This window comes from Streptomyces sp. H27-H1 (assembly GCF_026627445.1).
In the GTDB taxonomy this organism is placed as follows: domain Bacteria; phylum Actinomycetota; class Actinomycetes; order Streptomycetales; family Streptomycetaceae; genus Streptomyces.
The window spans coordinates 1-102,789 of record NZ_JAPNLJ010000022.1; the positions used below are offsets into that span (position 1 = coordinate 1).

The 102,789-nt window shown below is 70.8% G+C and carries 87 protein-coding genes and 4 pseudogenes; 53 read left to right on the forward strand and 38 right to left on the reverse strand.

Annotated features, from left to right (window positions below; translation table 11 throughout):
- The 9 genes and pseudogenes from OTB20_RS23345 to OTB20_RS23390 all read left to right on the forward strand — a co-directional run.
- Positions 1 to 963: acetate--CoA ligase family protein (locus OTB20_RS23345; RefSeq protein ID WP_267820309.1), on the forward strand; the 963-nt coding region annotated here is incomplete at its 5' end.
- 47 nt (positions 964 to 1,010) lie between these two features.
- Positions 1,011 to 1,607: a DUF5998 family protein gene (locus tag OTB20_RS23350; RefSeq protein WP_267758490.1), complete on the forward strand. Its 597-nt coding sequence runs from the start codon at positions 1,011 to 1,013 to the stop codon at positions 1,605 to 1,607.
- The gene (locus tag OTB20_RS23355) at positions 1,607 to 2,812 is read left to right on the forward strand and encodes an alkaline phosphatase family protein (protein WP_267820311.1); all 1,206 of its coding nucleotides are present in this window, start codon (positions 1,607 to 1,609) and stop codon (positions 2,810 to 2,812) included. Before OTB20_RS23350 ends, OTB20_RS23355 begins: the two co-directional genes overlap by 1 nt.
- 58 nt (positions 2,813 to 2,870) lie before the next feature.
- Positions 2,871 to 3,521 carry a thymidine kinase gene (locus OTB20_RS23360; RefSeq protein ID WP_267820312.1) on the forward strand — a complete coding sequence of 217 codons (651 nt, stop codon included), beginning with the start codon at positions 2,871 to 2,873 and terminating at the stop codon, positions 3,519 to 3,521.
- A gap of 135 nt (positions 3,522 to 3,656) precedes the next feature.
- A complete protein-coding gene (locus tag OTB20_RS23365; RefSeq protein ID WP_324290408.1) occupies positions 3,657 to 4,028 on the forward strand; it encodes a hypothetical protein in 372 nt (123 codons plus the stop codon).
- Entirely contained in the window at positions 4,028 to 4,591 is a 564-nt protein-coding gene (locus OTB20_RS23370; protein ID WP_267820314.1) for a hypothetical protein, read from the forward strand. The genes OTB20_RS23365 and OTB20_RS23370 overlap by 1 nt, the downstream gene beginning before the upstream one ends.
- Positions 4,591 to 9,244: pseudogene (locus OTB20_RS42850) on the forward strand (putative T7SS-secreted protein). Before OTB20_RS23370 ends, OTB20_RS42850 begins: the two are co-directional and overlap by 1 nt.
- The gene (locus OTB20_RS23385) at positions 9,228 to 9,515 is read left to right on the forward strand and encodes a hypothetical protein (protein WP_267820317.1); all 288 of its coding nucleotides are present in this window, start codon (positions 9,228 to 9,230) and stop codon (positions 9,513 to 9,515) included. Before OTB20_RS42850 ends, OTB20_RS23385 begins: the two are co-directional and overlap by 17 nt.
- A 190-nt stretch (positions 9,516 to 9,705) precedes the next feature.
- Complete coding sequence (locus OTB20_RS23390) at positions 9,706 to 10,350, forward strand: thymidine kinase (RefSeq protein WP_267820318.1); 645 nt, start codon at positions 9,706 to 9,708, stop codon at positions 10,348 to 10,350.
- A gap of 27 nt (positions 10,351 to 10,377) precedes the next feature.
- On the opposite strand, the gene OTB20_RS23395 is transcribed toward OTB20_RS23390, so the two are convergent.
- The gene (locus OTB20_RS23395; protein WP_267820320.1) at positions 10,378 to 11,508 is read right to left on the reverse strand and encodes a hypothetical protein; all 1,131 of its coding nucleotides are present in this window, start codon (positions 11,506 to 11,508) and stop codon (positions 10,378 to 10,380) included.
- A gap of 92 nt (positions 11,509 to 11,600) precedes the next feature.
- Here OTB20_RS23395 and OTB20_RS23400 point away from each other — a divergent pair, with 92 nt between their 5' ends.
- The 6 genes and pseudogenes from OTB20_RS23400 to OTB20_RS23425 all read left to right on the forward strand — a co-directional run.
- Complete coding sequence (locus tag OTB20_RS23400; RefSeq protein WP_267820321.1) at positions 11,601 to 12,836, forward strand: plasmid pRiA4b ORF-3 family protein; 1,236 nt, start codon at positions 11,601 to 11,603, stop codon at positions 12,834 to 12,836.
- A gap of 147 nt (positions 12,837 to 12,983) precedes the next feature.
- Positions 12,984 to 13,583 carry a thymidine kinase gene (locus OTB20_RS23405; protein WP_267820323.1) on the forward strand — a complete coding sequence of 200 codons (600 nt, stop codon included), beginning with the start codon at positions 12,984 to 12,986 and terminating at the stop codon, positions 13,581 to 13,583.
- A 131-nt stretch (positions 13,584 to 13,714) separates the two neighbouring features.
- Positions 13,715 to 13,882 (forward strand): hypothetical protein, encoded by a 168-nt coding sequence (locus tag OTB20_RS23410; protein ID WP_324290409.1) that lies wholly within the window; start codon positions 13,715 to 13,717, stop codon positions 13,880 to 13,882.
- Positions 13,882 to 14,694 carry a hypothetical protein gene (locus OTB20_RS23415; RefSeq protein WP_267820324.1) on the forward strand — a complete coding sequence of 271 codons (813 nt, stop codon included), beginning with the start codon at positions 13,882 to 13,884 and terminating at the stop codon, positions 14,692 to 14,694. The genes OTB20_RS23410 and OTB20_RS23415 overlap by 1 nt, the downstream gene beginning before the upstream one ends.
- Positions 14,695 to 14,791: 97 nt before the next feature.
- Positions 14,792 to 14,977 carry a hypothetical protein gene (locus OTB20_RS23420; protein ID WP_267820326.1) on the forward strand — a complete coding sequence of 62 codons (186 nt, stop codon included), beginning with the start codon at positions 14,792 to 14,794 and terminating at the stop codon, positions 14,975 to 14,977.
- Between the two features lie 7 nt (positions 14,978 to 14,984).
- A pseudogene (locus OTB20_RS23425) lies at positions 14,985 to 15,435 on the forward strand (thymidine kinase); the annotation flags it as partial.
- Positions 15,436 to 15,767: 332 nt separating this feature from the next.
- On the opposite strand, the gene OTB20_RS23430 reads toward OTB20_RS23425, so the two are convergent.
- From OTB20_RS23430 to OTB20_RS23450, 5 genes are all read right to left on the reverse strand, one after another.
- Positions 15,768 to 17,402 carry a M4 family metallopeptidase gene (locus OTB20_RS23430; protein WP_267820328.1) on the reverse strand — a complete coding sequence of 545 codons (1,635 nt, stop codon included), beginning with the start codon at positions 17,400 to 17,402 and terminating at the stop codon, positions 15,768 to 15,770.
- Between the two features lie 747 nt (positions 17,403 to 18,149).
- Positions 18,150 to 20,525, reverse strand: a complete 2,376-nt coding sequence (locus OTB20_RS23435) for a bifunctional polysaccharide deacetylase/glycosyltransferase family 2 protein (protein ID WP_267820330.1) — start codon at positions 20,523 to 20,525, stop codon at positions 18,150 to 18,152.
- Between the two features lie 34 nt (positions 20,526 to 20,559).
- A complete protein-coding gene (locus tag OTB20_RS23440; RefSeq protein WP_267820332.1) occupies positions 20,560 to 21,129 on the reverse strand; it encodes a hypothetical protein in 570 nt (189 codons plus the stop codon).
- Between the two features lie 65 nt (positions 21,130 to 21,194).
- On the reverse strand, positions 21,195 to 22,028 hold the full coding sequence (locus tag OTB20_RS23445) for a hypothetical protein (RefSeq protein ID WP_267820334.1): 834 nt from the start codon (positions 22,026 to 22,028) through the stop codon (positions 21,195 to 21,197).
- Complete coding sequence (locus tag OTB20_RS23450) at positions 22,025 to 22,768, reverse strand: RNA polymerase sigma factor (RefSeq protein ID WP_420716471.1); 744 nt, start codon at positions 22,766 to 22,768, stop codon at positions 22,025 to 22,027. Before OTB20_RS23450 ends, OTB20_RS23445 begins: the two co-directional genes overlap by 4 nt.
- Before the next feature lie 169 nt (positions 22,769 to 22,937).
- Between OTB20_RS23450 and OTB20_RS23455 the strand changes: the two genes are divergently transcribed.
- On the forward strand, positions 22,938 to 23,984 hold the full coding sequence (locus tag OTB20_RS23455) for a M4 family metallopeptidase (protein WP_267820336.1): 1,047 nt from the start codon (positions 22,938 to 22,940) through the stop codon (positions 23,982 to 23,984).
- Between the two features lie 355 nt (positions 23,985 to 24,339).
- On the opposite strand, the gene OTB20_RS23460 is transcribed toward OTB20_RS23455, so the two are convergent.
- Positions 24,340 to 24,972: a hypothetical protein gene (locus OTB20_RS23460; RefSeq protein WP_267820338.1), complete on the reverse strand. Its 633-nt coding sequence runs from the start codon at positions 24,970 to 24,972 to the stop codon at positions 24,340 to 24,342.
- Between the two features lie 463 nt (positions 24,973 to 25,435).
- Between OTB20_RS23460 and OTB20_RS23470 the strand changes: the two genes are divergently transcribed.
- On the forward strand, positions 25,436 to 25,591 hold the full coding sequence (locus OTB20_RS23470; RefSeq protein WP_267820340.1) for a hypothetical protein: 156 nt from the start codon (positions 25,436 to 25,438) through the stop codon (positions 25,589 to 25,591).
- Between the two features lie 396 nt (positions 25,592 to 25,987).
- Positions 25,988 to 26,566, forward strand: a complete 579-nt coding sequence (locus OTB20_RS23475) for a hypothetical protein (RefSeq protein ID WP_267820342.1) — start codon at positions 25,988 to 25,990, stop codon at positions 26,564 to 26,566.
- Positions 26,567 to 26,585: 19 nt separating this feature from the next.
- Here the strand turns inward: OTB20_RS23475 and OTB20_RS23480 are convergent, their stop codons facing one another.
- Positions 26,586 to 27,347, reverse strand: coding sequence for an AfsR/SARP family transcriptional regulator (locus tag OTB20_RS23480; RefSeq protein WP_267820343.1), 762 nt, complete (start codon positions 27,345 to 27,347; stop codon positions 26,586 to 26,588).
- 147 nt (positions 27,348 to 27,494) lie between these two features.
- Here OTB20_RS23480 and OTB20_RS23485 point away from each other — a divergent pair, with 147 nt between their 5' ends.
- The gene (locus tag OTB20_RS23485; protein ID WP_267820344.1) at positions 27,495 to 30,464 is read left to right on the forward strand and encodes an AfsR/SARP family transcriptional regulator; all 2,970 of its coding nucleotides are present in this window, start codon (positions 27,495 to 27,497) and stop codon (positions 30,462 to 30,464) included.
- 13 nt (positions 30,465 to 30,477) lie between these two features.
- Here OTB20_RS23485 and OTB20_RS23490 read toward each other — a convergent pair whose 3' ends face one another.
- From OTB20_RS23490 to OTB20_RS23500, 3 genes are all read right to left on the reverse strand, one after another.
- On the reverse strand, positions 30,478 to 30,633 hold the full coding sequence (locus tag OTB20_RS23490) for a hypothetical protein (protein ID WP_267820346.1): 156 nt from the start codon (positions 30,631 to 30,633) through the stop codon (positions 30,478 to 30,480).
- 235 nt (positions 30,634 to 30,868) lie between these two features.
- Positions 30,869 to 33,256 carry a proprotein convertase P-domain-containing protein gene (locus OTB20_RS23495; protein WP_267820348.1) on the reverse strand — a complete coding sequence of 796 codons (2,388 nt, stop codon included), beginning with the start codon at positions 33,254 to 33,256 and terminating at the stop codon, positions 30,869 to 30,871.
- A gap of 195 nt (positions 33,257 to 33,451) precedes the next feature.
- On the reverse strand, positions 33,452 to 35,062 hold the full coding sequence (locus OTB20_RS23500; RefSeq protein WP_267820350.1) for a phospholipase A2: 1,611 nt from the start codon (positions 35,060 to 35,062) through the stop codon (positions 33,452 to 33,454).
- A 341-nt stretch (positions 35,063 to 35,403) separates the two neighbouring features.
- On the opposite strand from OTB20_RS23500, the gene OTB20_RS23505 reads away from it, so the two are divergent.
- The 4 genes and pseudogenes from OTB20_RS23505 to OTB20_RS23525 all read left to right on the forward strand — a co-directional run bounded on the left by OTB20_RS23505 (position 35,404) and on the right by OTB20_RS23525 (position 41,304).
- A complete protein-coding gene (locus OTB20_RS23505; RefSeq protein ID WP_267820352.1) occupies positions 35,404 to 35,814 on the forward strand; it encodes an SseB family protein in 411 nt (136 codons plus the stop codon).
- Positions 35,814 to 36,377 (forward strand): hypothetical protein, encoded by a 564-nt coding sequence (locus tag OTB20_RS23510; RefSeq protein WP_267820354.1) that lies wholly within the window; start codon positions 35,814 to 35,816, stop codon positions 36,375 to 36,377. The genes OTB20_RS23505 and OTB20_RS23510 overlap by 1 nt, the downstream gene beginning before the upstream one ends.
- Positions 36,377 to 41,038: pseudogene (locus OTB20_RS42855) on the forward strand (putative T7SS-secreted protein). Before OTB20_RS23510 ends, OTB20_RS42855 begins: the two are co-directional and overlap by 1 nt.
- Positions 41,035 to 41,304, forward strand: coding sequence for a hypothetical protein (locus tag OTB20_RS23525; protein ID WP_267820361.1), 270 nt, complete (start codon positions 41,035 to 41,037; stop codon positions 41,302 to 41,304). The pseudogene OTB20_RS42855 and the gene OTB20_RS23525 overlap by 4 nt, the downstream one beginning before the upstream one ends.
- Positions 41,305 to 41,620: 316 nt before the next feature.
- Here the strand turns inward: OTB20_RS23525 and OTB20_RS23530 are convergent, their stop codons facing one another.
- Complete coding sequence (locus OTB20_RS23530) at positions 41,621 to 42,067, reverse strand: DUF7144 family membrane protein (protein WP_420716472.1); 447 nt, start codon at positions 42,065 to 42,067, stop codon at positions 41,621 to 41,623.
- A 527-nt stretch (positions 42,068 to 42,594) separates the two neighbouring features.
- On the opposite strand from OTB20_RS23530, the gene OTB20_RS23535 reads away from it, so the two are divergent.
- The 6 genes from OTB20_RS23535 to OTB20_RS23560 all read left to right on the forward strand — a co-directional run bounded on the left by OTB20_RS23535 (position 42,595) and on the right by OTB20_RS23560 (position 49,873).
- On the forward strand, positions 42,595 to 43,659 hold the full coding sequence (locus OTB20_RS23535) for a PucR family transcriptional regulator (RefSeq protein WP_267820363.1): 1,065 nt from the start codon (positions 42,595 to 42,597) through the stop codon (positions 43,657 to 43,659).
- A 134-nt stretch (positions 43,660 to 43,793) separates the two neighbouring features.
- Positions 43,794 to 44,303 carry a hypothetical protein gene (locus tag OTB20_RS23540; protein WP_267820365.1) on the forward strand — a complete coding sequence of 170 codons (510 nt, stop codon included), beginning with the start codon at positions 43,794 to 43,796 and terminating at the stop codon, positions 44,301 to 44,303.
- 65 nt (positions 44,304 to 44,368) lie between these two features.
- The gene (locus OTB20_RS23545; RefSeq protein WP_267820366.1) at positions 44,369 to 45,895 is read left to right on the forward strand and encodes a flotillin family protein; all 1,527 of its coding nucleotides are present in this window, start codon (positions 44,369 to 44,371) and stop codon (positions 45,893 to 45,895) included.
- Positions 45,896 to 46,121: 226 nt separating this feature from the next.
- Positions 46,122 to 48,122, forward strand: coding sequence for a flavin monoamine oxidase family protein (locus tag OTB20_RS23550; RefSeq protein WP_267820367.1), 2,001 nt, complete (start codon positions 46,122 to 46,124; stop codon positions 48,120 to 48,122).
- A gap of 336 nt (positions 48,123 to 48,458) precedes the next feature.
- Positions 48,459 to 49,466, forward strand: coding sequence for a helix-turn-helix domain-containing protein (locus OTB20_RS23555; protein WP_267820369.1), 1,008 nt, complete (start codon positions 48,459 to 48,461; stop codon positions 49,464 to 49,466).
- Positions 49,467 to 49,480: 14 nt separating this feature from the next.
- On the forward strand, positions 49,481 to 49,873 hold the full coding sequence (locus OTB20_RS23560) for a hypothetical protein (RefSeq protein ID WP_267820370.1): 393 nt from the start codon (positions 49,481 to 49,483) through the stop codon (positions 49,871 to 49,873).
- A 157-nt stretch (positions 49,874 to 50,030) separates the two neighbouring features.
- On the opposite strand, the gene OTB20_RS23565 is transcribed toward OTB20_RS23560, so the two are convergent.
- The gene (locus OTB20_RS23565) at positions 50,031 to 51,983 is read right to left on the reverse strand and encodes a CASTOR/POLLUX-related putative ion channel (protein WP_267820372.1); all 1,953 of its coding nucleotides are present in this window, start codon (positions 51,981 to 51,983) and stop codon (positions 50,031 to 50,033) included.
- Positions 51,984 to 52,207: 224 nt separating this feature from the next.
- On the reverse strand, positions 52,208 to 53,638 hold the full coding sequence (locus tag OTB20_RS23570; RefSeq protein WP_267820374.1) for an MFS transporter: 1,431 nt from the start codon (positions 53,636 to 53,638) through the stop codon (positions 52,208 to 52,210).
- 131 nt (positions 53,639 to 53,769) lie between these two features.
- On the opposite strand from OTB20_RS23570, the gene OTB20_RS23575 reads away from it, so the two are divergent.
- The gene (locus tag OTB20_RS23575; protein WP_267757921.1) at positions 53,770 to 54,129 is read left to right on the forward strand and encodes an ArsR/SmtB family transcription factor; all 360 of its coding nucleotides are present in this window, start codon (positions 53,770 to 53,772) and stop codon (positions 54,127 to 54,129) included.
- Between the two features lie 26 nt (positions 54,130 to 54,155).
- Here OTB20_RS23575 and OTB20_RS23580 read toward each other — a convergent pair whose 3' ends face one another.
- Both OTB20_RS23580 and uppS read right to left on the reverse strand, forming a co-directional pair.
- A complete protein-coding gene (locus OTB20_RS23580) occupies positions 54,156 to 55,643 on the reverse strand; it encodes an oxygenase MpaB family protein (protein WP_267820470.1) in 1,488 nt (495 codons plus the stop codon).
- A gap of 5 nt (positions 55,644 to 55,648) precedes the next feature.
- Complete coding sequence (gene uppS, locus OTB20_RS23585) at positions 55,649 to 56,338, reverse strand: polyprenyl diphosphate synthase (RefSeq protein WP_420716475.1); 690 nt, start codon at positions 56,336 to 56,338, stop codon at positions 55,649 to 55,651.
- 365 nt (positions 56,339 to 56,703) lie between these two features.
- Here uppS and OTB20_RS23590 point away from each other — a divergent pair, with 365 nt between their 5' ends.
- Positions 56,704 to 59,232 (forward strand): MDR family MFS transporter, encoded by a 2,529-nt coding sequence (locus OTB20_RS23590; RefSeq protein WP_267820378.1) that lies wholly within the window; start codon positions 56,704 to 56,706, stop codon positions 59,230 to 59,232.
- Positions 59,233 to 59,324: 92 nt separating this feature from the next.
- Here OTB20_RS23590 and OTB20_RS23595 read toward each other — a convergent pair.
- Positions 59,325 to 59,939, reverse strand: a pseudogene (locus tag OTB20_RS23595) (PhzF family phenazine biosynthesis protein); the annotation flags it as partial.
- A 136-nt stretch (positions 59,940 to 60,075) separates the two neighbouring features.
- Complete coding sequence (locus OTB20_RS23600; RefSeq protein WP_267820380.1) at positions 60,076 to 60,861, reverse strand: VOC family protein; 786 nt, start codon at positions 60,859 to 60,861, stop codon at positions 60,076 to 60,078.
- 175 nt (positions 60,862 to 61,036) lie between these two features.
- Here OTB20_RS23600 and OTB20_RS23605 point away from each other — a divergent pair, with 175 nt between their 5' ends.
- Positions 61,037 to 61,906 carry a sulfurtransferase gene (locus OTB20_RS23605; RefSeq protein WP_420716473.1) on the forward strand — a complete coding sequence of 290 codons (870 nt, stop codon included), beginning with the start codon at positions 61,037 to 61,039 and terminating at the stop codon, positions 61,904 to 61,906.
- Between the two features lie 58 nt (positions 61,907 to 61,964).
- Here the strand turns inward: OTB20_RS23605 and sepH are convergent, their stop codons facing one another.
- Complete coding sequence (gene sepH, locus OTB20_RS23610; protein WP_267820384.1) at positions 61,965 to 62,975, reverse strand: septation protein SepH; 1,011 nt, start codon at positions 62,973 to 62,975, stop codon at positions 61,965 to 61,967.
- Between the two features lie 533 nt (positions 62,976 to 63,508).
- Here sepH and OTB20_RS23615 point away from each other — a divergent pair.
- A complete protein-coding gene (locus tag OTB20_RS23615; RefSeq protein ID WP_267820386.1) occupies positions 63,509 to 64,360 on the forward strand; it encodes a hypothetical protein in 852 nt (283 codons plus the stop codon).
- Positions 64,361 to 64,379: 19 nt separating this feature from the next.
- On the opposite strand, the gene OTB20_RS23620 is transcribed toward OTB20_RS23615, so the two are convergent.
- Together OTB20_RS23620 and OTB20_RS23625 are read right to left on the reverse strand one after the other, a co-directional pair.
- Complete coding sequence (locus OTB20_RS23620) at positions 64,380 to 65,714, reverse strand: D-arabinono-1,4-lactone oxidase (protein WP_267820388.1); 1,335 nt, start codon at positions 65,712 to 65,714, stop codon at positions 64,380 to 64,382.
- Positions 65,659 to 66,921: an MFS transporter gene (locus tag OTB20_RS23625; protein ID WP_267820389.1), complete on the reverse strand. Its 1,263-nt coding sequence runs from the start codon at positions 66,919 to 66,921 to the stop codon at positions 65,659 to 65,661. The genes OTB20_RS23620 and OTB20_RS23625 overlap by 56 nt, the downstream gene beginning before the upstream one ends.
- A gap of 170 nt (positions 66,922 to 67,091) precedes the next feature.
- On the opposite strand from OTB20_RS23625, the gene OTB20_RS23630 reads away from it, so the two are divergent.
- A complete protein-coding gene (locus OTB20_RS23630; RefSeq protein ID WP_267820391.1) occupies positions 67,092 to 68,267 on the forward strand; it encodes a ferrochelatase in 1,176 nt (391 codons plus the stop codon).
- Between the two features lie 71 nt (positions 68,268 to 68,338).
- A complete protein-coding gene (locus OTB20_RS23635) occupies positions 68,339 to 69,142 on the forward strand; it encodes an inositol monophosphatase family protein (protein WP_420716474.1) in 804 nt (267 codons plus the stop codon).
- Positions 69,143 to 69,239: 97 nt separating this feature from the next.
- Here the strand turns inward: OTB20_RS23635 and OTB20_RS23640 are convergent, their stop codons facing one another.
- Positions 69,240 to 69,413, reverse strand: coding sequence for a hypothetical protein (locus tag OTB20_RS23640; RefSeq protein WP_204357838.1), 174 nt, complete (start codon positions 69,411 to 69,413; stop codon positions 69,240 to 69,242).
- 246 nt (positions 69,414 to 69,659) lie between these two features.
- On the opposite strand from OTB20_RS23640, the gene OTB20_RS23645 reads away from it, so the two are divergent.
- The 4 genes from OTB20_RS23645 to OTB20_RS23660 all read left to right on the forward strand — a co-directional run bounded on the left by OTB20_RS23645 (position 69,660) and on the right by OTB20_RS23660 (position 73,189).
- A complete protein-coding gene (locus OTB20_RS23645) occupies positions 69,660 to 70,313 on the forward strand; it encodes a response regulator transcription factor (protein WP_112451148.1) in 654 nt (217 codons plus the stop codon).
- 5 nt (positions 70,314 to 70,318) lie between these two features.
- A complete protein-coding gene (locus tag OTB20_RS23650; protein ID WP_267820394.1) occupies positions 70,319 to 71,563 on the forward strand; it encodes a sensor histidine kinase in 1,245 nt (414 codons plus the stop codon).
- Between the two features lie 384 nt (positions 71,564 to 71,947).
- Positions 71,948 to 72,244 carry a DUF4193 domain-containing protein gene (locus OTB20_RS23655; RefSeq protein ID WP_112451146.1) on the forward strand — a complete coding sequence of 99 codons (297 nt, stop codon included), beginning with the start codon at positions 71,948 to 71,950 and terminating at the stop codon, positions 72,242 to 72,244.
- Positions 72,245 to 72,256: 12 nt separating this feature from the next.
- A complete protein-coding gene (locus OTB20_RS23660; RefSeq protein WP_267820396.1) occupies positions 72,257 to 73,189 on the forward strand; it encodes a hypothetical protein in 933 nt (310 codons plus the stop codon).
- A gap of 12 nt (positions 73,190 to 73,201) precedes the next feature.
- On the opposite strand, the gene OTB20_RS23665 is transcribed toward OTB20_RS23660, so the two are convergent.
- Positions 73,202 to 73,663 (reverse strand): DUF3093 domain-containing protein, encoded by a 462-nt coding sequence (locus OTB20_RS23665; protein WP_267820398.1) that lies wholly within the window; start codon positions 73,661 to 73,663, stop codon positions 73,202 to 73,204.
- A gap of 58 nt (positions 73,664 to 73,721) precedes the next feature.
- On the opposite strand from OTB20_RS23665, the gene OTB20_RS23670 reads away from it, so the two are divergent.
- The 7 genes from OTB20_RS23670 to OTB20_RS23700 all read left to right on the forward strand — a co-directional run bounded on the left by OTB20_RS23670 (position 73,722) and on the right by OTB20_RS23700 (position 80,347).
- A complete protein-coding gene (locus tag OTB20_RS23670) occupies positions 73,722 to 74,306 on the forward strand; it encodes a PaaI family thioesterase (RefSeq protein ID WP_267760730.1) in 585 nt (194 codons plus the stop codon).
- On the forward strand, positions 74,306 to 74,839 hold the full coding sequence (gene dut, locus OTB20_RS23675) for a dUTP diphosphatase (protein ID WP_267760728.1): 534 nt from the start codon (positions 74,306 to 74,308) through the stop codon (positions 74,837 to 74,839). Before OTB20_RS23670 ends, dut begins: the two co-directional genes overlap by 1 nt.
- A gap of 1 nt (position 74,840) precedes the next feature.
- Positions 74,841 to 75,623 carry a DUF3710 domain-containing protein gene (locus tag OTB20_RS23680; protein WP_267820400.1) on the forward strand — a complete coding sequence of 261 codons (783 nt, stop codon included), beginning with the start codon at positions 74,841 to 74,843 and terminating at the stop codon, positions 75,621 to 75,623.
- A gap of 175 nt (positions 75,624 to 75,798) precedes the next feature.
- Complete coding sequence (locus OTB20_RS23685; RefSeq protein WP_267820402.1) at positions 75,799 to 78,471, forward strand: sensor histidine kinase; 2,673 nt, start codon at positions 75,799 to 75,801, stop codon at positions 78,469 to 78,471.
- A complete protein-coding gene (locus OTB20_RS23690) occupies positions 78,468 to 79,154 on the forward strand; it encodes a response regulator (protein ID WP_267760721.1) in 687 nt (228 codons plus the stop codon). Before OTB20_RS23685 ends, OTB20_RS23690 begins: the two co-directional genes overlap by 4 nt.
- A 24-nt stretch (positions 79,155 to 79,178) precedes the next feature.
- Positions 79,179 to 79,607 carry an OB-fold nucleic acid binding domain-containing protein gene (locus OTB20_RS23695; RefSeq protein WP_267820404.1) on the forward strand — a complete coding sequence of 143 codons (429 nt, stop codon included), beginning with the start codon at positions 79,179 to 79,181 and terminating at the stop codon, positions 79,605 to 79,607.
- A 2-nt stretch (positions 79,608 to 79,609) separates the two neighbouring features.
- Positions 79,610 to 80,347: a DUF3159 domain-containing protein gene (locus tag OTB20_RS23700; RefSeq protein WP_267820406.1), complete on the forward strand. Its 738-nt coding sequence runs from the start codon at positions 79,610 to 79,612 to the stop codon at positions 80,345 to 80,347.
- Positions 80,348 to 80,541: 194 nt separating this feature from the next.
- On the opposite strand, the gene OTB20_RS23705 is transcribed toward OTB20_RS23700, so the two are convergent.
- Together OTB20_RS23705 and OTB20_RS23710 are read right to left on the reverse strand one after the other, a co-directional pair.
- On the reverse strand, positions 80,542 to 81,204 hold the full coding sequence (locus OTB20_RS23705) for a potassium channel family protein (RefSeq protein ID WP_267820407.1): 663 nt from the start codon (positions 81,202 to 81,204) through the stop codon (positions 80,542 to 80,544).
- Positions 81,201 to 81,869, reverse strand: coding sequence for a potassium channel family protein (locus OTB20_RS23710; protein WP_267820409.1), 669 nt, complete (start codon positions 81,867 to 81,869; stop codon positions 81,201 to 81,203). The genes OTB20_RS23705 and OTB20_RS23710 overlap by 4 nt, the downstream gene beginning before the upstream one ends.
- Positions 81,870 to 82,098: 229 nt before the next feature.
- On the opposite strand from OTB20_RS23710, the gene OTB20_RS23715 reads away from it, so the two are divergent.
- Together OTB20_RS23715 and OTB20_RS23720 are read left to right on the forward strand one after the other, a co-directional pair.
- Positions 82,099 to 84,153, forward strand: coding sequence for an APC family permease (locus OTB20_RS23715; protein ID WP_267820410.1), 2,055 nt, complete (start codon positions 82,099 to 82,101; stop codon positions 84,151 to 84,153).
- 110 nt (positions 84,154 to 84,263) lie between these two features.
- Positions 84,264 to 85,595, forward strand: a complete 1,332-nt coding sequence (locus tag OTB20_RS23720) for a class I SAM-dependent RNA methyltransferase (RefSeq protein WP_267820412.1) — start codon at positions 84,264 to 84,266, stop codon at positions 85,593 to 85,595.
- A gap of 120 nt (positions 85,596 to 85,715) precedes the next feature.
- Here OTB20_RS23720 and OTB20_RS23725 read toward each other — a convergent pair whose 3' ends face one another.
- On the reverse strand, positions 85,716 to 86,261 hold the full coding sequence (locus OTB20_RS23725) for a hypothetical protein (protein WP_267820413.1): 546 nt from the start codon (positions 86,259 to 86,261) through the stop codon (positions 85,716 to 85,718).
- Between the two features lie 8 nt (positions 86,262 to 86,269).
- Between OTB20_RS23725 and OTB20_RS23730 the strand changes: the two genes are divergently transcribed.
- Positions 86,270 to 86,911, forward strand: coding sequence for a DNA-binding protein (locus OTB20_RS23730; protein ID WP_267820414.1), 642 nt, complete (start codon positions 86,270 to 86,272; stop codon positions 86,909 to 86,911).
- A gap of 19 nt (positions 86,912 to 86,930) precedes the next feature.
- Positions 86,931 to 87,380: a hypothetical protein gene (locus tag OTB20_RS23735; protein WP_267820416.1), complete on the forward strand. Its 450-nt coding sequence runs from the start codon at positions 86,931 to 86,933 to the stop codon at positions 87,378 to 87,380.
- 82 nt (positions 87,381 to 87,462) lie between these two features.
- Here OTB20_RS23735 and OTB20_RS23740 read toward each other — a convergent pair whose 3' ends face one another.
- From OTB20_RS23740 to OTB20_RS23785, 10 genes are all read right to left on the reverse strand, one after another.
- Positions 87,463 to 87,957, reverse strand: coding sequence for a hypothetical protein (locus OTB20_RS23740; protein ID WP_267820417.1), 495 nt, complete (start codon positions 87,955 to 87,957; stop codon positions 87,463 to 87,465).
- A 103-nt stretch (positions 87,958 to 88,060) separates the two neighbouring features.
- Positions 88,061 to 91,732 (reverse strand): hypothetical protein, encoded by a 3,672-nt coding sequence (locus OTB20_RS23745; protein ID WP_267820419.1) that lies wholly within the window; start codon positions 91,730 to 91,732, stop codon positions 88,061 to 88,063.
- A gap of 44 nt (positions 91,733 to 91,776) precedes the next feature.
- On the reverse strand, positions 91,777 to 94,068 hold the full coding sequence (locus OTB20_RS23750; protein ID WP_267820420.1) for a hypothetical protein: 2,292 nt from the start codon (positions 94,066 to 94,068) through the stop codon (positions 91,777 to 91,779).
- A 54-nt stretch (positions 94,069 to 94,122) separates the two neighbouring features.
- Complete coding sequence (locus tag OTB20_RS23755) at positions 94,123 to 95,022, reverse strand: hypothetical protein (RefSeq protein ID WP_267820422.1); 900 nt, start codon at positions 95,020 to 95,022, stop codon at positions 94,123 to 94,125.
- A 222-nt stretch (positions 95,023 to 95,244) separates the two neighbouring features.
- Complete coding sequence (locus OTB20_RS23760) at positions 95,245 to 95,436, reverse strand: hypothetical protein (protein WP_267820425.1); 192 nt, start codon at positions 95,434 to 95,436, stop codon at positions 95,245 to 95,247.
- Positions 95,437 to 95,608: 172 nt separating this feature from the next.
- Complete coding sequence (locus tag OTB20_RS23765) at positions 95,609 to 95,761, reverse strand: hypothetical protein (RefSeq protein WP_267820427.1); 153 nt, start codon at positions 95,759 to 95,761, stop codon at positions 95,609 to 95,611.
- Positions 95,758 to 96,099: a hypothetical protein gene (locus tag OTB20_RS23770; RefSeq protein ID WP_267820429.1), complete on the reverse strand. Its 342-nt coding sequence runs from the start codon at positions 96,097 to 96,099 to the stop codon at positions 95,758 to 95,760. Before OTB20_RS23770 ends, OTB20_RS23765 begins: the two co-directional genes overlap by 4 nt.
- A 573-nt stretch (positions 96,100 to 96,672) precedes the next feature.
- Entirely contained in the window at positions 96,673 to 97,842 is a 1,170-nt protein-coding gene (locus tag OTB20_RS23775) for a hypothetical protein (protein WP_267820430.1), read from the reverse strand.
- Entirely contained in the window at positions 97,839 to 98,246 is a 408-nt protein-coding gene (locus OTB20_RS23780; protein ID WP_267820431.1) for a hypothetical protein, read from the reverse strand. The genes OTB20_RS23775 and OTB20_RS23780 overlap by 4 nt, the downstream gene beginning before the upstream one ends.
- Before the next feature lie 181 nt (positions 98,247 to 98,427).
- Positions 98,428 to 99,003: a hypothetical protein gene (locus OTB20_RS23785; RefSeq protein WP_267820433.1), complete on the reverse strand. Its 576-nt coding sequence runs from the start codon at positions 99,001 to 99,003 to the stop codon at positions 98,428 to 98,430.
- 686 nt (positions 99,004 to 99,689) lie between these two features.
- Between OTB20_RS23785 and OTB20_RS23790 the strand changes: the two genes are divergently transcribed.
- The 3 genes from OTB20_RS23790 to OTB20_RS23800 all read left to right on the forward strand — a co-directional run bounded on the left by OTB20_RS23790 (position 99,690) and on the right by OTB20_RS23800 (position 101,221).
- Positions 99,690 to 100,100: a hypothetical protein gene (locus OTB20_RS23790; protein WP_267820435.1), complete on the forward strand. Its 411-nt coding sequence runs from the start codon at positions 99,690 to 99,692 to the stop codon at positions 100,098 to 100,100.
- Positions 100,101 to 100,431: 331 nt separating this feature from the next.
- Positions 100,432 to 100,554: a hypothetical protein gene (locus OTB20_RS23795; RefSeq protein ID WP_267820437.1), complete on the forward strand. Its 123-nt coding sequence runs from the start codon at positions 100,432 to 100,434 to the stop codon at positions 100,552 to 100,554.
- A gap of 382 nt (positions 100,555 to 100,936) precedes the next feature.
- Positions 100,937 to 101,221 carry a hypothetical protein gene (locus tag OTB20_RS23800; RefSeq protein ID WP_267820439.1) on the forward strand — a complete coding sequence of 95 codons (285 nt, stop codon included), beginning with the start codon at positions 100,937 to 100,939 and terminating at the stop codon, positions 101,219 to 101,221.
- A 397-nt stretch (positions 101,222 to 101,618) separates the two neighbouring features.
- Here OTB20_RS23800 and OTB20_RS23805 read toward each other — a convergent pair whose 3' ends face one another.
- Both OTB20_RS23805 and OTB20_RS23810 read right to left on the reverse strand, forming a co-directional pair.
- The gene (locus tag OTB20_RS23805) at positions 101,619 to 102,044 is read right to left on the reverse strand and encodes an IS5 family transposase (RefSeq protein ID WP_420716476.1); all 426 of its coding nucleotides are present in this window, start codon (positions 102,042 to 102,044) and stop codon (positions 101,619 to 101,621) included.
- Positions 102,045 to 102,577: 533 nt separating this feature from the next.
- Positions 102,578 to 102,789: hypothetical protein (locus tag OTB20_RS23810; RefSeq protein ID WP_267820440.1), on the reverse strand; the 212-nt coding region annotated here is incomplete at its 5' end.

A 102,789-nucleotide genomic window follows, 5' to 3' on the forward strand; every position in this document is an offset into this window, starting at 1 on the left:
CCCGCCACCGGCTCCGCCGCGGCGGAGCCGGTGGCCGGCACCGAGCCGCCCTTCGACGCCACAGGGTCCGCAGCCGCGCCCGACCCCGCAGCCGCCCGGATCCCCAGCTACCCCGCCGCCGAGCGCGCCGTCAAAGCCGTCGCCGAAGCCGTGCGGTACGGGCAGTGGCGCCGGGGCAACGCCGATGTCGGGCAGGTGCCCGAGTTCGAGGACATCGACGAGAGCGGGGCCGCCGGGCAGCTCTCCCGCCTGCTGGCCGGAGTAGGGGAGGAGCAGGTCCTCGCCCTGGCCGACCCCGATGCCCGCGAGCTGCTCGCCCGGTACGGGATCCGGGTGCTCACCACTCTCCCCGCCCCCAGCCCCGACGCCGCGGTCCGCGCCGCCCAGGTCCTCGGCTACCCCGTCGCGCTCAAGACCACCGCCCCGCACCTGCGCCACCGCGCCGACCTCGGCGGCGTCCGCCTCGACCTCACCACCGAGGCCGAGCTGCGCCGCTCGTACGAGGAACTCACCCAGGCCCTGGGCAAGCCGCAGGAGCTGCTCCCCGTGGTCCAGTCGATGGTCCCCCGGGGCGTCGACACCGTCATCCGCTCCGTCATCGACCCCGCCGCCGGCGCCGTACTGTCCTTCGGGCTCTCCGGGGTCGCCTCCGAACTGCTCGGCGACACCGCCCACCGGCTCGTCCCGGCCACCGACAAGGACGCGGCGAGCCTGCTCCGCTCGATCCGCACCGCCCCGCTGCTCTTCGGCTGGCGCGGCAGCGACCCCGTGGACACCCCCGCCCTGGAGGAACTGCTCCTGCGCCTCTCCCGCCTCGTCGACGATCACCCCGAGGTGGTCGGGGTCTCCCTGGAGCCCGTAGTCGTCGCCACCGAGGGCTTGTCCGTGCTCAGCGCGACCGTCCGCGTGGCCCACCCGCCCGCCCGCGGCGACCTCGGCCCGCGGACGCTTCCCAGCTACTGAGGTACGGGGCGGCCAGGGTGCTCCGTGCGGGCCTTAGGATGGACCTCATGGCGAAATCCGGTACGACGACCCAGGGGCTGCGCACGGCGATCGAGCGCAGCGGCTACTACCCCGCCCTCGTGGCCGAGGCCGTGGAGGCCGCGGTGGGCGGCGAGCCGATCGCGTCGTACCTGGTCCACCAGGAGACGACCTTCGACTCCAATGAGGTGCGCCGGCACGTCACCGTGCTGGTCCTCACCGGCAACCGCTTCATCGTCAGCCACACCGACGAGCAGGCCGCCGACGCCGGGTCCCCGTCGCCGTACGCGACCACCTCCACCGAGTCGGTCAAGCTGGCCAGCATCTCCTCCGTGGTGCTCAGCCGCGTCGTCGCCAACCCGGAGTCCTACACTCCCGGCACGCTGCCCCGCGAGGTCGTCCTGACCATCGGCTGGGGCGCGGTCTCGCGCATCGACCTGGAGCCCGCCGCCTGCGGAGACCAGAACTGCGACGCCGACCACGGCTACACCGGCAACTCCACCGCCGACGACCTCAGCCTGCGCGTCAGCGAGGCCGGCGACGGCCCGGAGGCGGTCCGCCAGACCCTGCGCTTCGCCCAGTCGCTCAGCGAGGCGACGGCGGCAGCCTCCGCCCCCGCCCGCTGATGGCGTACTCCGCCGCGCAGAGCTGGCAGGACGAGCCGGAACTGCTGGACCTCGCCGGCGCTCCCGTCCCGGAGTACGGCACCGGATCGCTCGCCGACCTGCTGCCCACCCTCGTGGCCGGCCAGGGGGTACCCGGCTTCGAGGCCTCGATCGCCGAGCTGACCCCGGCCGACCGCAACTGCGTGTTCCTGGTCGACGGCATGGGCTGGGAGCAGATCAAGGCCCACCCGGACGAGGCCCCGTACCTCACCTCCCTCCTCGCCACCTCGCGCGGCGGCACCGGCCGCCCGATCACCGCCGGCTTCCCGGCGACCACCGCCACCTCGCTGGCGTCCGTCGGCACCGGCCTGCCGCCCGCGCGGCACGGCCTGCCCGGCTACACCGTCCGCAATCCCGCCACCGGCGAACTGATGAACCAGCTCCGCTGGCACCCGTGGACCCCGCCCAAGCCCTGGCAGCCGTACCCGACCGTCTTCCAGCAGGCCGACGCGGCCGGCGTGGCCACGGCGCAGGTGTCCTCGCCCGCCTTCCAGACCACTCCGCTCACCAAGGTTGCGCTGAGCGGCGGCACCTTCCTCGGCCGGATGACCGGCGAGGACCGCATGGACCTCGCGGCCGAGCGGCTCGCGGCCGGCGACCGCTCGCTCGTCTACACGTACTACAGCGAGCTCGACGGGGCCGGCCACCGGCACGGCGTGGACTCCGACGCCTGGCGCGGCCAGCTCATGTACGTCGACCGACTCGTCCAGCGGCTCGCCGAGCAACTCCCGCCGCGCACCGCGCTGTACGTGACCGCCGACCACGGCATGGTGGACATCCCCTTCGACGAGGACTCCCGCGTCGACTACGACGACGACTGGGAACTCGGCGCGGGCGTCGCCCTGTTGGGCGGCGAGGGCCGGGCCCGGCACGTGTACGCCGTACCGGGAGCCGAGGCCGACGTCCTGACCGTCTGGCGCGAGGTGCTCGGCGACCGCTTCTGGGTCGCGAGCCGCGCGGAAGCCCTGGAACTGGGCTGGTTCGGTACACCGGGCGAATGCGACGAGCGGGTCCTCGGCCGGATCGGCGACGTGATCGCCGCCGCCCAGGCCGACGTGGCGATCACCGCCTCGCGCGCCGAGCCGAACGAGTCGGCCCTCGCGGGCATGCACGGCTCCATGACCCCGGCCGAGCAGCTCGTCCCGCTGCTCGAAATCCGCTCCTGACGCTCCCGAGCGCCCGCCCCCCACGCTTCCCCCTTCCTGGAAAGGCCCTGTACTCCCCATGCCCGAGCTGGTGTTCTTCTCCGGAACGATGGACTGCGGAAAAAGCACGCTGGCGCTCCAGATTGCCCACAACCGTGACGCGAGAGGGCTTCAGGGCGTGATCTTCACGCGGGACGACCGGGCGGGGGAGGGCAAGCTGTCCTCCCGCCTGGGCCTGGTGACGGAGGCGGTGGAGGCGCCGGAGGGCATGGACCTGTACGCGTACCTGGTCGCCCAGCTGTCGAAGGGTGGCAAGGCGGACTACGTGATCGTGGACGAGGCGCAGTTCCTCGCCCCCGACCAGATCGACCAGCTCGCCCGCATCGTCGACGACCTCGGCCTGGACGTGTTCGCCTTCGGCATCACCACCGACTTCCGCACCAAACTCTTCCCCGGCTCGCAGCGTCTGATCGAGCTGGCCGACCGCATCGAACAGCTCCAGGTCGAGGCCCTGTGCTGGTGCGGCGCCCGCGCCACCCACAACGCCCGCACGATAGACGGTGAGATGGTCGTCGAGGGCGCCCAGGTCGTCGTAGGCGATGTGAACCGCCCGGCGGGAGAGATCGGCTACGAAGTCCTCTGCCGCCGCCACCACCGCCGCCGCATGACCTCGGCCGCGGCCCACGCGGGCGCCCTCTCTCCGGATGTCCTCCCGGTCAACCACGTCTGACAGGGCCCTCCCAGGGGGCCTGAGGGAACCGGTGGGGTCCCCGATAGCGTGTTCCTCTAGGACGCTGGCCGGCGCTGGAGGGGATGCAGCCCATGGAACTGACCGTAGAGATCGCGGCGATACGGGACGGGGTGGGTGGGTGATCCCGGCCGTTTGCTGGGGGAGTTCCGGCGGGCCGTCCTGCTGGTTCCGGTCGCCGACGGCCCCGATGGTGGCCTGATGCCGGCGGTGTCGGGCGGCATCCGCTGGATCTATGCCTTCACCGACGAGGAGGCTTTGGCCCGGTTCGCCGAGGCGCGCGGGGAGTCCGGCCGGGAGTGGGAGTTCCTCTCGGTGCTGGGCGCGCGGCTGGTGGATGCGGTGGTTCCGATGGCGGACGGTCCCGCCGGTGTGGCCGTGAACGTCGCGGACGGGGACGGGGACGGGTCGATGTTCTTCCCGCCGGTGGCGGGGATCGTTCCCGAGGGCAGCGCCGTGGATATCGGTGACCGTGGGGAGGTGGCCTGATGGCGGGGAACGGGGATCTCGAGGTTTCGCCGGCTGCGGTCAAGAACATTCAGGATGGTCTGCGGGCGGCGATCGGGGAGTTGCGGGAGTCGGGGGACGCGGCCGGTGCGTCGATGGGCGCGGGGTTCGAGAACTTGGCGATGACGGGGATGGAGGCCGGGCACGCCGGGCTCGCCACCGACTTTGAGGATTTCTGCGAGCGCTGGGAGTGGGGTGTTCGCAGTCTGGTGCAGAACGCGAGCACGCTGGCCCAGTCGTTGGGGATCGCGGCGGGGACGGTGTGGGAGGAGGAGCAGTATCTCCACGGCACGTTCCGGGTGGTCGCGAACGCCGCGTACGGCAATCCGCACGCCAGTGAGGACGAGATCGAGAAGAAGCCGTGGGGCGAGATCTTCTCCGCGGACGTCTACAAGCCCGATTACAGCGCGGAGTCCTTCGAGAAGAGTGCCGAGGACATGAAGAAGACCTGGTCGGACACGGGGGACACGATCACCTCCACGGGCAGGATCGGTTCGTTGAAGGACCTGCTGGAGCAGGCCAAGCGGGACGGGGACGGTCACTGATGGGGTGGCGGGACTTCGTTCCGGACGGGGTCGAGGACTGGGCCGAGGACCGGGTCGAGGACGTGGGTGACGCGGTCGAGTGGACCGGCGACAAGGCGGCCGGTCTTGCCGAGGACGTCGGCCTGGATGACGCCGGTGACTGGATCCGTGACAAGAGCCGCTCGGCTGCCAACCGGCTGGGCGCGGACGTCGCGGAGTTGGAGCTGGGCCAGACCGAGGAGCCGAACAAGCTGGTCTACGGCAGTGTGTCGAAGATACGCGCGCAGGTCTCCCACCTGAACGACTTCAAGGCGTCTTTCGACAAGGTCGGCAACGGGCTGAAGGGGATGGGGGAGCCGGACGGCCTGAAGGGCAGGACGGCGGATTCGTTCAGGGAGTCGGTGGCGAAGGAGCCGCCGCGGTGGTTCAAGGCGGCGGAGGCGTTCGGGAAGGCCGCAGACGTGATGGGCCGGTTCGCCGAGACCGTCGAGTGGGCGCAGGGCCAGGCCAAGGAGGCGTTGGAGGAGTACAACCGGGCGAAGAAGGTCTCCACCGAGGCTCGCACCGCGCACAACAAGCTGGTCGACACCTACAACAACGCGCTGAAGGCGAAGCAGGACCCGCTGCCGCCCCGCCCCTCGGAGAACTTCACCGATCCGGGTACCGCGATCGCGACGGCCGCGCAGGACAAGCTGGATACGGCCCGCAAGCAGCGCAACGACGTCGCGGAGACGGTTCGTACGGCGGTGCGGGCGGCGCGGGACGCGGCTCCGCCGAAGCCCTCGTACGCGAAGCAGCTCGGCGACGGCATGGATTACCTGGATCTCGCCAAGACGCACCTGACGGGTGGTGTCATCAAGGGCACGGCCGGGATTGTGAACTTTGCGCGTGCGCTCAATCCGATGGATCCGTACAACCTGACGCATCCGGCCGAGTACGTCACCAATCTGAACTCGACGGCGGCGGGTCTGGTCACGGCGGCCAACGACCCGATGGGCGCGGGCAAGAAGATGCTCGCCGAGTTCATGAAGGACCCCTCCGAGGGACTTGGGAAGATGATCCCGGAACTTGTCGGTTCCAAGGGCTTGGGCGCGCTCAAGAAGGGCGCCACGGTCGCCAAGCACGCCGATGACGTCAAGCCCGGCCGCGGCCAACTCGACCAGGACGGCCCCGACGGCCCCTCGCGCGCCCCCAACGACAAGACGTGCATCGACGACCCGGTCGACGTCGCGACCGGGCGGATGGTTCTGCCGCAGACCGACCTCGTCCTGCCGGGCTCGCTGCCGCTGGCCCTCACCCGCACCTTTGAGTCCTCGTACCGGTCCGGCCGTTGGTTCGGGCCGTCCTGGGCCGGCACGCTCGACCAGCGGTTGGAGATCGACGCCGAAGGGGTCGTCCGGATCGGCGAGGACGGCAGCCTGCTGCGCTACCCGCACCCCGCCCCGGGCGTCCCCGTGTTCCCCACCCATGGCCGGCGCTGGCCACTGGATCGCACGCCCGAGGGTGAGTTCACGGTCACCGACCCCGACGCGGGCCGGGTTTGGCACTACACCGCAGAGGGCGCCCTGATTCTGCTCGACGACCGTAACGGTGCCTGGATCGCGTACGAGTACGACGATGACGGCAGCCCGTCAGCCGTCAGCCACAGCGGCGGCTACCGGGTGTGCATCACCACCGCCGAGGGCCGGATCACCTCGCTCTCCCTGGGTGACGGCACCAGGATCCTGGACTACGGCTTCGACGGCGGCCACCTCACCGAGGTAGTCAATTCCTCGGAGAAACCACTCCGTTTCGGCTACGACGAACAGGCCCGCATCACCTCCTGGACCGACACCAACGGCCATCACTTCGATTACGCCTACGACGACCGCGGCCGCTGCATCGCCCAGTCGGGCACCAACGGCCACCTCAACATGCACTACTCGTACGAGCCGGGCGTCACCCGCGCCACGAACGCACTGGGCCACCTCCGGCGGTACGAGACGAACGAGCGGGCGCAGGTGGTGGCCGAGACCGATGCCACCGGTGCGTTGGTCCGTACCGAACGCGACCGTTTCAACCGCCTGCTATCGCACACCGACCCGCTGGGCCACCGGACCAGCCTCTCGTACGACGAGGCAGGCCGGGTCACGTCCGTGGTGGGACCGGATGGCCGTAGGTCGACGGCGGAGCACAACGGCCTCGGCCGCCCGGTGCGGATCGTGAACTCCGATGGCACCGTGGTCCGGCAGACCTTCGACGAGCGGGGAAACCGCACCTCGGTGACGGGCTCTTCGGGCAGCACCACTCGCTTCGCCTACGACGAGCGCGGGCACATCGCCTCGGTGACCGACGCACTGGGCAACATGACGGCGGTCCGCTGCAATGCGGCAGGACTCCTCGTCGAGACGGTCGATCCTCCGGGCAACGTCACCCGTTGGGAGCACGACGCCTTCGGCCGTACCACCGCAGTGACGGATCCACTGGGCCACACCGTCCGCATGGAGTGGAGCGTGGAGGGCCGGATGCTGCGCCGTACGGCCCCGGACGGCAGCTCGGAGTCGTGGACGTACGACGGCGAGGGCAACTGCGTCCGGTTCACCGACGCCGCAGGCGGCACGACCTTCTCCGAGTACGGGGACTTCGACCTGCTCTCCGCCCGCACCGGCCCGGACGGAGTGCGGTACAGCTTCACTCACGATGCCGAGCTGCGGCTCACGGACGTCACACCCGCAGGGCCTGACCTGGTCGTATAGGTACGATCCGGCGGGCCGCCTGGTCGGAGAGAGGGATTTCGACGCCCGCCTCACCGGCTACACCTACGATCCGGCGGGTCGCCTCACGGCCCGCACGACGGCCACCGGCGAACGGATCACCTACGCGTACAACGAGCGGGGCCAGGTCCTCCGCAAGGAGGCCGCCGGAGCGGTTACGACGTACGAGTACGACGTCTCGGGCAAGCTCGCCCGGATCGTCGGCCCGGAAGCAGAGGTCAAACGGTTGCGGGACCGGGCCGGACGGCTGCGCTCCGAGACGGTCGACGGCCGCACGCTGACCTTCACCCACGATGAGGTGGGTCGTCGGACGGGTCGCACCACCCCCGTGGGGGAGCAGACCGAGTGGACGTACGACGCGGCCGGCCGCCGGACCCGCCTCACCACGGCGGGCCGAACGGTCACCTTCGAACGTGATGCCGCGGGCCGGACCCTGTCACGCTCCCTGGGCGGTGGAGCCTCGCTCTCCCACACCTTCGACGAAGTGGGCCGCCTCACGGGGCAGCAGCTGATCGGCCACGATGGCCGGGGCCTGCGACGACGCGGCTACGCCTACCGCGCAGACGGTGCTCTCACGGATGTCGATGACAGCCTGACCGGCCCCAGTGCCATCACCCTCGACGCGGCTTCCCGCGTCACGGCGGTCGACGCGGAGAACTGGACCGAGCGGTACACCTACGACGAGGCCGGCAACCAGACCTCGGCCTCATGGCCGACCTCACACCCCGGCGGCAAGGCCCAGGGGGACCGGGTGTACGAGGGCACCCGTATCCAGCGTGCCGGCTCGGTTCGCTACGAGTACGACGCGGCGGGCCGCGTCACCCTCCGGCAGAAGGTCCGCCTTTCCCGCAAGCCCGACACCTGGCGGTACACGTGGGACTGCGAGGACCGGCTCACCTCGGTGATCACGCCGGACGGCACGACCTGGCGGTACCGGTACGACCCGCTGGGGCGTCGCACTTCCAAACAGCGTCTCTCCGGATCCGGAGAGGTGGTGGAGGAGACCCTGTTCACCTGGGACGGCCCGGTGCTGTGCGAACAGACCACGGTCTCGCCCGACCTGCCGCACCCGATCACGCTGACCTGGAACCACCAGGGCGCGCACCCGCTGACGCAGACGGAGCGCATCACCACGGGCTCCTCCCAGTCCGAGATCGACACCCGGTTCTTCTCGATCGTCACGGACTTGGTGGGCACTCCGACCGAGCTGGTCGACGAGAGCGGGCAGATAGCCTGGCACACTCGGGCCACCGTGTGGGGCACGACCACCTGGAACCGGGACGCGACGGCGTACACCCCGCTCCGGTTCCCCGGGCAGTACTTCGACCCCGAGTCAGGCCTCCACTACAACGTCTTCCGGACCTACGACCCGGAGACGGCGCGCTATCTCTCGCCCGACCCGCTGGGTCTCGCCCCGGCAGCCAACCCCGTGGCCTACGTCCACAACCCGCACACCTGGGCCGACCCGCTGGGCCTGACACCGTGTCCTGAGGACGAGCATCTGTTCCGGGGCACCACGCGCGGATTCGACGGAAGCCCGGGCGTCCAGGAGCTGACCATCACGCCGACGTCGACCGACCCCGGTGTGGCGACGGTGTTCGCGACCCGGGCCCAGGAGTTCGGTGACGCCATCGTCCAAGTCGTCCCGCGCAGTTCCCTGGACGGGGTGGAGACTTATCACGGCTACATCCGGCGGGAGGCGGAGGTACCCGTCGGTCTGACCCCGGCGGAGGTCACGGCCCGTGCGTCGGCGGAGATTCCGTCCGCGGCTGCCCGTGACATCCTGAGGGACATGGGCATCCATGTCCCCAGTCGGATCAACCAGGCGGACATGGACCCCCTGCTGGAATACGACGTCCCTAAACTGACGCCGGAACAGATCTCGGAATTCGTTCGAAGGGCTCATGAGTATGGCGGCTGACACCCACCGGCTCCTCATCATCTCGGTCGAGAGCGCAGAAACCTCACGGGCCGTCTGCGTGGTGCGGAGCCTGTACGGCTCCGCACGCGTCGGGACGCTCTACCAGCTGCCTTCCCCGGCGGACGGAACCGTGGAACTGACGGAGATCGAGTGGTACGGGCATTCCCGGGAGGTGCTGGACGAAATGCACCACGGGAAGGTCTGCCTCGTAGGGTCCGGTGCGGGTGCGCTGCGGGCCGAGGACGCCCTGGCGGTGCAGGAACGGAGGTGACCGGACCTCCGATCCAGGTCAAGCTCGGGACGGCCGGCCTTGGACGACGGGCAGGCGGTATCGGAAACATCCCTCGCGCGGGAGGTCTTCAGCAACGGGCTGGGCGCGCTGACCCGCAGTCGGACGCGGGCTGAGGGTCGCGGTTCGGGGTGCATGGCCCAGACCCTGCCCTCGTACAGACGACTTCGCGGTGATCCCGCTCCTGAAAGTTGGTGGATGGCCCAGTAAAAAGACACTGGCGCTCCGGATCGCCCACAATCGTGACGCGCGGGGCCTGGCAGGCGTGATCTTCACCCGTGATGACCGGGCGGGGGAGGGCAAGCTGTCCTCGCGCCTGGGTCTGGTGACGGAGGCGGTAGAGGCGCCGGAGGGCATGGACCTGTACGCGTACCTGGTCGCCGAGCTGTCGAAGGGCGGCAAGGCGGACTACGTGATCGTGGACGAGGCCCAGTTCCTGGCGCCGGAGCAGATCGACCAGTTGGCGCGCATCGTGGACGACCTGGGCCTGGACGTCTTCGCCTTCGGCATCACCACGGACTTCCGTACGAAGCTGTTCCCCGGCTCGCAGCGTCTGATCGAGCTGGCGGACCGCTTGGAGCAGCTCCAGGTCGAGGCCCTGTGCTGGTGCGGTGCCCGCGCCACCCACAACGCCCGTACGGTGGGCGGCGCCATGATCGTCGAGGGCGCCCAAGTGGTCGTCGGTGACGTGAACCGCCCGGCGGAGGAGATCGGCTACGAGGTCCTGTGCCGCCGCCACCACCGCAAGCGGATGACGAGCGCTGCAGCCCACGCCGGCGCCCTCTCCCCGGACGTCCTCCCGGTCAACCACGCCTGAGCTTCTTCTTCCATGCCGGCGACCGAGTTACCGGAGACCGTGACTGTCGAGACGGTGGATGAGGCCGGGCCGGCTCCGGTAGGTGTCGCGCAGGAGCCCCAGACGCTGCTGGAAATCGACACCGTGTCCGGCGTGAGCGCAGGCATCGCGCAGGTCACGAAGGAGGGCGACAGTCGCGTCGTAGGCACTGGTCTTCTTGGAGGCGATGTGTGCTTCGGCCTGGTTCCAGATGGCGTCCGCCTCGGCGGCGAGTGCGGTCAGGCGCGTGGCGCGGGCTCGCAACCGGTCGCGTTCGGCGTGCCCGTGGCGCTCGGCGCGGCGGGTGTGCGCCGCATCCAGCAGCCGGGCGGCGGTCCGGCGACCGGGTGCGGTCGCCGGGGCGGACGTTTCCCGCAGACGATGCAGGAGCTCGCTGTGCAAGTGGGGCTCCGGGCCGAGGGCGAGGCGCACCAGTAGGGCATCCTTCTCCTCGTCCGGGAGGGCGGAGACGAGTCGCGCGAGCTCCTTCCGTGTCAGACGGGCCGCGGGTTCCGGCGCTGCGGTGCTGCTCTGCGCGGCGACAGCGAGCAGGTCGGTGTCGACGCGCAGGAAGTCCGCGAGCGCGCTTTGCGGAGCCGTGAGTTCACCCAGGCCGGCGGGGACGGGAGGCTCCAGGGAGGACTGGTACGCCTGTTCCTCGTCGTCCTCGGTTTCCCAGGCAGAGAGGGCGGAGAGCCACGCCAGGTAGAGGGGCCGCATATCGCCGGTGGCGAGTTCCTCGCGTACGCCGATGACCGCTGCCAGGGAATCGTCGGCTCCCTCGTCCCAGTCGGCTCCTTCGTCCTCGCTGGTCAGGTCGAGGAGAAGGTGGGTCCGGGTGACCCAGGCTTCGACGTGGTTGCCGAGACCGTACGGTTGGACGCTGCGCAGGGCCAGGCGCTGTAGGGGTAGGCGGAGCATCAGCCGGCGTGTGCCCCAGCTGGCGACGTACAGATGGGCGTCGAAGTACCGTTCCAACAGGGTTCGCGGATCCCCCCGCAGGTCGCCCCAGTGGTATTCGTTGGTGAAGCTCGTGGCGGTGATCCTGGCACGGCTGGAGATGCCCCGCAGTGCTTCCCGCTGGTCGCCGCTCAGCGGCCGGTCGAGGGCCTGGAACTCGTAGTACTGGTACTCGCTCACTGGGAGCACCCTACGGCTGACGGCGGTGCGGGAGGGTAGGTTCGGCGAGGCGGCGAGGCGGCGAGGCGGCGAGGGCACGGAACGGAGCGGTTGTGGACGAGTCTCATGGCAAGACAGTGGGACAGGTGCGGGAGTTGGTCGGGTGGATCGGCGCGGGACGGAAATTGACGCAGACCGGCCGCATCACTCTCGCGGACGCCCGGACCTTGGTGGAGCTGCTGGGCACCGGCGACCAGATGGACCCGGTGATCGGTGACCGGATGTTCAAGACGAAGTCCAGCGAGGAGCTGTACCACCTCAACCTGCTGGCGGAATGGGCCAAGGCCGCTCGACTGCTGAGGGCTGCCGGTGGCCGTCTGCTCCCGGTGAAGAAGAACGCCCGGCTGCTCGACCGGACCGACGGCCTGTGGAACGCCCTCTTCGAAGCGGTACCGCGCATCGGGAGTGCCGTACTGGTCTCGGGGTGGCTTGAGTCGGTCTTCTCGCAGGAGTACGCCGCCGGCCTGCGGACGCTGCTGCATCGGCTGTACGCGGCTCGCGGCCCGGTCGCCGGCGACGCGCTGCGCAGCGCGGTGTGGCAGGCGGTGACCGCTCCCTACATCCTCGACGATGTGCCGCCCGAGCGGCTGCGGGGCTGGCGCGGTAGCAACGACCGTGACGTGCGGCTGTTGCTCGACGCCCTCGCGGCCCTCGGGGCCGTCCGAAGCGACGATGACACCGTGGAGCTGACCGGTCAGGGCAGGCGGGCCGTGGCCGTGATGCGCGGCGAACCGCTCCCCGGAGAACCGGTGTTCCAGCTGCGCATCGATCTGGAGGACATTGTCGAACCGGCGGTCTGGCGACGTGTGCTGGTGCCGGCCGCGGCCCGGCTCGACCAAGCGCATGCTGTGATCCAGGCTGTCATGGGCTGGGAGAACAGCCATATGCACGCCTTCACCGTGGACGGCGTCCAGTACGGCCGGGCCAACACCGAGCTCGACTTCGGGGACGAGCGGGGCGTCACTCTCGGCGCCCTCCTCAAGGAGGGAGGGAGCCTTGTGTACACGTACGACTTCGGTGACTCCTGGGACCACCGCGTCACCGTGGAGCACCGGACCGCAGCCGAGGCGGACCGGACCTATCCCGTCTGCGTAGCCGGTTCCGGCGCCTGCCCTCCTGAGGACTGCGGAGGTGCCGGGGCCTATGAAGACCTCAAGCGGACTCTCGCCGATCCGACGCGGACGGAGCACGACGACCTCGTGCGGTGGCTTGGCCTTGACTCCGGGGTGGGGTTCGACCCGGCCCGGTTCACCCCCGGCGATGCCAATGACAGACTCCAGCAGATGTAACCCACCCGTCCCGGGCGCCACTCCTGGGCGGGCTCGGTGTGGGCGCGCGGCCCTCGTACTCTCGCACCCGAGAGTCGGACGGTGCCGAAGGGCTGCGGGGAGCGGTCCCGGCTCAGCTGACATGGCGGATGCCCCAGTGAGAAGACTTTGGCTCTCCAGATAGCCCACAACCGTGACGCGCGGGGTCTGCAGGGTGTCATCTTCACGCGGGACGACCGGGCGGGCGAGGGCAAGCTTTCCTCGCGCCTGGGTCTGGTGACCGAGGCGGTCGAGGCCCCGGAAGGCATGGACCTGTACGCGTATCTGGTCGCGCAGCTCTCCAAGGGCGGCAAGGCGGACTACGTGATCGTGGACGAGGCCCAGTTCCTGGCCCCGGAGCAGATCGACCAGCTCGCGCGCATCGTCGACGACCTCGGGCTGGACGTCTTCGCCCTCGGCATCACGACGGACTTCCGTACGAAGCTCTTCCCGGGCTCGCAGCGCCTGATCGAGCTTGCGGACCGCTTGGAACAGCTCCAGGCCGAGGCCCTGTGCTGGTGCGGTGCCCGCGCCACGCACAACGCCCGTACGGTGGGTGGCGAGATGGTGGTCGAGGGAGCCCAGGTGGTGGTCGGCGACGTGAACCGCCCGGCTGGGGAGATCGGCTACGAGGTCCTCTGCCGCCGCCACCACCGCAAGCGCATGACCTCGGCGGCGGCCCACGCGGGCGTCCTCTCCCCGGACGTCCTCCCCGTCAGTCACGCCTGAGGGGGAGGGCTACATCCCTGAACCACCGTCCGACTCGGCCCACCCGGGGGGGCCTGGGGGAACCGGTGGGGCGCCCGCTAGCGTGGTGTTCCAGGACGCTGGATGCAGGGCGGGAGTGGGAGTACCTCGAGATGCTGGGTGCGCGGCTCGTGGACGCGGTGGGTCCGGTCGCGGACCGCCCGGCCGGGGTGGTCGTGAACGTCGCCGACGGTGAGGGGGCGATGTTCTTCCCACCTGTCGCGGGGATCGTCCCGGACGCGAACGCCGTGGATCCGGCCGACCGGGGGGAGGTGGCCTGATGGCGGGTGACGGGGATCTTGAGTTCTCGCCGGTGCGGGCCGTCCTCGGCCGGGACGGCACCTTCGCCCCCTCCTGGCTGCGCGGCAAATCGGTTGCCCCGGTGCCTGCGGGCACTCGGCTCGACGCGGCGCTGGGCCGCCGGATCGCGGCCGGCTGCCGTGCGGTCGGGTCCCCGTACGTCCTTGCCACAGACCTCGCCGACGGCCCCGCGACGATCGCCCGTGCGCGGTCCCGGTCGGCCACGGGCACGGAGGGCATGGACATCCGCCCGCCGTTCCTGCTGTGCGCGCCCGGCCTGCAAGGGGCTGTCCTGTTCCCCGGCCCGGGCTACGCGCTGATCGCGGGAACGGCCGCGTTCATGGCGGCGGCGGTCGGGGAAGGGGTCGACGCGGCACGCGCGCGCTTCGGCCGTCATGCGCGCGCCCTGGCGGACCGCCATCCCGACCTGCCGGCCGTGGCAGCCGCGTACGGGCCCGTGCACCGGGCATGGGCCCGGCCCGACGACGTCGACCCGCAGAGCGCCGCCGCACGGCAGCTGGCGCTGCTCGACGCGTTCGCCGAAGGGACCTGCGCGGCAGGGGACTTCGCAGCCGGCTGGTGGGAAGCCCGTCGTGCGTCCCAGGCGAACGGCGAACGACTCCAAGGGGCGCTCGGCACCCTCTTCGACCAGGTGTTCATGATCCTTGAGGACTACGAGGTCGATCCCGGGTTCGCCGAGCCCGGGGACCTCGACGACGTCGGGCTCAAGTCCGCGGTGCTCGCCGCCCGGGACGCCTCCCGGAACCAGGGAACCGGCCGAAGCGGGAACTGAAACGCGGTAGCCTCCCGGGCCTGGGGAGGGGTGGGGGCGGCGTCCACCGCGGAGTGCGCCGGCCGACCTCGACGGCAGGGACGCGCTGGCAGAGGTGATGGACTCCCCCCCGGCGGTGCGGGCGGAGCTGGCGGGGGTGCTGGACGCACTGGACGCCCGGTTCGGGGCCGCCACCGACCAGGACGTGACGGGAGCGCTCGACCCGTGGTTGCGCACCGCGCGCGGCCGGGCGCCGCAGGCCCACGTCTGGTGGTGGCGCGTGCCGAAGTCCGCGCCGTGGTGAGTCCGGACACGCGTACCTGGTTGCCGAACTCTCCAAGGGTGGCAAGGCGGACCACGTCATCGTCGACGAGGCTCAGTTCCTGGCTCCCGAGCAGATCGACCAGCTGGCCCGAGTCGTGGACGACCTGGGCCTGGACGTGGTTCGCCTTCGGCTTCACCACGGACTTCCGTACGAAGCCGTTCCCCGGCTCGCAGCGCCTGATCGAGCTGGCCGCCCGCATCGAGCAGCTCCAGGTCGAGGCCCTGTGCTGGTGCGGAGCCCGCGCCACCCACAACGCCCGCACGATTGACGGCGAGATGGTTGTGAAGGGCGAGCAGGTCGCCGTCGGTGACGTGAACCGCCCGGCGCAGGAGATCGGCTACGAGGTCCTCTGCCGCCACCACCGCTGCCGCATGACCTCGGCCGCGGCCCACGCCGGCGCCCTCTCACCTGACGTCCTCCCGGTCAACCACGCCTGACGGGTCTGTGCTTGCCCGCCCATGCCCTTGTCCGGGCACCTCTGGAACGCCTCGAACCTGCGGCCACGTGGTGGAGTGCAGCCGGACCTCGCAGAGTTGGTCTCAGTCAAGCCGTGTTCACCTTTCGCAGCCTGACCCGTGACTTCAGCGCAACCAATGCCCCGTCCGGTGGCCTGAGACGCTGCCGGAGATGGTTCCAAGGCCGGCTGCTGCCAGGTCTCGGGCCGCCCGCGTCGCCGACGACGGAAATGCTGACGCGGTCCTGAGCTCGGGAAACACCGGCGGCCGGCAGGACCCCGCAGGGCCCTGCCGGCGTGGGGCGTGCCGTCGGGTCAGTTCACGTTGACGCCGGACCAGGCCGCGGCGACGGCCTGATACTCCGCGGACGTCGATCCGTACAGGTCACCCGCCGCCTTGAGGGTGGCCACGCGGGCGCCCTGGTAGTTGGTGGTGGAGGTCATGTAGACGGTGAGCGCCCGATACCAGACCTGGAGGGCCTTGTCGCGGCCGATGCCCGTAACGGTGGCGCCGGTGTAGGTCGGGCTGTTGTAGGCGACGCCGTTGATGGTCTTGGCGCCGCTGCCCTCGGACAGCAGGTAGAAGAAGTGGTTGGCGACGCCCGAGGAGTAGTGGACGTTGAGGCTGCCGACGGTGGAGGACCAGTTGTCGGCCGACTTGCCGTCCTTGGAGGGCTTGTCCATGTAGCGCAGCGGGGTGCCGTTGCCGTTGAGGTCGATCAGTTCACCAATGAGGTAGTCGCCCTTGTCCGCGGCGAGGTTGGCGTAGAACTCCACGGCGGTTCCGAAGATGTCGGAGGTGGCCTCGTTCAGGCCGCCGGACTCACCGGAGTAGTTCAGGCCGGCGGTGTTCGCCGTGACGCCATGGCTCATCTCGTGGCCGGAGACGTCCAGTTCGGTCAGCGGGTGGGTGTTGCTCGCGCCGTCGCCGTAGGTCATGCAGAAGCAGGAGTCGCTCCAGAAGGCGTTCACGTAGTTGCGGCCGTAGTGGACCCGGCTGAAAGCGCCGACGCCGTCGTTGCGGATGCCGTTGCGGCTGAAGGTGTTCTTGTAGAAGTCCCAGGTGGCCGCCGCGCCGTACTGGGCGTCGACCGCCGCGGACTGGCCGTTGGAGGCCGTGCCGTTGCCCCAGGCGTTGTCGGCGTCGGTGTAGAGGGTTCCGTTCCCGCCGGTCTTGTTGGCGAGGCCGACGGTGTACTGGCCTCCGCGCGTGGCGTCCTTCAACTCGTAGGTGGATCCCGTGAAGTTGGTGGTCAGCGGTACAGAGCCGACGAAGACGCCGTTGCCGGTGCCGGCGGCGTTGGCGGTCTGGACTCCCTCGTGGGCGGAGAGGACCTCGCCACTCGTGGCGTCGGTGACGACGCGCTGGCTGCTGGGAGTGCCGTCGGCGCGCATGCCCTCGACGAGGGTCTCGTACGCGAGGCGCGGGGTGCCGGTCGCGGCCCAGACGACGAGACGGGCGGCCCCGGTCCGGTCGACCGAGGTGAGGGCCGGCTCGTCGGCGTCCTTGGCGTTGCCGATGGTGGCCTTCACGGCGCCGGTCGCCTTGGCGGAGGCCTGGTCCGCCGAAAGCTTGGGGGCGAGCGAGGCGGGAGCGATGTCCGCCTTCGCCGCCTTGTCCACCGACTTCACGGATCCCCTGGAGTCCTGGTGGACTATCAGGTCTCCTCCGAGTACGGGGAGGCCGTTGTAGGTGCGCTCGTAGCGCACGTGACGGTTGCCGTTCGAGTCGGTCACGACGTCCTTGGCGACCAGCTTCTCCGTGCCGCCCAGTCCCAGGGCGCGGGCCGTGGCGGGGGCCTCGGTGCCGGCCTGGGCGAGCAGGGCGGCGCGCTCCTGGGCGGGGGCGGGCACGGGGGCGGCCTGTGCCATCCCTGCGCCGGCCTGGATGGCGCCGGCGAGCAGGGCCGAGGCAGAGAGAACGGCTCCGACTGCGAGCTTTCGCTTCACGTAGGTTCCTTCCGGATCCGACCGCGTGTGCGCGGTCGCGCCTCGTTCCGGGGCACCGGGTAAGTGCCTGCAGGGGGCGGAACGGGCGAGGACGTGCTGCTCCGTGGGGTCGATCGGCACCTGCCGGAGGGGTCGGCCGGCGGTGCGTACGGGGCTGACGGAAGCATGACAATCAACTGGCTCGAATGAACAGGTCTGTCATGGAATTGGCGTGGTTTCGCCACGGAGGGGCGAAGGGAGTTCTGTTGGGATGAGGCCTGGAGATGCGGGCAATCCGGGCGAGTCAATCTGCTGGATTGGTGTTACCGGGTGTACGGACAGGTGCGATTCGGTGAATTTGGTACCAACTCCCGCATGGCCGTCAATGTTGCGTGCGTGTGGCGATGGCGTGTTCCTCCGTGGGCCCGATCGGGAGGTGGCGGGAATTTGCCACTCCGGATGGTTGCCCGAATGCCTGGGGTCTGATATTCGGAAGTGAAAGCCCCTGCGGATAAGCCCGTTCATGGCGAAGCCTCCACGGCGCTGGGCGTCGTGGAGGCTTGTCGGGCGGTATGGGCACGCCCTGAACAGCGCTGGTGGGGGAGGTGTGGCAGTGTGCCCGGATGGAGCCGCTCGGCGCGCGCGTCGCAAAGACGCTTTCCCGGCCCGGATGCCGGGCTCGCCAAGGGAAAGCCCGGCCTGAATTGCCGCACCCCGGCGGAAGTTACACGGGTTCCGCCACGGCCGGCTCACCGATTTGCGTGGTGTTCAACTCCATTGGGATTCCCCGCGCATCTCCTGTGCGGGAGCTTCCTGAATCCACGCATTCGGACTGGGGTGGGATGTCCGGGTGAGATCCGAGTAATAGCCGGCGCCCGGCGCGAGCGCCGCGGCGCGCTGGGCTTCCTCGGTCCAGATCTGGGCGAGTTCCAAGCCCGCCGGTGCGGGGACGGGGAAAGAAGTGGGGACGGTGACAGAGGTGGGGGCGGGTGGCCCGGGCTCGGTTGCGCCGCCCGGGACCTGGAGGCTTCCGTAGCGCTCCATCCGCTGCCAGCGCAGACGTGATCCGGCGATGGCGGTGAAGACGGACTGGATGACGACGAGGTACATGAGCTGGCGGTAGACGAACTGCTGGAAGGGCAGGCTCCAGAGCGGTCCGGGCCGTTCCCCGTCGAGATGGAAGGCGTAGAGACCCATCAGGGCCTGGAGGAGCAGGAACGCGGTCCACAGGCCGAGGATGCGCAGCGGATCCAGGAAGATCAGGCCGTAGATCGCGAAGACGTCCACGACCGGGGCCAGCAGCGGCAACAGGACTTGGAACATGAGCAGGTAGACCAGACCGCGGCGGCCGAGCTTGCCGGCCTGGCCGCGCTGGGCGAGTGCGCCGCGGTGCTTCCACATGGCCTGGAGGGTGCCGTAGCACCAGCGGTAGCGCTGCTTCCACAGGGCGCCGAGCGAGGCGGGCGCCTCCGTCCAGGCCTTGGCCCGCTCCTCGTAGACGACGCGCCAGCCGTCGCGGCACAGGGCCATGGTCAGGTCGGTGTCCTCGGCGAGGGTGGTGTCGCTGACGCCACCGACACGCAGCAGCGCTTCGCGGCGGAAGGCGCCGACGGCGCCGGGGACGGTCGGCATGCACTCGGCGAGGTCGAACAGGCGGCGGTCGAGGTTGAATCCGACGACGTACTCGATGTGCTGCCAGCGTCCCAGCAGACCGCCCCGGTTGACGACCTTGGCGTTGCCGGACACCGCGCCGACACGGCGGTTGGCGAAGGGCTGGACGATCATGCGGACGGCATCCGGTTCGAAGACGGTGTCTCCGTCGACCATGACGAGCAGGTTGCAGGAGGCCGCTGCGATGCCGGTGTTGAGCGCGGCGGGCTTTCCGGCGTTCTGCTGCCGGATGACCCTGACACCGGGCAGGCCGAGGGCTTCGACGAGATCGGCGGTGCCGTCCGTGGAGCCGTCGTCGACGACGATGATCTCGACCGGGTGGTCGGACGCCAGGAGGGAGCGGACGGCTGCCTCGATGCCCGCGCTCTCGTTGTAGGCGGGGACGATGACGCTGACGGGTTCGGTCACCGGAGCCCCCCACGGTCTGCGGCGCATCCGTACGTGGCGCCGGGCGGCGACGAACACGGCGACGGCACGCAGCAGGCTGATCGCGCCCGCTGCCCACAGCAGCCAGGAGAGGGCCCCAAGGATCCAGTCACCGGTCCGGAGCGCGGTGATCAGAGCGAGGCCCTGCCAGTGCTCGCCGGTCTTCGCGGGCTGCGCCGCCGCGGGGAGGCCGACCGCGCCCCCGACCGTGGAGAAGGTGAACCCGGACGCCTTGAGCCGGGGCACCAGCTGCTCCAGGGCGGCGACGGTCTGCGAGCGGTCCCCGCCCGCGTCGTGCATGAGCAGGATCTGTCCGCCGGTGCCCTTGGGAGTGGCGTTGGCGATGATCCGCTCGACGCCCGGCCGGCGCCAGTCCTCGCTGTCCAGAGTGGTGAGGACGGTGAGGTAGCCCTCCTGACCGGCCTGTACGACGGCGTCCCAGTCGGCGTCGGTGAGGGCGGTATTGGAGGAGGAGTACGGGGGCCGTAGCAAGGGGGTGGTGACACCGGTGGCGCCGGCGACGGTGAGCTGTGTTTCGCGAAGCTCCAGGGAACGCCGCCAGGCGGAGGCGGTGCCCAGGTCGGTATGGGTGAAGCTGTGGAGTCCGATCTGGTGGCCGTCTTCGACGATCCGGCGGGCGAGTGCGGGGTTATCGGCAACTCGGGTGCCGACGGTGAAGAAAGTGGCGCGGACATCGTTGCGGCGCAGGACGTCGAGGATCTTCGGTGTCCAGACGGGGTCGGGGCCGTCGTCGAAGGTCAGCGCGATCGTGCGCGCGGCCGGCCTGGCGGTGCGGCCTTCCGCCCCCTCGATCACCGGCCCGCCGGAGGCTATCGCAGCCGGTACGGAACCGGCCGGTCCCTTTCCTCGGGGGGCGCCGTCGGCGGTGGAGTCGAACATGTGCCGGGTATAGCCCTGGAGCAGCAGCGCGGCCGAGAGGGTGAGTACGAGCGTGGTGAGCAGCAGCCAGTGCGTACGCAACGGAACGTTGCGCACGGTGCTGTGCCGGCCGCGGGGCGGGGCCTGGCGGCGACGATTCTTGGACAACTAGGGTGTTTCCTGCCTGCTGCGTTCCGGTGGCTTACGGGTGGGAGCTGGGCTTGCCGCCGCCCTGGCCGGGTGGGGAAGTGGGGCGACCGCGCGCGGTGTTCGTCGCCGCCGGGGAAGCGCCTTTCCCGGGGGCGACCGTGGGCGTCGGGGCGATGACGGGGACCCCGGTCGGGCCTGGCGCGGCCGTCCGGCCGGCCGCAGTGGCAGCCGTGGAGGGGGCGGTGCCGCGAGCCGCGGACCGGGTGGGGCTCACGCCCTGGCTTGCCGCGCTGCCACGGGAAGGGCTCGGTGCGGTGGTCCCGGCCGGGGAGGCTGCGGGCTTGGGGGTGTGCGGTGCCGGGGCGACGGGGAGGAGCGGTGAGCGGACCGTGGGGCCGCCCATCAGGGTGCTGATGAGCAGAACGGCGTAGGCGGCGGCGGGTATGACGAGCAGACGGCCCATCCGGCGCACCCGGCGCTGTCGGCGCCCCGATGCGTCAACGAAGACGGGGCTCGGCTCGTGAGCATGCGGCGGCGGGGCATCCACCGGGGCCAGGTGGCCGTCCGTGACCCCGGGGATCGGCACATTGCCCTCGGTCAGGGTGCCAAGTCGTCGTTGCATCGGTGGGGCCTCTAGGGGTAGCGGGGTCGGGCCGGGCGGTCGGGAACGCGGGTTGGGCTTACGGGTTACCCCTTGGGGCGACTGGTCGGGGGGCCGGGCCGGCTGTCCGGAGGGCCGGTCGGGTGGTCGCTGGGTTCGTTCGGCGTGCGGGTCTGGGCCGGGCCCGCCGTGGTGGGCCGTTTGCCCGGCTCCGGGGCGCCCGGCGTCGGGCGGCCGCTCGGCCGTCCGGCCGGGGTATGGCTTGCCGGGGCCGTCGGATCAAGGCCCGGTCCGGCTGTGGCGTCCACCACAGGGGCGCAGTAGCGAGGGACGTTCTCCGGACTTCCGGCCGCGGCGACCAGAAAGGCGAAGCGCTGTTCGGCCGGCACGCCCTTGGGATTCGCGCCGATCGCCCGGGCATAGGCACGACAGGGTTCCACCAGGTCCGTGGGCACGGGTGCGATGGGCCTCCTCGTGACGGAGGGCGCGGCCGCGCCGGACGTGGCACCACCCGACGTGGGCGCGGCCGAAGTCGCCGCCGGCCCCGGCTCGCTGCGGGCGGGATCGCCGCCCAGCGCGGCAGGCAGGTGACCGGTGCCGGCAGCGACGGCGACGCCGCCGAGCGCGGTGGCGACGACGAGGGCCGCGACCTTGGCGCTCAGGAGCTTCGCCAGCGTCGACGTTGGCATCGGCCCCCTCCGGGGGCGGTGCTGAGGAACAGGATCGGGTGCGAGGCGAACAGCCCGGAACGCGGCCAGCGCCGCCTGTTCGCCGGCCAGCTCATTTTCCGCAGCGGGAGCGGCAGCGGCGGCGAGCAGTCCCGCGAGGGCGTCGTGGTCGCCCGACGATGCGACAGGGCCCCGGCCGAGCAGCTGCTCGGCGGTGCTCTGGTCGATCCGACGGGGACGGTTGGTGCTCATCTCATGCCCTTCAGCGTTGGTGGCGTCTTCGGTGTCACTCCCCGGGCGGAACTTTCTGCCGGCGTCTGCGACGGGTGCGCTGCCGAGGCTGCTCCGGTGCCCGCTCCCGTGGCGGTGCCCGCTGTTCGCCGCGATCCTTCGAGCCGTTCGGCGAGCTTGCGCAGGCCGCGATGAGAGGCCATCCGCACCGCGCCGGCCCGCTTGCCGAGCACCCGCGCGGTGGTCTCCGCGTCCAGATCCATGACCACTCTGAGCAGCACGGCCTCGGCCTGGTCGCGAGGCAAGGTGGCTATGAGAGCCAGTGCCGCCGTCGTGTCCACCGTGGCCAGGGCCGCGGCCTCGGTGTCGTCGGCCGCCGGCCGGTCGCCGAGCAGGTCCTCCACCGGCACACCGCTGACCGGCCGACGGCGCTGGGCGCGCAACAGGTCCATCGCCCGGTTCCGGCCGATCGTCGCCGCCCAGCCGCGGAATCCGTCGTAGTCCCCTCGGAACGAACCGAGGTCCCGGGCGATCTGTAGCCACGTCTCCGAGGCCACGTCCTCGGCCTCCGCGCCGACCAGCACCCTCAGGTAGCGCAGCAGGCCGGGCTGGACGGCACGGAACAATGCTCCGAAGGCGGCCTCGTCACCGTTCCGGGCGGCTTTCACCTCCTCGGACATCTCCGCAGGGCCGCGCTGGGGGGGCACCCCGGGGTTCCCCGTCTCGTCCTCGGCCTCTCCGGACCGCTCCGCATTCTGCACCGGGTCATCATGCGGCACGGTCCGCCCGGGCCCTCCGGCAGGCGGCGAGCGAGCCCGGCGAACCGGTTGCGTACGAGCCCTGGCTAAGACGGGCCGGGGTGCGCGATGATCACGCCGCATCACGTCAGCACCCTGTCCCGTGCATCACATCCCAACCCGGAGGATGTCCATGGATCGCCGCACACCCCGCGGCCTCACCGCCGCAGCCACCGCCACCGTGGCCCTGTTCGCCCTGGCCGGACCGGCCACGGCCTCGGGTCCGGCCAGGGCCGGCGCTCTGCCCCAAGCCCGTGTCTTCATGGTCAGCCCGGTCCAGTCCTCGGGCGATCAGATGCTCACCGACTCCAAGGACGCCGCGGCCGCCGTACCGTCCTCCGCCTACGCCACGGCCGCGCTGCGCAACCTGGACGGCAGCGGCGGACTGTCGGGGAAGTGGGCCTACGTCCGATCGGACACGGGCGCCTCGGCGAACGTCGCCGACGTGGGCGCCTTCACCCGCGCCGACGACCAGTTCGAGCAGGTCATGGCCTACTTCTGGGTCAACGAGGCACAGGAGTACCTGCAGGGCCTGGGCTTCGGAAGTGAGCTGCCCGGGGCCAACGACCGGGCCCAGCCCGTTCGCATCAACCAATGGGGTGCCGACAACTCCTTCTTCACCGACAAGAAGGCGGAGATCCGGTTCGGCAAGGGCGGAGTCGACGATGCCGAGGACGCCGAGGTGATCGTCCACGAATACGGGCACGCGGTGCACAACGCCCAGGTTCCCGGCTTCGGTACCTCCCCCGAAGCCGGAGCGATAGGCGAGGCCTTCGGCGACTACCTTGCCGTCGAGGTCGGCTCCTTCGCGGACGCCGCCTACGGGTGGCCGCGGAAGACGGACCTGGCATGCGTCGGCGACTGGGACTCGGTGACGTACAGCTCCGCCCCGCACTGCCTGCGCCGGATCGACGGGAACAAGGTCTACGCGGACCGGGTCGGTGAGGTCCACGCCGACGGCGAGATCTGGTCCCGCGCCCTCTTCGACATCCGGGGCGCACTGGGCGGCAGGACCGCCGACCGCATCATCGTCAACGCGCAGTTCGGCTTCGCGCCCGACACCAGCTTCCAGGACGCGGCACTGAAGACGATCGCCACCGCTCAGCGCATGTACGGCAAGAGTGCCGCGGACGCCGTGCGCCAGGCGTTCAGTGCCCGTCAGATCCCGGGAATCCAGTAAGGCCCGCCTGTTGGCGGCCGGCACGGCAAGGGGGTGCCGGCCGTCGGCAGGAGAACCGGCCGGGCGGGCGAGGGCAAGCTGTCCTCCCCGCCTGGGCCTGGTGACGGAGGCGGTGGAGGCCCGGCCAAGTGCTTGGAAGGCACCGGATGCGCGCCGAGACGATGCGCCCCTGAGCTGCACGAACGGCTGCGGCACGCGGCTGGTTACCCAAAGGTTCCGCCATTCTCGGGAATCCCGTGCCGGCCCTGCTACCCCCCCCCGCAGGCGTTGTCGGTGACTACGGCTGGTGCCCGTCCCCTCCAGGGAGCCGAGGGCGAGGGAGGCCTGTCGGAGCCATGGCAGGCGGCGTCGACAGCTAGGGGCAGGACTCCTCGGTCTTGGCGACGGTGAAGGCCAATGGCTGACCGGTGAGGGCGGCGCCGGCCTTCGGGCCCTGCGTGCAGACCTTCCAGTTCGACTCCTGGAGGACCATGCGGCTCTGTACCGCGTCCTTCACGGTGATGCTCGCATTGCCCGGGAGCGCGGAACGGGCGGCCCTCATCGCCTGGCCGACGAAGTTCGGCATGACGTCGCCCGCGGGTTTCGGGGTGGGCGCGTCCGTGGCGGGGCAGGTTTCTTCGAGCTTGACCGCGCCGAAGTCCACAGTGGTCTTGGTGTCGAGGCCCGCGCCCGGCCCTGGGGTCTGGCTGCACACCTTCCAGTTCCGGTCGAGAGCCTGGAGCCGCTCGCGGCCGAGGGCGTCGTGCGACCTGAGGACGAAGAAGCCGGCCCGCTGCGCTTCGTCCTGGGCCGTCTGGAGGCCCTTGCCGACGAGGTCGGGCAGGGTGGCCGTCTTGGCGGAAGGGGCGGGGCTGGACGCCGCCGGGGTGGTGGTAGCCGGGGCGCCGGTCGTTGCGGGCTTCCCGCTGTCGGCGGCCTGCGGGTCGCACGCGGTGAGGGCGATGACACTCGCGGCAGCCAGGAGGGTGATGGTGCGGTGTGTGCGCATCGCGCCATGTTCGCGGGGTCTGGGTGGCTGTGTGGGCGCTGTGACTGGTCTGTGACGCATGAAGGCCCGTGCTGGGGCGGTCCTGCCTCCGTGAGGGGACGGGCTCCGGGGCGGTCAGTCAGCTCCGAGGGACGCGGCGAATACGCGCTGGAAGAGATCCGGTTGACCCTGGAGGCTCTCGACGGCACCGACCTCGAGCCCGAGGAGATCGCCCACGTCCTGCGGGGCGCCATCGGTGCCGGCGGACTCGGGGCCGGGGTCGTGGGCTAGTCACGGAATCCTCCGGCGCCGTGTGCCGGACATGGGGGATACGGTGCGCGGTGTCCCCGGCGTGCTTGCCGAGCATGGCTCTGACCAGGTACTTAGGGCAGAGCAGGGTGAGTAGGCGTACTCAGGTGGTGGGCCTCGGCAGCTTCGAGACTGGGGAGTCCTTCCGGAGTCCGCCCCGCGCCCCGCGGACTGGGTGCCGGACACGTCCGAGGCCGACAAGTTCGACATGTTGGACGGCTTCGGCTTCTCCGCTGCGGTCCTGGTCAGCGCCCTGATCAACGCCGCGGCGATCTGGGCCCTGCTCCGCTACGTGACGCGGCGGCGCGGCGCCGGTAGTGCGCAGGTCTAGCCGTACGGACATTCTGTCTCGTCGGGTCCGGTGCGGGTGCGCTGCGGGCCGAGGAAGCCCTGGTGGTACAGGAACGGAGGTGACCGGACCTCCGATCCCGGTCAAGCTCGGGAGGGCCGGCCTTGGACGACGGGCAGGCGGTATCGGAAACATCCCCCGCGCGCGAGGTCTTCAGCAACGGGCTGGGCGCGCTGACCCGCAGCCGGTGGACGCGGGCTGAGGGAGGAGCGGCCGGGGCGTCCTTTGTCACCGCCACCGCCGCTGAAACGGGCGGAGAGCGGCCGGAGAGTGGCCGGAGAAGGCGGGGAATGCGGAGAAAATACAGAATCCGTGCAGTCTTCTTTGCGACGTTGGTCCTTCGACCCCGCACCCCGGGGCCCGGTGGGAGGAGCGAACATGGGGACAGCACGGGACGCCGTACTCGAGTACGCCGCGGGCACCTTACGGCTGCTGCCCGGCCAGGCCGTGGTGACCTCCGCGGTGCTCCAGGGGCCGCCCGCCGCCCTCCTGGAGCGGATCCCGCAGCTGGTGCGCGGTTTCGCGGGCGAACGGGCCGACGGCGGGGCTCTGTTCCGCGCGGCGGCTGGACTCCCGGGGGAGACGGCCGCCCCGGGCCGGTCCTCCGGGGCGGACGACGGGCGGGGCTGCGCCCTGGTGCAGTCCCTGCCCGCGCTGAGCCGGGAGTCGGTGGGGAGCGTGATGGCCTCCCGCGCGGACCGGCTCACCGAGGCCGCCGACCGGCTGCACTGGGAGCTGGCCGAGCGAGGGGACCTGTCCGAGGGCCCCGCCGCCGGGCGCCTCGCCGCCCGGTACGCGCTCTGCTACGCAGGGGCCGCCCTCCTCTGGCTGTGGCGGGCGGGCGGGGAGAGCTGTCAGGAGTGGACGTACGAGGCCGTGGACGCCGTCCTGTCGGCACTGGAAGACCCCTCCCGCGTGCCGGACGTCCGGGCCGCGCTCGCCCTGCTCCCTGCCTGAGGATCGCCAACAGCCTCGTTCAGGCGGCGAGTGCGCCTGACAGGGCCTGCTGGAAGGTGCGGGTGAGCAGCGGGCCGGGGCCGACGCCCAGCTGGTCGGCGAGCAGTTCCCGGCCGGAGTGGAACTGGAGCAGGGCCGCCGCGGGCTGGCCCGCACGGCACTGGGCGGTCATCAGCAGGCAGCGCAGCCGCTCCCGCAGCGGGTACCGGGCAACCAGTCTGGTCAGTTCGGCGACCAGGCCGTGCGGTAGCCCGGTGGCGAGCTCCGCCTCGGCCCGGTCCTCCAGGGCCGTCAGCCGGGCCTCCTCCAGCCAGGGGCGCTCCTCCTGGGCCAGTTGCTCGGTGGTGTCGGCCAGGGCTTCGCCCTGCCAGAGGCCGAGCGCCGATCGCAGGACGGCGGCGGCCCGTGGCGCGTCCCCCTGTCGCAGCAGCGTGCCGCCGAGCGCCGCACGCTCCGCGAACAGGCGGTGGTCGCAGGCCAGTTGTCCCGGGGTGGCCGACAGGCGGTAGCCGCGTCCCACCCGTTCGAGCCGGGCGGCCCCGTCGAGGGGGGCGCGCAGCCGGGAGGCGTAGGTGTGCAGCTGGGCGACGGAGCGGGCCGGGGGGCGCTCGCCCCACAGGGCGCGGATCAGGCGGCTGTCGGGGACGACCCGTCCCTCGGCGAGCAGCAGTGCGGCGAGGACCGTGCGGGGCTTCGGGCCGCCCAGGGCGTTCTCCGCGTCCCCGGACGCGGCCCGGATGCGGACCGGTCCGAGCAGTGCTGTCTCCAGAAGGGGCGTCATGGGAAGCGACCGTATGCGGGCGGCGCATCCTCCCGGTATCGGCCGCTTATCGGTGGTCCGGACGCCGATTCGGCCGGGCTCGTTCCCTCTGTCGAATCTGTGGCCCAGCTATTATGATCATGACAACTTTCAGGGATGGGGCCCGGGTTGGCGTCGATACGGTTCGGTCTGCTCGGGACACTCCGGCTGACATGCGAGGACCGGGAGATCCGGCTCGGCGGAGCCCGTCAGCGCGCGGTGCTGGCCCTGCTCCTGTTGCGGCACGGCCGCACGGTCTCGGTGGACGAACTCGCCGAGACCGTCTGGGACGGTTCGCCGCCGCCCACCGCCCGGACCCAGATCTCCATCTGCGTCGCCCAGCTGCGCAAGCTGCTGCGGGAGGCGGGCGTCGACGGCGAGGCCATCGTCACCTCCCACCCCGGGTACCGGCTCGACACCAAGGGCCACGGACTCGACCTCGTGGACTTCCTCTCGCTGACCGGGCAGGCCTCCGCGCTGGCGGGCTCCGGCTGCCCGGCGGAGGCCGCCGACGCCTACCGGCGGGCCCTCGCCCTGTGGCGGGGCCCTGCCCTGAACGGCCTGACCGGCTACGCGCTGGAGCAGGAGGCCTGCTGGCTGGAGGAGCAGCGGCTGACCGCGCTGGACGGCCACGCCGAACTGCGGCTCACCCTGGGCCGCCACCAGGAGCTCACCGCCGAACTGGCCGCCCTGGTCAGGGAGCACCCGCTGCGGGAGCGCACCCGGCACTCGCTTATGCTCGCCCAGTACCGCTCCGGCCACCGCGCCGACGCCCTGGAGACCTTCCGCACCGGGCACCAGCTGAGCGTCGACGAGCTGGGGCTAGAACCCGGCGCCGCACTGCGGGAGCTGCACAACGCGGTCCTCTGCGAGGACCCGGCCATCGCGGCCCCGCCGACCGTCCCCGAGCCCGTCGCGGCCGTCGCATCTGCCGTGCCCGTCGCGCCCGTTGCACCCGTTACGGCCCAGGGGCCTGAGACCTCGCCCGCAGACTCCCCGGGCGAGGCCCCCGCCGACCGCCGCCCAGCCGCGCCCGCAGCCCCGCCGCTCGCCCCGTCCGACCTCCCCCCGAACATCCCCTCCTTCACCGGCCGCACCGGCGAGACCGAGGTCCTCGACGCCCTGCTGGGCGGCCGCCCCGACGGCGAGCCGCCCCGGGTCGCCCTGGTCACCGGGGTGGCCGGGATCGGCAAGACCGCACTGGCCGTGCACTGGTCGCACCGCGCGGCCGCCTCCTTCCCGGACGGCTGCCTCCATGTGGACCTGGGCTCCGCCCCGGCCGCCCCCGGCGAGGTGCTGGGCCGCCTGCTGCGCTCGCTCGGCGCGCCCGGCGACCGGCTGCCCGACGACGAGGCGTCCCGGGTCTCGCTCTACCGCAGGCTGCTGCGCGGCCGCCGGCTCCTCGTCGTCCTGGACGACGCCTCCTCGTTCGCGCAGGTCGCCCCGCTGCTGCCGGCCAACGGCGGCTGCTGTGTGGTCGTCACCAGCCGGGAGAACATGGAGGAGCTGGTGCTGCGGCACGGCGCCGTCCGGGTGCCGCTCGGGGTGCTGGACCGGGCCGACTCCACCGCCCTGCTCGACCGGATCGTCACCGGCGGCCGCACCGCCGCCTTCCCCGCGCAGACGGCCCGGCTGGCCGAACTCTGCGACGGGCTGCCGCTCGCCCTCTGCATCGCCGCCGCCCGGCTGGCCACCCGGCCCCACTGGAACGTGCGCCGCCTCGCCGACCGGCTCGCCGACGAGCACCGACGCCTGGACGAGCTCAGCCTCGGCGGGAGCCGGGTCCGGGCCAGCTTCGAACTGAGCCACGGCTGCCTGGCGCCACACCTCGCCTCCGTGTACCGGCGGCTCTCCCTGCTGGACGTCCCCGACGTGCCGGCCTGGGCCGTCGCCGCCCTCCTGGACTGCCCGGTGGAGACCGCCGAGCAGTACCTGGACGAACTCACCGACGCCCACCTCCTGGAAGTCTCCGGTCCGGACGCCACCGGCCAGTACCGCTACCGTTTCCAGAGTCTGCTCCGCCTCTACGCGCGCGAACGCGCCCAAGAGGACCCCGACCGCCCGGCTGCCGAGGCGGCCCGGGACCGGGCGCTGCACAGCTGGCTGACCGTCGCCGAGGCCGCCCACCGCCGCGAGTACGGCGGCGACCACTCCGTGGTGCACGGCCCGGCCCCCCGCCCGCACGTCGACCGGGACCTCCTGGACGACCTGCTGGCCCGCCCGCTGGACTGGTTCGACTCCGAACGCCACTGCCTGGTGGCGGCCGTCACCCAGTCCGCCCGGCTGGGACTCGCCGCGCTCGCCTGGGACCTGGCCGCCTCCACCGTCGGCTTCTGCGAGATCCGCAGCAACACCGACGACTGGCGCCGCCTCTGCGAGGAGGGCCTGGCGGCCTCCCGGGCCGCCGGGGACCGGCAGGGCGAGGGCGTGATGCTCGGCGAGCTGGGCGCCGCCCTGCTCTACCGGGGCGAGTCGGAGGCCTCGGTCCGGCTCCTGGAGGAGGCGGACGGCGTACTGCGGGCCGGCGGCGAGGTCTACGGGGCCGCGCTGAACGCCTGCAAGCTGGCCGTCGTGGTCCGCCAGCGGGGCGACGCGGGCGCGGCACGCGCACTCCTGCACGGGGCGCTGCCCGCGCTGCGGGCCGCAGGGGACCTCTCCGCGCAGGCCCACGCGCTCAACAACCTCGCCCAGATCACCCTGGACGCGGGGGACCCGGAGGAGGCCGTACGCCTCGGCCGGGAGGCGGTCGGGCTGGCCCGGGGGCTGGGAGCGACCCGGGGCGCGGCCCAGGCCTTCCACCGACTGGGGCGCGCCCTGCTGGCGGCCGGGCGGCTGCCGGAGGCGGAGGAAGCACTGACCGGGGCGGCCGGAATCGTCCGCGCCAAGCACGACCGGCTGGGCATGGCCTACGTTCTGCTGGGTCTGGCCGAGGCCCGCCTGCGGGCCGGCCGCGCCGACGAGGCCGACGCGGACCTCACCGCCGCCCTCGCCCTGGCCGAGGAGACCGGCAGCACCGTCCTGCTGGGCCGTCTGCGCCTGCTTCGGGTCGAACTCGAGGAGGCGCGGGCGCCGGGCGCGGAGCTCCCACAGGAGGCGTGACCCGGGCCGCCGCTCAGTCCCAGGGCTCGGTCTGTACGACCGTCGTCGTCCCACCGGCCGCGGCCGTCACCGTCGCCCCACCGGCCACCGCGGTACCGGCTGCCAGTACAACACCCGCGATGACCGCCGCGACCGCCACAACCGCCTTGACCAGACGCTCGTTCCCCATGTCCCCACTCCCTCTCACTCCTCGCCCACCGGACTGCGGCCCCTTGCCGGTCCGTTCCCCGGGCGACTTGCTCTGATGTCAGCAGACGTTAGGCGAGGGGGACTTCGAATCCTTATCGGCCCGTTATCCCTTCCTTTTCCTGCCCCTCCCACCTGCGGAAAAGGGCGCGGCCCCCAGCGGGGGAGCCGGGGGCCGCGCGGTCGGGAGTGGTTCGGAGTGGTCCTGACAGGACCGGTCAGAACTTCAGGGTCCAGTGGTCGAGCGTCCCGGAGGAGCCGGCCGAGATGTCCTCGACCCGGAGCTTCCACACCCCGCTCGCCGGGGAGGCGGAGGCGTCCACCGTGAACACCTGCTGGATCACGCCGTTGCCCTCGTCCTCCACGGACTCCTTGACCAGGTACACCTTGCCGTCCGGGGCGACCAGGTGGACGTCCAGGTCACCGCGCCAGGTGTGGGTGGCGTGCAGGTACACCTGGAGGTTCTTCGGCGCGTTGCCCGCGATGCCGGTGACGGTGACCGGGACCTCGATGGTGCCCGGGTCGGGGACCGAGTGCGGGGTCTGCACCTCGTACGCGGGGAACGTCATCGACCAGGCGTTGAGGGTGCCGACGGAGCCGGTGTACGGGTCGGAGACCTTCAGCGTCCACGTGCCGTCCGCGGGCGAGGCGGAGGCGTCCACCCGGTAGGTCTCGCGGAGCACGCCGCCGTTCTCGGTGGCGGCGGTGGAAGTCGAACGCAGCGGGTAGGTCCGGCCGTCCGGGGAGAGCAGGTCGATCCGGACGTCGCCGCGCCACTCGTGGGTGATGTCCACGGCGACCTGGAGGGCGGCCGGGGCCTTGCCGCCGATGCCGGCCACCGTGAGGCCGGAGGTGACCGAGCCGCCGTCCGGGACGCTGAGGTTGCCGGTCATGGCGTAGGGCGTGGGGAAGTTCAGCGACCAGCCGAGGAGGGTGCCCTTGGAGCCGGCCGAGGTGTCCTGGATCTGCAGCTTCCAGGTGCCGGAGGCGGGGGAGGCGGAGGCGTCCACGGTGAAGCCGCCGAGCGCGCCGGCGCCCTCGGTGGAGGTGGTGGACTTCAGGCGGTACAGCTTCCCGTCGGGGGCCACCAGGTCGATCTTGAGGTCGCCGCGCCAGGAGTGGGTGCCCTCCAGCTCGACCCGGAGCGCCTTGGGCGCGTTGCCGGGCACCCCGGTGACGGTCAGCGGGGCCTCTACGGTGCCCGGGTCCGGGATGGGCCGGTCGGTGTCGTCGAAGACCTGGGAGGGGCGCGGCCGGGCGGCCGGCTCCGGCTCCGGGGCGGCCGTGTCGACGACGGCCTTGCCGAGGTCGATCCGGGGGGTGACGGCCCCGGTGTACGTGATCGGCGTACCGGTGGTGCCCAGCATGGCCACCAGGTTCGCGATGCTCTGCGCCGGGTACTTCTGGCGCAGCACCGCCAGGGCCCCCGCCACGTGCGGGGCCGCCATCGAGGTGCCGCTCTTCGCCGCGTAGCCGCTGCCCGGGACCGAGGACACCACGGCCGCACCGGGTGCCATCACGTCCAGCAGCGGGCCGCGGTTGCTGAACGACGCCACCTGGTCGTCGTTGGTCGTCGCACCGACCGTCACTGCCGACGGGATGCAGCCGGGGGCGTTGACCGCGTCGCCGTACCCGTTGTTACCGGCCGCGACCACCGTCGCCACGCCCACCGAGTACAGGCTGTCGATCACGGACTTGCGGGGGTCGGTGTCGCAGGCCGTGGTCCAACGGCCCGCACCCAGAGACATGTTGGCCGCGACGATGTCCATGCCGGACTGCCTCAGCGCGTACACTTTCTCCAGCGCCTTGATCTGCGAGCTGGTGAAGCTCAGCACGCAGGGGCTGTTGCCCGCGCCGCAGTAGTCGTCGGAGTCGAAGCGGGAGAACACCTGCATCGCAACGATGTTCGCGCCCGGGGCCACTCCGCGCTTGGGGGCGCCGCTCAGGCCGGTCCCGTTGCCGACGGCTATGCCCGCCACATGGGTGCCGTGCGAGCAGGCCGCGCCCAGTTCCGCGCAGCTGCCGGCGTCGGCGTCGGCGCTGCCGGTGCCCTCCTGGGCGACCTCGCCGTTCGGGCAGAGGCTGGTCGCGCCGTAACTCTCGTCGTTCACCGAGAAGCAGGCCTCGGCCGTCACCCGGCCGCTGAGGAAGGGGTGGTTCTTCGCGACACCGGTGTCGATCACCGCGACCGCGGTGCCCGCCCCGGTGGCACCGGCGGCGAACGCCTTGTCCGCGCCGATCCGGACCGTCGAGCTGTCCAGCATCGGGCGGACCGGGACGTCCTCCGTCACGCTCACCACGTCCGGGTTGGAGCGGAGTTCGGTGAGCCCCGCCTGGTTCACCGTGAGGGTGACCATCGGCAACCGGTCGTACGCCACCTCCGTCTCGCCCGCCGCGGCGGCCGTGGCCACGTCGGAGCGGGTCTGGGTCACCACGTTCACCCGGACCGTGCCGCCGCCCTCGGTCCCGGTCTCCAGCGCCGGGTCCACCGGGACCTCGCCGGCGGCCGCCGCCGGGGCCACCCCGACCAGGGGCACCAGGCCTGCCGGCAGTGCACCGAGCAGCAGGCCCGAGGCCATCGCGACGGCCACAACAGATCTCTTCACGGCAGGCTCCAGGGAGTAGGCACCGAGCGGGCGGTGCCGCGGCGGTAAGTAAGAAGAGGGGGCAACTCGCTCATGAGACCCGCGAGTTCTGGGCCGGAAGTTCAAGGGGGTGGGGCCGTGTGCTCAGGCCCCGGGGCGGGGGACGGGGCAGCAGCGTTGTTCAGCTGCCCGGTCCCCCTGCGATCACGCTGCCCGTCAGGTGGCGTTGGCGCCGTTCTTCGGGTGGCCGCCGTAGAAGACCGCGGTGTAGTACGTGTACGCGGTGGACCGGCAGGCGCTCTTCCAGAAGTACGCCGGGCAGGTGTTGTAGTACAGGATGTTGTAGAACGCGACGTCGGTGGCGATGCCCTTGTTGCGGTCCAGGTAGTAGCGGTAGCCCTTGTAGCTGTTGCCGATGGTGCCGTAGCCGTAGTCGTGCGAGTCGCAGGCGGCACGGAAGTCCCAGCCGGCGGGCTTGTCGGCAGCGCTGGTGCAGTGGTCCTTCTCGACGCCCATGATCCAGGCGCCGGTCGGGGTCTTGCGCCAGCTCGGGTTGCGCCAGCCGTAGTGGGCGACCTTGGTCGCACAGCCGCTGTACTGGTACCACATCCACGTCTCGGGCCGGGAGCAGTAGCTCGGGTAGGCCTGGGCGGAGGTGATCTCGCCGCCGGCGAAGTCCTCGGCGGCCGGGGCGATCCCGTCCCCCTGGGCCAGGCTGGGGGCGCCCTGGACGCTGCTGCCGGCTTCCGGACGGATCCCGGTGGTCTCCACCGACTGCGGGGCGGCCGCATCACCGGAGAAGGTCAGCTGCCAGGACGCGCCGTCCTCGGCGGAGGCGGCGATCACCCGGTCCGAGGCGTCGTAGCTGTAGGTGTTGAGCTGGCTGCCGGCCGCCGGGTCGTCGACCTTGCGGAGCAGGCCGGAGCCGTCGTACGAGTAGCGGGCCAGGGTCTGCACGGTCTGGCCGACGGTGACGGTGATGTCCTTGACCTGGCCGGCGACATCGCCGAGGGTCTGGCCGGAGGCGGTGCTGGTCGTCGCGTAGTTGACCTTGACGGTCTGCGCCGGGACGTCGGCACGCGCCGGGTCCTTGACGGTGGAGACGCGGCCGGTGCTGTCGTAGGTGACCGTCGTCTGCTTGAAGGCGGCGCTGCCGACCGCCGTCACCCGCCAGTTGTCGCCGCTGCCGCCGACCTGCTTCCAGGTGTAGGACGGCTTGAGGGAGGTGGCCGGGACCGGGTTGCCGGAGGAGTCCAGCGGTACGTCGTCACCGGAGGCGACCTGGGCGAGGTCGATGTTGAGCGTCTCGGTGACCGTGGTCTTCAGCATGCCCGCGAGGTCGTCCCACTGCACGTTCTCCACCAGCGTGGAACCGTCGGACGCCTTGTAGGTGTTGATGCTGCCGCCGTTGGCGCCGGCCACCGAGTCGGTCAGGCCGTAGCGGACGGACTCGGCGGTGTCCAGGTCGGTGGTGGTGATCGAACCGGAGCCGGGGACCAGCTTGCGGTTCAGCTGGCCGCCGACGAACTCGGCCTCCCAGCTCGGACCGAACACCCCGAGGTCGGCGCGGGCGGCCGGGGCGTCCTGGGCCTGGGCGACGCCCGGCCCGTTCCCGTCCACCGTGTGGGTACGGCTCATCAGGCCGTACGACACGTCGTTCTCGGATATCTGGAAGCTGTCGTCGGCCGACTGGTACATGCCCGGGCCGATCAGCTGGGTCTCCCCGGTCTCCAGCGCCGGGGAGGGGATGTCCTCGGCGATGGCCGACTGCGGGAGCAGCAGGGCCAGCGACATCGCCGCCACTGCGGGAAGCGCGATTCTGCGCACGTTCGGTTCCTTCGGGTTACCGGCGGCATACGGTCCAGGCCCTCGCGGCCGGCCCCTGTCTCGCCTGTTCGAACCGGTCGTTCTCGGCCGGCAACGAGAAACTTAGGAACTCGCCCCTTCGATCCGTTATGCCTCCGCCATCGCCCGCCCCGATACCTCGCCGATGGCGCCCGGTTGCCCGTACGGTGACGCCCGGCGCCTCGGCGCCCCGCTACCGCCGGCGGGCGTCCTCGCGCCTGGGCCCGGTGACGTAGGCCTCACAGCCTCCCCGGACGGAACCGGCGGGCCCCCCGATAGCGTTCTTACTGCGGACGTGGACCGGCGCTGGAGGGGATGCAGCCATGGAACTGACTGGAGAAATCGCCCTGATTCGGGACGGACGGGGTGATCCGGCGCGCCTGGTGGGTGAGTTTCGGCGGGCGGCGCTGCTCGTTCCGCTCACGGACGGTCCCGGTAGCGGTCTGATGTCGGCGGTGTCGGGTGGAATCCGCTGGGTCTACGCCTTCACCGACGAGGAGGCGCTGACGCGGTTCGCGCAGACGCGCGGGGAGGCGGGCGCCGGCCGGGAGTGGGAGTTCCTTTCGGTGCTGGGTGCGCGGCTGGTGGACGTGGTGGTTCCGATGGCGGACGGCCCGGCGGGTGTGGTGGTGAACGTGGCGGATGAGGACGGGTCGATGTTCTTTCCGCCGGTGGCGGGGATCGTTCCCGACGGCAGCGCCGTGGACCTCGTCGACGGCCGGGAGGCGCTCTGATGGCGGGGGACGGGGACCTCGAGGTCTCGCCGGCGGCGGTCAAGAACATCCAGGACGGTCTGCGGGCGGCGATCGGCGAGCTGCGGGAGTCGGGGGACGCGGCGGGCGCTTCGATGGGTGCGGGTTTCGAGAACCTGTCGATGACGGGGATGGAAGCCGGGCACGCGGGCGTGGCGACCGATTTCGAGGACTTCTGCGAGCGCTGGGAGTGGGGGGTGCGGAGTCTGGTGCAGAACGCGAGCACGCTCGCCCAGTCGTTGGGGATCGCGGCGGGCACGGTGTGGGAGGAGGAGCAGTACCTCCAGGGTTCCTTCAAGGTGGTGGCGAACGCGGCGTACGGCAATCCGCACGCGAGCGAGGACGAGATCGAGCAGAAGAAGTGGGGGGACATCTTCAGCGCGGACGTCTACAAGCCCGACTACAGCCAGGAATCCTTCGAGAAGAGCAACGAGCAGATCCGGCAGACCTGGTCGGACACCGGGGACAAGCTGACGTCCACGGGGAAGATCGGCTCTCTGAACGACCTGCTGGAGCAGGCCAAGCGTGATGGGGACGGTCACTGATGGGCTGGCGGGACTTCGTACCGGATGTCGTCGAGGACGGTGTCGAGAAGGGCGCGGAGAAGGTCGGGGACGCGGTCGAGTGGGCCGGCGACAAGACGGCCGACCTCGCGGAGGACGTGGGTCTTGACGACGCGGGTGACTGGATCCGCGACAAGAGCCGCTCGGCCGCCAATCAACTCGGTGCGGACGTCGCCGAATTGGAGCTGGGCCAGACCGAGGACCCGAAGAAGCTGGTCTACGGCAGCGTGTCGAAGATACGCGCCCAGGTCTCGCACCTGAACGACTTCAAGGCCTCCTTCGACAAGGTCGGCAACGGCCTGAAGGGCATGGGCGAGCCGGACGGGCTGAGGGGCAGGGCGGCGGACTCCTTCCGTGAGGCGGTGTCGAAGGAGCCGCCGCGCTGGTTCAAAGCCTCGGAGGCGTTCGGGAAGGCCGCCGACGCGATGGGCCGGTTCGCGGAGACCGTGGAGTGGGCCCAGGGCCAGGCCAAGGAGGCCCTGGAGGAATACAACAAGGCCAAGAAGACCTCCACCGACGCCCGCACCGCCCACAACAAGCTGGTCGACACCTACAACGACGCGCTCAAAACGAAGCAGGACCCGCTGCCGCCCCGCCCCTCGGAGAACTTCACCGACCCGGGTACCGCGCTCGCCACGGCCGCGCAGGACAAGCTCGACACCGCCCGCAAGCAGCGCAACGATGTCGCGGAGACGGTCCGTTCGGCGGTGCGGGCGGCGCGGGATGCGGCCCCGCCGAAGCCCTCGTACGCGAAGCAGCTCGGCGACGGCATGGACTACATGGACCTCGCCAAGACGCACCTGACCGGCGGTGTCATCAAGGGCACGGCCGGGATCGTGAACTTCGCCCGTGCGCTGAATCCGACGGATCCGTACAACCTGACGCACCCGGCCGAGTACGTGACGAACCTGAACTCGACGGCGGCGGGTCTGGTCACGGCGGCCAACGACCCGATGGGCGCGGGCAAGCAGATGCTCGACGAGTTCATGAAGGACCCCTCCGAGGGCATCGGCAAGCTGATCCCGGAACTCGTCGGTTCCAAGGGCCTGGGCTCGTTGAAGAAGATCGGCTCCGCCGCCAAACACGCCGACGACCTCAAGGGGCCCGGCCGCACCGCCCTGGACGCGGACGGCCCCCACGTGCGCGAAACGCCGGATGTCGCGAAGCGGTACGACAACACCGACCCGATCGACCTGGCCACCGGCCGGATGTTCCTCCCGCAGACCGACATCGTGCTGCCCGGCGTCCTGCCGCTGGCCTTCATCCGGCGCGCGGAATCGGGGTACACCGCCGGCCGCTGGTTCGGGCCGACCTGGGCGTCGACGATCGACCAGCACCTGGAGGTCGACCCGGAGGGCGTCGTCCTCGTCACCGACGACGGCCTGATCGTCGCCTACCCGCATGCCGCCCCCGGCGTCCCCGTCCTGCCGGTGTCCGCCTCCGCGCCCCGCCACCCCCTCGAGCGCACTCCGGACGGCGACTGGACCCTCACCGACCCCGCTGCCGGGCAGGTCCGCCGCTTCACCCCGCCCGCCGGCGACCCGGACGGCGACGGTGCCGCGCCGATCGCCCAGCTGGAGGACCGCAACGGGAACCTCGTCACCTTCGAGTACGACGCTGACGGCACCCCGCTGGGCATGGCCCACTCCGGCGGATACCACCTTCGCTTCGAGACCGCCGAAGGCCGCATCACCGCCCTCCACCTCGACGGCGGCCCGCGCATCCTCGGCTACGGCTACACGGCCGGACATCTCACGGAGGTCGTCAACTCCTCCGGTCTGCCACTGCGCTTCACCTACGACGACCGCGGCCGCATCACATCCTGGACCGACACCAACAACCGCTCCTACACCTACGTCTACGACGAGCGGAACCGCTGCGTCGCGGAGGGCGGCGGCGAGGGACACATGGTGCTGCGCCTGGCCTACGACGCCCTCGACGAGGCAACGGGCCACCGCGTCACCGAGACCGTCACGGGTGAGGGGCACACTCGCCGGTACCTCGTCGACGACACGTACCGGATCGTGGCCGACACCGATCCCCTCGGCAACACCACGCGCTAGGTGCGCGACCGCCGTAACCTTCTGCTCGCACAGACGGATCCGCTCGGCCGCACCACCTCCTACCGCCACGACGACGACGGCAACCTCGTCTCCATGACGCGCGCCGACGGGCGCGAGAGCACGGCCCGCCACAACGAACTCGGCCAGCCCGTCCATGTCAGAAGGGCCGACGGCCACGTTGTCCGGTACGCCTACGATGAGCGCGGCAACCGGGTCTCGGCCACCGACTCGCTCAACAGGGCCACCCGCTTCACCTACGACGAGGCGGGCGGCCTCACCTCGGTCACCGACTCCCAGGGCAGCACGACCGCCATCCGCTGCGACCGCGTCGGCCTCCCCGTCGAAGTCACCGATCCGCTCGGTGCCACCACCCGCTTCGAGCGGGACGCCTTCGGCCGGCCCACGGTCGTCACCGATCCGACAGGCGCCACCACGTATCTGGAGTGGACGGTCGAGGGCAGGCCCGCGCGCCGCGTCCACGCGGACGGCGCCGTGGAGAGCTGGACCTGGGACGGTGAGGGCAACTGCACCAGCCACACCGACCGGCTCGGCGGGGTCTCCCGGTTCGAGTACACCGAGTTCGACGTCCTCACCGCCCGCACGGGACCCGACGGAGTCCGCCACACCTTCCGGCACGACGCCGAACTACGCCTCACCGAGGTGACCAACCCCCAAGGCCTGACGTGGAACTACGCGTACGACCCCGCGGGACGCCTGACCTCCGAGACGGACTTCGACGACCGCACGATCACCTACGTCCACGGGCCCACCGGCAGCCTCATGTCGCGCGCGAACGCACTGGGTCAGACCACCGCGTTCGAGCGCAACGCACTCGACCAGATCGTCCGCAAGGACGCCGACGGCAGCGTCACCACCTACGCCTACGACCTCACCGACCAGCTCGCCCAAGTCCAGGGCCCCGACGGAACGACCGTCACCCTGCTGCGCGACCGCGAGGGTCGCCTGCTGTCGGAGACCGTCGATGGACGGGCTCTCACCTACACCTACGACGAGCTGGGCCGGCGTACGGGCCGCACCACGCCGACCGGTGCGACGGCGACGTGGAGCTACGACGGCGCGGGCCGCCGCACGAGCATGACGGCCTCGGGCCGCTCTCTCGACTTCACCTACGACGCCGCGGGCCGTGAGGTGACGCGCCGCGTCGGCGACGAGCTCGTCCTGAGCCACGTCTTCGACCCCGTGGGGCGCCTCACGGCCCAGACGGTCACCGGCCCGGCCGGGGCCCGCGTACGGCACCGCAGCTACACCTACCGGGCGGACGGCCACCTCACCGCAGTCGACGAAGCCGGCAGCGGACGGCAGGAATACGAGCTCGACCGCGCCGGACGGGTCACCGGGGTACGGGCGGCGGACTGGACCGAGAACTACGCCTACGACCAGGCCGGCAACCAGACCTTCGCGTCATGGCAGACGGAGCACACCGGCCATGTGGCCAACGGCGTGCGCGCCTACGAGAAGAACCGGATCCTTCGCGCGGGAGCCGTGCGCTATGAGCACGACGGGCTCGGCCGCGTCACCGTGCGGCGCAAGACGCGTCCGTCCCGCAAGCCGGACGTCTGGCGCTACGAGTGGGACGTCGAGGACCGTCTCGTCCGCGCCACCACTCCGGACGGTGCCGTGTGGAGTTACCTCTACGATCCCCTCGGCCGCCGCACGGCCAAGCTCCGCCTCGCCGCGGACGGCCGGACCGTCACCGAGCGGACCGATTTCACCTGGGACGGGAACACCCTGTGCGAGCAGACCAGCAGCTCGGACGATCTGCCTCACCTGGTCACCATCACCTGGGACCACCAGGACATCCGGCCGATAGCCCAGACGGAACGCATTCTCGACGCATCCCGGGAAGAAATCGACTCCCGGTTCTTCGCGATCGTCACCGACCTGGTCGGCACCCCCACCGAGCTCGTCGACGAGTCCGGCAACGTGGCGTGGCACAACCGTTCCACGCTGTGGGGCATCACCACGTGGGCGTCGAACAGCACCGCTTATACGGCTCTGCGCTTTCCGGGCCAGTACGCCGACCCGGAGACCGGCCTTCACTACAACCACTTCCGCCACTACGACCCCGAGACCGCCCGATATCTCACCTCGGACCCCCTGGGCCTCACCCCGGCGCCGAACCCCTACAGCTACGTGGCGAACCCGCACGCGTGGACGGACTACCTGGGCCTGGCCCCGGACTACATCCCGATCTACCGCACGCCCAAGGGGGCCCACGCCCAGTACGAGCTCGACCACGGGCCGAACCCGGCCAACCACCAGCCCGGGGTGGACATCGGCGGCGGTATCATGTCGGACGGCAAGATCTACTTTGGCGAACGGGCCGTGGCCGCGGAGTACGCCGGGCCGACGGGAGCGAACTTCGCCAAGGGAATGGTCAAGTACGAAATGCACCCGTCGTTCCTCGAAGAGTTCGGTGACCATGCGAAGGTCCACGACAGGAACGGGCCGAACGGCGCGCCGCGCCTCGAGTTCGAGATCCCTGTGGACAAGCTCGACCGGTTCAACGAGCTCACCCAGGGCCGCAGCTGGGTCGAAATCTTTGGAGGGCCCAATTGAGGTTCCGTGATCATCAAGAACTCGACGTGACGGTCGTCGCGGTCGCTCCCGTGGGCGCGAAGGTGGAAGTGGACGGATCCGCCGACGCATTCGGATTCATCGACCAGGTGAAGCACCCGTCGTGGCGGGACGAGAACGTGGCGCCGCCGCGCGCCGGCGACAAGCTCCACGTCTGTGTGCTGGACGCCACCCGCGAGCCGTTTCCCCGTCTGAGCGCGCTGCAGAACGACATCGACGTCGCCCGGCGCCTGAGGGGCGACGCCTAGCATGGAGTGACAGTGACGACAGGTGCATCACCCTGCATCGTCTGCCGGAACCTGACCGTAGGAGTACCGGGCAATCACGAGATCTGCCCGGTCTGCGGATGCGGCAGCCGCACTCGAAGCCGGCCTGGACAGCGATCCCGTCGGGAGCATCATCTTGGGCGAGGGGGCTGCGGCACCCGTCCACCTGACGCTGGACGCGGAACGGTTCCGAGCCCGGATGAACGCCCAGCGAACCCGCCATTCCCGGGACCGTCGAGGGGCGGGGTCCTGCCCCGGTGATCGACGGTCCCGGCGAGCCGCCGAGGGGCGGTTCCGGTCAGGTGGCGGTGGAGCGGTTGCTGCTCGTGTCCGTGCACAGGGCCCAGATGATGAAGATGCCGATGGCGATCGAGATGAGGGCCCAGAGCGGCGTGTAGGGCAGCCACAGGAAGTTGAGGACGACGTCCAGCGCGACGATCACCACGCCCGTGCCGCGTGCCCAGGCCGCCCCCTTCAGGATGCCCGCGCCGACGATCGCGAGCACGATGCCCACGATGAGGTGGATCCAGCCCCACGCGGTGGCGTCGAACTTGAAGGTGTAGTCGCCCACGCTCGCGTAGACGTCGTCGTCCGCGATGCCGACGATTCCCTTCAGGATGCCGAGGACGCCTTCCATGAGCATCAGGACTCCGGCGAACATGGCGCCGCTCGTCGCCCACGGGTTGTGTCCGTCGGTGGCGTACCGGCTGTTGGGGGCCCTGCTGGGGGGCGTTGTCTGTGCCACGGGAGACTCCTTCGTCGGGCGGTACACCGAGCGTGCGGTGTGCCGTCCAGCGTCCGTGGAAGGGGAGTGCGGGGATATTCAAGCGCCGCCATTCGGGTGAATCCGTACGGTTGCCCGAACGGAATTCCAGGTCAGCTGCCGGGTCAGCCGCCGGGTCCTTGGCCGCGACCCGCGCTTGCTTCCGCGCCCGGTGGGTGGTGCTCGGGCCGGATCCTCCTGTCGTGTGGTCCGAGTCGCTGGATGGAGGCGTCGCGGCGACGCCGGCCGGGGCGTCCGGCGCCGGGCCGCTCGTGTGAACGGGCCCCGCTTCCGGCCCGGATGCCGTCCCCCCGCTGCTGCGGCTCGGAACCCGGGCCGGACGGGGTGCCCCCGTGACCTGATCCTGCCCGGGCGGTGCACCGCCGCGCATTGCCGGTGACCGGCAGCCTTTACATCGCTCTGATGCCGATGGCGGCGGGACTCGGGCACACATCGCTCCGCGCCCGCGTTGAGTACATGTCATGGAGTCGTGAGGATCGGGGGAGGGCATGGCCGAGGGGGCCGTACCGGCGGAGCACGTGGCGGGGTACGTCGAAAGCCTGGTCGACGCGTGCGTCACGGGTCGCCGGCTGACCCGTGACGAGCTGGAGAGCCGCAGGGCGCAGGGCACGCGGGCGGCGGAGGCGGGACTGGCCTTGCGCGGGCTCATCCGTGACCATCTGGCCGCGGCGCGGGAGATACAGCCGCGGTTGCCGGCCGCGGCCACGGGCCCGCTGCTGTTCGCCGTGGAGCAGGCGGTGGACGCCTTCGCCGAGGGGTACGAGCGGGCTCAGCACCAGGCGGTGCGCCAAGCGGAGGCCGAGCGCCGGGAATTCGTCGACGACCTCCTGTACGGGGGCAGCGACCTGGGCCGGCTGGCGGAGCGGGCCGAGCGGTTCGGTCTCCGGCTGTCGCAGGACCACGCGGTCGCGGTGGCCCAGGGGCCGGAGCCGTACGGCGACGGCTACCCGGTGGCCCGGGGCATCGAGGAGAGCGTCCTGGCCCGGTTCGGCAACCGGCAGATCCTGCTGACCACGAAGGACGGCCGGCTGATCTGCGTGGTCCCGGGCGGCCAGCCGGACGTACTCGCCTTCTTCGCGAAGCAGGCGTACGCCGCGACCGGCGGCGGGCGGGTCGGCATCGGCCGTTCCCATCAGGGGGCCGGCGGCATCGTCCACTCGTACGAGGAGGCCCGCAACTCCCTCGACCTGGCCGAGCGGATGGGGCTGGAGGGGCCGGTGCACCACGCCTCCGACCTGCTGGTCTATCCGGTCCTGACCCGGGACCGGCAAGCCATGGCCGATCTGGTGGAAAGCGTGCTGGGACCTCTCCGGAACGGACGCGGGGGCGCCCAGCCCTTCCTCGACACGCTCACCGCCTACTTCGACAGCGGCTGCGTGGCGACCGAGGCGGCCCGCCGCCTGTCCCTGAGCGTGCGTGCGCTGACCTACCGGCTCGAGCGCATCCGCACCCTCACCGGCGCCGACCCGGCCGACCCCGTGAACCGGTACACCCTTCAGACCGCGGCCATCGGCGCCCGCCTCCTGGGCTGGCCGGGCGAAGCCGCGGCCTGAGCGCGCCGGCCGGCAGCCCCGCTTGTGCGTTAAGGCAGCGTAAAGATTGCCGACGGCAGGCAATGTGCACTGGCCCGTCGCGGTGACACGATCCCGGTGTCCGGCACAAACGCCAGCCATGCGAGGAGGTGCTCATGGGCTTGTTTCTGGGTCTCGGCATTGCGGGGATCGTGCTGTTGGCCGCCTCGCTGGTCTTCGACGGACTCCTGGAGGGCGTCTTCGACGGCGCTCTGGACGGCCTGTTCGACGGCTGGCTGTCGCTCCCGGTGGCCGCGGGCTTCGTCTCGATGCTCGGCTTCACCGGGGTGATCGTGCTCGGCGCCACGGGACTCGGGGCGGGAGCAGCGACAGCCGTCGGAGCCCTCGCGGGCGCGGGGGCCGGCTGGGCGACGTACCGGCTGAGCCAGGCCCTGTTGCGGGACGGCAGCGGGGCCGCGCCCCGGCACGGCGATCTCGTGGGATCGACGGGGACCGTGGTGACCGCAATTCCGTCGGGCGGCTACGGCGAGGTCATGCTCCGGCTGGCCGGGCAGCCGGTGAAGTACGCGGCGACCGCCGACGGCCCGCTGGGGCGCGGCGCCGAGGTATGGGTCACGGCCGCGCCCTCGTCCACCTCGGTCAGCGTCCGCTCCGTCGAGCGCTGAGGCCGTCCTCCACCTGTTCATCCATCACCGATCTGCCCCCGAGGGGGAGGCAGGGGGGATTCATCATGAGCCCAGTCGTCATGTCGGTCGTGGGAGTCGTCGTACTCCTCGTCCTGCTCGCGCTCGTCGTCGTCACCCGCTACAAGGTCGCCGGGCCCAGCGAGGCGTTCATCATCACCGGCCGGCGCGGCAAGAGGTCCACCGACCCGGAGACCGGACTGATATCGACCGACAACAGCGGACAGAAGGTCGTGGTCGGCGGCGGCGTGTTCGTCGTCCCCTTCGTCCAGCAGCGCTACACCCTCGACCTGTCCAGTCGGCACATTCCGATCGCGGTCCGCGGAGCGGTCACCCTGCGCGGCATCAAGGCCAATCTCGAAGGCGTCGCGATCGTCAAGGTCGGTGGCAACGAGGACGCCATCCGGGCCGCAGCCCAGCGTTTCCTGCAGCAGCAGGACGGCATCGTCGGCTTCACGCAGGAAGTACTGTCCGGCGCCCTGCGCGCCATCGTCGGCCGCATGTCGGTGGAGGACATCATCCGCGACCGCGCCGCGTTCGCCGGCCAGGTCGCGGAGGAGGCCGAGGCCAGTCTCTCCGGCCAGGGCCTGGTCCTGGACGCCTTCCAGATCCAGGACATCACCACCGAGGGCTCCTACCTCGAGGACCTCGGCCGGCCGGAGGCCGCCCGCGCCAAGCAGGAAGCGGACATCGCCGAGGCCAACTCCCGCCAGGCAGCCGAGCAGGCACGGCTGAAGGCCGAGGAGGAGATCGCGGTGGCGCAGCGCACCCTGTACCTGCGTCAGGCGGAGATCAAGGCCGAGACCGACGCGGCCGCGGCCCAGGCCAATGCCGCGGGCCCCCTCGCGGAAGCAGATCGGCAGCAGCAGATCCTCGCCGAACAGGAGAAGGTGGCCGAGCGGCAGGCGGCTCTGACCGACCGCCAGCTCGACACCGAGGTCCGCAAACCGGCCGACGCCCGTCGGTACCAGGCCGAACAGGAGGCGGAGGCCAAGCGTGTCGCCCGCGTCAAGCAGGCCGAGGCCGAGCGGCTGGCCGCCATCGCCGCCGCCCAGGGCGAGGCCGAGCGGGCCCGCCTGACCGGTGAGGGCGAGAAGCAGCGTCGCTCCGCCCTCGCCGAGGCGGAGGCCGTCGAGGGAGCCAAGCGCGGTGCGGCCGAGCGGGCCCGGCGTGCGGCGATCGCCGAAGCCGTACGCCTGGAGGGCGACGCGGAGGCCGCGGCCATCGCCGCCAAGGGCGCGGCCGAGGCCGAGGCCATGCAGAAGAAGGCCGACGCCTTCGCGTCCTACGGCGACGCGGCGATGATCCAGATGATGGTCGAGGCGCTGCCGCAGATCGTGGCCAAGGCCGCCGAACCCCTCAGCGCCATCGACAAGATGACGGTCATCTCCACGGACGGCGCAGGCAAGCTCTCCCGTACGGTCGCCGACAACGTCGCCCAGGGCATGGAACTCCTCGGCGCCACCACCGGCGTGGACCTGGCGCAGCTCCTCAAGGGCCTCACCGCCCCGACGAAGCCTGCCGCGGCCGAGGTCGTGCCCGTGGCCCACAAGAAGGTCGAAATCACCGGCTGACACCCCACCGGACCACCGCCTCGAGGCCCGCTACGGGGGAGCGGGCCTCAAGGCCGGTCCGGTTCCCCGGCTCCCGCCGGGGAGCCTGTCGGGGAGGCGCCGAAGCCGCTCGTGCGAAAGCCAGTTCGTCAGCACGGGACGACGCGCGACCCACGTCCGGGTGGTCCTTGCGCGTGCGGGCACTTTCTGGCGGTCCGGGGCCGTGCGGGCGGCAAGAGTTGGCTTCATGATCATGGATCCCGATGCCAACTCCGGAAACTCCGAAGCTCCCGGAACCCCCGGAACCCCCGGAACCCCCGGAACCCCCGGAACCCCCGGCGAGCCCGCCCCCGCTCCCCGCCGGCCCTCCCGCCGCACCGTCATCGCCGGCGCGGCCGCTGTCGCCGGAGCCGGCGGACTGGGCGTCGCCGTCACTTCCGCCCAGACCTCGCAGGCCGTCCCCGGCTCCGCCGTCGCCGAGTGGGACGCCTGCCTGACGATCGCCCGGGCCATCCTCGTACGGGACGAAGAGGACCAGCCACTCGTACCGCGCTACGCCGACATCCTGCTGAAGAACGGCCTGCCCCGCTCGCGCCGCCCCGCCAAGAAGGTGCTGGTCGTCGGCGCCGGGCCGGCCGGCCTGACCGCCGCCCACCTCCTGAGCCAGGCCGGCCACAAGGTCACCGTCATCGAGGCCAACGGCAACCGGGTAGGCGGCCGCATCAAGACCTTCCGCACCGGCGGCCACGAGGGCGCTGACCAGCCCTTCGCCGACCCGAAGCAGTACGCCGAGGCCGGCGCGATGCGCATCCCCGACAGCCACCCGCTGGTCACCGGACTGATGGACAGCCTCGGCCTCGAGCGCCGCCGCTTCCACCTGGTCGACGTGGACGGAGCCGGCCGCCCCGCCTACCGGACCTGGATCTACGTCAACGGCATCCGCGTCCGCCGCGCCGACTACGGCCGCGCCCCCCAGACGGTCAACCGCTCCTTCGGCGTTCCGCAGGCGTACGAGTCCGTCCCCGCCTCGCAGATCGTCCGCGACGCCTTCGCCCCCGTGCGCCGGGAGATCGAGGGCAAGAAGGACAAGGAACTCGTCGAGGGCTGGGCACGGGTCATCCAGCGCTACGGCCACATGTCGATGTACCGCTTCCTGACGGAGGAGGCCAAGCTCGACGAGCGGACCATCGACCTGATCGGCACCGTCGAGAACCTCACCTCCCGCCTGCACCTCGCCTTCGTGCACAGCTTCATCGGGGCCTCGCTGATCAGCCCCGACACCGCGTTCTACGAACTGCCCGACGGCACCGCCACCCTGGCCGACGCGCTGTACGCCCGCGTCAAGGACCTCGTACGGCTCGACCGCCGCGCGACCCGCATCACCCACGGCGAGGACCGGGTCACCGTCGAAACCGTCTCCGAGGGCCGCGGCGGCAGCCCCGTACGGCGCGAGACCTTCACCGCCGACACCGCCATCATCACCGTCCCCTTCTCCGGGCTGCGCCACATCCCCATCACCCCCGCGCTCTCGTACGGCAAGCGGCGCGCGGTCACCGAGCTGCACTACGACGCGGCCACCAAGGTGCTGCTCGAATTCAGCCTCCGCTGGTGGGAGTTCGACGAGGCCGACTGGAAGCGCGAGCTGGAGGCCGTACAGCCCGGCCTGTACCGGAAGTACCAGACGGGTCGGACCCCGGCGGACGGAAGCCTGCTGGGCGCACACCCCTCCGTACCCGACGGCCACATCTCCGCGGGCCAGCGCTCGCACTACGCCGCCAGCCGCGTGGTCACCCGCGACCAGCCCGAGGCGGCCGGCGTCATCGGCGGCGGCTCGGCCACCGACAACCCCAACCGCTTCATGTTCCAGCCCTCCTACCCCGTCCAAGGCAGCGCCGGGGGCGTCATCCTCGCCTCCTACAGCTGGTCGGACGACGCGCTGAAGTGGGACTCCCTGGACGACGAGGAGCGCTACCCGCGCGCCCTCGCCGGTGTCCAGGAGGTGTTCGGGCAGCGCATCGAGGTGTTCTACACGGGAGTGGGCCGCACCCAGTCCTGGATGCGGGACCCCTACGCCTACGGCGAGGCGTCCGTACTGCTGCCCGGCCAGCACACCGAGCTCTTCCCCCACGTCCGCAAGGCCGAGGGCAACCTGCACTTCGCCGGATGCCACACCTCCATCAAGCCCGCGTGGATCGAGGGAGCCCTGGAATCCGCGGTGCGGACCGCCCTGGACGTGCACACGGCCTAGGCCAATACGCCTGGGGCGTGTCCGGTCGGCCATCTGACTGCCCTGTGCCCAGGCCGTTTTGACGGGGCATGGGGCGGGATGATCCGAGTGATGCCGAGTGGGAACGGCTGCGCCCGTTCCTGCCGGTCGACGACTGGGATATTCGCCGCGCCATCAGACAAGCTCAAGCACGCCCGAGCCGTCGCCACCCGAGTCCGGTGTGTCGATGTCAGGGCAGAACGTGCGTACCGACCGCCCCGCCGAGGTTGACCTGAATCCGCGCTGCCGGGACCCGTCCGGGCCCCCAGCATGGGCCGCAGCCTGCGGAAACGTCGCCTACGGACGGGACGAGCGACCATGACAGCACTCCTCCAGCACGCCGTGTGCCCCGAAGGCACCTGGGACGTGGCCCTCGCCCGCCCCGGCCCCGCGCTCTCGCCCGGCGTGCGCCTCTACCGGGGCGTGCGCTTCGCGACCGGCGTGGTCCGCCGCCGGCTGGAGGTCCCCGGGCCCTGGGTCACGCTGGTCCTCGGCTTCGGCCCCCCGATGCGGCTCATCAGCCCGGGCCGGGTCCCGGGGGCCCCGGCGACGGAGCTGCTCCTGGCCTCCTCGGTGTCGGGCCTGCAGACCCGGCCCACCATCGGGGAGCACGGCGGCCACCTCGCCGCCCTGGAGGTCGTCCTGACCCCGTACGCCGCGCACCGCCTGCTCGGCGTCGACATGGGTGCGCTGGCCAACCGCCACCTCGACCTCGCCGATGTGGCCGGGGTCCGGGCCGCCCGGCTCGGCGACGCGCTCGCGGAACTACCGGGCTGGCCGCAGCGGTTCGCCCTGCTCGACCGGGAGCTGGCCCGCTGGATGGAGGCCGGCCCGGAGCCCGCGCCGCCCCTGCTGTGGGCCTGGCGGCGGCTCGCCGAGTCCGGGGGCCTGCTGGCGGTGTCCCGGCTCGCGGCCGAAACGGGCTGGAGCGTACGGCAGTTGGAGAACCGCTTCAACGAACAGGCGGGGATGCCCCCCAAGGCCGTGGCCCGCGTCATGCGGTTGAACCGGGCGATGCGCATGCTCGCGGCCGGCTCTCTTTCCCCGGCCGAGGTCGCCATCGCCTGCGGATTCAGCGACCAGCCGCACCTGTGCCGCGACTTCAAGGTCATGACCGGGGCCACCCCGCGCGAGTTCTTCGCGGCCCGGCTCACCGGCCCCGGCGGACCGGCCGAACCACCCGTCGCCGACCGGATAGCGGGGCAGGTCACGAGCGCCCCCGCCGGGTCCCGGGGCGGGGCGAGTGCGTATTCGTCCAAGACCGCGCGCCGTGCACCCCGCGAGGATCTTGTCGCAGCAGGGCGCAATCCGGCGCCGGGCACGTGAGGAGACGCACCATCATGTTCCGTACCTCGAGCGACACCCCCAAGAAGTCCCGCACCGTCCGCAGGGCCCTCGTGCTGGCGGGCACGGCCGCCGCCGCGGTGGTGCTCATGGCCCCTTCGGCGGGCGCGGCCGGCAGTGTCGGGGGCGCGGGCTCCGCCACCTGGTACTCGAACGGTGACAAGATGACCGTCTGCGACCACGCCGCGGACGGCAAGTCCGTCGTGGCCGAGGCCTACGTGAACGGCAGCTGGCAGTACAAGTGGCACACCGGCGGCGCCGGCGGCTGCACCGACCGCTCCTACGGCAACCTGCCCGAGGGCTACCAGTTCGACTTCCGCGTATGTCTGGGCAACAACTACACCGTCGACTGGAGCACCTGCGGCGGCTGGGCCCGCGCCACGGCCTGATCCGGGAGACCGCCCGTGAGGGGCGCCGGCCCGGCGGCCGGCGCCTCTCACGCGCCACCGGACCCGCTCAGCCGTGGGCGGTGCCGGTCACACAGGAGCGGCTGCCCTCTGGCTCTTGTCGTCGGACAAGTCCCAGGGGCCCGCCCCGGCGCCGCAGTCAGCTCTCGGCGAGCACGATCAGCCAGTCCTCCTCGCAGAACCGCACCCGCTGCCGCTTGTCGGGGTTGATCCGCACCCCGTAGTCGGGGCCGGTCGCGCTCCGCGCGCGCAGCCGGTAGCCGACGGCGCATTCCCGGCGCCGCCGCGCCGACTCGACGGCGGTGGCGAACGAGACCTCCTGACCGGCCCGGACGTAGTCCGCGGCCGGCTTGAGATGGAACTCGTGGCCCTCCGCCGTGAACAACTCCTCGAAGACCTCGGCGAGATACGGGCTCTCCGAGATCTGGGTCATCAGCAGACTGATCAGTCTGCCGCTCACGATGAAGTCGGCGCCGCCCCGGGCCGGCGCGAGGAGCCGGTTGCCGTCGTCGGACATCTCGGTGGTGAGCGCGAGTTCCCGGTGTGCGGCGTCCCCGATGGCCCGCAGGTGCAGCAGGGTGACCAGTGTCCTGTCGTCCGCCCGCGCCTCCGGATCCGTCACCGGGGCGAGGAGGGGGAGGGGTGCGTCCGAGGCCGCGGCGGCCGGCTCCGTCTCACCGATCACGATCACCCCGTCGTACGAGGGAACGTCCAGCTTGGCCAGGGTGAGCGGGGCGGTGATGTCACCGTGGTGGAAAATGACTTCGAGCCGGGACCGCGCGGCCGTGACGGCCTGGGGGCCGTACCCGCCCGCGTACTCGCCCAGCGCCACGACGTCCAGGGTGGTTCCCGGGCTCACGTACTGGTCGAGCTGCTCGATGACGAGCGGCGCGCGGCGGTTCCAGCCGAGCAGGAGGAGCCGTTCGGCCTGGCAGGTCCTGGGGCCGGCCGTCACGATGGCGGCCTCCTCGACGTGGGAGGCCATGTCCACCCGTACGGCGGTGTCGTCGTCCCGGGAGATGACGACGATCCGGTCGGCCGGGCCGATCACCGCCCCCGGGTCCGGATTGAGGGTGACGCTCCCGTCGGCGTGCAGCAGGCCGACCGCCGAGGACGTGGCGAACGACAGCAGCGCCTCGCCGAACGTCCGCCCCACGAGGTCCTCGGCGGTGACCGGGTAGAACTCGTCGCCCTCGAAGTCCAGCAACTCCGAGTAGACGAGCGAGAGGCCGGGCTGCCGGGCCGTCTGAACGAGCAGCCGGGCGACGATGTCGTCGACGCACAGGACGTGTCCCGCGGGGCCTGCCGCCAGCTTGGCGGTCATGTGGTTGCGGGAGTCGCGGACGGCGGCGACCACCACCGCGTCCCCCGCTCCGGAGCCGGGGACGGCAGCGTCCAGGGCGAGCAGCGTCTTCACCACCTGCGCGTCACCGGTGTCCCCGGTGGGAGGCAGTACCAGCAGCGCCTTCGCGGTCCGCGGACTCACCCGGCACAGCTCGGTGGGGTCGGTGGTGCTCCCGTTGCGGCAGATGATCCGCGTTCTGCCGCTGCCGCTGTCGCGGACGCGGGTGGAGATCTCGTCCTCCATCCACACCTTGTCCTGCGGGGCGAGTACGGCGATGGCGGAGCGGCGCTGGTTCGCGTTGGCGGCCACCAGTTCCCCGATCACGGGGAAAACCTGGTCCGACCAGCCCAGTACGACGGTGTGCCCCGTCTCCAGCACGGTGGAGTGACCGAGGCGCAGTGACATGATGCGCCGGTTGATGCCCGTGGTGATCAGACTGACCAGGGTCGACACGAAGAGCAGCGCCACGAGCGCGAGCGATACGGAGGCCAGAACGTAGAGCGGGGAGCCGACCGCGCCCCCGATCTTCAGCGTCTGGCCGACGCTGACCCACACGGCGGTGAGCCGGCCGGACAGCGTGGCCGGAGCGGCCCGGTCGGACCAGACGAGGACCGCGCTCGCCGGAACGACGACGGCGAGGCAGGCCAGGGCGAGCCAGCCGATGAGGGCGGTCGTTCCCCCCGAGACGAGATGGTCGAAGCGGTACCGGAGACGGAGCCGGAGTGACGTCGTGTGCTGCTGCGCCACAGCAAGCTCCCGTACATGAGTCGAGGCGCCGGTCGGAGTGGCTGCCCGCCACACCGGAATCACCCTAGGCGGATTTCCGCCGCCGCCCCCGCGAACTCCACCGACCTCACTCAGAGGTATGAACGCGCGGGACCTCGGGCGCTGTTATCTGTTCGGTCACCAGTTCAACGCCGCGACCCGAGGGGTGACACGCGGGTCGTCCGAGCGGTTTGCGCCGGCGCCGGTCAGCCGTGGGCGGCGTGCAGTTCGTCGGTGGAGTGGTGGTGGCTGTGCCGCCACCCCGCCCCGGCGCGGCGGGCCCCGCGCAGGTGTGGGTGCCCGGGGGTCAGCCCGGTGTGTTCGTGCTCGTGTACGTGGCCCCGGCCCGCCACCGCCACCACGTCCGCCACCGCTACCACCGCCGTGTCGCCCGGCTGCCCGGCCCCGGCCGGCCACAGGTGCGCGGCGAGGGCCGCGGCCGCGAGCGCGATCGAGCCGAGGGCCGCCGTCGCCCACCCGAGCCCGGCCCGCGCGCCGACCCAGCCCGCCAGTGGATAGGTCAGCAGCCAGGCGGCGTGCGACAGGGAGAACTGGGCGGCGAACACCGCGGTACGGTCCCGTTCCGGCGCGGCCCGCCGGATCACCCGGCCGGCCGGTGTGAGCACCATCGAGCAGGCCGCCCCGAACACCGCCCACGTGCCGAGCAGCGCGGGCCAGCGCCAACCGCCGCCGTGCGCCGAGGTGATGGCGCCGAGGGCGCCGAAGGCGGCGGGGAGCAGCAGGGCGCCGGCCAGCATCACCCGCCGGTCCGGACGCTTGTCCAGGACCCGCGGCAGTGCCAGGGCCACGATCAGGGACCCGGCTCCGTACGCGCCGAGGGCCAGGGCGACCGACTCGGCGGACAGCCCCAGGAACTCTCGCACGTACACGACGGAGTTGACCGTCACCACCGCTCCGGCGGCCGCCACCGCGAGGTTCATCGCCAGCAGGGACCGCAGGGGAGGGGAGCTGAGGAACAGGAGCGTCCCCGCGGTGGCCTTGGCGTACGCGCCCGCCCTGCCCGCGCCGGATGCCCCGGCGCCGCCGGAGCCCGCGCCCCGCTCGGACGGTGCGGGCAGGACGGCGGACACCACGAGCGCGCAGGAGGCGAGGAAGCCCGCCGCCGTACCGACGAACAACCGGTCGTAGCCGACCACCGACAGCAGCGCGGCCGCGAGCGCGGGACTGAGGAGGCTCTCCAGGTCGTATGCGAGCCGCGAAAGGGACAGCGCCCGCGTGTAGTCGCGCTCCTGCGGCAGGACGTCGGGAACGAGGGCCTGGAAGGCCGGAGTGAACGCGGCCGAGGCGGCCTGCAGCAGGAAGATCAGGACGTAGACCTGCCACACCTGGCTCACGAACGGCAGGCAGAGCGCGACCCCCGCCCGGACCAGGTCGGAGCCGGCCAGCAGGGTCCGGCGCGGCAGCCGGTCGGCCACCGCCGCGATCGCCGGGGCGATGACGACGTAGGCCACCATCTTGATCGCGAGCGCCGTACCGAGCACCGAACCGGCGCCGGCGCCCGCGAGATCGTAGGCGAGCAGTCCGAGGGCCACGGTGGCCAGGCCCGTACCGACCAGGGCGACGACCTGGGCGCCGAACAGGCGGCGGTAGGTGCGGTCGCGCAGCACGCTCGGCATGCGGCTCCTCTGCGGGCGGGGCGGTGGACGGCGCTTCCAATGTATACACGTATGCACACCTGCGCACATGATGATCGGATTGCGGACCCGCCCTCACCCTGAGCCGCCCCGGAGCGACCTACCCTGGGGGCATGCCTGCTCGCGAACCCCAGCCACCTGCACCCGATGCGCACCTACGGGACCCCGACAGGGCGCGTCTCGCCGAGGCGACCGAGGTCTTCGCGATGCTCTCGGACGTCACCCGGCTGCACCTCCTGTGGCTGCTCGCCCAGGAGGAGTCGGACGTCGGCTCGCTGGCCGAGCGCTGCGCCGCGTCGAGGACCGCGGTGAGCCAGCACCTGGCGAAACTACGGCTGGCGGGCCTGGTCGACACCCGCCGCGAAGGCCGGCGCATCCACTACAGCCTGCGCGACGGCCACCTGCGCCGCCTCGTCCTGGAGGCCCTCAGTCACGCCGACCACCGAGTCAGCGGCACGGCCCCGCACAGCTGACTCCCGTGGCCACGCGTCCGGCCCCCTCAGGCCTGGGCCAGGACCGGGTCGTAGGGGCCGGAGCGCCGGCGGCCCGTCATGAAGGACACGAAGTCGTTGACGAACGCGCCCCGGGAGTACGTGGCTCCGGTGCCCGCCGTATCGCGCAGATCGCGCCGGAACCCGGTGCGGAAAAGCGACCGGTACTCCTCCTCGTCGATGGACTGGTTCCCGTCGGTGTCGGCGGCGTCGAAGAGCACCTCGGCCGCCCTGATCAGCGCGGGTCCGGCGAGGGAGGGCACGGCCGCCGCGTACTCCTCCTTGCTGATGCGGCCGTCGCCGTCCGCGTCGAGGGCCTGCTGCAACTCCCGCCACCAGTCGGCGAACGCCCGGTAGAGCCTGGTCTCCTCGGGTTCGTCGAGGTCGAGCCGCCCGGCGAGCTCGCGGGCCATGGCGGCGAGGTCGGGCCAGTCCAGGTAGCCGTCGCCGGTCTGGTCGAGCACCTCGTGGAAGAACTCCTCGGCGCTGCGCCGAGGACCCTGCGCCGGGGCGCCGGGACCGGGCTCCGGGGGGAGCGGGGTGAGCAGCCTGAGCAGGGCGCCGGCCCGTTTGACGCCCTCGAGCACCACGGTGATCGTCTTCGCGCGCGGGTCGTCGCTGCCGGGGACCAGGGAGAGCAGGTCGACCAGTTCGTCCGTCTTGAGCCAGCCGTCGGGCAGGAACCGCGCCATGCCCATGGCCAGGTACGCGCCCTGCGCCACGGTCTGGGCTCCGGGGATCTCGGGCAGCCCGGCCCGGCGGCGGAAACCCTCCGGCAGCGAGGACACCGTGATGGCGCCGAGGACGGGCCCGACGAGGGAGCGGCCGGCCGCCCACAGCGTGGGCATGCCGTCCAGCAGCGGCGGCGCGGGGAGGTGGTCGAAGAGCCCGTAGAGGACGATGCGCAGCGCCTCGGTGTTCTCCAGCTCCTGCGCGACCATCCGGTCGAAGTACTGCCAGAACTCCCGCAGGGTCGCCGGCAGATGGCCGGCCTCGTCACCCAGCAGCGCGAGGAACGCCTGGTACTCGGCGTACAACTGCTCCATCTCGGCCTGGGTCAGGGGCTGGCCGCTGAGCCGGCACATGCTGACGGTGCTCTCGTAGAGCGTCGCCACCACCCAGGCCCGCACCGAGGGGTCCATGGCGTCGTAGGGCCGCTCGCGCGCGTCGGCGCCGTTGATGCGGGCGTGGAGCCGGTTGAGCCGGGCCGCTTCCCGCTCCCGCACCCCGGCATCGGCGTCGAAGACGCGCTGCATGCTCAGGAAGGTGTTGCGCAGCCGTCGCCACGGGTGCGCCACGAAGGTGGAGTTGCCGATGAGGGCCGCGCCGATCTGCGGGTGGGCGGCCTCCAGTACCGTCGCCCGGATCATGGCCAGCGCCCACCGCGGATCGTTCGAGAACCGGCGGAACTGCGAATCGGGCCCGAACGAAGGCTCCTCGACGCCGTCTGCGGCAGCCGCTGCGCCCTCACCGGGGGAGGGGGAATCGGGATCCAGGTCGGTCACGGTCGGAGGTCTCCGTTCACGGTCGGTGCGAGGCCGCCGAAACGGCGGTCGCGCTGCTGGTAGGCGTGCAGGCATTCGGCGAAGTGCGTCGCGCGGAAATCGGGCCACAGCACGGGCGGGAACAGCCACTCGGCGTAGGCGACCTGCCAGAGCATGAAGTTGGAGATGCGCTGTTCGCCGGAGGTGCGGATGACGAGATCCACATCGGGTGTGTCGGGGAACGGCAGGTGGGCGGCGAAGACCCCCTCGTCCACCGCTTCGGCGGCCAGCCCGCCGCGGATGAGGGAGCGCGCCGCCTCGACGATGTCTCCGCGCCCGCCGTGGTCGAAGGCCACCGTCAGTGTCATCCCGCGGTTGGCGCCGGTCAGCGTCGTCAGATCGGCGAAGTCCTGGGCCAGCGGGGCCGGGATCCTCGGGTCCGAAACGCCCAGGAACCGGCACCGGATTCCGCGCGCGAGCAGCAGCGGGGCGTGCTTGCGCACCACGCGGCGCACCAGGCGCATCAGGAACTCCACCTCGCCGCTCGGGCGGGTCCAGTTCTCGGTGGAGAAGGCGTACAGGCTCAGCCATTCCACCCCGGCGGCCCGGGCCGCTTCGATGACCTCGATCACCGTCGCCTCCGCGGCGCTGTGGCCGGAGGTGCGCGGCATCGACCGCTGCGCCGCCCACCGGCCGTTGCCGTCCATCACACAGGCGACATGGCGCGGCACCCGCTCGCGGCCGGCCGGTGCCCGCGACGGGGCCGCACTGCCCGGAGCCTGCTCAACCCGCATACCCACCCCTCTCGTCGTCGCGGAGCGCAGCGCGGTGCGCCGGACCCGATTCGGGCCCGGGGGCGACAGGTGCCGTGACCGGCACCAGGAGCAGAGTGCCGGGCTTCGCGCCGCGTCCGCCCCCGAGTCGGGGTGTGTTCACGCCTACGGGGGATCGGGCTCCGTGGTGGCGACGGAGGACCTGTACGATCTCCGCCCGCGGGCCGCTGCGGTGTCCGTCGGCCGCGGATCCGGCCGATGTCTTCACCCGGGTTGGATAGTTGAACTATCCTGCGCTCGTGGACCAGTTGATCGTCGAAGACCCGACCCGTATCGGCCCGTACCGTCTCATCGCCCGGCTGGGGGCCGGGGGCATGGGCCTGGTCTACCTGGGCCGGTCCGAGGGCGGGCGCACCGTCGCCGTGAAGGTCGTACAGGCCGAGTACGCAGGGAACCCGGAGTTCCGCAAACGCTTCGCCCGGGAGGTGGCCGCCGCGCGGCGCGTGGGCGGGAGCTGGACCGCGGCCGTCCTCGATGCCGACCCCGAGGCCGCGGTGCCCTGGGTGGCGACCCAGTACATTCCCGGGCCCGACCTGCACGCCGTGGTCGCCAAGGACTTCGGGCCGCTGCCCGAGCATTCCGTGCGCACCCTCGCCAACCGGCTCGCCCTCGCCCTGCAGGCCGTGCACGAGGCGGGCCTGATCCACCGCGACCTCAAGCCCTCCAACGTCCTGGTCACCGTCGACGGTCCGCGCGTCATCGACTTCGGCATCGCCCGGGCCATGGACAGCCTCGCCGGGGACAGCCTGCTCACCAGTACCGGGATGCTGATCGGCTCGCCCGGGTTCATGTCGCCGGAGCAGGTCCGCGGTCTCGAACTCACGCCCGCCAGCGATGTCTTCTGCCTCGGCGCCGTCCTCGTCTACGCCGCCACCGGACGGCTCCTCTTCGGCGCCAGGGACACCGGCCTGAACGCCCACCTCTTCCGCATCGCCGAGGAGGAGGCGGACCTGACCGGTGTGCCGCAGGAGCTCGTCGGGCTCGTACGCGACTGCCTGCACAAGGACCCGGCCCTGCGGCCCACCCCCAAGGAAGTCGCCGCCAGTACGGGCGCGGACCAGGCCGGGGAATGGCTGCCGGGCGCGGTCCTGGCCCAACTGGGCCGCCACGCGGCCGAATTGCTGGACTTCGCTCCGGCGCCCCTGGCCGAGGCCCCCGCGGCGCGCCCGGACCCCCGGGTCCCCTCCCCGCGCCCCCGGCTCCCCCCGCCGCCCGCGTACGCCCCCACGGCCCCCGCGCACTCCGCCCCCGCGGCGCAGGGCTTCGGGCCACCGCCGGCGGCCACACCCGCCGACGACCGGCCCGCGCCCCCGATTTCGGCGGCCCGGAACCCCGCCTCCCCGCACTCCAGACGCTGGCGGGGTCTGGTCGTGGCCGCCCTGGTACAGCTGATGGTGCTGATGCAGGGGACGGTCTTCGACATGGCGGCGCCGGAGCTCCAAGCCGACCTGGGCCTCGGCTCCGAGAGCCTGAATCTGGTGTTCATCGCCTACTGGGTCGCCTTCGGCGGGCTGCTCCTGGCCGGCGGTCACCTCGTGGACCTGGCGGGGCGCCGGCTGACACTGGTGATCGGCCTGGTCGGATTCACGGCGGCCTCCGCGCTCGGCGGCTCGGCCGGCGGCTCCGGAACGCTGATCGCGGTCCGTGTCCTTCAGGGCACCTTCTCGGCGCTCCTGACCCCGGCCGCACTCTCCTTGGTGACGACCGGCTTCACCGACCCCAGGGAACGCGGTAGGGCCTTCGGGGTCTACGCCGCGCTCGCGGGCGGCGGTTCGGTGCTCGGGCTGTTCGCGGGAGGCCTCTCCTCCGGCCTGGTCTGGAGCTGGAACTTCTACCTCGCCGTCCCCGTCGCCGTGATCGCCCTGATCCTCGTCCTCTCCCTGCCGCACGACCGTCCGGGCCCGCCCGCCGCCCGCCTCGACGTGCCCGGCCTGCTGCTCGGCTGCGCCGCCCTCGCCGCCCTCGTCCACGGTCTCTTCGCCGGCGGGCCGTACGGCTGGACCGAGCCCCTCGTACTGATCCCGCTCATCGGCGGCGCCGTCCTGCTCGGTGCCTTCCTGTGGCGCCAGACCAGGGCGTCGAGCCCGATGCTCCCGCCCTACGTCCTGGGTGACCGCGACCGGCTCGGCTCGCTCCTCGTCCTGTTCCTGACCGGCGGCGCCACCCTCCTGCTGTTCGCGTTCCTGAACCTGTGCCTGCGAGAAGTCCTCGGCTACACCCCGACCGCCGCCGGAACGCTCCTCCTCCCCATGGCCGCCGGCATCCTCATCGGGTCCACCCAGGTGTCCGCCCGGCTGGCGCACCGCGTCGCGCCCGGCCTCCTGATCGCGGCGGGGCTGGTGCTCGTGGCCGCGGGGCTGCTGATCGTGACCGGCCTCGGAGCCGACGGCGCCTACGTGCCCAAGGTGCTGCCCGCCTCGATCCTCATCGGCCTCGGCATCGGGCTGGCCTACGTGCCGGCCTTCGACACGGCGACCGCCGGCGTCGACCCCCGGCACGCGGGTGCCACCTCGGCGGCCGTCACCACGGCCCAGCAGCTCGGCGAGGCCATCGGCGCCATGCTCCTCGCCGCCGTCCTCGCGGCGCACCTGAGCGCCACCTCCGTCGAGGAGCTGACCCGACAGCGGCTGAGCGCCTACACGACCGCCCTCTGGTGGGCGTTCGGCGCCGTGCTCCTCGCCGCCGTGGCCGCCGGCCTGCTGGTCACGGTCAAGCCGCCCCGGACCGACGCACGGCAACCGGCCGAACCGCTCCGGGCCCAGCACTAGGCGGTTTCGCGCGAACCACCGGGTCGATGCCCAGCAGGCACGCACGGGGCATCGACCCGGGCCCCGGCGGGTGCGGCGTGCGGACCCGGCTGGACGCGCAGGGGGCCTTCCAGCGCCGTGACGGCGTTTCCGGTGAGGAGTACGCGGTCCCCGTGCACGGTGGTGCGGACCAGGCCGGTCCGCGCGGAGCCTGGAGTCCCGTGAGTTCGCTGCGGCCCAGACGCGCCGACCAGTAGGGGGCGAGCACGGTGTGGGCGCTGCCGGTGACCGGGTCCTCGGCAATGCCCCGGGCCGGCGCGAAGAAGCGGGAGACGAAGTCGTGCTCGGCACCGGCCCCGGCGGCCGGCGCCGTGACGATCACGCTCGGCGTTCTCGTGGGAGTGGGTGAGGAGGACGCCGTAGTGCCGGCTGAGGAACCGTACGGTCCCGGCGAGTCCCCGCTCTTCGCGCGGCACGTGCGCCGTGGCCAGTGTGGCGTGGCCGCACAGCCTGGACTCGACGAGCGGCGTGAACCAGCGGACGGCCCAGTCGGCCTCGGCCGGGGAGGGCAGCGGGAGGGCGAACGCGGTCTCGCAATGGTTCATCTCGGCCGCGATCTGCCGCATCCAGGCATCGTCGGGCCACTGCCCGGACGGCAGGAGGCACACGGCCGCCGGGTTCCCGGCGAAAGGGCGGTCGGTGAAGGCGTCGACGACGTGCATGCGCATGCCAGGACCGTAGTGATGCCGAGGTGGCCCCCGCCAACGCCAACCGGGCAGGCTGGCCTGGCCGGGAGCGTCCAGGTGATGACCTGCCCGGACGGGGGAGTGCCGCCCGGGCGGAGCATGACCCTGAAGAGGCGCCCTAGCGCCTGCCGTGGACGAGCGTGAACACCGCGCCCTCCGGGTCCGCGACCGTGGCCAGCCGCCCGCTCAGGCCCTCGCGCGGCGGCTGGACGATCCGGCCGCCGAGCCGCAGGACCCGGGCGGCGGCAGCGTCGGTGTCCTCCACCTCGAAGTACGTCATCCAGTGCGGTCCCCGGTCGTGGGGCAGGGAGCGGCCGACCCCGTGCACGGCGGCCACCGGCCGGCCCTGCAGGAACAGTGTGAGGTAGTCGAAGTCCTCGTCGGCGTCGGCGTGCGCACGGGCCTCGTGGCCGAAGACGTGCTCGTAGAACTTCCCGACCGTCGAGGTGTCCTGAGTGATCAGCTCGTGCCACACCGGGGTGCCGGGACCGCCGGCCAGCCGGGTGCCGAGGTGGGACGCCGTCTGCCAGAGTCCGAAGATCGCGCCCAGCGGGTCCGAGCAGATCGCCACCCGGCCGGCGGCCCCGGCGTCCAGCGGGCCCACCGCGACCGTGCCGCCGCAGGATCGGATGGCTTCGGCCGTCGCGTCGGCGTCGTCCGTGGCGAGGTACGTGGTCCAGGCCACCGGCAGCTGCCGGTCCGGCGGCGTCTCGCCGATGCCGGCCACCTCCCGCCCGTCGAGCATGGCCCGCACGTACTGGCCCAGCTGCTGGGGGCCGGGCTCGTACTCCCAGCCGAACAGATCGGCGTAGAACTCCTCGGTGGTCCCGAGGCCGTGCACCATCAGGCTCGCCCAGCACGGCGTGCCGGGCGTGCGCCGCGTTGCTTCCGATGCCTCGGTCATGTCAGCCGTCTCCTCCGTCGTCACGCTCGTGACCCTTCCCGGAGCTGATAGTTCCACTCCGGGGGGCCGGGCGCGCCCCGACCGGCCGGGATTTCGCGGGACCCGGAAGAGATGACCGGAACAGTGCGGCCCGTCGATGTCGGACTTGTTACGCGGGGTGTGTGCGGGGAGCAAAATGGCCCGCATGACTGCGAACCCGACCCGCTCCCCGCTCGTCTCCGCCACCGACCTGAAAGAGGAGCTGTCCGGTCCGCTGCCACCGGTCCTCCTGGACGTCCGCTGGCAGCTCGGCGGCCCGAACCTGCGGCCCGAGTACGAGGCCGGACACCTGCCGGACGCGGTCTACGTCGACCTCGACGCGGAACTGGCAGGCCCGGCGGGGTCGGGCGGACGGCACCCGCTGCCGGATCCGGAGGAGTTCGGGGCGGTGATGCGGCGGGCCGGCGTCTCGGCGGACGTGCCGGTCGTCGTGTACGACGGCGGCCAGGGCTGGGCGGCGGCGCGTGCCTGGTGGCTGTTGCGCTGGACGGGTCACCCGAGCGTACGGGTTCTGGACGGGGGACTCGGGGCGTGGCAGGCCGCTCACGCTCCGCTGTCGACCGAGGTCACTCCCGTGAGGGAGGGTGATTTCAAGCCAAATCCGGGCTCCATCGGACTGCTGGACGCGGACGGGGCGGCGGCACTGGCCCGGACGGGTGTCCTACTGGACGCACGGGCGGGCGAGCGGTACCGGGGCGAGGTCGAACCGATCGATCCGGTCGGGGGCCACATCCCGGGCGCGGTATCGGCGCCCACCACGCAGAACGCGGGACCCGACGGCCTGCTCCTTGACCGCGACGCCCTGCGGTCCCGCTTCGAGGGCCTCGGCGTGCACGCCGACACCGGCACCCCGGTCGGCGTGTACTGCGGCTCCGGCGTCTCGGGGGCCCACGAGGTCCTCGCGCTCGCGGCGGCGGGCATCCCGGCAGCGCTGTACGCGGGCAGCTGGTCGGAATGGTCCGCGGACCCGGCGCGCGAGGTGGCGGTCGGCGAACTGCCGGGCTAGGGGCAGCGGCCTCCGGTCCCGCGGACGCCTGTGGCCGTCCGCGGGACCGGAGCCCGGGTTACTCCTGCTTCTTGCGGCGGGTGCCGAAGACGATCTCGTCCCAGCTCGGTACCGCCGCACGGCGGCCGGGCCGCACCCCGTCGGCCTCCGCCTGCCGGTCCGTGGTGCCCGTCAGCCGGTCCCGGTGTCCCGCCACGGTGCGCGGCATCAGCACGTCCGCGTACGCGGAACCCGCACCGGCCGAGGCGGCGGGCGGCTCCTCCACCTCCGGTTCGATCACCGGCTCCGGAACCACCAGGTCGCCGCGGAAGCTCGGGACCGCCTCCAGCAGGGCCGTCAGCGTGTCCCGCTCGTCCTCGGGCTCCGGCTCCGGCGGGGGAGGGGGAGCGGTGGGGCGTTCCATCTGGCGGTCGAGCGCCCGGTCCAGCGGCCGGTCGCGAGGCAGCCGGGCGATCCTCGGCACGAACGGGAAGCTCGGCTCCGGGGTCGCCGGCAGGTCGTCGGACTCGCCGATCAGCGAACGGGCCTCGTCGTCCACGGCCACGACCAGCCGACGGGGCGGGTCGTACGTCCAGCTCGCCGAGTGCGGTTCGGCCGCGACCCGGTAGACGAGCAGGACCTCCCACGTGCCGTCGTCCCGGCGCCAGGAGTCCCACTGGACGGATTCCTTGTCGGCCCCGCGCAGCGTGAGCCGTTCCTGGACGGCCTCGCCGAGCTGGGGTCCGGTGTTCTCGCCGGGCCGGCGCACGGGGGTCTTGCGGGCCCGCTCGGCCATGAACGCGCGCTCGGCGAGCACGGGGCCCTCGAAGCGGCGTACGCGGTCGACCGGGATGCCGGCCATCTGGGCGACCTCCTCAGCGGAGGCACCGGCCCGTATGCGGGCCTGGATGTCGCGGGGGCGGAGGTGGCTCTCCACCTCGATCTCGATCTGGTTCAGGCGCGCACGGTCATTGCGCACGGCTGCCCGGAGACGCTCGTCGATCGGAAGCGTGTACTCCGTGCTGTCCGCAGCCTTGAGCACCAGTCGTGTGCCGTCATTTGAGACGGCCACGACACGCAGTTCGGGCATGGGAACCTCCCGGGTGGTGCCTGCCGACGTCACGTGCGTCGCTGCTTCCGCTAGTCGAGTGTGGCCTGCCCGGGTGCAGCCTGCCACTACCTTGCCGAGTTAAACCGGCGTGTCGGGCATGCGCCCTTGATCGCTGTTATGGCACGGTTACCTGTTGGGCACGCACAGTGACCGAATGATTACTGTGCGCAGCAGGATCCCGTGCAATATCGCGGCATCGCCGGTATCGAGTGCCGATTTTCCACCAGCCGGCCCCCTCTCCCGGGTCCGGACATCCGTAAGGAAGGACGGCCCCAGGGCTCGCCACAGTACTCCATTCGGGCCACCTGGGTGGACCGGCGCGCCGCCGAACTTGTCTCGGACGGCGGGAGTTGGGCTGCCCTGAAACGGGATCACGCCCGGCCGGGCCTGCGCTCATCTCCAATTCGGGGTGTCCTGCTTCACAGAATCTCCGGAAATGGAACTATCCGTTTCGCTCATCGGTCAGTAAGTGCAAGGAAGTGGTGAAGCGCGAGAGGCAGGACACGCAGGGGATGACGATGGGTCACAAGACGCTGCCGGACATCGAACCGGAACGGGACGGGCAGAAGAAGAAACTGGACCTGAGTGCGGCTCAGGTCGCGGGTTCCTCTCTGGCCACGGTCGCGGCGGCCCTGCTCGCCTCGCAGATGGGCGTCTACGGGACCATCCTCGGCGCCGGCGTCGTGAGCGTGGTGGCCACCGCGGGAGGCCCCGTCATCCAGCACTTCTTCCGGCGCACCGGCGACCAGCTGCGCGAGACGGCCCGGCCGAAGGCCCGTCAGGTCCCGGCGGCGGAGCCCCGCGAGAATCGCGCACCCGACGGGACGATGACGCTGCGCGCCGTCCCCGCCGGCGGGCCGCCCGACGAGGAGTTCGGCGAGGGCACGCTGCACGGCACCCGGATGCGGGGCTGGAAGCGGACGGCGGTGGCCTCCGGTGCGGCCTTCTTCATAGCGCTCGGCGGCCTGGGGACCTACGAGGCGGTGGCCGGTACCTCGGTCAGCGCAGGCGGCGGCACGATCCTCACCGGCGGTGTGGGCAAGTCCCGCGACCACAAGCCGGACCCGCCCGAGGACGAGAAGACGGACCCGGGCGCCGGGACGGGGGAGAAGGGCGGGAAGAGCCCGGACACCGGGAACTCCCCGAGCCCCTCGCACCCGACGGGTGGCCGGAGCCCGGAGCCCGACCCGGACACCTCGCCGTCCCCCGACCCGGCGCCGACTCCGACCCCGGACCCGCCGAAGCCCGACCCGACGCCGACTCCGAAGCCCACCCTGACCCCCGCGCCGAGCACCGGCAAGGCGACCCCGGGTGGCGGTACGGGAACGGGCACCGGTACCGGCCAGGATCCGCAGACCCCTTGAGGCGGCCCGGGGGCCGGACTCAGTCCCCCAGTACCCGCCGCAGGTAGTCGTTGCCGAACACCCGGTCCGGGTCCAGCCGGTCCCGGAGCGCCGTGAACTCCCCGAAGCGCGGGTACACCCGGGAGAAGTACTCCGCGTCCCGCGTGTGCACCTTGCCCCAGTGCGGCCGCCCGCCGTACTCGGTGAAGATCCGCTCGGCGGCCGTGAAGTAGGCCTGGTACGGGGTGCCCTTGTACATGTGCACCGCGATGTACGCGCTCTCGCGGCCCGAGGCCGTCGACAGGGTGATGTCGTCCGCCGGAGCCGTCCGCACCTCCACCGGGAAGCTGATCCGCAGGTCGGAGCGGTCCACCACGGCCTTCAGCTCCCGTAGCGCCTCGACGACGCGCTCGCGCGGAAGGGCGTACTCCATCTCCACGAACCGCACCCGGCGCGGACTCGTGAACACCTTGTACGGGATGTCGGTGTAGGTGCGCGCCGACAGGGCGCGGCTCGCGACCCGGGCGATGGAGGGGATGGCCGCCGGGACGGCGCGGCCGAAGGAGTTGACGGCCTGGAAGATGCCGTTGGACAGCAGCTCGTCCTCGACCCAGGCGGAGACCGCTCCGGGCGGGGCGGCCGGGCCCTGGCTGCGGTTGTTGCGCTTGGTGTTGCAGTTGCCGGTGTGCGGGAACCAGTAGAACTCGAAGTGCTCGTTCTCCGCGTGGTGCTGGTCGAACTCGGCCGTCACCCGGTCGAAGCCCATCGGCTCCTCACGGGCGGTCAGGAAGAAGAGCGGCTCCACCGCGAAGGTGAGCGAGGTGACGACGCCGAGTGCCCCGATGCCGAGCCGGGCCGCCGCGAAGACCTCGGGGTTCTCCTTCTCAGAACACGCCAGCAGCCTCCCGTCGGCCGTGACCAGCTCCAGGCCGCGTATCTGGGTGGCGAGGGAGGCCGAGTCGCGGCCGGTCCCGTGGGTGCCGGTGCTGGTGGCCCCGGAGACCGTCTGCTCCATGATGTCGCCCATGTTGGTGAGCGACAGGCCCTCCTTGGCGAGGGCCAGATTGAGGTCTTTCAGGACCGTGCCCGCCGCCACGGTGACGGTGCCGGCGGTCCGGTCGATCGCCTGGATCCCGGCCAGTGCCTGCGGGCGGATCAGCACCCCGTCGGTCGCGGCGGCCGCGGTGAAGGAGTGGCCGGTGCCGACCGCCTTCACCTTCAGCCCGTCCCCGGCGGCCCGGCGGACCGCCTCCTGGAGCTCCCCGACCGATGCCGGGGTGACCACGCGCGCGGGCGTGGCGCTGACGTTGCCCGCCCAGTTATGCCACGCGGCGGTCCGTGTCCCGCTGCTGCCTGCTGTCCCCGTCGTCGCCATCGTTGGAAGGCTCCTCCCCTTGCGCCGACCTCGTCAGCCGGCGGTAACCCGCGAACGCAACCGCTGCCGCGGCGGTCCCCGCCGAGATGGAGACGACGTACCCGGTCTTCGCGCCGGCGGCGTCGATGACCCAGCCGGCCGCGGAGGAGCCGAGCGCTACCCCGACCGCGAGGCCGGTGCTGATCCAGGTCATGCCCTCGGTCAGCTTCGCGCGTGGTACGTGCGCCTCGATCAGGGCCATCGTGGTGATCATCGTGGGAGCGATGGCGAGACCCGAGACGAAGAGCGCCACGGCCAGAAACGGAAGGTTCCCGGCCAGTAGGAGGGGGATCATACTCACGGCCATCGCACAAATGCCCAGCACCCACCTGCGTTCCGCCTTGCCCTTGAGGTGCAGCAGGCCGAAGACGATGCCGGCGAGGCAGGAGCCGACCGCCCAGATCGCGAGGATGAAACTGGCGGCGGCCTTGTGTCCCCGCTCCTCGGCGAAGGCCAGCGTGACCACGTCGATGGAGCCGAAGACGGCCCCGGTGGCCACGAAGGTGGCCACCAGCACCTGCAGTCCGGGGGAGCGGAGCGCCGAGGTCCGGTCCGCGTCCACGCCGCGGGGGTGCGGGGCCGGTTCGGTGGCGCGCTGCGCGGTCAGCCACCAGACGCCCACCAGCAGGCAGGCCGCGGCGACCAGCGGGCCCGCCTCCGGGAACCAGGTGGTGGAGAGTCCGATGGCGACGATGGGTCCGAAGATGAAGCAGACCTCGTCGAGGACGGACTCCAGGGAGTACGCCGTGTGCAGTTCGCGCGGCGAGTCCCGGTAGATGGCCGTCCACCGGGCGCGGATCATCGAGCCCACGCTGGGTACGCAGCCGGCGAGCGCGGCGAAGACGAACAGGGACCAGTCGGGCGCGTTGTTGGCCGCGCACAGCAGCAGGCCGGAGATGGCCAGGAGCGCGAGCAGGGTCGCCGGGCGCAGGACGCGGCGCTGGCCGTACTGGTCGACCAGGCGGGAGACCTGCGGGCCGATCGTGGCGGCGGAGAGCGCGAGGGTGGCGGTGAGGGCGCCGGCCAGCGAGTAGCGGCCGGTGAGCTCGGAGATCATCGTCAGGATGCCGATGCCGACCATGGAGAGCGGTAGCCGGCCTATGAGGCCGGCCGCGCTGAATCCCCGGCTCCCGGGGGCGGCGAAGATCGCGCGGTAGGGACTGGGCAAGGTGCCCTCCGTAAGGGACGTCATTGGCCCATACAGGTTACGGCCGGGCGCGGGGAGTCCGCATGAGGAAGGCGCGAGGGAAACCAAGGGCGCCCTTACCCGTCGGTGGGGCGGTCTCGGACGCCGGGCCTGTTTCCCGCCGGGCGGCGTCGGGTGGCAGGATTCGAGGCATGTCCGACCAGCTCCGCGCCCCCGCCACCGGCCCGGCCGAAGGCCCCGCCGCCCCCTACGACGCCCTCCTGCTGCTGTCCTTCGGCGGCCCCGAGGGGCCCGACGACGTCGTGCCGTTCCTGGAGAACGTCACGCGTGGGCGCGGTATCCCGCGCGAGCGGCTCAGAGAGGTCGGGCAGCACTACTTCGGCTTCGGCGGCGTCAGCCCGATCAACGGCCAGAACCGCGAGCTGCTGGACGCGCTGCGCAAGGACTTCGCCGGACACGGGCTGGACCTGCCGGTCTACTGGGGCAACCGCAACTGGGCCCCCTACCTGAACGACGTGATGCGCGAGATGGCCGCCGACGGGCGCCGCCGCATCGCGGTGCTCGCGACCAGCGCGTACGCCTCGTACTCGGGCTGCCGGCAGTACCGCGAGAACCTCGCCGACGCGCTCGCCCTGCTCGTCGAGGAGGGCGTGGCCGAGGCGGAGCTGCCGAAGGTCGACAAGCTGCGGCACTACTTCAACCACCCCGGCTTCGTGCAGCCCATGATCGACGGCGTGCTGGCCTCGCTGGCCTCGCTGCCCGAGGAGAAGCGGGCCGGGGCGCACCTGGCCTTCACCACGCACTCCATCCCGACCGCGGCCGCCGACGCCTCCGGACCGGTCGGGGACCACACCGCGGACGGCGAGGGCGGGGCCTACGTCGAGCAGCACCTGGACGTCGCGAAGCTGATCGCCGACGCGGTCCGCGCCGAGACCGGCACCGAGCTGCCCTGGGAGCTGGTCTACCAGTCGCGCAGCGGCGCCCCGCACATTCCGTGGCTGGAGCCGGACATCTGCGACCACCTCGAGGCCCTGCACGCGGCGGGCGCGCCGGCGGTGGTCATGGTGCCGATCGGCTTCGTCTCGGACCACATGGAGGTGCTGTACGACCTCGACACGGAGGCGACGGCGAAGGCCGCCGAGCTGGGTCTGCCCGTCGCGCGCTCGGCCACGGTCGGCGCCGACCCCCGGTTCGCGGCGGCGGTACGGGACCTCGTGCTGGAGCGGGCCGCCGCGGAACGCGGGGAGGCGGTGGAGCGCTGCGCGCTCGGGCTGCTCGGAGCCGGTCACGACCTCTGCGCGGTGGGCTGCTGCCCGGCGCGGGGGCCCCGGCCGGCCGCGGCGGGCGTGGACAGTCCGTACGCGTAGAAGGTCCGAAGGGGAGCAGACGGTCCGTAGGTGCGGGCGGTCCGTACGAGCAGGAAGAACTGGAGCCGGGCGTGATCTCCGAAGAGCTGAAGACCGAACTGCTGGACGTGGCCCTGGAGGCGGCCGGCCGGGCGGGCGCACTGCTGAGGGACGGGCGGCCCGCCGATCTGGCGGTCGCGTCGACCAAGACGAGTCCGATCGACGTGGTGACCGAGATGGACATCGCGGCGGAGAAGCTGATCACCGGCATCCTCGGGGAGCGGCGGCCCGGGGACGGACTGCTGGGCGAGGAGGGCTCCGACACGGCCGGCACCAGCGGCGTGCGGTGGGTCATCGACCCGCTGGACGGCACCGTGAACTATCTCTACGGGCTGCCGACCTGGGGCGTGTCCATCGCGGCCGAGTACCGCGGCGAGACGGTGGCCGGCGTCGTGGCGGCGCCGATGCGCGGGGAGACCTACCACGCGGTGCTGGGGCGCGGGGCCTGGCTGGGCGAAGCCCGCCTGGCCTGCAGGCCAGGCGCTCCGCTGGACCAGGCGCTGATCGGCACCGGTTTCGCGTACGTCCAGACCCGGCGGGCGCACCAGGCCGACGTGGTGCAGCGGATCATCCCGCTGGTCCGGGACATCCGGCGCGGCGGTTCGGCGGCGATCGACCTGTGCGACGTGGCCGCCGGGCGGCTGGACGGCTACTGGGAGCGCGGGCTGAACCCCTGGGACCTGGCGGCGGGCGAGCTGATCGCGCGGGAGGCGGGCGCGGTGACGGGCGGCCGGGCCGGAGAGCCCGCCTCGGGCGAACTCGCGCTGGCCGCCACCCCCGCGGTGTTCGCCTCGCTGCGGCCGCTGCTGGACGAGGCCGGGGCCTGGCACGACTGAGCGGACCGTCCGGGGCGCGCCCCGGACATGAGGGAACCCCGGCGGCCGGGTGGCGGCCTCCGGGGTCCGGGGGTGTCGTGGCTTACGGCGGCTGGAGTCAGCAGGCGGAAACGGTGACGGGAACGCCGTGATCGGCGGCGATGCGCTGGAGGTCTTCCAGCTCCGCCTGTTCCACTTCCACGAGGAAGTCGTCGCCCGTCTCGCGAGCCTGCCTGAGGTCCGACTGGGTGCTCCTGATGCGCTGCAGGAGACCCGCGGTGAATGCGTCCATGGTGGGTTCGCCCCCTCTTCGTGGGTCGGCGGCGGCACGTGGCGGTGCGCCGTCAGGGAGTGTTCGGGGTGTGAAGTCGTCCTCCCCGCCGCTCGGGACGCAGAAACCTCCTGAGGCGAGGTAATCCTCACTTCCACCCCTCGGGTAACCGCCGTGCGGCGTCTTACAGCCGGTTTACCGGCGAAAGGGGCAGGATGGAGGCCACATGACACCCCTGCCCTGACGGGCTCTGAGGAAGGAAACGACGTGCGCGTACTCGTCGTCGAGGACGAGCAGCTGCTCGCCGATGCGGTGGCCACCGGACTGCGCCGGGAGGCCATGGCCGTGGACGTCGTGTACGACGGCGCCGCGGCCCTGGAGCGCGTCGGAGTGAACGACTACGACGTGGTCGTGCTCGACCGGGACCTCCCGCTCGTGCACGGCGACGACGTGTGCCGGAAGATCGTCGAGCTCGGCATGCCCACCCGCGTGCTCATGCTGACGGCCTCCGGCGACGTGAGCGACCGGGTCGAAGGCCTGGAGATCGGGGCGGACGACTACCTGCCCAAGCCCTTCGCCTTCACCGAGCTGACCGCCCGGGTACGGGCCCTGGGGCGCCGCACCACGGTCGCGCTGCCCCCCGTGCTGGAGCGCGCGGGGATCAAGCTCGACCCGAACCGGCGCGAGGTGTTCCGCGAGGGCAAGGAAGTGCAGCTGGCGCCGAAGGAGTTCGCGGTGCTGGAGGTCCTGATGCGCAGCGAGGGCACGGTCGTGTCCGCCGAGCAGCTCTTGGAGAAGGCGTGGGACGAGAACACGGACCCCTTCACCAACGTGGTGCGCGTGACGGTGATGACGCTGCGCCGAAAGCTGGGGGAGCCGCCGGTCATCGTGACCGTCCCCGGTTCCGGCTACCGGATCTGACGCGGGTGGCAGCGACCCCGGCGCCACCGGCGGCGCCACCGAAACCGACCTGGGACCCCGGCCAGCCCGAGGGTCCTTTCCCTTGGCTGCGGCCGACGATCCGGATACGCCTGACGCTGCTGTACGGCGGGATGTTCCTGATCGCAGGCATCCTGCTGCTGTCGATCATCTACCTGCTGTCGGCCCAGGCACTGCGGCAGGGCAACGCGCTGCCGTTCACGATCGTGGGCGGCGGACCGATCCAGGTCACGAGCAGCTGCCCCGGCGTGAGCGGTACGGGCCAGATGCCCGACCAGTTCAACGCCGCGATCAACACCTGCATCCTCGAACAGCGCCGGCACGCGCTGGACGATCTGCTGAGCCGCTCGCTCATGGCGCTGATGGGGCTGAGCATCATCGCCTTCGCCTTCGGCTACGCGATGGCCGGACGGGTGCTCTCGCCGCTCGGCAAGATCACCCGGACCGCCCGCCGGGTGGTCGGCTCCGACCTGACCCGGCGGATCGAGCTGGACGGGCCTGACGACGAGCTCAAGGAGCTCGCCGACACCTTCGACGAGATGCTCGACCGGCTGGAGCGGGCCTTCACGGCCCAGCAGCGGTTCGTGGCCAACGCCTCGCACGAGCTGAGGACCCCGCTGGCCATCAACCGGACGCTGCTGGAGGTGCACCTCTCCGACCCCGGTGCGCCGGTGGAGCTGCAGCAGCTCGGCAAGACGCTGCTCGCCACCAACGAGCGCAGCGAGCAGCTGGTCGAGGGCCTGCTGCTGCTGGCCCGCAGCGACAACCAGATCATCGAGCGCAAGCCCGTGGACCTGGCGGAGGTGGCCTCGCGCGCCCTCGACCAGGCGCGCGGGGAGGCGCAGGCCAAGGGCGTGGAGATCCGCGGCGAGCGCGCGCTGGCCGTGGTGCAGGGCAACGGTGTGCTGCTGGAGCGGATCGCGCTCAACCTGGTCCAGAACGCCGTCCGCTACAACGTGCCCGAGGGCGGCTGGGTGGAGGTCACCACCGAGGCCGTGCACGGGCAGGCGGTCCTGCTGGTATCGAACACGGGTCCCGTGGTTCCCGCGTACGAGGTGGACAACCTCTTCGAGCCCTTCAGACGGCTGCGTACGGAGCGCACGGGCAGCGACAAGGGTGTCGGCCTCGGCCTCTCCATCGCGCGCTCCGTGGCGCGCGCACACGGCGGGAGGATCCAGGCGGTCCCGCGCGAGGGCGGTGGCCTCGTGATGCGTGTCACTCTGCCCCTGTGAGCACGACCACCCCGTGTTCGCTGTTGGCTGAATGCTTGGGTCATGAAGGCAGTGACTTCTGTGCGATCGATCACAGTGCCGAGTGTCCGGTCATATGCGTTCAGTGACCTTGGGGCGGCCGGAAAGCCCGGGAAGTCCGGGTTTCCGGCCCCCCTAACGGCGGGAAATACATGGGGTGGCGTTTGTGCAAGACGGCCCCCGGACCGTGTACGGTCCCGGTCGTCATCCCAGCTAATCGCCGCTTCCGATGTGCGGCTGGGTGTCGATTGAGTAACAGACCTTGATGTGAGGCAAAATCTCCGCCTCAGGTCGGGCACAAGTCCGGCCTCTCGCGCGTTACGTGCGCTGAGACACCCGCTAAATCCCAGAGGGGGAGAGCGAACTATGGCAACGGACTACGACACTCCGCGCAAGACCGACGACGACGTCGACAACGACAGCATCGAAGAGCTGAAGGCTCGTCGAAACGAGAAGTCGTCCTCGAACGTCGACCTGGACGAAATCGACAATGCGGAAGGCCTCGACCTGCCCGGCGCGGACCTCTCCAACGAGGAACTGGCCGTTCGGGTCCTGCCCAAGCAGGCCGACGAGTTCACCTGCACGAGCTGCTTCCTGGTGCACCACCGCAGCCAGCTGGCACGCGAGAAGAACGGTCAGCCGATCTGCCGCGAATGCGACTGAGAGGCATCGGCCGTGACTGGCTCGACACCATTTTGGAAGCGGCGCTTCCGAAAGTCTGGTGATCCGGCGGAGACGCACGAGGGAACCAAGGATCTGGAAACGGGCCCTGGAGCCCCCGGCGTACCCGCCGTGCTCCCCGACACCGCCGAGGCGGTGCCGTCGGCCTCCGGGTCCGACGAGGGGTCCCGGTACAGCTCCGGGGTCCGTCGGCTGCAAGCCGTCAAGAACGGTGTGCGCAAGGGCGGCGAAAGTGCCAGGGCCGCCGCCCTTTACCTCACCGACCGAGTCATCGAGAACGCACCGCGCGTTCCGGTTCGGGACCTCGCGACCCTGCGCGCGCAGTTCCCGGGCCTCGGGCCCGACCTGCTTGCCGACAAACTGATCTCGGGCGCCGCCAACGCCACCTCCACGGTCGGCGCCGGGATCGGCGCGGCCGCCATGCTGCCGGTGCCCCCCGCCATGCCGGCCGAGCTGGCCGCCGAGATCACCGGGGTGGCCGCGATCGAGCTGAAGCTCATCGCCGAACTCCACGAGGTCTACGGCCTGCGGCCGCCCGGCAGCCTCAAGCAGCGCAGCGTCGCCTACCTCACGTCGTGGACGGAGGAGCGCGGGGTCGACCTGACCAAGCCGACGACGCTGAACGCGGCGCTCGGCGGCCAGATGAAGCGCGAACTGCGCCAGCAGATCATGAAGCGGATGTTCCGCAACCTGCCCAACCTGATGCCGTTCATGGTCGGCGCCGCAGTCGGAGCGGTCATGAACCGCCGGGACACCCGCAAACTCGCCGAGAAGGTCCGTGCGGACCTGCGGGCACGCGCCGTGCCCTGGGACGCGCTGCCGCAGCTCCCGCCCCTTGAGCGGCCCGCCGAGGCCCTTCCCGAGGCGGCCAGGGCCGCCCTCGAGGGCCGCGCGTTCGACCCGCGGACCACCGACCCGCGGGCCTGAGCCCGGCCGGGGTCAGTCCCGGCCCTGCGCCGCGCGGATCGCCGCCACCAGGGCCTGCGGCTCGCGGGTGGAGACGTAGACGTACGGGGTCGGGTCGGCCGGGTCGGTGACTTCGACGCGGACCGCCGTCGGCACGTAGCCGCGCAACAGCATGAAGGCGCGGGCGTCGGCCTTGTACGTACGCCAGGCACGGGCCTCCTCCGCGTCCAGCGCCTCCGGGTCGCCGAGCGCCGCCACCGGGATCCGGGCCTCCCCTGCGGCCAGCGCGCCGCCCACCACGCGCACGCGCTGGGAGCCGTACGAACTCACCATCAGCCCCGTCAGCGCGGTGCCCCCGACCAGCCCGGCCAGCAGCGGCAGCGTGCCCAGCGGGAGCAGCATCAGCGCGCAGGCCAGGCCGGTGAGGAGGGCGATGCCCCACCAGGAGAGGGGGGCCGTCAGGCGTTCGTCGTGGTGCGCGGGGGAGAGCTGCATGCGGTCAAGCCTGCCACGAGGCGACCGGCGGGTAGCCGCGCGGGTAAGGTCTGCGGCTGTGAGTGGACGAAACACAGCGTTGACGCCCCCCGCCGATGCCACGGCGCCGGTGCGGCACCCCGATGCCCCGGCCCCCGGCGAACTGCTCGGCGCGCACTACGAGCACTGCTTCGGATGCGGCGAGGGCCAGCCGCACGGGCTCCATCTGGAGGCCCGCGCGGGTGAAGGCGTGCGCGTCACCGCCGAGTTCACCGTCAAGCCCGCCCACCAGGGTGCACCCGGCCTCGCCCACGGCGGCGTCCTCGCCACTGCGCTCGACGAGACCCTCGGCTCCCTGAACTGGCTGCTGCGCGTCATCGCCGTCACCGGCCGGCTGGAGACGGACTTCGTCCGGCCCGTGCCCGTGGACACCGTGCTGTACCTGGAGGCGGAGGTCACCGCCGTCGCCGGCCGGAAGATCTACTCCCGCGCGGTCGGTCGAATAGGCGGTCCCGAGGGGCCCGTCGCACTGCGCGCCGACGCCCTCTTCATCGAGGTGAAGGTCGACCACTTCATCGACAACGGACGGCCCGAGGAGATCCGGGCGGCGATGGCCGACCCGGACCAGGTCAGGCGCGCACGCGCCTTCGAGGTGAACCCCTGATGTCTGAGAACAACACCGGCGTGGCCGTGGCCATCCGCCGCGTCGACCCGGAGGTGCCGATTCCGGCCTACGGGCACCCGGGCGACGCCGGCTGCGATCTGGTCACCACCGTGGCCGCGGAACTGGAGCCGGGAGAGCGGGCGGTCCTGCCCACCGGGATCTCCATCGCCCTGCCCGACGGGTACGCGGCGTTCGTGCACCCCCGTTCGGGCCTGGCCGCCCGCTGCGGGCTCGCACTCGTGAATGCCCCCGGGACGGTGGATGCCGGGTACCGTGGGGAGATCAAGGTGATCGTGGTCAATCTCGACCCGCGCGAGAGCGTCAGGTTCGAGCGTTTCGACCGCATTGCCCAGCTGGTTGTCCAGCGGGTCGAGCAGGTGCGCTTCCACGAGGTGGCGCAGCTTCCCGACTCGGCGCGGGCCGAGGGGGGTTTCGGCTCCACCGGTGGTCATGCGGCCGTGGCCGGATCCGGCGCTGGTCAGCAGGGTGGGAATGGCTACGCTTCGGTCGTATCCGACCGGGAAGGACAGTGACGTGTTCGGACGTCGCAAGAAGAACGATTCCGTCAAGGACGGCGGCGCGGCCGAGCAGGTCGTCGGCGGCGTCGGTGCCGATGAGCAGGACGGCACGGAGGAGACCGACGGGGTACAGCGACGCAGGGTGAACCTGCCGCCGGCCCCGCGGCCCGACGGCCCGTGGGACATCTCGGAGGTCCCGGGCAACCCCGAGGACGGCCGGGTCGACCTCGGCGGCATCCTCGTACCGGGTGTCGAGGGCATGGAGCTGCGCGTCGAGGTCGCCGGTGACGCGATCGTCGCCGCGACCGTGGTGCTCGGCGACAGTGCCGTGCAGCTGCAGGCCTTCGCCGCGCCCCGCAAGGAAGGCATCTGGGGCGAGGTCCGCGAGGAGATCGCCGAGGGCATCACCAAGCAGGGCGGCATGATCGACGAGGTCGAGGGCCCGCTCGGCTGGGAGCTGCGCGCGCAGGTCCCCGTACCGCTTCCGGACGGGCAGACCGGCGCCCAGCTGGTCCGCTTCGTCGGCGTGGACGGTCCGCGCTGGTTCCTGCGCGGCGTCATCTCCGGCCAGGGCGCGGTGCGTCCCGAGTCGGCAGGTGTGCTGGAGCGGATCTTCCTGGACACCGTCGTGGTCCGCGGAGAGGGCCCGATGGCCCCGCGCGACCCGATCGTCCTGAAGCTGCCGAACGACGCGCAGATGGTGCCGGACGGCGTGCAGACCGAGGACCAGGATGGCTCCCGCTTCGGCGGTGGCATGGGCCAGCTCGAGCGCGGCCCGGAGATCACCGAGGTCCGCTGACCCCGGTGACGATCCCGTACGGCTGTGGGCCGCACTCCTGCGGGGGTGCGGCCCACAGCCGTCTCCGCAGGCGGTATCCCCCTTCGAGTGCCCGGGGTGTCAGGGAACCGTCAGAGATCCGTCCCTAGCCGGTCATCGGCGCGTGAACGGGGCGGACGTCCCGGAGAATGAGCGCATGGGACGCGGCAAGCTCAGGATCTATCTCGGCTCGGCCCCCGGCGTGGGCAAGACGTACGCCATGCTCTCGGAGGGCCACCGCCGGGTCGAACGCGGCGCCGACTGCGTCGTGGGATTCGTCGAGCACCACGGGCGGCCGCGCACCGAGGTCATGCTGCACGGCCTGGAACAGGTGGAGCGCAAGGAGCTCGTCCACCGGGGCGCCGCCTTCACCGAGATGGACGTCGACTCCCTGCTGGCCCGCGAGCCCGCCATTGCCCTGGTGGACGAACTGGCGCACACCAACGTGCCGGGCTCGCGCAACGCCAAACGCTGGCAGGACGTGGAGGAGCTGCTGCGGGCCGGGATCGACGTGATCTCCACCGTCAACATCCAGCACCTGGAGTCCCTGGGCGACGTGGTGGAGTCGATCACCGGTGTACGGCAGCGGGAGACCGTGCCCGACGAGGTGGTGCGCCGCGCCGACCAGATCGAGCTGGTCGACATGTCACCGCAGGCCCTGCGCCGCCGCATGGCGCACGGCAACATCTACAAGTCCGACAAGGTCGACGCGGCCCTGTCCAACTACTTCCGCCCGGGAAACCTGACCGCGCTGCGCGAGCTCGCGCTGCTGTGGGTCGCCGACCGGGCCGACGAGTACCTCCAGCAGTACCGGGGCGAGCACAACATCCGCTCCACCTGGCAGGCGCGTGAACGGATCGTCGTGGGCCTCACCGGCGGACCCGAGGGACGCACCCTCATCCGGCGCGCCTCCCGGGTGGCGGCCAAGGGCTCCGGCAGCGAGATCCTGGCCGTCTACATCGCCCGCAGCGACGGGCTGACCGCGGCCTCGCCGAAGGAGCTCGCGGTCCAGCGGACACTGGTCGAGGACCTCGGCGGAACGTTTCACCACGTGATCGGCGACAACGTCCCCGAGGCGCTGCTCGAATTCGCCCGCGGGGTCAACGCCACCCAGATCGTGCTCGGCTCCAGCCGCCACCACTCCTGGCGGTACGTCTTCGGCCCCGGCGTCGGCGCAACCGTCGCCCGCGACTCGGGCCCCGACCTCGACGTGCACATCGTCACCCACGAGAAGGCCGCCAAGGGCCGCGGCGTCCTGCCCGCGGCCCGCTCGGCGGCCCGCCTGGGCCGGACCCGCCTGGTGGCCGGCTGGGTGGCCGGGGTGATCCTGCCGGTGCTGCTCGCGGCGCTGCTCACCCACGTCGACAGCGACCCCGGCCTCGCCAACGAGATGCTGCTCTTCCTGGCCCTGACGGTGGCCGCGGCGCTGCTCGGCGGCCTCTACCCGGCGCTGGCCTCCGCCGCCGTCGGCTCCCTGCTGCTGAACTACTACTTCGCCCAGCCCATCCACCGCTTCACCGTCTCGGACCCCAAGAACATCGTCGCCATCGTGGTCTTCTTCGGCGTCGCCGGTTCCGTGGCCTCCGTCGTCGGCACCGCCGCCCGCCGCACCCACCAGGCCGCCCGGCTGCGCGCCGAGTCCGAGATCCTCTCCTTCCTCGCCGGCAGCGTGCTGCGCGGCGAGACGACCCTGGACGCGCTGCTGGAGCGGGTGCGCGAGACCTTCGCCATGGAGTCGGTGGCCCTGCTGGAGCGCGAGAGCGACGTCGAGCCCTGGCGGCCGGCCGGCAGCGTCGGCCCGAACCCGGTGGCCCGCCCCGAGGACGCCGACGTGGACATGCCGATCGGTGACCACATGGCGCTGGCCCTGTCCGGGCGGGTGCTGCCCGCCGAGGACCGGCGGGTGCTCGGTGCCTTCGCCGCCCAGGCAGCCGTCGTACTCGACCGGCAGCGGCTGGTCGGAGAGGCGGAGGAGGCCCGGCGGATGGCGGAGGGCAACCGGATCCGGACCGCGCTGCTGGCCGCCGTCAGCCATGACCTCCGTACGCCGCTGGCCTCCATCAAGGCCTCCGTGAGCTCCCTGCGCTCCGACGACGTGGAGTGGTCCGAGTCGGACCGGGCCGAGCTCCTGGAGGGCATCGAGGACGGCGCCGACCGGCTCGACCACCTGGTCGGCAACCTGCTCGACATGTCGCGGCTCCAGACCGGCACCGTCACCCCGCTGATCCGCGAGATCGACCTCGACGAGGTGGTCCCGATGGCGCTGGGCGGCGTACCCGAGGGCAGCGTGCTGCTGGAGGTCCCGGAGACCCTGCCCATGGTGGCGGTGGATCCCGGACTGCTGGAGCGGACCGTGGCCAACGTGGTGGAGAACGCGGTGAAGTACAGCCCGCCGGGGCAGCAGGTGCTGGTGGCGGCCAGTTTCCTCGGCGACCGGGTCGAGGTACGGGTCGTGGACCGCGGTCCGGGCGTGCCCGACGAGGCCAAGGACCGGATCTTCGCCCCCTTCCAGCGGCACGGGGACGCGCCGCGCGGCGCCGGGGTCGGGCTCGGGCTGGCCGTCGCGCGCGGCTTCGCCGAGGCCATGGACGGCACGCTCGCGGCCGAGGACACCCCCGGGGGCGGGCTCACCATGGTGCTCACGCTCCGGGCGGCGACCCGTGGACGGCCGCAGCCGCACGTGAGCGTGGACGGCGAGGGGGGCAGCGCGCCGGACGCGGCGGAGGGGCCGGGTGCGGGGCTGGGCGCGGCCGAGGGGCTGGTCGCGGGCGACGGGCACCCTGCGGATTTCGATCTCGATTCGATGCGACAGAAGGCAGGACCCCAATGACCCGGGTGCTCGTGGTGGACGACGAACCCCAGATCGTCCGAGCCCTCGTGATCAACTTGAAGGCGCGCAAGTACGAGGTCGACGCGGCAGCGGACGGGGCGAGCGCCCTGGAGCTGGCGGCCGCCCGCCACCCCGACGTGGTCGTCCTCGACCTGGGCCTGCCCGATATGGACGGGGTCGAGGTGATCAGGGGGCTGCGCGGCTGGACCCGGGTCCCGATCCTGGTCCTCTCCGCCCGGCACAGCTCCGACGAGAAGGTCGAGGCCCTGGACGCGGGCGCCGACGACTACGTCACCAAGCCCTTCGGGATGGACGAGCTGCTCGCCAGGCTGCGCGCCGCCGTCCGGCGGGCGGAACCCTCCGCCGGGGCCGGCGAGGACGAGGTGATGGTCGAGACCGAGACCTTCACGGTGGACCTCGCGGCGAAGAAGGCGGTGCGCGCGGGCCGCGACGTACGCCTCACACCCACCGAGTGGCACCTGCTGGAGGTGCTCGTCCGCAACGGCGGCAAACTGGTCAGCCAGAAGCAGCTCCTCCAGGAGGTCTGGGGGCCCTCCTACGGCACCGAGACCAACTACCTGCGGGTCTACATGGCGCAGCTGCGGCGCAAACTGGAGGCCGACCCCTCGCATCCGAGGCACTTCATCACCGAACCGGGCATGGGATACCGCTTCGAGAGGTAGCGGGGGCGCCGGTACGCTTCCTGTATGAGTGCTGAACCGCGTCCCGAGAAGCCCCCGAAGCCGGCGAGGCCCGCCAGGCCGGCGGGCCGGTTCCGCCGGATGATAGAGCGGCTGTCCACCTCGCAGGAGGAGCTGCATTCGGCGGAGCTGCAGGAGGACGCAGAAGCCGCGGGCTGTACGCGGATCTGCGACTGCCACGACCGTCAGATAGTCAAGGTGACCGGGACCCTGCGGACCGTCACCCTGCGGCCGCGCGCGGGCGTACCGGCACTGGAGGCAGAGCTGTTCGACGGCTCGGCCGCGCTGGACGTCGTATGGCTCGGGCGTCGCTCGATCGTGGGAATCGAACCCGGCCGTCGCATGATCGCCTCAGGGCGGATCTCGATGAGCCACGGCCGTCGGGTGCTCTTCAACCCGAAGTACGAACTCCGACCGCTCGGACAGGAGCACTGACGGTGACGTCACTCGACAAATCGACGACCCCTGACACGGAACCGTCGGCGGACCAGAAGGCCGTCACGCAGGCGGCCCTCTTCGACGCCTTCGGCGGGATCCGGGGCACCGTGGAGACGATGCTCCCCGGCCTGCTCTTCGTCATGATCTACACGATCAACAAGGACGTGAAGGTCTCCGCCATCGCGGCGGGCGCGGTCGCGGTCCTGCTGGTGATCGTGCGGCTGCTGCGCAAGGACACGGTGAAGCACGCCTTCAGCGGGGTCTTCGGCGTGGGCGTGGGCGTGGCCTTCGCCCTGTTCACGGGCAGCGCCAAGGGTTTCTACCTGCCCGGCATGATCTACGGCGCCGGCCTGGGCGTGGCCTTCACGCTCTCCGCGCTGGTGGGCTTCCCGCTCCTGGGGGTGATGCTGGGGCCGGTCTTCAAGGAGAACCTGTCCTGGCGCACGCGCAACCCGGGGCGCAAGAAGGCCTACGTCAAGGCCAGCCTCGCCTGGGGCCTCATCTTCCTCGCGAAGTACGCGATCCTCTTCCCGCTGTACTGGTGGGGCGACGCGACGCAGCTCGGCTGGGTGCTGATCGCGCTGAAGCTGCCGCCGATGGTGCTGGCGGTGTACTTCACCTGGGTCTTCCTGGCGAAGGCGCCGCCGCCGATCAACGTGATCGCGGAGTGGGAGGCCGAGGAAGCGGCGGAGAAGGCCGCGAAGGCGGAGAAGGCCGCGGGGGGCCAGGGAGCCTGAACCGTACGAGGCCTGTGTGCGCGGGCGGGCTGTTCCAGCCCCGCGGCGTTTGAGGCGCGGGGTCCGGGGCGGAGCACCAGGAGCCCGGGCGCAGCCGGGCCCGCACCGCCGCGCAGCCTCGTAGCCGGGATGTGCGAAGGGGCGGCTGACCGCGATGGTCAGCCGCCCCTTCGGCGGTTCAGCGGGGCCGCAGGTCAGTCCGCGGCCTGCAGGAGGTCCTCCAGCTGCTCCTCGCGGGCCTGGGCGGCCACGAAGAGGAGCTCGTCGCCCGGCTCCAGGGTCTCCTCGCCGTGCGGCGTGAGCACCCGGTTGCCCCGGATGATCGTGACCAGCGAGGTGTCCTCGGGCCAGGTGATCTCGCTGATCTGCTTGCCCGCGACCTGGGAGTCGGCGGGCAGGGTCAGCTCCACGAGGTTGGCGTCGCCGTGGCTGAAGCGCAGCAGCCGGACCAGGTCGCCGACGCTGACGGCCTCCTCGACCAGCGCCGACATCAGGCGCGGGGTGGAAACGGCGACGTCGACGCCCCAGGACTCGTTGAAGAGCCACTCGTTCTTCGGGTTGTTCACGCGGGCCACGACCCGGGGAACCCCGTACTCGGTCTTGGCGAGGAGCGAGACGACCAGGTTGACCTTGTCGTCACCGGTGGCCGCGATGACCACGTTGCAGCGCTGGAGCGCCGCCTCGTCGAGCGAGGTGATCTCGCAGGCGTCGGCCAGCAGCCACTCGGCCCGCGGTACCCGCTCCACCGAGATGGCGGTCGGCGCCTTGTCCACGAGGAGCACCTCGTGGCCGTTTTCCAGGAGCTCGCCCGCGATGGAGCGGCCCACCGCGCCCGCTCCGGCGATCGCGACCCTCATGCGTGTGCCTCCTCAGGACCCTCGGCGAAGGACGCCTCCACCTTGTCGATCTCGTCCGTGCGCATCATCACGTGGACGAGGTCGCCCTCCTGGAGGACGGTCGCCGATGTCGGCAGCATGGCCTCGCCCAGCCGGGTGAGGAAGGCGACGCGGACGCCGGTCTCCTCCTGCAGCTGGCTGACCTTCTGGCCGATCCAGGCAGCGGAGGTGTGCACCTCGGCGAGCTGGACACCGCCGCTCGGATCGCGCCACAGCGGCTCGGCGCCCGAAGGCAGCAGCCGGCGGAGCATCTGGTCGGCCGTCCAGCGCACGGTGGCGACGGTGGGGATACCCAGACGCTGGTAGACCTCGGCGCGCTTGGGGTCGTAGATGCGGGCGGCGACGTTCTCGACGCCGAACATCTCACGGGCCACCCGGGCGGCGATGATGTTGGAATTGTCACCGCTGCTCACCGCCGCGAAGGCGCCTGCGTCCTCGATGCCGGCCTCGCGCAGGGTGTCCTGGTCGAAGCCGACTCCGGTAACGCGACGGCCGCCGAATCCGGCTCCCAGCCGGCGGAATGCGGTGGGGTCCTGGTCGATGACCGCGACCGTGTGCCCCTGCTGTTCCAGGGTCTGCGCGAGGGCGGAGCCCACTCTTCCGCAGCCCATAATGACGATGTGCACGGCCGTCCTTCCGGCTGTCAGCGGATCGCTGGATTCCAGCCTCATTGCTGCTCTGGCTTAACAGGGTCTCAGACCATGGCCCAAGCTACACACGGGCGGTCACCAGTGTGACCATTTGGGCGGGAGGCGGGGTGTCCGGGGGTGTCTTCGCCCTGGATCCGGTGAGACTTCGGTGCGGATAGGGGTGGGGGGTTCGTCAGGCCGATATCGAACGCTTACGATCCCTTGCGTGTCCAAACTGACCGACGTGCCCAAACGGATCCTGATCGGCCGGGCGCTACGCAGCGACCGCCTCGGGGAAACACTCCTTCCCAAGCGGATCGCCCTTCCCGTCTTCGCGTCCGACCCGCTCTCCTCGGTGGCATACGCCCCGGGCGAGGTTCTGCTGGTCCTCTCGATCGCGGGTGTGTCGGCGTACCACTTCAGCCCCTGGATCGCCGTCGCGGTCGTGGTGCTGATGTTCACCGTCGTCGCCTCCTACCGGCAGAACGTCCACGCCTACCCCAGCGGTGGCGGTGACTACGAGGTCGCCAACACCAACCTCGGGCCCAGGGCCGGGCTGACCGTCGCGAGCGCCCTGCTCGTCGACTACGTCCTCACGGTCGCCGTGTCGATCTCCTCCGGCGTCGAGAATCTCGGCTCCGCCGTCGATTTCGTCATCGAGCACAAAGTGCTCTCGGCGATCGTCATGATTCTGCTACTCACGCTGATGAATCTGCGCGGCGTGAAGGAATCCGGGAACCTCTTCGCCATCCCGACCTATGTGTTCGTGGGCGCCGTCTTCGTGATGATCGCGTGGGGCGCCTGGCGCGGCCTCGTCATGGGCGACACCATGGCCGCCCCGACGGCCGACCTGGAGATCAAGGCCGAACACCAGGGGCTGGCCGGCTTCGCACTGGTCTTCCTGCTGCTGCGCGCCTTCTCCTCCGGCTGCGCGGCGCTGACGGGCGTCGAGGCCATCAGCAACGGCGTCCCCGCCTTCCGCAAGCCCAAGAGCAAGAACGCGGCCACCACCCTCGCCCTCATGGGCGGCCTGGCCGTCACCATGTTCTGCGGGATCATCGGCCTGGCCATGGCCACCGACGTGAAGATGGCGGAGAAGCCCGCCACCGACCTGCTGGAGAACGGCGCACCGGTCGGCGCCGGCTACGTCCAGCACCCGGTCATCTCCCAGGTCGCCGAGGCCGTCTTCGGCAACGGCAGCTTCCTCTTCATCGTGCTCGCCGCGGCCACCGCGCTCGTCCTCTTCCTCGCCGCCAACACCGCGTACAACGGCTTCCCGCTGCTCGGCTCGATCCTCGCCCAGGACCGCTACCTGCCGCGCCAGCTGCACACCCGCGGCGACCGGCTCACCTTCTCCAACGGCATCGTGCTGCTCGCGGGCGCCGCGATACTGCTGGTGTGGATCTACGACGCCGACTCGACGAAGCTGATCCAGCTCTACATCGTCGGCGTCTTCGTCTCCTTCACGCTGAGCCAGATCGGCATGGTCCGGCACTGGAACCGCCACCTGCGCGCCGAGCGAGACCCGGCCGCCCGCCGCCGGATGCACCGGTCCCGGGCGATCAACACCTTCGGCGCCTTCTTCACCGGCATGGTGCTGGTCGTCGTCCTGGCCACCAAGTTCACGCACGGAGCCTGGGTCGCCCTGCTCGGCATGCTGATCTTCTACGGCACGATGAGCGCGATCCGTAAGCACTACGACCGGGTCTCCGAGGAGATCGCCGCGGCCGAGGGCCCGAGCGACGACAGCGTGCGCCCCTCCCGGGTCCACTCCATCGTCCTGGTCTCCAAGGTCCACAAGCCCACCCTGCGCGCCCTGGCCTTCGCCAAGCTCACCCGCTCGGACAAGCTGGAGGCGCTCAGCATCAGCGTCGACCCGGTCGAGACCAAGGCGCTGCGCGAGGAGTGGGAGCGGCGCGGCATCAACGTCCCGCTGAAGATCCTCGACTCCCCGTACCGCGAGATCACCCGCCCGGTGGTCGAGTACGTGAAGGGCCTGCGCAGCGAGAACCCGCGCGACGCCGTCAGCGTGTACATCCCCGAGTACGTGGTCGGACGCTGGTACGAGCACCTCCTGCACAACCAGAGCGCACTGCGCCTCAAGGGCCGGCTGCTCTTCACCCCCGGTGTGATGGTCACCTCGGTGCCGTACCAGCTGGAGTCCTCGGAGCTCGCGAAGAAGCGGGCGAAGAAGCGCGCGGAGTGGAACGCCCCGGGCGCCGTGCGCCGCGGCCCCGTCGACACCCCGCGCCCGCGTCCGAAGGACCCGGCGGCGAAGTAGCCCCGGGCCGGGGTGGCGAACGGCCGGACGAGATCCACGTAAACTGGTGGGTCGGTCGTCCGGCCGTTCAGCATTTCGCCTTCCTTACTTAGCCTTGGAGCCTCCCCACCATGACGGAGCAGAACGAGAAGCAGTCACTGGTCGGGGAGGAGTACGAGGTCGAGGTCGGCCCCGTCGCGCACGGGGGTCACTGCATCGCCCGTACCGCCGAGGGACGCGTCCTGTTCGTCCGCCACACGCTGCCCGGCGAAAAGATCGTCGCCCGCGTGACGGAGGGTGACTCGGACTCCCGCTTCCTGCGCGCCGACGCCGTCACGGTGCTGGACCCCTCGAAGGACCGCACCCCGGCCCCCTGCCCGTACGCGGGCCCGGGCAAGTGCGGCGGCTGCGACTGGCAGCACGCCAAGCCGGGCGCCCAGCGCCGGCTCAAGGGCGAGGTCATCGCCGAACAGCTGCTGCGGCTCGCCGGGCTCACCCCGGAGCAGGCCGGCTGGGACGGTACGGTCATGCCCGCCGAGGGCGACAAGGTGCCCGCCGGGCAGGTCCCACAGTGGCGCACCCGCGTGCAGTTCGCCATCGACGAGGACGGCAACGCCGGTCTGCGCAAGCACCGCTCGCACGACATCGAACTCGTCGACCACTGCATGATCGCGGCCCCGGGCGTCAGCGAGCTGGGCATCGAGAAGCAGGACTGGCCCCAGATGGCCACGGTGGAGGCCATCGCCGCCTCCGGCTCGGGCGACCGCCAGGTCGTCCTCACCCCCCGCCCGGGCGGCCGCCTCCCGCTGGTCGAGCTCGACAAGCCGGTCTCGGTCCTGCGGGTCGAGGAGAAGGACGGCGGAATCCACCGCGTCCACGGCCGCCCCTTCGTGCGCGAGCGCGCGGACGGCCGTACGTACCGCGTCGGCATGGGCGGCTTCTGGCAGGTCCACCCCCAGGCCGCCGATACCCTGATCAAGGCCGTCATGCAGGGCCTGATGCCGCGCAAGGGCGAGATGGCCCTCGACCTCTACTGCGGCGTCGGCATCTTCGCGGGCGCCCTCGCGGAACGCCTCGGCGAGGCCGGCGCGGTCCTGGGCATCGAGTCCACGAAGCGCGCCGTCGAGGACGCCAAGCACAACCTGGCCGACTTCCCCCGCGTCCGCATCGAGCAGGGCAAGGTCGACCAGATCCTCCCGAAGACCGGCATCACCGAGTGCGACCTGGTCGTCCTGGACCCGCCCCGCGCGGGCGCCGGCAAGCAGACGGTCCGCCAGATCGCCGCCCTCACCCCGCGCCGCATCGCCTACGTGGCCTGCGACCCGGCAGCCCTGGCCCGCGACCTCGGCTACTTCCAGGAGAACGGCTACAAGGTCCGCACCCTGCGCGCCTTCGACCTGTTCCCGATGACCCATCATGTCGAGTGCGTCGCGATCCTTGAGCCCGTTGGAAAGGGCCTCTGACCTGCACGTTAGGGCAGTGTGCGTTATGTGCGCCGTGTGTGTTGTGGGCGATATCTTGACGCTGATTCGACGCTCGTGACGCACGTTTGACGCACGCCGTCGGCGATGCTTGACGAGCCGTCAGGCGTGGAAGGCGCGCCCCGCAGCAGATCGTGATCTTGCTGCGGGCGCCCTTTGGCGAAGCAGGTACAGCCGCTTCCCGGCGTACGCGGTCGCAGGGACCTCTGGAAGGGGGGCGGCGGGAGATGGCCAGCGGGGCTGGCCCGGGCGAATCCTCGCGAACTCCTCGGAGGCTGGTCGCCCGCGCGAGACCGGCCGCCAGTAGGAGTGGCTGCAGTGTGTGTTGGCCAGCAGCCCGCCGCTGATCGCTGGGAACAGGTACTCGTGGTCATGGATGGCGAGGAGCGCCGTGCGCAGCTCCGCGATGAATCCGGGGAGGGAGAGATTTCGATGAGATTCGCACTTCGGCGGGAAGAGCTTCACCGGCCCCTTGCCGAACTCGCGTTGGAACTGCCACTGGACGCGCAGCGCGGGCAGTGCCGTTGGCCCGTAGCGCTCCAGGGCTTCTTTCCGCCGTTCGAGGTCGGGGTCTAAGGTCGGCCAGTTCGGGTGGCAGAACTCGCGGCGCAGAGCGTAGAACTCGGCAGGCCGCATGGTCGTGAACATCCCTTGCTGTGTCCCACGCCATCACCCACTACCGCCGGCTGCGCGAGCTGACCATCGACGAGCTGGCCCACGTGCTCTTGACGCTCGATCACCCGATCTCAGCCGACGCCCTCGCGGAGATGGAGCGATGTGCTCGCCCCGTGACCGTCGACGATCTCGTCGCGATCGCCTATGCGCTCGACACGACCCCCGCGGTGCTGCTGTCGCACATCCCTATCGACATGCCGGAACCCGCGGGGCCTTTCGCCGCCGGGCTCCCGAGTGACGTCGACCCAACCGAGCTTCGTGCCTGGATCGAGGGGAAGACCAGGCTCGACCGCGCGTCGCGGGTGCGCAGGTGGGAAGAGCGGGCCGGCCGCCTCAGGGTCAGGTCGGCACACCGCGAGGAACGGCTGCAAGGAGAGTGCGCAGAGCTGCGTGAACTCGGCGACCTGGCAGTCCAAGAAGCAGTTGCCCCGCCCGTGCAGCGTCGGCAGTGGCGCATCCAAGACGGCGAACACGCCCTCAATCATGCCGAGTTCGCGCCAGCGCTGACTGAGCATCGGCTCGACAACCTCCGAGAAGGCACCCGACAGACGGTCCCGGTCCGCCAAAGTCGCCTATCCATAGGTTATTCTGACTGGCCTTCTGTATCGAACCGACTTCCATGACGAATGAAGGGAGAACGCCATGAGGATCACCAGCACTGTACGTAGGACGCGGGCCAAGATGACCGTGTCCGTCGCGGCCCTGGCCGCGGGCTCACTCATACTCACGGCCTGCAGCGGAAGCAGCGACGGCGCCAGCAAGCTCGACGGTACCTATTACATCAAGGACGTCAACCGCACGTCCAACCTCGGCCAGCTGGTCGTCAAGGGCAACAACGTCTCGCATCATGAGTACAACTGCGATGGTGTCTACGAGAAGCCGGGTGTGACCAGCACCGGTGAGTTCAACAAGGATCAGTCCCAGATCATCTGGACGGTCGCCGGAGACGACAGCCGCAACAAGCGGACCGGCAGCGAGTCCATCTCAACCAGCGAAACCTCGATCAGCATCAGCGGTAGCGCGTACGTGCGTGACAACTCGGATGCCGGCAAGGCTCTGCTGGACGGCTACAAGACCAAGTGCGGGACGTAGCGTCGACGTCCCGCTCGGCCGGTTAAGCAGCGCAGAACCCCGTGGGCATCGCGTCCACGGGGTTCTGTCCTTCCTCGGCTGGTCAAGCCTCTGACGTCCACTCCTGAAGCTGCAGCGCCCGGTATTCCTCGATCGTCTCGGGCGGCCGGCCGTATTTCGTGGCATGCCGCTCGACGAAATCGAGCTCGGCCCATGCCTCTGGCCTCCGAATCCGCGACTGGGCCACCACGACGAACACCACGGCGGTGACGCCGATGTTGGACAGACACCACCCCGTCAGCAGCACCATCAGCACCACAGGCAGATCATTCTCGATCTCCATGGTGCCCAAAACGCCCAAGCCTGCGCCGTTGACCAGAAGGCCCGACACGTACTCCTCGAACGAGCCGACCAGACGCGCCAGGGTCCTCGGCTCGTCACGATGCCGTACGGCGCGCACCATCTCGCCGACGAACACCGCGGTAGCCACAGCCGCCGCAGTACTCAGTGCCGGCTCACGGATCCCGGTGACCCACCATCGCGCCGAGCTCCACCAGCCACGCGGGAACTCGCCGCGAAGCCTCGATCCGAGCCTCATGCCCCCTCCTTCTCCTCACGCTGCTCAAAGGGCGACGCACCCGGTGAGGATGATCGTTCTCACCGGGTGCGTCAGGCCTCCACGCTCGCCCTCGATCGGACGATCAGTCCTCCTCGCGCCGGCCTCGGCGGGGGCCACCGGCCGGCCGCTGCCGCGGCTCCGGTGTCCCCACGCTGTGAGGGGTCGGATCGGCAACCTGAGGCGGACGCGGAGCCGGAGCCTGCCGCGGTGCAGGAGCCGGTGCAGGAGCCGGTGCAGGAGCCGGTGCAGGAGCCGGTGCAGGAGCTGGCGGCCGCGGAGCACGAGCCGACGGGGCGGGCGTCTGACGCGGCGGCGACGCCTGGATCGAACCCGGCCGATGCGCTGCATGTGTCCGAGCCGGAGTCCGCGCACCAGGCGCAGCCGGAGTCTGACCCACAGCCGGAGCACCGGCCCCGGGCTGCCTCGGAGCCGAGGCGCCGTCGCCGCGGGCGTTGATGACGGGCAGCGGCCGGTCACGGTTCGCCTGCGCCACGGCCTGCTCCTGCCGTGCCGGCGGCCGGACGGGGGTCCGGGCCTGAGCCGGGGCAGGGGTGTCCTGAGCGGAGCGTTGCGGACGTGTGCTCGGCGCACCCGAGTGCGCCGGAGCCTGAGCCGGGGCAGGGGTGTCCTGAGCGGAGCGTTGCGGACGTGTGCTCGGCGCACCCGAGTGCGCCGGAGCCTGAGCCTTAGCCTGAGCCGGGGCAGGGGCGCCCTGAGCGGAGCGTGTCGGACGCGTGCTCGGCGCACCCGAGTGCGCCGGAGCAGGATCCGGGGCAGGCGCAGCGTCGCCGCTGAAGCGCCGCGGTGCAACCTGCTGGTTGCCGCCCTGCTGGTTGCCGCCCTGTTGGTTCTGCGCACCCTGTGGACCCGTGCCGAACTGCGTCGATCCCGTCTGACCGGCGACAGCCTTACCGTTTCCGCTGGTCGGGACAGAACCTGCGCCGCCGGCGCCGCTCTGGCCCTGAGCCTCACCACGAGAACTCGACGGCTCCGTCAACGAGGAGAGCACCTCACCGCGGATGACCTTGTGGCCGTCTGCGCTGTACCCGAGGTTCGACAGGCCACCCTGGTTGCCTAGACTCTGCGCCGTCTGCTTGTCCGAGCGCGAGCTGCCCGCTCCGCCACTCGTCAGCTGCAGCGGACCACCCTTGTCGGTCTGTCCGTCGCGACCGGGAGTTCTCAGAACGCCAGCGGGGCCGATGCCGCCCGGCAGAGCCTTGACGCCGTCACTGCCGCCGCCGGAGCCACCACCACCAGGACCACCATCCAGCACCGGACTGTTCGGGCCATCCGGTCCGTCCTGCCCGCCACCTTCGAGGGTCAGCTGCTGCTTACCGGACGTCAACTCCACGGCGTCACCGTTCGTGCCGCCAGCGTTCGTCGGCGCCGTCTTGCCCGTGGGCTTGCCTGTGGGCTTGCCCGTGTTCGGGGACGCCGGACCGCTGGTCTTGTTGTTGAATCCGTTGGCGAGCTTGTTGCCCATGGCCATACCCGCGCCAGCCCCCGCACCCGAGGCCAGAGCGGGCATCAGCCCACCCTTGTCCGGCTTCGGCGTGTTGTTCGTCTCGAGGAACTTGTCCACGAGCTTGGTGACCACCTCGTCCATCGCCTGCAGCACTGTCTTGCGCACCCGTAGCAGGGCGACGGTGATGCCCATGATCACCAGCGAGGAGATCAGGGTCAGGACCACCACGATGATCCCGCCGAGCGCAGCGCTGCCCCACAGGCCGCCCGGGCTCATGAAGCTCGACACGGGGCCGGCCAAGATGTCCGGGACCGAGATCAGGAACTCCGAGACGAACTGGTAGATGAACAGCGTGACGAGGACTTCCAGGATCATCGCCGTGGAGTAGACGATCACTTTGGCGATCGCCTGCATGGCACCCAGCGTCGCGAACGGTACGGCGGCCACCAGGCCGAAGGTCCGCTTGATCGCCCCGGCCAGCATGCCGATGGCGTACCAGAAGCCGAGCAGGACGATGGAGCCCAGGACCGTGGCCGAGTTGCTCCAGTACATGAACTTCGCCGGCCCCGTGCCCACCTGGCTGACGGCCATGTGGCTCTCGCGGGTGAACCCGCTGGTGGCGTTGTTCGACGAGTACATGGCCAGTGAGCTGGGGTTGAACCCGGTGTTGAGGTAGTTGTACGCCGCCAGGGGAGACAGGTTGCATGAGGAGGGCGTCTTGCCCACCGTAAAGCCACAGCCACTCTTCGTCCCCGTCGTCGTGAAGACCGTCGAATCCTTCCCGGGACGAGAGGAGGTCAAGCCCGTGCCGTCGGCCGAGATCACGGGGTGATCGACGGGCTTCGGCCCGTCTTCCTCACCGAACTCCTTCACGTCGCCGTAGCTCTTCTCGTCGACAAACCAGAGCTTCTTGGTGTCCGAGCTCTCGTCCAGCTGCGTGATCGAGCTCTTGATCCCCGACTCGAAGTCGGAGGCTGCGATCTCGTTGCTCGCGATGTACTTGCCGATGATCCCGAAGGTCGAGAACACCGCTTTGAAGTCGTCCGAGGCACGGCCTTCGGTGACGGAGACGGTGCCGTCCTTCCAAGCCGACTCGGCGTCCTTGGCCTTCGTCCCGATGTTGATGCCGTTGAACGTCGCCCCGTGGGACTGCTTGTTGATCGCCAGCGCACTCGTGCGCACAGCCATCATCGCGTCCGGGCTAGCCTGGTCATCGTTCCAGGAAACAGTTGCCTGGTCCGGGATCCCCAGGCGGTCGTTCATCATCCACGCCTCGAAGTCGACGTAAGTGCTCAGCACGACACGCGTCGGGCCGGCGTGTTGACCAAGAACGGAGTCGTCGAACTTTCCGAGCACACCGGAGTACATCGACCCGACGAGGGGCAGGCCGACGCCGATGAAGACGACGCGCACGATGAGCTTCTTGACCGCCGAGCCCCGGTCCATCTTCTTGAACATGACCAGGCCGATGAGCAGGAAGCCGATGAAGATCGGCACGAGTGCCTGCCACGAGATGTCGACGAGCAAGCCGTACCAGCCGCTGATCCAGTGCTGCAGACCCGAGAGCGCGCCGCCTCCGGTATCGCCTCCGGTCATACCCTCGGCAAAAGTCGGATTTACCGCCGCCACCGCGCTGTAGAACCACAGGAAGGGGTTGATGAGCTTCAGGAACTGGATGATGACGTAGAACAGCGTGCCGACCGCCAGCGCCAAGGCGTAGAGGACCCAGATGATCGACCCCCCGATCACGCTCACGATCTCGCCGCCGATGCCCGAGGACATCGTGTCCAGGCCAAGGTCGTTGTTGGCCGCCCCGAAGTGCGCGTAGTCGAGCATGCCCGAGTACTTGGAGTTGCCCTTGCCGTCTTTCGCGGCCAGGGTCTCGTAGGTGACGGTCTGCGAGGACCCCGACACCTCGGCGAAGAACCAGCCTACGATGTTGCCCAGGCTGAACTCCGGGTCGGTGTAGCCGAGAATAGAACCGCCCGAAGCCGGGCTGGACGTGACCGGCTTCCAGTTCTCGTGCATGCCCTTGTCGTTCTGCGGCGAGTTCTTCTCGCTGAAGTACGAGCTCGCGTTCGAGGCCAGCTGGTAGAGGCTGTAGTTGTAGCGCTCCTCCTTGTCGTCCGCAGACGCCGGCGAAGACGTCGCCAACATGAAGACCGGCACGAGCAGCGCCGCCAGGAGCATGAGGGCGAGCCCGTGCGCGAGCTTGCCCGGGCGGGCTGCCCCCACGCTGTGGCCGGCGCGGGCACGCAGCCTCGCCACTGCCGTGATCGTCCCGTTCATGCTCTCTCCTCTACTCCTCGTCCTCGTATCAGTGCTGACCTCGCTCATGTCTTTTCCAGCTTCTTGGACTTGGGCCTTGCCGCTGGTCGCTTTGCGTTGTTCTCGGGCTGCCGCAGGCTCTTGCCGTCGTTGCGCTTGATCGCGTCAGCCTGGCCCGCGTCAGCCTCACCGCGGTCGCCCTCGCTGTGCTTCCGGATGCTGGTGAGGTTCGCGCCCGGTGCCGGCTTGTCGTGCATGATCGAGTCCATCCGCGCCGCCGCTTCGGCCCTGGCCGCCTCCCGTCGGACCTGCCTGCGTTGGGCCTCGCGGTAGGGGTTGATCCCCAGTGCCAGATCCAGGTGAAAGACCACGTTGGATACGCCCCGGCGCAGGTACGTGAGGTTCTCGTCCTTGGTTGTGATGAGCTGGGCGAGATCCGGCGGGATCCGCTGGTGCAACTGCTTCTGGTACTCCGCCACGGTTTTGTCGCGCATCGGGCCGAAGAGCGTGTAGTCCGCGGCGTCGAACTTGTTGAAGTCGCTGTCGGCCAGCATCTTGTCGACGTCGTTGTAGCTGTAGACCACCCGGCCGCCGCGCTCGTGCATGTGGTCGAACTGGTCCCTGAGGTACTTCTTCACCCGGTCGTCGATGTGCTCGGTGCCGTGGATGATCACCGTGTCGCCGAGCCCCAGCTTGCCGACGGCGAAGCCGACGATGTTCACCAGCTGCGCCATCGCCACGCCCTTGCCGCGGCGCATGAGCCGCGAGAAGTCGTAGACCACGCGCCGCGAATCCCGGACCCCGTCGACGGCCAAGGCCGTGTGGTTGTTGAACAGGTCGCCGTTGGTGCTCAGCATGGCGTTGGCGATGCCTCTGAGCACGTTGTAGGCGCGCAGCTGGTCCGGGTCGGTCTTGCTGGAGTTCAACAGCGCCTTGTGCGCGGTCGCCAGGTAGGAGACGAACATCTGAAGACGCGGCACCTGGGTGTGCGGGATGTTCACCACGCGCAGGCGGTTGCGCTGCTCCTTGGCGTTGTGCCGCCACATGCCCTGATCGATGTAGAAGTCCGTGGCCGTGTCTTCGAGGGCACTGCGGATGATCGAGCCGACGGCACCATCGGTGCTCTCGTAGAGCTGCTCGAACATCAGCTTGAGCTTCTCCATCTGCGCGGAGAAGACCGTCAACTCGTCCTCCTCCTCGCCGAACATTTCGAACATGTTCACGTCGCCCTGGTTCAGGTTCACGCGCGAGGTGAGCCGCTCGAACCTCGGGCCGAGTTTGTCGAGGTTCGCCCCGTCAAGGACGAGGTGGACGACCTGGCGATTGTTCAGCAGCGTCGCCTGCGAGATCTTCGAACACCACATGTTGGCCACCCGCTGGCGGTCGAGGTACTCGCTGAGGGTGGCGTCGGCGACGATCACGTGGTGGTCGTAGGCGTTGACGTCCATGAGCACGGCACTGTTGTTGACGTCGCCGACCATGTAGCCGACGTACTCGCCGCCCTTGTCGTTGAGGCCGTTGGTCACCAGCGAGTACGAGCCGGCCAGCTCGGTCGAGGTGAAGTGGAAGCCCTTGCCCTTCTTCTTCTCGTTGTTCTTCCACAGACTCGAGAGCTCCTGGCGCTGCTCGCCGGCGTAGGGCGCAGCCTGCAGCGTGCCGAAGCGGTCGATGTACAGGCGCGTGACCCGGTCGATCGTGTCGTCCAGGGTCGTAAGGTCCGGGGCCTTGAGAAGGAGCCGGTTGTGCACCGAGAGGTAGCTCGCGCCGTCTTGGAGCTCTCCGATCGTGACCCCGAGGTCACCGGAGATCTTCGCGGCCTTGCGCTTGGACGAGGTCGTACCCGTCTCCTCCTGCTCGTTGGCATCGAGCCGTTCCAGCTTCTCGGACTGTTTCGTATAGGAGTCGATCCACTTGTCGTCCATCCGCTTGACCTGCTCAAGCACGACCGCGGTGACCCGCTCGTCCAGGCCGTCCGGGATCCGATCGATGCCCCAGAAGGCGCCGAAGTTGTCGTGCGCGGCGTCGTCGTGGAAGTACGCCAGGATGCAGGCGACCGAGCCGTCGACCTCGAAGTAGTCGGAGCGGAAGAGGTACTTCTCCTTCGGCTTCAGCGCGAGCAGATGCGGATAGGCGTCGAATGTGCCCTGGAGGTGCTTCACCTCCCGGCGACGCTGCCACCAGTTCTTCTTCGGCTCGGCGGCTTCGTCGGCCACGCCGTGAGCTGCCGCGGTGTTCCGCACGCCCTCAGCCTGAGCAGCGTCGTCCGCGGGCAGATCACCGACCAGGAGCTCCGCGCTCTCATTCGTCTCGTCAGGCTTCTTTCCCGGGATGCCGAGCTGTGCCCGGACCTTCGTCATCAGCGCCACGGTGTCCTTCGTTCGTTCCTCGTCGTGTGGGTCGGCCTGGCGCTGTCAGTTCAGCGACGCCTTGAGATCGAGCAGTTCGTCGTCGATGCCCTGGTAGAAGACCCGCAGCATCGGCTCGGCCTCCTCGCGGTCGAGCATCGTGATTTCCTTGATCATGAGGGTGGAGCCGCCGACCTCGGCCTGGAGGACTTGGTGTCCCTTGCGCAGTGCGTCGGTGTTCCTACCCTTGAGCAGCAGGTACTGGTGGATCGAGGGGAACTTCCCGCCCACGTGCTGCGTGAGGATGTCGTACTGCTCGTTCTGCAGCTCGATCAGATCGGGGTCACGGATCTGAAGGGCCTGGTTGCGCTGCTCCAGGTTCGCCACCTGGTGGTAGATCCGCTGCGGCTCCTTCGTTGTGATGAAGCTGTGCTCGCAGGCTGTCTCGACCTTGCGCCAGAAGGAGTCGACCCGGTCGAGGATCCCGATCCGGTCCTCGTCGAAGAGCAGATAGCTCGCTGAGCCGACGACCAGGTAGACCCGGCCTTCGCCGCCGTCGGAGAAACGGATCAGTCCGTCCTCGTCGATCCCGTCGATGCCGACGATCGAGTAGAAGTCCGTGGGGTTCGAGCTGCGACGGGTGAGGACGTGGCGGGCTGTGCGGGGCAGATACGCAAGGAAGGCCGGCACCCGCATGATGCGCAGCTCCTTCGTCTTCATCAGCCCGCCGAAGTAAGCGATCGCCGCTAGTCCCCAGAGGACGAAGATTGCGATGGCGACTGGCCCCGAGCTCGCGACGAACGTCGACGTGCTGAACCAGAGCAGGGCGAGGATGCCGCCAGCGAAGAAGAGCAGCTGCTTGATCGGGGAGGGCTTCGCCGCCCAGCCGCCCTTGCTGAGCGTGATCTCGTGATCCAGAAAGCTCCTGTTCAGCGAACTTGGCACCTTGTAGGACAGCTTCGCCATGAATCTCCCATCCCCCTTGCGACCGCAATGGCCATTGCTCGACCTATCGAGAAGTCTTCATACATGAGGCACGCGAATGGCATCCTATCTCAGATAAGCCATTCAAAACGAGCGCGAAAGGGGCTCGGGTGGTGGCGTGGAGCGAGTCTGACTGGTGGAACCGGGTCATCGAGTGTCGTCTGGGCGGCTGACAGACCAGTCGGACCGCGGAAGCGGTGGCGCTCAGTCCATCGCTTCCGCCTCGAAGCGCGGAACGTCGTCGCCTAGGCCGAGCACGGCCAACGCATCGGCGGAGCCGCGCTGGTCGAGCGTCGGGGTGCCGGCCGTGGCCGTGACGAGCCGCTGGACCGGCCCCGGGACCGCCAGCGCCTCGTGGTGCAGGCGCTCGCTCAGCAGGGCGAGCTGCTCGTTCAAACCCTCCAGAGCCCGGACGGATCCCGCTGCGGATGCCGCGCCGGCATCCTGAAGTCGTCGAGCTGCACGATTTCGCGCATCGTTCCCATCGCATCCTCGTTCCTGTCGTGAAATGGCGGCAGCGGGCCCCGAGGTCCGGGACCCGCTGCTACTCGTCAGTGCCCGGCCGACATCAACCGAACGACGGGACGATCTTCTTCTTGCAGCCCTCCTTCTTCCAGGAGATGCGGGCGTCGAAGGTCCTGCCCATGGCCGAGACGAAGCCCGTGCCCTGGATGGGCTTACCGGCCGCCAGGTCCTTGCGCTGCGCTTCGGTGAATGTCACCTGGCACCAGGACCGAGGTGGCTCGTCGTCGGAGCCGAAATCAGGGGTGATCTTCCTGGCCTTCGCGTCCCAGGTGACCTTGCAACCGAAGTCCTGCCCGTCCGCGCGCTGACGAAGTCGTCGATCTCCAGCGCCTGGCCCGCCAAGAGCACCGCGACCTCCGCCGGCGTGAGCGTCCGCCCAGACCACGTCGGCTTGTCCGGCACCTCCGGCTGGAACCCGACGAACTTGCGACCCTTGAACGTGCCGACACCGAGCGCACCGGTGGCCGGGAAGGGCTTGTTCTCCCTCGGCCCCGCCTCGCACAAGATGGTTTCGCCCGCGAGCAGCTTTGCCACCTCGTCATCGCTGAACTCGTGGCCCGACCAGACCTTCCGAAGGCGACCTTCGTCGGGCCACCTGGAGCGGCCTGCCACACGCCCTCGGCGCGGGCGGCGCCGACCTGCTCTTTCAGGCCCAGCTTGGCGCGCATGGACGAGGCGTTCTTCGTCATCGCGGCGATGCCCTCGCGCACCCAGTCGGCGACGACGGCCAGGCGCTCCTCGGCGGTCGCGATCCCGGCGGCGATGTCGCGCATGTCGGCGTAGACCTTCTCGGTGAGCCCGAGATCGCCGATGCGCGTGCCCGGCAGGAGCCTCCAGCTCATTTCGCCGGCGTCGACGCGTCTTCCCGGAGCTTCGAGGGGATCTCCTGCTCGCTCCGGTAGCGGCGCTTGAATGCCCACTCCCCTTCGCGCTGCGTCCGCCATCCGCGCGGCGCGTCCTCGGGGCGCGAGGCCGGCGCGACCATACCCGTACACCGCGGAGTGCAGTACGAGCTGAGGCACACCCGGGTCCTGGACGCAGAGACCCGGCAACCCCACGCCTTGCAGCGCTGACGGACGGGAAAGAGCTTCTCCCTGCTCGTCGCGGTCATCGGAACGGCCGCCCTTCCCGCTCGCGTTCGAGCCTCAACTGCTTCCTGGTCGCCTCACGGGCCATGTCCCGGAGATGGATCGCCTCCTTGTGCGTGATCGGCGCGTCATGAAGGTTGTGCGAGCCCCGCAGGAAGTTCTCCGTGCGGTCGGCGATGGAGTATGCGAGCGCCTGCTCGATCACCGCGCTGGTCTGGCGCACCTCGCCCAGCTCGTCACGCAGCTTGCGCAACAACCCTTCCCGCTCGCGTTCGACAGCCTCGATCCTCATCAACCGTGTCAACACGCCGCCCAGCAGCGGGTCGCGGGAGCGGAACAGCTCCACGGCGCGCTCGGTGGCAGGATCGGCATCAAGCTGCAGGTCGAGCTGTGCCAACAGGAACGCCATCACCAGCGTGCCCTGGCTCAGCCGCCGGCTGAACCCCCGAGCGGCGCTGTCGCTCACGCCCAGTTCACGGACTGCGGCTGCTCGCAGCTGCTCCCGCAGCGCGTTCATGACGCTGTCGGGCAGCGCCTTGATGTGCGGCTGGCTCTGCACGCCGACGAGCCGGAAGCCCGACTGGGGGAGCGCGGCGGTCTCGGCTGTACTGCCCGAGCCCCCCTTCGAGGGCGCGCTCTGCACGGCGCCCTGATCACCGGTGAACTGCTGCGATCCGGGCCCCACCCGCTCGGGTTCGTCCGGTCCGGCGACGCCGTCATGAGCAGAGATTTCGGCTGTCGCAGCGCCCTCCACATCCGGCTGTGCCCCGGGAGCGGAAACGGCATCGGCCGCAGGACCCGCCGGCACACCGCCCGGGAGCACCCCGTCAGCGGTGTTCTGTCCGCCGCCGGCGCCACCGCGCTGATTGGATCGACCTGCCCGCTCGGAGTCGCCAACGTCGGGCTCGCGGTCCGGCTCCAGGTTCGGGCGATCTGTTTCGGCTTCCCCATCGAGATCAGCCTGCGGACCTTCACCCCCGAGTGGGGAGTCGATGTCGCCGGTCTCATCGAACCGCGCCTCCGGCTCGGGTGTTGCCGCCTCAGGCTCAGGCGGTGCGGCCTGAGCCTGGACGCGCTTCAGCTCCTCGCTCCCACCACGCCGGTAGGCGTCGAGGAAGGACGTGTCCACATCCATCACCTCGTCGGTGGGCGTGGCCGCCTCCAGCATCTCTGCGAAGTCCCGGCTCATACGAGCTCACCGTCCTCCTCGTCGAGCAGGTAGTTGTCGCCGCGGGTGAGCCCGATCAGCGAGTCGAAGCCCGTGGTGACGACGCGTTCGAGGTTCGCCGAGTTCGTCGCCAGCGCCGCGACCTGATCGACGAGCTCGTTGAGCCGCGCGATCTCCAGGGTCGGCAGGTCATAGTCGAGGTTCTCGCGCCGGATCTTCTCGACCACCGCCTCGGCCACGTACTCGCTCACCGAGGAGAACCCGCGCTTGTCGGCCCAGTACTCCGCGCGCTGCCTGTCGTCCGAGCTCAGCCGGACGAACATGCCTTGGCGGCCACCGCTGCTGCTCCGTGTCCCGCCCGGCAGCTTCTTCTTCGTGCCGCGCACAGGTTGCGTCGTCTTTTCCAACTCGTGTGCGGCAGTCATCTGCGGCTTCTCCATGCCTTGCCTTGCCAATCCGTGAAGTCGCCCTATCGACGCTAGTGGGTAAGGCATCTGCCACTCTCTATGTTTCCTGTTGAGCATAGGTAGAGTCGAAGAAGTGCCCGATCGCCCCCCTCGCCACGCATTGCCACAGCCGGTCGTCCTCTGTCTGATGGGCGCCCGCTCAGGAGGCGGGCAGGGGAGTTGACGTCGCGTTCGTCGTGCAGTCGACAAGTTCCTGGGTGAACATCGGGGACTGCCAGATCGCCTTGTCCTTGTCGTTCGGCAGGTGTTCGACGATTGACCCGGTGCCGAGCGGCGCACCGCCGGCGAAGAAGTGCAGCGCCTCCTGGCTGAAGCCTGCCTTGTACACCGAGGTCGACAGACACTGGCCGGCCGCCGCGTAGGTCTTCTTCTGGCTCTCGTCACGGGCGTAGGAGGAGAACATCGAGACCAGGCCCTTGGTGAGCTCGATGGACGAGCTGACTGGCTGATCCGCGCGGACTGGGTATGCCGGCTCCAGGTTCGGCTTGCCCGCCACTGGCTTCGCGGCTGCCTCCGGCGGCGCGTAGCTCTGAGCCTTGGGGCTACCGCTGTCCGGAGGTACAACCTCGCTGATGCATCCGTCGAAGTCCTTGCGCAGTGACCGCGAGGCCAAGAGCGCGGCGTCGTCCTCGCTCACCTTGTTCAGTCCGCCGATGACTGTGCCTATGTCGTCGCTGTCGGCCTTGACGATGTAGGCCAGCGCCTTCTCCGACATTCCCGCCTTCCGCACTGCGCTGGCCAGGCACGCTCCGCCGTCCTCGCTGGAGCTCCCGGCGCCTTGGAAGGCGAGCTTGTCCAGCGCCTTGCTGAGAGCTTTGTCAGCGACCTTGGCCGCGCTTGCGGTCGGGCTTGATGCAGGCGGTGGCTGTGCCTCCTTGGCCGTTCCGCCGTTGCCGCTGGAGCACCCAGCGAGCACGACGCCCGCAGTCAGCGCCGCAGTGGAGAGTCCAGCCTTCCTCGCCCTCCAGGTCCTCATCTCTTCTCGCCTCGCATCCCCTGTTGCCGACCAGTCTGATTGGATCCACCGATCTCTGAGGGTATCTCATTTGAGTGGTCATTGAATGGTGATCTGCGATGAGTCAGGATGTCGCTAGATAGGGGATGTGGGGGCTGTGCAGAGCGGGACTCGGGCGCGCGGAGTGCCTGCGGGCCTGTTTGGCGCTTGGGAGTCAACAGAGCTGATCCGGAGGGCTCTGCGATGGCGCCGTGCGAGTGTCGGCTACGGGTGGCCCCTGTCGGGCGGCTGTTCGTGGGCTTCTCGGCTCCCTCGGACCTTCAACGCAGTGCTCGCCTCCATCGCCTGCGACCAGCAGCTCATGCAGGGGGCCACACTCTGACGCGCGTCCGCTTCCGGAAGGAGAGCGGCGGACATGACTACGTGCTGCGCACGTCCCCGCGCCCATGAAGCCAGGTCCGGTCGTCTATAGCGACCAGCAGCTTCTCCGCGTGCTCGTCCGCCTGGCGCAGGGGGAGGGGCTCCTCAGACGTCGCGAGTTCATGGTGGACGTCTTCGCCGTCTGTGTTCTTGAGCCGTGCTGCGAGAAGACGGAGCCGGGTTTCACGCCGAGACCCAGGCCGTACTACGTGCGCACCCCGGGCTGGTCGGACTCGTGCAACCACCTGCGCAGCGAGCGGTATAAGGCGACGATCACCACGTACAAGACGCCTGAGGAGGCCGAGGCCGAGTACCAGTGCAAGGTGCGCGGCTGGGGGTCGACGGGATGGCTGTACGAGGGCGAGAGCCGCCGGAGGGTGAGCGGTTCCGGATCAGCGATCAAGGGCACCCTGACCACGCACTTCTGGCACGGGTAGCCGGTCGAGATCCCGTTCCCGACCATCGACTCGAGGCGACCGGCGGGGTGAAGTTGCGGGAGCCACATGTCGCACCTCACCCCCGGCCGGGTCCCCGACTCGATCATCTGCCCCGGCTGCCGCTTGGCCTTCGGGATGGGCAAGTGAGCCAGACCAAGGACGCCGCCGCAACCGACCTGCCACCGGCCCCCCGGCGCCGGCCCTCGTGCTCGGAGGAGCCCCACACCCTGTGGGGGACGTGTCCGTGCAGTCCGGGGAAGGGTACGACGACTGCTCCGGCGCACACTCATTGCCGAAGGAGCAGCGATGCCGCGGCCCGCGCTGTTGCCGGATGTCAGAGATCAGAGACCTCGACATCGCGATCAGCAAGCTGCCGCAGGTCTACGAACCTCCAGCTGGAGCCGTGGCCCGAATCGGCGAGCTCTCTTGCGAGCAACGGCTGGGTGGTGACTGACCTGGATCGACGCAGTCGATCCGGAAGTGGATCTGCAGAGGCATCGCCATCCCCCTCGCGCACGGGCGCGATCGTTTCGTGGGCCCTGCGGCAGGTCATGGTCGAGGCCGAGCGCCTCGCCGACGACTTTGCGGCCATCGCCGGAATGCACGGCGCGAACTACCCAGACCTTGGCGCTGCCTGGGGTGCGACCCGCCAGGGCGCAGCAAGCGCTGGTCCAGCCGGTCAGCACCGAGGCTGTGCACCCATCCCGGTGGTGCATTGCCACCACCGCGAACCGCAAGGTCCAGGAGGCACCCGAGGACCTCACATACGACCCGAGCGAAGATGCCGCCGCCGGCGCCTTCCGTCGCCAACACCACCACGAAGGACGGAGACCGACATGATGCTCGCGATCGGCGCGCTGCTCGGCTGCGCCGCCACTCTGCTCACCCTCGCCACCTGGCGCAGCCTGACCCGCACGCCGCACTGCGGGTGGTGCGCGACCGCCTCGGCTTGGCCCACCTCCCGTCACAACGCTCTGCGCTGCCGCGGCTACGTCCAGGACCGCCGCCGCGAACGGCTGCGCGACATCAGGAACGGCCGCCCCGTCGAGGAGCTGAACCCGTGGGGCGAGGCGTACCTACTCGAAGAAGAGATCGCCGAGCGAACGAAAGCCGACGCCTGAGCACCGAGACCACCACGGCCGCCGCCGACTTCGCCCAGGCGCTCGCCGAGCGGGCCGACGGATACCCGACCGACCCGCGGAGGGCACAGCGCCCGTGATCGCCACAGCCGCCGACCCGGCGACAGGCGAGCAGCACCCGGTCCCGATCGAGCCCGGCCAGCTCGACTGGGTGACCGCCCGGGTTCCGGGCGATCGGTACACCTTCCGCTCCGCCCGGTGCCGCGGCAGTCTTTCACCCTGATCCGCCGGCTCGGTGTCGTGCCGTCCGTCATTCCTCGTCTTCGCAATGGCCCTGGTGGTCTGGTTCATCACCGCAACGCACGGTGGGGCCAAGATCACGGATTCCGGATGGTCACGGCGTTCGGGGGGTGGTGTTGCCGATCCCGCGTTTACGCAGTTAGGCACGTTTCTTGCGGGAGCTGTTGCCCTTGTCGCCCAGGACGTGGTCGGGGCGGGTTCGGGGTCGCCCGGGCCCGGCCCGGCGGACCTTGATGGTGTCCATGACCTCCTCGAAGCGGGTGCAGTCGGCGGCGTTGCCGCCGGTGAGGACGAAGCCGAGAGGCCGGCCGCGGCCGTCGCGGGCCAGGTGGATTTTCGTGGTCAGTCCGCCTCGGGATCGTCCCAGGGCGTGATCACATGTTTCGCCCCCCTGCCCTGCCCCTTCTTTTCGGGCGCCCGCGGCATGCTGATGGGCCCGCGTGACCGTGGAGTCGACCGACACCAGCCAGTCGATGTAACCGGTCGCGTCCTTCTCGGCCTGGACCGCGGCCAGCATTCGCGTGAACGTCCCGTCCAGCGCCCACCTGCGGAAACGCGTGTACAGGGTCCTTCAGGGCCCGTACCGTGCCGGCACATCACGCCACGCCGGCCCCGTCCGCGGCTTCCACCCGATCCGTTCAGCACCCGCCCGTCGTCCAACCTCGGCCGTCCCGAGGACGACCGAGGCAACAGCCCGGACTGCGCCTCCCACTCCACATCCGTCAGCTCATGACGACGCACCATGCCGACATTGATTGCCCATCAGAATCCTTTGGCGGCAAGCCCTAAAGCAGACCAAATGAACGCCGGGCTAGGGGACATCGCGAGGGGGTCTGGTCGGGAGTGGCCGGTAAATCAGCGAAGAACGCGAGTTTGATCGGCGAAGCCGATCCGGGACTGGGAATGACGAAGTGTTCGATCAGCGCGGCTGGTTCGGATGAAGCGTTGAAAGAGGAAATCATCTGATCGGCGAAGCCGATCCGGATGGTGGCATGAGAGACAAGTGAATGTCTCAGCCCAAATCACTCAACTGCGCGCGGACGATGTCGTCGATCCGGGCGCTGTGTTGTGTGTTGAACCCATCGGGGTTGGCCGTGTTCAGGCCGGATCCCGCGCTTGACCTCTTTCCCCTGAACGCCCATGTGGTGGGCGGCGCTTTGTGCTGCCCGCGCTGTAGGAGGAGATCGGCGAAGCCGATCCGGGACTGGGAATGACGAAGTGTTCGATCAGCGCGGCTGGTTCGGATGAAGCGTTGAAAGAGGAAATCATCTGATCGGCGAAGCCGATCCGGATGGTGGCATGAGAGACAA

Bases quoted from the DNA above. Each gene is read 5' to 3' on its own strand.
- OTB20_RS23690 (WP_267760721.1), top strand. From the start codon at position 78,468: ATGACCCGGGTGCTCGTGGTGGACGACGAACCCCAGATCGTCCGAGCC.
- OTB20_RS23720 (WP_267820412.1), top strand. From the start codon at position 84,264: ATGACGGAGCAGAACGAGAAGCAGTCACTGGTCGGGGAGGAGTACGAG.
- OTB20_RS23570 (WP_267820374.1), bottom strand. From the start codon at position 53,638: ATGCCGAGCGTGCTGCGCGACCGCACCTACCGCCGCCTGTTCGGCGCC.
- OTB20_RS23600 (WP_267820380.1), bottom strand. From the start codon at position 60,861: ATGACCGAGGCATCGGAAGCAACGCGGCGCACGCCCGGCACGCCGTGC.
- OTB20_RS23445 (WP_267820334.1), bottom strand. From the start codon at position 22,028: ATGAGCACCAACCGTCCCCGTCGGATCGACCAGAGCACCGCCGAGCAG.
- OTB20_RS23545 (WP_267820366.1), top strand. From the start codon at position 44,369: ATGAGCCCAGTCGTCATGTCGGTCGTGGGAGTCGTCGTACTCCTCGTC.
- OTB20_RS23800 (WP_267820439.1), top strand. From the start codon at position 100,937: ATGATGCTCGCGATCGGCGCGCTGCTCGGCTGCGCCGCCACTCTGCTC.
- OTB20_RS23350 (WP_267758490.1), top strand. From the start codon at position 1,011: ATGGCGAAATCCGGTACGACGACCCAGGGGCTGCGCACGGCGATCGAG.
- OTB20_RS23540 (WP_267820365.1), top strand. From the start codon at position 43,794: ATGGGCTTGTTTCTGGGTCTCGGCATTGCGGGGATCGTGCTGTTGGCC.
- uppS (WP_420716475.1), bottom strand. From the start codon at position 56,338: ATGGACGGCAACGGCCGGTGGGCGGCGCAGCGGTCGATGCCGCGCACC.
- OTB20_RS23505 (WP_267820352.1), top strand. From the start codon at position 35,404: ATGGAACTGACTGGAGAAATCGCCCTGATTCGGGACGGACGGGGTGAT.
- OTB20_RS23695 (WP_267820404.1), top strand. From the start codon at position 79,179: ATGAGTGCTGAACCGCGTCCCGAGAAGCCCCCGAAGCCGGCGAGGCCC.
- OTB20_RS23745 (WP_267820419.1), bottom strand. From the start codon at position 91,732: ATGAACGGGACGATCACGGCAGTGGCGAGGCTGCGTGCCCGCGCCGGC.
- OTB20_RS23725 (WP_267820413.1), bottom strand. From the start codon at position 86,261: ATGTTCACGACCATGCGGCCTGCCGAGTTCTACGCTCTGCGCCGCGAG.
- OTB20_RS23655 (WP_112451146.1), top strand. From the start codon at position 71,948: ATGGCAACGGACTACGACACTCCGCGCAAGACCGACGACGACGTCGAC.
- OTB20_RS23355 (WP_267820311.1), top strand. From the start codon at position 1,607: ATGGCGTACTCCGCCGCGCAGAGCTGGCAGGACGAGCCGGAACTGCTG.
- OTB20_RS23605 (WP_420716473.1), top strand. From the start codon at position 61,037: ATGGCCCGCATGACTGCGAACCCGACCCGCTCCCCGCTCGTCTCCGCC.
- OTB20_RS23575 (WP_267757921.1), top strand. From the start codon at position 53,770: ATGCCTGCTCGCGAACCCCAGCCACCTGCACCCGATGCGCACCTACGG.
- dut (WP_267760728.1), top strand. From the start codon at position 74,306: ATGTCTGAGAACAACACCGGCGTGGCCGTGGCCATCCGCCGCGTCGAC.
- OTB20_RS23665 (WP_267820398.1), bottom strand. From the start codon at position 73,663: ATGCAGCTCTCCCCCGCGCACCACGACGAACGCCTGACGGCCCCCCTC.
- OTB20_RS23360 (WP_267820312.1), top strand. From the start codon at position 2,871: ATGCCCGAGCTGGTGTTCTTCTCCGGAACGATGGACTGCGGAAAAAGC.
- OTB20_RS23685 (WP_267820402.1), top strand. From the start codon at position 75,799: ATGGGACGCGGCAAGCTCAGGATCTATCTCGGCTCGGCCCCCGGCGTG.
- OTB20_RS23740 (WP_267820417.1), bottom strand. From the start codon at position 87,957: ATGAGGCTCGGATCGAGGCTTCGCGGCGAGTTCCCGCGTGGCTGGTGG.
- OTB20_RS23615 (WP_267820386.1), top strand. From the start codon at position 63,509: ATGACGATGGGTCACAAGACGCTGCCGGACATCGAACCGGAACGGGAC.
- OTB20_RS23560 (WP_267820370.1), top strand. From the start codon at position 49,481: ATGTTCCGTACCTCGAGCGACACCCCCAAGAAGTCCCGCACCGTCCGC.
- OTB20_RS23775 (WP_267820430.1), bottom strand. From the start codon at position 97,842: ATGAGCCGGGACTTCGCAGAGATGCTGGAGGCGGCCACGCCCACCGAC.
- OTB20_RS23620 (WP_267820388.1), bottom strand. From the start codon at position 65,714: ATGGCGACGACGGGGACAGCAGGCAGCAGCGGGACACGGACCGCCGCG.
- OTB20_RS23555 (WP_267820369.1), top strand. From the start codon at position 48,459: ATGACAGCACTCCTCCAGCACGCCGTGTGCCCCGAAGGCACCTGGGAC.
- sepH (WP_267820384.1), bottom strand. From the start codon at position 62,975: ATGCCCGAACTGCGTGTCGTGGCCGTCTCAAATGACGGCACACGACTG.
- OTB20_RS23370 (WP_267820314.1), top strand. From the start codon at position 4,028: ATGGCGGGGAACGGGGATCTCGAGGTTTCGCCGGCTGCGGTCAAGAAC.
- OTB20_RS23385 (WP_267820317.1), top strand. From the start codon at position 9,228: ATGAGTATGGCGGCTGACACCCACCGGCTCCTCATCATCTCGGTCGAG.
- OTB20_RS23410 (WP_324290409.1), top strand. From the start codon at position 13,715: ATGCTGGGTGCGCGGCTCGTGGACGCGGTGGGTCCGGTCGCGGACCGC.
- OTB20_RS23795 (WP_267820437.1), top strand. From the start codon at position 100,432: ATGTCAGAGATCAGAGACCTCGACATCGCGATCAGCAAGCTGCCGCAG.
- OTB20_RS23785 (WP_267820433.1), bottom strand. From the start codon at position 99,003: ATGTCGGAGAAGGCGCTGGCCTACATCGTCAAGGCCGACAGCGACGAC.
- OTB20_RS23550 (WP_267820367.1), top strand. From the start codon at position 46,122: ATGATCATGGATCCCGATGCCAACTCCGGAAACTCCGAAGCTCCCGGA.
- OTB20_RS23455 (WP_267820336.1), top strand. From the start codon at position 22,938: ATGGATCGCCGCACACCCCGCGGCCTCACCGCCGCAGCCACCGCCACC.
- OTB20_RS23415 (WP_267820324.1), top strand. From the start codon at position 13,882: ATGGCGGGTGACGGGGATCTTGAGTTCTCGCCGGTGCGGGCCGTCCTC.
- OTB20_RS23510 (WP_267820354.1), top strand. From the start codon at position 35,814: ATGGCGGGGGACGGGGACCTCGAGGTCTCGCCGGCGGCGGTCAAGAAC.
- OTB20_RS23755 (WP_267820422.1), bottom strand. From the start codon at position 95,022: ATGGCGAAGCTGTCCTACAAGGTGCCAAGTTCGCTGAACAGGAGCTTT.
- OTB20_RS23735 (WP_267820416.1), top strand. From the start codon at position 86,931: ATGAGGATCACCAGCACTGTACGTAGGACGCGGGCCAAGATGACCGTG.
- OTB20_RS23780 (WP_267820431.1), bottom strand. From the start codon at position 98,246: ATGACTGCCGCACACGAGTTGGAAAAGACGACGCAACCTGTGCGCGGC.
- OTB20_RS23490 (WP_267820346.1), bottom strand. From the start codon at position 30,633: ATGGGGAACGAGCGTCTGGTCAAGGCGGTTGTGGCGGTCGCGGCGGTC.
- OTB20_RS23535 (WP_267820363.1), top strand. From the start codon at position 42,595: ATGGCCGAGGGGGCCGTACCGGCGGAGCACGTGGCGGGGTACGTCGAA.
- OTB20_RS23480 (WP_267820343.1), bottom strand. From the start codon at position 27,347: ATGACGCCCCTTCTGGAGACAGCACTGCTCGGACCGGTCCGCATCCGG.
- OTB20_RS23790 (WP_267820435.1), top strand. From the start codon at position 99,690: ATGAAGCCAGGTCCGGTCGTCTATAGCGACCAGCAGCTTCTCCGCGTG.
- OTB20_RS23440 (WP_267820332.1), bottom strand. From the start codon at position 21,129: ATGCAACGACGACTTGGCACCCTGACCGAGGGCAATGTGCCGATCCCC.
- OTB20_RS23630 (WP_267820391.1), top strand. From the start codon at position 67,092: ATGTCCGACCAGCTCCGCGCCCCCGCCACCGGCCCGGCCGAAGGCCCC.
- OTB20_RS23640 (WP_204357838.1), bottom strand. From the start codon at position 69,413: ATGGACGCATTCACCGCGGGTCTCCTGCAGCGCATCAGGAGCACCCAG.
- OTB20_RS23420 (WP_267820326.1), top strand. From the start codon at position 14,792: ATGGACTCCCCCCCGGCGGTGCGGGCGGAGCTGGCGGGGGTGCTGGAC.
- OTB20_RS23475 (WP_267820342.1), top strand. From the start codon at position 25,988: ATGGGGACAGCACGGGACGCCGTACTCGAGTACGCCGCGGGCACCTTA.
- OTB20_RS23460 (WP_267820338.1), bottom strand. From the start codon at position 24,972: ATGCGCACACACCGCACCATCACCCTCCTGGCTGCCGCGAGTGTCATC.
- OTB20_RS23750 (WP_267820420.1), bottom strand. From the start codon at position 94,068: ATGACGAAGGTCCGGGCACAGCTCGGCATCCCGGGAAAGAAGCCTGAC.
- OTB20_RS23705 (WP_267820407.1), bottom strand. From the start codon at position 81,204: ATGAGGGTCGCGATCGCCGGAGCGGGCGCGGTGGGCCGCTCCATCGCG.